At 64.9% G+C, this 84,006-nt stretch carries 79 protein-coding genes, 1 tRNA gene and 1 pseudogene; 44 read left to right on the top strand and 37 right to left on the bottom strand.

Annotated elements, in window-relative coordinates; translation table 11 throughout:
- Window positions 1-850: 850 nt before the first annotated feature.
- The gene (gene ctrA, locus D4Q52_RS20840; protein WP_011442789.1) at window positions 851-1,552 is read right to left on the bottom strand and encodes a response regulator transcription factor CtrA; all 702 of its coding nucleotides are present in this window, start codon (window positions 1,550-1,552) and stop codon (window positions 851-853) included.
- A 368-nt stretch (window positions 1,553-1,920) separates the two neighbouring features.
- Between ctrA and fliI the strand changes: the two genes are divergently transcribed.
- The 4 genes from fliI (at window position 1,921) to D4Q52_RS20820 (ending at window position 5,417) form a co-directional block, all read left to right on the top strand.
- Window positions 1,921-3,246 (top strand): flagellar protein export ATPase FliI, encoded by a 1,326-nt coding sequence (gene fliI, locus D4Q52_RS20835; RefSeq protein WP_119858494.1) that lies wholly within the window; start codon window positions 1,921-1,923, stop codon window positions 3,244-3,246.
- Window positions 3,247-3,354: 108 nt separating this feature from the next.
- The gene (gene fliJ, locus D4Q52_RS20830) at window positions 3,355-3,774 is read left to right on the top strand and encodes a flagellar export protein FliJ (protein ID WP_119858493.1); all 420 of its coding nucleotides are present in this window, start codon (window positions 3,355-3,357) and stop codon (window positions 3,772-3,774) included.
- Window positions 3,775-3,954: 180 nt separating this feature from the next.
- Entirely contained in the window at window positions 3,955-4,503 is a 549-nt protein-coding gene (locus D4Q52_RS20825; RefSeq protein WP_119858492.1) for a sigma-70 family RNA polymerase sigma factor, read from the top strand.
- Entirely contained in the window at window positions 4,503-5,417 is a 915-nt protein-coding gene (locus D4Q52_RS20820) for an anti-sigma factor (RefSeq protein ID WP_119858491.1), read from the top strand. The genes D4Q52_RS20825 and D4Q52_RS20820 overlap by 1 nt, the downstream gene beginning before the upstream one ends.
- Window positions 5,418-5,608: 191 nt before the next feature.
- On the opposite strand, the gene D4Q52_RS20815 is transcribed toward D4Q52_RS20820, so the two are convergent.
- From D4Q52_RS20815 to D4Q52_RS20805, 3 genes are all read right to left on the bottom strand, one after another.
- On the bottom strand, window positions 5,609-5,809 hold the full coding sequence (locus tag D4Q52_RS20815; RefSeq protein WP_119858490.1) for a hypothetical protein: 201 nt from the start codon (window positions 5,807-5,809) through the stop codon (window positions 5,609-5,611).
- A gap of 313 nt (window positions 5,810-6,122) precedes the next feature.
- Window positions 6,123-8,252, bottom strand: coding sequence for a flagellar biosynthesis protein FlhA (gene flhA, locus D4Q52_RS20810; protein ID WP_119858489.1), 2,130 nt, complete (start codon window positions 8,250-8,252; stop codon window positions 6,123-6,125).
- 215 nt (window positions 8,253-8,467) lie between these two features.
- Complete coding sequence (locus tag D4Q52_RS20805; protein ID WP_119858488.1) at window positions 8,468-9,175, bottom strand: methyltransferase domain-containing protein; 708 nt, start codon at window positions 9,173-9,175, stop codon at window positions 8,468-8,470.
- A 209-nt stretch (window positions 9,176-9,384) separates the two neighbouring features.
- On the opposite strand from D4Q52_RS20805, the gene D4Q52_RS20800 reads away from it, so the two are divergent.
- The 3 genes from D4Q52_RS20800 to D4Q52_RS20790 all read left to right on the top strand — a co-directional run bounded on the left by D4Q52_RS20800 (window position 9,385) and on the right by D4Q52_RS20790 (window position 12,389).
- Entirely contained in the window at window positions 9,385-10,635 is a 1,251-nt protein-coding gene (locus D4Q52_RS20800; RefSeq protein WP_119858487.1) for an MFS transporter, read from the top strand.
- A gap of 30 nt (window positions 10,636-10,665) precedes the next feature.
- On the top strand, window positions 10,666-11,073 hold the full coding sequence (locus D4Q52_RS20795; protein WP_119858486.1) for an ester cyclase: 408 nt from the start codon (window positions 10,666-10,668) through the stop codon (window positions 11,071-11,073).
- 548 nt (window positions 11,074-11,621) lie between these two features.
- The gene (locus D4Q52_RS20790; protein ID WP_119858485.1) at window positions 11,622-12,389 is read left to right on the top strand and encodes a GntR family transcriptional regulator; all 768 of its coding nucleotides are present in this window, start codon (window positions 11,622-11,624) and stop codon (window positions 12,387-12,389) included.
- Window positions 12,390-12,851: 462 nt separating this feature from the next.
- On the opposite strand, the gene D4Q52_RS20785 is transcribed toward D4Q52_RS20790, so the two are convergent.
- From D4Q52_RS20785 to D4Q52_RS20770, 3 genes are all read right to left on the bottom strand, one after another.
- Window positions 12,852-13,052, bottom strand: coding sequence for a hypothetical protein (locus tag D4Q52_RS20785; RefSeq protein ID WP_119858484.1), 201 nt, complete (start codon window positions 13,050-13,052; stop codon window positions 12,852-12,854).
- A gap of 136 nt (window positions 13,053-13,188) precedes the next feature.
- On the bottom strand, window positions 13,189-14,280 hold the full coding sequence (locus tag D4Q52_RS20780) for an aromatic ring-hydroxylating dioxygenase subunit alpha (RefSeq protein ID WP_119858483.1): 1,092 nt from the start codon (window positions 14,278-14,280) through the stop codon (window positions 13,189-13,191).
- 240 nt (window positions 14,281-14,520) lie between these two features.
- Window positions 14,521-15,276: an SDR family NAD(P)-dependent oxidoreductase gene (locus tag D4Q52_RS20770; protein WP_119858481.1), complete on the bottom strand. Its 756-nt coding sequence runs from the start codon at window positions 15,274-15,276 to the stop codon at window positions 14,521-14,523.
- A 282-nt stretch (window positions 15,277-15,558) separates the two neighbouring features.
- Here D4Q52_RS20770 and D4Q52_RS20765 point away from each other — a divergent pair, with 282 nt between their 5' ends.
- From D4Q52_RS20765 to D4Q52_RS20750, 4 genes and pseudogenes are all read left to right on the top strand, one after another.
- Window positions 15,559-16,710, top strand: a complete 1,152-nt coding sequence (locus D4Q52_RS20765) for an ABC transporter substrate-binding protein (protein ID WP_119858498.1) — start codon at window positions 15,559-15,561, stop codon at window positions 16,708-16,710.
- A gap of 448 nt (window positions 16,711-17,158) precedes the next feature.
- Window positions 17,159-17,234, top strand: a tRNA-Ile gene (locus tag D4Q52_RS20760).
- A gap of 108 nt (window positions 17,235-17,342) precedes the next feature.
- Window positions 17,343-17,453: pseudogene (locus tag D4Q52_RS26830) on the top strand (tartrate dehydrogenase); the annotation flags it as partial.
- Window positions 17,454-17,860: 407 nt separating this feature from the next.
- A complete protein-coding gene (locus D4Q52_RS20750; protein WP_182915390.1) occupies window positions 17,861-18,292 on the top strand; it encodes a MarR family winged helix-turn-helix transcriptional regulator in 432 nt (143 codons plus the stop codon).
- Window positions 18,293-18,295: 3 nt separating this feature from the next.
- On the opposite strand, the gene D4Q52_RS20745 is transcribed toward D4Q52_RS20750, so the two are convergent.
- The gene (locus D4Q52_RS20745; protein WP_119858479.1) at window positions 18,296-19,675 is read right to left on the bottom strand and encodes an amidase; all 1,380 of its coding nucleotides are present in this window, start codon (window positions 19,673-19,675) and stop codon (window positions 18,296-18,298) included.
- 153 nt (window positions 19,676-19,828) lie between these two features.
- Here D4Q52_RS20745 and D4Q52_RS20740 point away from each other — a divergent pair, with 153 nt between their 5' ends.
- From D4Q52_RS20740 to D4Q52_RS20710, 7 genes are all read left to right on the top strand, one after another.
- Window positions 19,829-20,131 carry a hypothetical protein gene (locus D4Q52_RS20740; RefSeq protein ID WP_119858478.1) on the top strand — a complete coding sequence of 101 codons (303 nt, stop codon included), beginning with the start codon at window positions 19,829-19,831 and terminating at the stop codon, window positions 20,129-20,131.
- Window positions 20,132-20,133: 2 nt separating this feature from the next.
- Window positions 20,134-20,946 carry a 2,3-dihydroxyphenylpropionate 1,2-dioxygenase gene (locus tag D4Q52_RS20735; RefSeq protein WP_119858477.1) on the top strand — a complete coding sequence of 271 codons (813 nt, stop codon included), beginning with the start codon at window positions 20,134-20,136 and terminating at the stop codon, window positions 20,944-20,946.
- Complete coding sequence (locus tag D4Q52_RS20730; RefSeq protein WP_119858476.1) at window positions 20,943-21,926, top strand: ABC transporter substrate-binding protein; 984 nt, start codon at window positions 20,943-20,945, stop codon at window positions 21,924-21,926. The genes D4Q52_RS20735 and D4Q52_RS20730 overlap by 4 nt, the downstream gene beginning before the upstream one ends.
- Before the next feature lie 3 nt (window positions 21,927-21,929).
- Complete coding sequence (locus D4Q52_RS20725; RefSeq protein ID WP_119858475.1) at window positions 21,930-22,706, top strand: SDR family oxidoreductase; 777 nt, start codon at window positions 21,930-21,932, stop codon at window positions 22,704-22,706.
- A 95-nt stretch (window positions 22,707-22,801) separates the two neighbouring features.
- Window positions 22,802-23,839 (top strand): aromatic ring-hydroxylating dioxygenase subunit alpha, encoded by a 1,038-nt coding sequence (locus tag D4Q52_RS20720; protein ID WP_119858474.1) that lies wholly within the window; start codon window positions 22,802-22,804, stop codon window positions 23,837-23,839.
- 48 nt (window positions 23,840-23,887) lie between these two features.
- On the top strand, window positions 23,888-24,886 hold the full coding sequence (locus D4Q52_RS20715) for a PDR/VanB family oxidoreductase (protein WP_119858473.1): 999 nt from the start codon (window positions 23,888-23,890) through the stop codon (window positions 24,884-24,886).
- Window positions 24,887-24,963: 77 nt separating this feature from the next.
- On the top strand, window positions 24,964-26,382 hold the full coding sequence (locus D4Q52_RS20710; protein WP_182915389.1) for an MFS transporter: 1,419 nt from the start codon (window positions 24,964-24,966) through the stop codon (window positions 26,380-26,382).
- A 499-nt stretch (window positions 26,383-26,881) separates the two neighbouring features.
- Here D4Q52_RS20710 and D4Q52_RS20705 read toward each other — a convergent pair whose 3' ends face one another.
- The 10 genes from D4Q52_RS20705 to D4Q52_RS20660 all read right to left on the bottom strand — a co-directional run bounded on the left by D4Q52_RS20705 (window position 26,882) and on the right by D4Q52_RS20660 (window position 36,235).
- The gene (locus tag D4Q52_RS20705) at window positions 26,882-28,021 is read right to left on the bottom strand and encodes an ABC transporter substrate-binding protein (RefSeq protein ID WP_119858471.1); all 1,140 of its coding nucleotides are present in this window, start codon (window positions 28,019-28,021) and stop codon (window positions 26,882-26,884) included.
- Window positions 28,022-28,130: 109 nt separating this feature from the next.
- Window positions 28,131-28,871: an ABC transporter ATP-binding protein gene (locus tag D4Q52_RS20700; RefSeq protein ID WP_119858470.1), complete on the bottom strand. Its 741-nt coding sequence runs from the start codon at window positions 28,869-28,871 to the stop codon at window positions 28,131-28,133.
- The gene (locus tag D4Q52_RS20695; RefSeq protein WP_119858469.1) at window positions 28,868-29,656 is read right to left on the bottom strand and encodes an ABC transporter ATP-binding protein; all 789 of its coding nucleotides are present in this window, start codon (window positions 29,654-29,656) and stop codon (window positions 28,868-28,870) included. The genes D4Q52_RS20700 and D4Q52_RS20695 overlap by 4 nt, the downstream gene beginning before the upstream one ends.
- On the bottom strand, window positions 29,653-30,609 hold the full coding sequence (locus tag D4Q52_RS20690; protein WP_119858468.1) for a branched-chain amino acid ABC transporter permease: 957 nt from the start codon (window positions 30,607-30,609) through the stop codon (window positions 29,653-29,655). The genes D4Q52_RS20695 and D4Q52_RS20690 overlap by 4 nt, the downstream gene beginning before the upstream one ends.
- Entirely contained in the window at window positions 30,606-31,493 is an 888-nt protein-coding gene (locus D4Q52_RS20685) for a branched-chain amino acid ABC transporter permease (protein WP_119858467.1), read from the bottom strand. Before D4Q52_RS20685 ends, D4Q52_RS20690 begins: the two co-directional genes overlap by 4 nt.
- Window positions 31,494-31,738: 245 nt before the next feature.
- Entirely contained in the window at window positions 31,739-32,710 is a 972-nt protein-coding gene (locus tag D4Q52_RS20680; protein WP_119858466.1) for an LLM class flavin-dependent oxidoreductase, read from the bottom strand.
- A 72-nt stretch (window positions 32,711-32,782) separates the two neighbouring features.
- A complete protein-coding gene (locus tag D4Q52_RS20675) occupies window positions 32,783-34,039 on the bottom strand; it encodes a pyridoxal-phosphate dependent enzyme (protein WP_234831272.1) in 1,257 nt (418 codons plus the stop codon).
- A 25-nt stretch (window positions 34,040-34,064) separates the two neighbouring features.
- Window positions 34,065-34,544, bottom strand: a complete 480-nt coding sequence (locus tag D4Q52_RS20670; RefSeq protein WP_119858464.1) for a RidA family protein — start codon at window positions 34,542-34,544, stop codon at window positions 34,065-34,067.
- 10 nt (window positions 34,545-34,554) lie between these two features.
- On the bottom strand, window positions 34,555-35,217 hold the full coding sequence (npdG, locus tag D4Q52_RS20665; protein WP_119858463.1) for an NADPH-dependent F420 reductase: 663 nt from the start codon (window positions 35,215-35,217) through the stop codon (window positions 34,555-34,557).
- Window positions 35,218-35,221: 4 nt separating this feature from the next.
- Window positions 35,222-36,235, bottom strand: a complete 1,014-nt coding sequence (locus tag D4Q52_RS20660) for a TIGR03619 family F420-dependent LLM class oxidoreductase (protein ID WP_119858462.1) — start codon at window positions 36,233-36,235, stop codon at window positions 35,222-35,224.
- A 219-nt stretch (window positions 36,236-36,454) separates the two neighbouring features.
- On the opposite strand from D4Q52_RS20660, the gene D4Q52_RS20655 reads away from it, so the two are divergent.
- Window positions 36,455-37,651 (top strand): M24 family metallopeptidase, encoded by a 1,197-nt coding sequence (locus tag D4Q52_RS20655; protein ID WP_283805676.1) that lies wholly within the window; start codon window positions 36,455-36,457, stop codon window positions 37,649-37,651.
- A 224-nt stretch (window positions 37,652-37,875) separates the two neighbouring features.
- Here D4Q52_RS20655 and D4Q52_RS20650 read toward each other — a convergent pair whose 3' ends face one another.
- On the bottom strand, window positions 37,876-38,661 hold the full coding sequence (locus tag D4Q52_RS20650) for an IclR family transcriptional regulator (protein WP_119858460.1): 786 nt from the start codon (window positions 38,659-38,661) through the stop codon (window positions 37,876-37,878).
- Window positions 38,658-38,987 carry a hypothetical protein gene (locus D4Q52_RS26280; protein WP_147407838.1) on the bottom strand — a complete coding sequence of 110 codons (330 nt, stop codon included), beginning with the start codon at window positions 38,985-38,987 and terminating at the stop codon, window positions 38,658-38,660. The genes D4Q52_RS20650 and D4Q52_RS26280 overlap by 4 nt, the downstream gene beginning before the upstream one ends.
- 53 nt (window positions 38,988-39,040) lie before the next feature.
- On the opposite strand from D4Q52_RS26280, the gene D4Q52_RS20645 reads away from it, so the two are divergent.
- Genes D4Q52_RS20645 through D4Q52_RS20610 form a run of 8 tightly spaced genes read left to right on the top strand, consistent with a single transcriptional unit; the run spans window position 39,041 to window position 47,935 of the window.
- Window positions 39,041-40,192 (top strand): ABC transporter substrate-binding protein, encoded by a 1,152-nt coding sequence (locus D4Q52_RS20645; RefSeq protein ID WP_119858459.1) that lies wholly within the window; start codon window positions 39,041-39,043, stop codon window positions 40,190-40,192.
- Window positions 40,193-40,234: 42 nt separating this feature from the next.
- On the top strand, window positions 40,235-41,095 hold the full coding sequence (locus tag D4Q52_RS20640) for a branched-chain amino acid ABC transporter permease (protein ID WP_147407837.1): 861 nt from the start codon (window positions 40,235-40,237) through the stop codon (window positions 41,093-41,095).
- Window positions 41,095-42,912, top strand: coding sequence for an ABC transporter permease subunit (locus D4Q52_RS20635; protein WP_119858457.1), 1,818 nt, complete (start codon window positions 41,095-41,097; stop codon window positions 42,910-42,912). The genes D4Q52_RS20640 and D4Q52_RS20635 overlap by 1 nt, the downstream gene beginning before the upstream one ends.
- Window positions 42,905-43,612 (top strand): ABC transporter ATP-binding protein, encoded by a 708-nt coding sequence (locus D4Q52_RS20630; RefSeq protein ID WP_425328502.1) that lies wholly within the window; start codon window positions 42,905-42,907, stop codon window positions 43,610-43,612. Before D4Q52_RS20635 ends, D4Q52_RS20630 begins: the two co-directional genes overlap by 8 nt.
- Before the next feature lie 35 nt (window positions 43,613-43,647).
- A complete protein-coding gene (locus tag D4Q52_RS20625) occupies window positions 43,648-46,011 on the top strand; it encodes a xanthine dehydrogenase family protein molybdopterin-binding subunit (protein ID WP_210210159.1) in 2,364 nt (787 codons plus the stop codon).
- Window positions 46,008-46,820: an FAD binding domain-containing protein gene (locus tag D4Q52_RS20620; protein ID WP_119858454.1), complete on the top strand. Its 813-nt coding sequence runs from the start codon at window positions 46,008-46,010 to the stop codon at window positions 46,818-46,820. The genes D4Q52_RS20625 and D4Q52_RS20620 overlap by 4 nt, the downstream gene beginning before the upstream one ends.
- Window positions 46,817-47,290, top strand: a complete 474-nt coding sequence (locus tag D4Q52_RS20615) for a (2Fe-2S)-binding protein (RefSeq protein WP_119858453.1) — start codon at window positions 46,817-46,819, stop codon at window positions 47,288-47,290. The genes D4Q52_RS20620 and D4Q52_RS20615 overlap by 4 nt, the downstream gene beginning before the upstream one ends.
- A 12-nt stretch (window positions 47,291-47,302) precedes the next feature.
- Window positions 47,303-47,935, top strand: coding sequence for an SRPBCC family protein (locus D4Q52_RS20610; protein ID WP_119858452.1), 633 nt, complete (start codon window positions 47,303-47,305; stop codon window positions 47,933-47,935).
- Window positions 47,936-48,034: 99 nt separating this feature from the next.
- Here the strand turns inward: D4Q52_RS20610 and D4Q52_RS20605 are convergent, their stop codons facing one another.
- Window positions 48,035-48,541: an Lrp/AsnC family transcriptional regulator gene (locus D4Q52_RS20605; RefSeq protein ID WP_119858451.1), complete on the bottom strand. Its 507-nt coding sequence runs from the start codon at window positions 48,539-48,541 to the stop codon at window positions 48,035-48,037.
- Window positions 48,542-48,784: 243 nt separating this feature from the next.
- Between D4Q52_RS20605 and D4Q52_RS20600 the strand changes: the two genes are divergently transcribed.
- Window positions 48,785-50,038, top strand: a complete 1,254-nt coding sequence (locus tag D4Q52_RS20600; protein WP_234831273.1) for a D-amino acid dehydrogenase — start codon at window positions 48,785-48,787, stop codon at window positions 50,036-50,038.
- A gap of 236 nt (window positions 50,039-50,274) precedes the next feature.
- Entirely contained in the window at window positions 50,275-52,650 is a 2,376-nt protein-coding gene (gene cofH, locus D4Q52_RS20595; protein ID WP_119858450.1) for a 5-amino-6-(D-ribitylamino)uracil--L-tyrosine 4-hydroxyphenyl transferase CofH, read from the top strand.
- A 176-nt stretch (window positions 52,651-52,826) separates the two neighbouring features.
- Here the strand turns inward: cofH and D4Q52_RS20590 are convergent, their stop codons facing one another.
- The 3 genes from D4Q52_RS20590 to D4Q52_RS20580 all read right to left on the bottom strand — a co-directional run bounded on the left by D4Q52_RS20590 (window position 52,827) and on the right by D4Q52_RS20580 (window position 55,032).
- Complete coding sequence (locus D4Q52_RS20590) at window positions 52,827-53,780, bottom strand: amidohydrolase family protein (RefSeq protein ID WP_147407836.1); 954 nt, start codon at window positions 53,778-53,780, stop codon at window positions 52,827-52,829.
- A gap of 69 nt (window positions 53,781-53,849) precedes the next feature.
- On the bottom strand, window positions 53,850-54,167 hold the full coding sequence (locus tag D4Q52_RS20585; RefSeq protein ID WP_119858448.1) for an extradiol ring-cleavage dioxygenase: 318 nt from the start codon (window positions 54,165-54,167) through the stop codon (window positions 53,850-53,852).
- A gap of 7 nt (window positions 54,168-54,174) precedes the next feature.
- Complete coding sequence (locus D4Q52_RS20580; RefSeq protein ID WP_119858447.1) at window positions 54,175-55,032, bottom strand: hypothetical protein; 858 nt, start codon at window positions 55,030-55,032, stop codon at window positions 54,175-54,177.
- A 105-nt stretch (window positions 55,033-55,137) separates the two neighbouring features.
- Between D4Q52_RS20580 and D4Q52_RS20575 the strand changes: the two genes are divergently transcribed.
- The 9 genes from D4Q52_RS20575 (at window position 55,138) to D4Q52_RS20535 (ending at window position 63,806) form a co-directional block, all read left to right on the top strand.
- Window positions 55,138-56,016 (top strand): branched-chain amino acid ABC transporter permease, encoded by an 879-nt coding sequence (locus D4Q52_RS20575; RefSeq protein ID WP_119858446.1) that lies wholly within the window; start codon window positions 55,138-55,140, stop codon window positions 56,014-56,016.
- Between the two features lies 1 nt (window position 56,017).
- Window positions 56,018-56,833 carry a branched-chain amino acid ABC transporter permease gene (locus D4Q52_RS20570; protein WP_119858445.1) on the top strand — a complete coding sequence of 272 codons (816 nt, stop codon included), beginning with the start codon at window positions 56,018-56,020 and terminating at the stop codon, window positions 56,831-56,833.
- On the top strand, window positions 56,830-57,615 hold the full coding sequence (locus D4Q52_RS20565) for an ABC transporter ATP-binding protein (protein ID WP_119858444.1): 786 nt from the start codon (window positions 56,830-56,832) through the stop codon (window positions 57,613-57,615). Before D4Q52_RS20570 ends, D4Q52_RS20565 begins: the two co-directional genes overlap by 4 nt.
- Entirely contained in the window at window positions 57,612-58,316 is a 705-nt protein-coding gene (locus tag D4Q52_RS20560) for an ABC transporter ATP-binding protein (protein WP_234831271.1), read from the top strand. Before D4Q52_RS20565 ends, D4Q52_RS20560 begins: the two co-directional genes overlap by 4 nt.
- A 1-nt stretch (window position 58,317) precedes the next feature.
- A complete protein-coding gene (locus D4Q52_RS20555; protein WP_119858443.1) occupies window positions 58,318-59,157 on the top strand; it encodes a creatininase family protein in 840 nt (279 codons plus the stop codon).
- A complete protein-coding gene (locus D4Q52_RS20550) occupies window positions 59,154-60,878 on the top strand; it encodes an amidohydrolase (RefSeq protein ID WP_182915388.1) in 1,725 nt (574 codons plus the stop codon). The genes D4Q52_RS20555 and D4Q52_RS20550 overlap by 4 nt, the downstream gene beginning before the upstream one ends.
- A 12-nt stretch (window positions 60,879-60,890) precedes the next feature.
- Window positions 60,891-61,532: a cysteine hydrolase family protein gene (locus D4Q52_RS20545; RefSeq protein WP_119858441.1), complete on the top strand. Its 642-nt coding sequence runs from the start codon at window positions 60,891-60,893 to the stop codon at window positions 61,530-61,532.
- 141 nt (window positions 61,533-61,673) lie between these two features.
- Window positions 61,674-62,483 (top strand): GntR family transcriptional regulator, encoded by an 810-nt coding sequence (locus D4Q52_RS20540; protein ID WP_182915387.1) that lies wholly within the window; start codon window positions 61,674-61,676, stop codon window positions 62,481-62,483.
- A gap of 168 nt (window positions 62,484-62,651) precedes the next feature.
- Window positions 62,652-63,806 (top strand): ABC transporter substrate-binding protein, encoded by a 1,155-nt coding sequence (locus D4Q52_RS20535; protein ID WP_182915386.1) that lies wholly within the window; start codon window positions 62,652-62,654, stop codon window positions 63,804-63,806.
- A 303-nt stretch (window positions 63,807-64,109) separates the two neighbouring features.
- Here D4Q52_RS20535 and D4Q52_RS20530 read toward each other — a convergent pair whose 3' ends face one another.
- Genes D4Q52_RS20530 through D4Q52_RS20515 form a run of 4 tightly spaced genes read right to left on the bottom strand, consistent with a single transcriptional unit; the run spans window position 64,110 to window position 68,002 of the window.
- A complete protein-coding gene (locus tag D4Q52_RS20530; protein ID WP_119858438.1) occupies window positions 64,110-64,760 on the bottom strand; it encodes a hypothetical protein in 651 nt (216 codons plus the stop codon).
- 3 nt (window positions 64,761-64,763) lie between these two features.
- The gene (locus tag D4Q52_RS20525; protein WP_182915385.1) at window positions 64,764-65,414 is read right to left on the bottom strand and encodes a DUF1989 domain-containing protein; all 651 of its coding nucleotides are present in this window, start codon (window positions 65,412-65,414) and stop codon (window positions 64,764-64,766) included.
- 2 nt (window positions 65,415-65,416) lie between these two features.
- Window positions 65,417-66,271, bottom strand: coding sequence for an N-acyl homoserine lactonase family protein (locus D4Q52_RS20520; RefSeq protein WP_119858436.1), 855 nt, complete (start codon window positions 66,269-66,271; stop codon window positions 65,417-65,419).
- Window positions 66,272-66,280: 9 nt separating this feature from the next.
- Window positions 66,281-68,002 carry an amidohydrolase gene (locus tag D4Q52_RS20515; RefSeq protein WP_182915384.1) on the bottom strand — a complete coding sequence of 574 codons (1,722 nt, stop codon included), beginning with the start codon at window positions 68,000-68,002 and terminating at the stop codon, window positions 66,281-66,283.
- A 132-nt stretch (window positions 68,003-68,134) separates the two neighbouring features.
- Here D4Q52_RS20515 and D4Q52_RS20510 point away from each other — a divergent pair, with 132 nt between their 5' ends.
- The 5 genes from D4Q52_RS20510 to D4Q52_RS20490 all read left to right on the top strand — a co-directional run bounded on the left by D4Q52_RS20510 (window position 68,135) and on the right by D4Q52_RS20490 (window position 72,433).
- The gene (locus D4Q52_RS20510; RefSeq protein WP_119858434.1) at window positions 68,135-69,625 is read left to right on the top strand and encodes a 2-hydroxymuconic semialdehyde dehydrogenase; all 1,491 of its coding nucleotides are present in this window, start codon (window positions 68,135-68,137) and stop codon (window positions 69,623-69,625) included.
- A 29-nt stretch (window positions 69,626-69,654) separates the two neighbouring features.
- Window positions 69,655-70,437 (top strand): 2-oxo-hept-4-ene-1,7-dioate hydratase, encoded by a 783-nt coding sequence (gene hpaH, locus D4Q52_RS20505; protein WP_119858433.1) that lies wholly within the window; start codon window positions 69,655-69,657, stop codon window positions 70,435-70,437.
- Window positions 70,438-70,442: 5 nt separating this feature from the next.
- Entirely contained in the window at window positions 70,443-71,210 is a 768-nt protein-coding gene (locus tag D4Q52_RS20500; RefSeq protein WP_119858495.1) for an HpcH/HpaI aldolase family protein, read from the top strand.
- A 91-nt stretch (window positions 71,211-71,301) separates the two neighbouring features.
- A complete protein-coding gene (locus tag D4Q52_RS20495) occupies window positions 71,302-71,832 on the top strand; it encodes a 3-hydroxyanthranilate 3,4-dioxygenase (RefSeq protein ID WP_119858432.1) in 531 nt (176 codons plus the stop codon).
- Window positions 71,833-72,028: 196 nt separating this feature from the next.
- Window positions 72,029-72,433: a RidA family protein gene (locus tag D4Q52_RS20490; protein ID WP_119858431.1), complete on the top strand. Its 405-nt coding sequence runs from the start codon at window positions 72,029-72,031 to the stop codon at window positions 72,431-72,433.
- 281 nt (window positions 72,434-72,714) lie between these two features.
- On the opposite strand, the gene D4Q52_RS20485 is transcribed toward D4Q52_RS20490, so the two are convergent.
- From D4Q52_RS20485 to D4Q52_RS20445, 9 genes are all read right to left on the bottom strand, one after another.
- Complete coding sequence (locus D4Q52_RS20485) at window positions 72,715-73,434, bottom strand: ABC transporter ATP-binding protein (RefSeq protein ID WP_119858430.1); 720 nt, start codon at window positions 73,432-73,434, stop codon at window positions 72,715-72,717.
- The gene (locus tag D4Q52_RS20480) at window positions 73,427-74,179 is read right to left on the bottom strand and encodes an ABC transporter ATP-binding protein (protein WP_119858429.1); all 753 of its coding nucleotides are present in this window, start codon (window positions 74,177-74,179) and stop codon (window positions 73,427-73,429) included. Before D4Q52_RS20480 ends, D4Q52_RS20485 begins: the two co-directional genes overlap by 8 nt.
- Window positions 74,176-75,111, bottom strand: coding sequence for a branched-chain amino acid ABC transporter permease (locus D4Q52_RS20475; RefSeq protein WP_119858428.1), 936 nt, complete (start codon window positions 75,109-75,111; stop codon window positions 74,176-74,178). Before D4Q52_RS20475 ends, D4Q52_RS20480 begins: the two co-directional genes overlap by 4 nt.
- On the bottom strand, window positions 75,111-75,974 hold the full coding sequence (locus D4Q52_RS20470) for a branched-chain amino acid ABC transporter permease (protein ID WP_119858427.1): 864 nt from the start codon (window positions 75,972-75,974) through the stop codon (window positions 75,111-75,113). Before D4Q52_RS20470 ends, D4Q52_RS20475 begins: the two co-directional genes overlap by 1 nt.
- Window positions 75,975-76,045: 71 nt before the next feature.
- On the bottom strand, window positions 76,046-77,257 hold the full coding sequence (locus D4Q52_RS20465; RefSeq protein ID WP_119858426.1) for an amino acid ABC transporter substrate-binding protein: 1,212 nt from the start codon (window positions 77,255-77,257) through the stop codon (window positions 76,046-76,048).
- A 33-nt stretch (window positions 77,258-77,290) separates the two neighbouring features.
- On the bottom strand, window positions 77,291-78,961 hold the full coding sequence (locus D4Q52_RS20460; RefSeq protein WP_119858425.1) for an amidohydrolase: 1,671 nt from the start codon (window positions 78,959-78,961) through the stop codon (window positions 77,291-77,293).
- Between the two features lie 126 nt (window positions 78,962-79,087).
- Window positions 79,088-80,551 carry an amidohydrolase family protein gene (locus D4Q52_RS20455; RefSeq protein ID WP_119858424.1) on the bottom strand — a complete coding sequence of 488 codons (1,464 nt, stop codon included), beginning with the start codon at window positions 80,549-80,551 and terminating at the stop codon, window positions 79,088-79,090.
- Entirely contained in the window at window positions 80,551-81,435 is an 885-nt protein-coding gene (locus D4Q52_RS20450) for an MBL fold metallo-hydrolase (protein ID WP_119858423.1), read from the bottom strand. The genes D4Q52_RS20455 and D4Q52_RS20450 overlap by 1 nt, the downstream gene beginning before the upstream one ends.
- Window positions 81,436-81,452: 17 nt before the next feature.
- Window positions 81,453-82,448, bottom strand: a complete 996-nt coding sequence (locus D4Q52_RS20445; protein WP_119858422.1) for a hypothetical protein — start codon at window positions 82,446-82,448, stop codon at window positions 81,453-81,455.
- Window positions 82,449-82,609: 161 nt separating this feature from the next.
- Here D4Q52_RS20445 and D4Q52_RS20440 point away from each other — a divergent pair, with 161 nt between their 5' ends.
- Window positions 82,610-83,818 carry an ABC transporter substrate-binding protein gene (locus tag D4Q52_RS20440; protein WP_119858421.1) on the top strand — a complete coding sequence of 403 codons (1,209 nt, stop codon included), beginning with the start codon at window positions 82,610-82,612 and terminating at the stop codon, window positions 83,816-83,818.
- Window positions 83,819-84,006 lie beyond the last annotated feature (188 nt).

Genomic DNA, 84,006 nt, shown 5'->3' with positions numbered 1-84,006 from the left:
GCTCCCTCGTCTGAAGTTACGACAACCTCAGTCTGGCACATCGATGCCGTTCGGGGGCCGTCCACCCCATCATTCCGGGGCGCGAACGCAGTTCGCGAACCCGGAATCTCGCAACGTTCTGCGGCTCCGTCGTTTCCCCGACTTCGAGATTCCGGGTTCGCGCGCAAGAGCGCGCGCCCCGGAATGACGTCGCGGGGGAGGGAAGAGGGCGCTTGGAGCGTCGAGGCACATCGGTCAACACGCGCCAGCCCCAAGCGCTGTCATTCCGGGGCGCGAACGCAGTTCGCGAACCCGGAATCTCGCAACGTTCTGCGACTCCGTCGTTTCCCCGACTTCGAGATTCCGGGTTCGCGCGCAAGAGCGCGCGCCCCGGAATGACGTTGCGGGGAGGGGGAGAGGGCGCTTAAAGCGTCGAGGCACATCGGTCAACACGCGCCAGCCACAAGCACCGTCATTCCGGGGCGCGAACGTAGTTCGCGAACCCGGAATCTCGCAACGTTCTGCGACTCTGTCGTTTCCCCGACTTTGAGATTCCGGGTTCGCGCGCAAAGAGCGCGCGCCCCGGAATGACGTTGCGGGGAGGGGGAGAGGGCGCTTAAAGCGTCGAGGCCCATCGGTCAACACGCGCCAGCCCCAAGCGCTGTCATTCCGGGGCGCGAACGTAGTTCGCGAACCCGGAATCTCGCAACGTTCTGCGACTCCGTCGTTTCCCCAACTTCGAGATTCCGGGTTCGCGCAAAGGGCGCGCGCCCGGAATGACGGGGAGAGGACGCGCCAAACAAAAACCCCGCCATTACTGGCGGGGCTGGAGGCTCTCGGGTGAGCGCGAGGCGCACTCAGTAGAAGGCAATCAGGCCGGGATGCGGACGTCGTCTTCGGTCGGCTCGCGCAGCACGTAGCCGCGGCCCCACACCGTCTCGATGAAGTTGCGGCCGTCGGAAGCGTTAGCCAGCTTCTTGCGCAGCTTGCAGATGAAGACGTCGATGATCTTCAGCTCGGGCTCGTCCATGCCCCCGTAGAGATGGTTGAGGAACATTTCCTTGGTCAGCGTGGTGCCCTTGCGCAAGCTGAGCAGCTCCAGCATCTGATATTCCTTGCCGGTCAGATGCACGCGCTGGCCACCGACTTCGACCGTCTTGGTGTCGAGATTGACGACGAGGTCGCCGGTCTGGATCACCGACTGGGCATGGCCCTTCGAGCGGCGAACGATAGCGTGGATGCGGGCGACCAGCTCGTCCTTGTGGAACGGCTTGGTCATGTAGTCGTCGGCGCCGACGCCGAGACCCTTCACCTTGTCCTCGATGCCGGCGAGGCCGGACAGGATCAGGATCGGAGTCTTGATCTTGGAAACGCGCAGCTGCTTGAGAACATCGTAGCCGGACATGTCCGGCAGGTTCAGATCGAGCAGGATGATGTCGTAGTCGTACAATTTGCCGAGGTCGACGCCTTCTTCACCGAGATCTGTCGTGTAGACATTGAAACTCTCGGATTTGAGCATCAATTCGATCGACTGCGCGGTTGCGCTGTCATCTTCAATCAGCAATACGCGCATGCCAGTCCCCTTATAGCGCCGCTCCGGGCGTCAGGCGTCCGCACTACCTGCGGCACTGGAAACGCCTCTGAACAACTGATTCGGATCCTGACGAGGTATGGTTAACAAATCCTGATTCCGGTCCGCAAGGTCTGTTCGTGCAATTTTTGCAGAATCGACTTAAGGTGTTGCGCGGAAGCAGCTTTTCGTTATCCGGCCTCTTCAAGTTTCACATTAAGAGTCAGCGTCAACCGACTCCCGCGACTCACCCTTCGTTCTGACGGGCGAGCACGTTCAGCCACCAAAGACAGTGACGCAATGATTAACGATGCGGGTAAACACGAAGTTAAGGTGACATCGAGGGTCCGCACAAACTTAAGGTTTTCGCAATGAAGGCCCTGGCGGAACAGATCAGCGATCTGGACGGCGTCAACATCTACGGCCGTGTCGTCGGTGTTCGTGGACTGATGGTCGAGATCGCCGGGCCGATCCATGCGATGTCGGTCGGCGCGAGAATCGTCGTGGAAACGGGCGGAAGTCGGACCATTCCGTGTGAGGTGATCGGTTTCACCGGCAACAACGCGATGGTGATGCCGTTCGCCGGGCTCGAAGGCGTTCGCCGCGGCTGCCGCGCGGTGATCGCCAATTCGGCCGCGCAGGTGCGGCCGTGCGAGGCGTGGCTTGGCCGCGTCGTTAATGCTTTGGGCGAGCCGATCGACGGCAAGGGGCCGCTGCCGCAGGGGCCGTCGCCGATGGCTTTCCGCAATTCGCCGCCCCCGGCGCATTCGCGCAAGCGCGTGGGCGTGCCGCTGGATCTCGGGGTGCGGGCGCTCAACACCTTTCTCACCTGTTGCCGCGGTCAGCGCATGGGCATCTTCGCCGGTTCCGGCGTCGGCAAGTCGGTGTTGCTGTCGATGCTGGCGCGCAACGTCGATGCCGCGGTGTCGGTGATCGGCCTGATCGGCGAACGTGGCCGCGAGGTCCAGGAATTCCTGCAGGACGATCTCGGTGAAGAGGGGCTGGCCCGCTCGGTCGTTGTCATCGCGACGTCAGACGAGCCGGCGCTGATGCGCCGGCAGGCCGCCTATTTGACGCTGTCGATCGCCGAGTATTTTCGCGATGAAGATAAAGACGTGCTCTGCCTGATGGATTCGGTGACGCGTTTCGCCATGGCGCAGCGTGAGATCGGTCTCTCTGCGGGGGAGCCGCCGACGGCGAAAGGTTATACGCCGACGGTGTTCACCGAGTTGCCCAAGCTGCTGGAGCGGGCCGGGCCGGGGCTCGGGGAGGGCACCATCAGCGGCATCTTCACCGTCCTGGTCGACGGCGACGACCACAACGAGCCGGTCGCCGACGCGGTGCGCGGCATACTCGACGGCCACATCGTGATGCAGCGCTCGATCGCGGAGCGAGGCCGCTACCCCGCAATCAACGTCCTGAAGTCGGTGTCGCGAACTATGCCGCGGTCGTGCGATCCGGCCTATTTGCCGGTGATCAAGCGGGCCCGCCAGGTGATGGCGACCTATGCCGACATGGAAGAACTGATCCGGCTCGGCGCGTATCGGCCGGGCTCCAGCGCCGAAGTCGACGAGGCGGTGCGGCTGCATGAGCCGCTCGAGGCATTTCTGAGCCAGCGCAAGGACGAGGCGACCAGCCTATCCTCAGGTTATGCCCAACTAGACCAGATCCTGAAGTCCGTGGAAACGGAACGCTAACTTTGTCACGTCATCATCCTTGGCACGTCAATCGTTTTGCCGGTTGGCCCCTCGTGGCATGCCGGCAACGTCCCGCGTTGAATCGGGACTTCTGGGGAGTACGAGTCGATGAAGTCACGTGACACGCTGATCCGCTTGAAGAAGTTTCAGGTCGATGAGCGGCGCAGGCGAGTGGCCCAGATCGAGGGAATGATCGCAGACTTTCAGCGCATGTCGGTGGATCTCGAGCGCGAAATCCAGACCGAGCAGGAGCGTGCCGGCATTAGCGATCCCACCCATTTCGCCTATCCGACCTACGCCAAGGCCGCGATCCAGCGCCGCGAAAATCTTACCCGATCTGCGGATGAGCTGCGGGTGCAACTCGAAGACGCCCGGGCGCAACTGTCGGAAGCCTTCGACGAACTGAAGAAGGTCGAGTTGCTCGACGAGCGCGACCAGGCGCGCGAACGGGCCGAGGAAAGCGCACGCGAGCAGGCCGACATGGACAGCATTGGCCTGATGCGCTCCCGGCTCGGCGCGATCGCCTGACGGCCTCTCATCGGGAAAGCCGCGAAGCCCGGGCCACACCCCGGGCTTTTTCGCGTGGGGTATCCACAAGAGCGACGTTCGCGCCGTGGCGGATCACCGCGACGCACGATATGTTGCCAACGGCCGAGCCAATCGGTCGAAGCGACCGGGACGGCGCACGGCGGCCGGGGTGGAGACTGAATGCTGACGTCGGCTGAGCTGGTCTGGCTGATCGCCGCTGTGGCCAAGGGGGACCAGGCGGCCTTCGAGCGGCTCTACAATGCCACGCGCGCGAAACTCTACGGCGTGGTGCTCCGTATATTGAGACGTCAGGATCTCGCGGAAGAAGTCGTCCAGGAAGCTTACGTCAAGATCTGGAACAGCGCAGGAACGTTCAATCCTGGCGTTGCTTCTCCGATCACCTGGATGGCGTCGATTGCGCGTAACCGGGCGATCGACGTCGCGCGCAAGCGCAGTGAAGTCTCAATCGAGGACGAGCCGTCCGCACAGGAGGCCGCTGCCGATTCGCCGGACCCGCTGGCGCGCCGCGAGATGACCGAAGAATTGAAGCGACTGCTCGAATGCGTCGGCCGGCTTGAGCCGGACCGCCAGAAACTCGTGCTGCTCGCTTACTACAATGGTTGGAGCCGCGACCAACTCGCGGCGAAGTTCGATGCGCCGGTGAACACGGTCAAGACCTGGCTTCGCCGCAGTCTGCTCGATGTTCGGGAGTGTTTGGGACTCGTCTGATGGCCATGAGCGAAGACCATATCGCGCTCGCCGCGGAATACGCGCTCGGCACCCTCGATGCCGACGAGCGGGCGCAGGTCGAGGCCATGATGGTCGCCGACAAGGACTACGCGGCCGTCGTCGAGTCGTGGGAAATCAGGCTGAGCGTGCTCAACCAGATGGTCGGCGGCGTCGAGCCGTCGCCGCAGGTGTGGGAGCGGATCAAGGCGGCGATCAACGAGTCCAGCGAGCAGCAGGCGTTCGCGCTGCCGGCCGCGCCGGCTGTTGCCGTCGAAGCTGACCCCAAGACCGATGCCACGATGGTGCCGCCGACGCCCGCCAACGATACGGGCTCCGGCCTCAGCCCGGAATCGATGCGGGTCGTTCGTTTCGCCAAGCAGACCTATGTCTGGAAGCGTGTCGCCGGCGTGGCTGGCGCCGTGGCGGCGTCGCTGGCGCTGATCCTTGGCGCCCAGCTGTATCAGCCCGATCTGCTGCCGAATGGACTGCGGCCGCCGATCCGCACGCAGATCGTGAAGGTTGAGACGCCGCCGGCGGCGGTGCCGGCGCAGTACGTCGCGGTGTTGCAGCAGGACGGCAATTCGCCTGCCTTCATTCTCACCGTCGACCCGGCCAACAAGATGTTCATGGTGCGCCGCGTGGCGGCGACTCCGGAGCCCGGCAAGAGCTACGAATTGTGGCTGGTGTCCGACAAGCTGCAAAAGCCGCGTTCGCTCGGCGTGATCGGCAGCCACGACTTCACGATGAATCCGGCGATGGCGTCGTACGACCCCGAGATGGTCAGCAAAGCGACCTACGCGGTAACGATCGAGCCCGAAGGCGGCTCACCCACTGGCGTCGCCACCGGTCCCATCGTGTACTCCGGCAAGCTGGTCGAAAGCATGCCCCCGATGCCGGTGCGTCCGAAGCAATAGGACTTACTCCGTCGTTGGGCTCGCAATGACGCTGCAATCAGTCCGTCGAAAATCGCTTCAGAAAAGGAGAAAGCGCCCGTGGGGAGCGGGCGCTTTCTGGGCAATCCACTTGGGGCGAGTGGATCGCTGCATCACACGCGAGGGGCCTGGGGGCTTTGTCAGGCGGCGCGTGAATGCAATTCGGGCAAAATTCAGCGAATGGCGGTATTCGTCGTTGTGGTCACCAAAACCGGCTTGTCGGCTTTGATCACGCGCGCCGTCTGGGTGTAGCTATCGCTCGAGCCTAGACGTGCCGAAATTCCGAGACCGGCCACGGCGATACCAGCGACCAGCGCAACCACGACCACCTTCAGGTGGGTCGAACGATCGGCGCTATAGATCGAATGGTTCATGATCAGCCTCCTGGTGTCCGTCTCCGGCTTCGAAGATTGGTAGTTGCAGTCCCGAAGCAGGTTCAAACATCTCGCCGAACAAACGTAGTCCATCGCGATCCCGTTCCCAATATTCGATCACAAGCCGGTGATAAGACTTGAACGGTCGCGAGGGTGCACCTGCGAACGACCGAAAAAGATGTGAAAGGTCAGTGTAATAGGCCAAATTCGAGGCGCTCGGACAATCTGGCGTCGTTTACCTTCGATCAATCCGCCCGTGCTTGTTCCGCTTGAATGTGACGGAAATGTCGCGCCCGGCGGCGGGCTCGCCGAATCAGACACTCCCCACCGTCTTCAGTCGAGCGCGGGGATGGATTTCAGCCTGCGATAACACCGTGGTCTGCGCCCGGAAGCGTTCCACCAGCGAGCGCACGAACGGCCGGATCGCCGAGGAGGTGACCAGCACCGGTGCCTCGCCCTCGCGCGCAGCCTGTTCAAACTTGTCGCGCACGGCCGTCATGAACTCCGACAGTTTCGACGGCGCCATCGCCAAGCTGCGCTCGTCGCCCTGGCCGACGATCGATTCGGCGAACGCTTGCTCCCATTTCGCCGACAGCGCGATCAGCGGCAGGTAGCCGTTGTACGAGGTGTTCTGCGCGCAGATCTGCCGCGCCAGTCGGGCGCGGACGTGCTCGACGATCGACGATGGGTTGCGCGAGAACGCGAGGGCGTCGGCGATACCTTCGAGGATGGTCGACAGGTCGCGGATCGAAATCCGCTCGGCAAGCAGCAGCTGCAGCACGCGCTGGATGCCCGACACGGTGATCTGGCCCGGCACGATGTCCTTGACCAGTTCGGCCTGTTCGGCGGGCAGATCCTTCAGCAGCTTCTGCGTCTCGCCGTACGACAGCAGGTCCGACATGTTGCCCTTGAGCAGTTCGGTCAGATGCGTCGACAGCACCGTGGCGGCGTCCACCACGGTGTAGCCCTTGAGCGACGCCTCCTCCTTGAACGCAGCGTCCACCCAGGTCGCCGGCAGGCCGAAGGTCGGCTCGGTGGTGTGGATGCCCGGCACGGTCACATGGTCGCCGTTCGGGTCCATCACCATGAACTGGTTCGGCCAGATCCGGCCGGTACCGGCGTCGACCTCCTTGATCTTGATGACGTAGGTGTTGGCTTCGAGCTGGACGTTGTCGAGGATGCGCACCGCCGGCATCACGAAGCCCATCTCGATCGCCAGCGAGCGGCGCAGCGCCTTGATCTGCTCGGTGAGGCGGTCCTGACCGTCGGGGCCGTTGACCAGCGGCAGCAGCGCGTAGCCGAGCTCGATCTTGAGGTCGTCGATCTTCAGCGCCGCGCTGATCGGCTCCTCGGCAGCCGCGGCTGCGGCGGCCGCCAATCCGGCGGGCGACTGCGCGGCGGCCACATCCGCTGCCGCCTTGGTTTCGGTCTTGCGCCGGCTCGCCTTGACGGCCAGCCACGCCGCGCCGCCGCCGAGCGCCAAAAATGGCAGGGTCGGGATGCCGGGCAGCGCGGCCAGCACCAGCATCACGCCGGCCGCCATGCCGAGCGCCTGCGGATAGCCGGACAGCTGGCCCATCAGCGCCTTGTCGGCGGAGCCGGAGATGCCGGCCTTCGACACCAGCAGGCCCGCGGCGGTCGAGACGATCAGCGCCGGCACCTGGGTGACCAGGCCGTCGCCGACCGTCAGCAGCGTATAGGTGTGGCCGGCTTCGGCGAACGACAGGCCCTGCTGGGCGACGCCGATGATGATGCCGCCGATGACATTGATGAACACCACCAGCAGGCCTGCGATGGCGTCACCGCGGACGAACTTCGAGGCGCCGTCCATGGCGCCGAAGAAACCGCTCTCGTCCTCGAGCTCCTTGCGCCGCGTCTTGGCGGTGGCTTCGTCGATCAGGCCGGCGGACAGGTCGGCGTCAATCGCCATCTGCTTGCCGGGCATCGAGTCGAGCTGGAACCGCGCCGCGACTTCGGCGATACGGCCCGAACCCTTGGTGATGACCACGAAGTTGACGATGATCAGGATCGTGAACACGATGATCCCGATCACGAAATTGCCGCCCATCACAAAGTTGCCGAACGCCTCGATGACGTGGCCGGCGGCGGCAGTGCCCTCGTGGCCGTGCGACAGGATGAGCCGGGTCGAGGCCATGTTGAGCGACAGCCGCAGCATGGTCGAGATCAGCAGCACGGTCGGGAACGACGAGAATTCCAGCGGCGCCTGAATGAACAGCGCCGTCATCAGGATCAGAATCGACAGCGTGATCGAGATCGCGAGAAACAGGTCGAGCACGATCGCCGGCAGCGGCAGGATCAGAACGACCAGGATGGTGAGTACGCCGAACGCGAGCGCGAGATCGCCGCGCTTCAGCATCGTGACGATGTCTTTGACGCTGGGAAGACCGCTGCCGGTGCCCGGGCCGACCGTGGTATCCGTCATGTCCGCCTCTTCCCGCCGTATCGGCCTCTGATCGCCCGGCGTCTGCTGCGAGATAGGCGCCGGCCGGTGAGGCCCCGCGGCACCCCGGCCTTTGCCGGGGCAGCGGTCGACGACACCATCACTCGGCAATTTTTGCCGGGTTTATGGTTAGGAAAGGGTTAACAGGGTTAGATTTGTGTCCGGGCGGCCAAGGGGGCTGGCCAAGCTGCTACGGATCAGACCCCCGGCAGCCTCAATCGTGCTTGAAACTCGATCGACTGTGGCTCCGTGTCAAAGGCGGCAGCGATGCTGAATGGCTGGAGCCCCAAATCGCGGCTGGCGTCGATCAATCCGGTGAACGACTCCAGCGTGCAGATGGTGCAATGGACGTCGATATAGCGCTCGAGGCTTTCGGCGGCGTGGTCGAACGGCCATCTGGACGGCGGCAACCCCGCTTCGATCAGGGCGCTGCGGGCGGCCTCGAAGACGGACGCCGGACTTGGACGTTCGCGCCGGTCGAGCAAAGCCCCGACCCATTCCGATAGCTGGGTGATCTGCCGGGGCCGATCGAACGTCACCCGCTTGTCGGGAAGCGCCAGACACAAGGTGCCCCCGGGATTCAGCACCGCCGCGCACTCATTGAGCCATTTGATCGGGTTCGGAACGTGCTCGAACACGTGCGACGCGACGATGTAGTCGAACTTCAGTCCGTTGACGCTCTGCGACAGATCGCTGTGATAGACGAAGTCGATCGGCACGATCGCGTCGCAATCGACATTGGCGTCGTCCTTGTATTTCTGCCTGATCCCTTCGGTCGTATCGTGATCGATGTAGAAGATATTGCTCTGGCTCTTCTGCACCATCGGCGACGTCAGTGGACCGAACTCGAGGCCGGTCGACGTGCTCAAGTCGATCTCACCCAGCATATTCTCGAACTTACCCATTACGGTCCCTTCAACTTCACGATGCTGACGGAGGTGCCAACCGCTATTCGCTGGTTAGGCGACCCGCGTGTCCGAGGTGTCGGATGTTGCGGTCATCCGTCCGGACGAAGCCACACAATCTCGTCCCACCGCAAGCCGCCCGGCTCGCTGCATAGAGGGGCACCGCTGGCGGCTCTTGACCGGCCGGCGCCCCGCGGCAAAGTTGCGGCGTGGAAACGCCTTTATCAACGACCGGCCCAAGGCCGGCATTCGTGCTCGACTCGCGCCAGGCCTGGATCAGGCTGGCGCTGGCGCTGGTCATTGGCTCGATCGGCAGCGTCGGGATGTGGTCGGTCGTGGTGGTGCTGCCGGTGGTGCAGGCCGAGTTTGGCGCCAGCCGCGGCGCGGCGTCGCTGGCCTTCACCATGGCGATGCTCGGCTTCGGGCTCGGCGGCGTCGTCACCGGCAAGCTGACCGACCGGTTCGGCATCGTCGCGGCGATCGGCAGCGGCGTGCTGCTGATCGGGGCCGGCTATGCGGGCGCCGCGCTGTCGGGCGCGCAGTGGCAGTTCAACCTGATGCATCTCGTGATCGGCGTCGGCGCCTCGGCGACGTTCGGGCCGCTGATGGCCGCGGTGTCGCACTGGTTCGAGCGCTATCGCGGCCTCGCGGTCACGATCTCCGCCTCGGGCAATTATCTCGGAGGCGCGATTTGGCCTCCGCTGGTCAACTGGAGCACGCAAACCTATGGCTGGCGCGCCACGCATCTGGCGATCGGTGCGTTCTGCGTTGTGGCCATGACGCTGGTGCTGCTGGTGCTGCGTGCCCGGATGCGCGCGTCCGCGCCGCAAGTTGCCGCCGCGGCCCCGGCGCCGCGCATCGACCTGCAACTACCCACCAACACATTGACGGTGATTCTGTGCGTCGCGTCGATCGCCTGCTGCGTGGCGATGGCGATGCCGCAGGTGCACATCGTCGCCTATTGCGGCGATCTCGGCTACGGCGTCGCCCGCGGCGCCGAGATGCTGTCGCTGATGCTGGCGTTCGGCATCGTCAGCCGGATCGGCTCTGGCTATCTGGCCGATCGCATCGGCGGCATCCCGACGCTGCTGATCGGTGCGTTGGCGCAGGGCGCGGCGCTGCTGTTCTATCTGTTCTTCGACAGCCTGCCGTCGCTCTACGTGATCTCGGCGATGTTCGGCCTGTTCCAGGGCGGCATCGTGCCGGCCTATGCGATCATCGTCCGCGAGGCGATGCCGGCGCGTGAGGCCGCCACTCGCGTCGGCCTCGTCATCCTGGCGTCGGTGATCGGCATGTCGCTCGGCGGCTGGATCTCCGGCGTAATCTTCGACGCCACCGGCTCCTACGCCGCCGCCTTCCTCAACGGCCTCGCCTGGAACGCCGTCAACGTCACCATCGTCACCGCGCTGTGGCTGCGGTCGCGGCGGCGAAGGAGTGGAGCGCGGGTGGCGGTGGCATAAGCGTTGCTCACGGCAATGTGGAGTGCAGCAATGACCAGTCCGGATCTCGCCGGCTTCTACCGCGACTACATCGCCTGCCTCAACCGCCGCGACTGGCCGGCGCTCGGCCGCTTCGTCGCCGAGGACGTGCGCCACAATGGCCGCGCCCTCGGCCTCGCCGGCTATCGCGCGATGCTGGAGCAGGACGTCCGCGACATCCCCGATCTCCGCTTCGAGGTCGCGCTGCTGGTCTGCGAAGCTAACTCCATCGCCTGCCGGCTGTGGTTCGACTGCACCCCGGCCGGCAGCTTCCTCGGCCTACCGGTGAACGGCCGCCGCATCCAATTCGCCGAGAATGTGTTCTACGAGATCCGTGCCGGCAAGATTGCAGAGGTCTGGTCGGTGATCGACAAGGCGGCGGTGGAGGGGCAGTTGGACGGAGGAGGCGAGGCAGGCTGACCGCGAGATGCTGCAGCTCAAGTTAAGACATTAATCTACGACCTAGGTTCCTAAGGCGGTTAGTGATTCTGCATTTGCGTCGGATACAAGTATTCAATGATTCTGGTTCGTAGTTGATGTAAGTGTATTGGGTCTAATTAGTACCTTGTATGATGGGGAAGGTAGGAATGCAAATAGCTCGACCGTAGTCAAAAGTCCGACCGGGTCACTGCCCGGCCGGCTTACTATATGGTAAGCTATACGATGCATGTCATTTGTGATATCGTGAGCTTCTGATGCTCCGAGAAAATCTGAGCTGTCTCCCCGTCCATTCAATATGAATTCCGCGAGTATTGGATCGCGTATGCTTTCGTCAACTACTCTAATGGCCTCGCCAAGCGCAATCTTTGCAATGCAGCGCTCGATGTCGGTTGTAAGCGATCCCCCTGCGAGGCGTTCAGGCACGCGGTCATAACTTAAGTCTATTATAAAGACTTTAGAATGTTTGCCGGCTGCGAAGCCGGTATATTCACGCGCGCTGTGTCGAGACATTTACGAGAACCATCCCCATGCGAAACCCAGATCGAGATCGTAATCGCGTGCCGCTGTATTTGCAGGTCGCCTCGGTGATGCGGCAGCGGATCGAGAGTGGGCATTGGGGCGAGGGCGACAAGATCTCGACGATCGAGGAGCTCGAGGCGGAGTTTAAGGTGGCGCGGATCACGGTGCGGCAGGCGCTGGATCTGCTGCGCGACGACGGGCTGGTCGAGTCGATCCGCGGCAAGGGCACGTTCGTGTCGGGGCGGCCCAAGGAGAAGCACTGGTTCAATCTCGCCAACGATCTGGAATCGGTGATCGAGTCGGTGCGCGACAACGTCATCAAGGTTGTTCATATCGACGAGCACGCCGCGGCGCCGCCGCTGCGGGACGGCGAGGGCGTGTTGGCGCCCGATTATGTGCAGCTGCGCAGCGTGCAGTTCAGCCGCGGCGAGCCGTTCGCGGTCGCCAATCTGCGGCTGGCGCGTGACATCTACCAGCGCGATCGCCGCACCTTCAATCGCAAGCCGGCGCTGCCGCGCATCATGGAGATGGCCGATATCGACGTCGCCCACGCGCTGCAGACGGTGACGATCGGGGTGGCGGATTGGGAAACGGCGGAACTGCTCCGCGTCGGGCTCGGCGAGCCGACCGCCGACTGCCGGCTGGTGTTGGTCGACGGCGCCAATGTGGCGATCTATGTCGCCGAGTTCCACTATCAGCGCAATTGTTTCGCGCTGCGCCGCGATCTGGTGCCGAAGCCGCGCAAGGTGGTGCGCAAGCTGGCCAAGGCAGGCTGATCAACTGCGCTTGGGCGTTGAGCCCACGCGAGGCGGTTAGAATAACGCGGCTTGAAAATGGAATCGGGCCAGCTGTCGGGAGGCTTGCCCCAAGCTCGACCTCATAGTGAGAGGCGCGAAGCGCCGTCTCGAATCATCGGCCGGAAGGGATCGTGGCCCCATCCTTCGAGACGCCCGGCTCCGCCGGGCTCTCAGAGCGTGGCCGAAAATGTGCCCCTTAAATCAGGCACCTTCCTATCCACGCGTCATGCCCGGCCTTGTGCCGGGCATCCACGCCTTGCTGAAGGACATGCAGAAAAGGCGTGGATGGCCGGGACAAGCCCGGCCATGACGGAGTTTGTGAGCAAACGAACCGACTGCACAATGTGGCCGAGAGTTTGGCTTTAGTTTTGAGTCAGGCTCTCGGGATGAGGATCAACACATGTGGGCAGGGCGAAAGCGCCCACCAATCGATGAACTACTTCAGCGTCGCGCGCTGCTGAACTGCGCTTGCAGCAGCGCCTGGCAGCGGCCGAACAGGCTGGGCCGTTGCGTCTGTTGCGGCTGCGACCATCGAGCCGGTGCGTCGTCATGGGCTTCGGGAGCCGGATAATACACCGGCAGTCCGGAGGCGGCGGAAGCGGCGATGTCAAGTACGACGGGACGCGCGTCAGCGAGATTCATCAGCGAGCTCCTGCGACTGTGGGGATCCGCCAACGGAATGTCCCCCGTGCGTTGATCCTACGAGCGCGCCTGCCTGGGGCAAGGTCGCTTTGCAGCAGGCGGCGCATAAAATGTTCGCAGCGTGCACCAGTTTCGATCATCCGTGGATCTCGGTGGCCGCCGAGACTTTCGCGGACTTGCCGTTGGTGGTCGTTCTCGACGAACGTGCCGCGGCCTCGGCTTCGATCAGCTTGTCGACCATGCGCCGCATCCGCATCGGCGCTGCGTCGATGCCGAGAATGATGCGCTTGAAGTCCGGCGCGCGCTCTTCCTCGAGCTGGATGCGCTCGAGGATCACCTTGTCCTCGCGGAACGCCATGTCGAGGCTGGCGCTGAGGTCGGCGTCCATCTCGAATTCGTTGGTGCGGAAGTTGCGAACGTGGAACCAGTGCTGCAGCACGGTGCGCTCGTCGACCGGCGTCAGCACGTGGCAGGTGAACATCTGTGTGCCCTCGGCGCGGCGCTCCATGTCCGGAATGCTGCCGGTCGGGCACGAGCCCATGTCGATCTTGAAGTAGCTGGGCGTACTGTACGTGTAGTAGTGCCAGCGATCGACCATGCCGGTGAGGCCGCCGAATTTGGCGAACACGCCGATCGGCGCCGCATTGCGGATCCAGCGCCAGACGCAGATCTCGTTGCCGTGATACTCGTTGTTGACCGGCACACTGGCGCCGGCCGGAGTGCCGAGCGTGGTGGCGTGGACGAAGGTGACATGCGCCGGATCGAGCAGATTGTCGCACAGGCTGAGATAGTTGCACTCGATCCGCAGGGTGTCGCCCTGCACCGCGTGCCAGGACGGGTCGTCGTATTGCTCGATATGGAAGATCTTGCCCGGATCGGCGTTGGCGGGATCGCCCATATACAGCCAGACCAGCCCGTACTTCACCTGCACCGGAAACGCGCGCACCAGCGCGCGGCCCGGGATGATGTCCTGCCCCGGGATCAGTACGCATTTGCCGCTGCAGTCGAACGTCATGCCGTGATAGCCGCATTCGATGTCGTCGCCCTTGAGGCGGCCGAGCGACAGCGGCGCGAGGCGATGCGGGCAGGCGTCCTGCAGCGCGGCAATGCCGCCGTCCTGCAGCCGATAGATCACGATCGGCTCTTCCAGCACGGTGTGGCGCGTCAGCTCGCGGCCGACGCGATCGGCCCAGACCACTGGGTACCACGCCTCTTTGATGTAAGCCATTGCCGCCTCCTAACCGTCTGACATGAGACTTGCTGAATTCGAGCCGCTGCTTCGCTGCCTAGTTTGCTTTGGGTATCGTCATGGCCGGGCTTGTCCCGGCCATCCACGCCTCTGCTGCATTTCCTTCACGAAGGCGTGGATGCCCGGCACAAGGCCGGGCATGACGTGTCGCAAGGAAGGTGCCAAAGTCAAAGTCGTACATTCCGGTGAGGCTCTGAGGTGAGGATGCCCAAATGTCCGTCAGTGATAGTAAGCGCCGCCGTCGACCACCAGCGTCTGGCCGGTGATGAACGCGGCGTGCGGACCGGCGAAGAAACAGATCGCGCCGCCCAGATCGGTCGGCACCATGTCGCGCTTCAGAGCGCGGCCTCGCACCGAAAACGGCGCGACTGCCCCGACCAGCTCCGGGTTCTTGTGCACGCCGTCGCTGAGCGTGAAGCCGGGCGCGACGCTGTTGACGGTGATGCCATGGTCGCCGAGTTCGGTGGCGAGCGTCCGGGTCATCGACACGATCGCGCCCTTGGTGGCGACGTAGTGCAGCATGCCGGGATTGCCCTTGAAGGCGACGCCCGATGAAATGTTGATGATGCGGCCGGCCTGCTGCGTCTTGAAGTGCGGCACCACCGCTTTGCAGCACAGGAACTGGCCGATGACGTTGACGTCGAGAATGGTCCGCCACTCGGCGACGGTGAGTTGCTCGAAAGGTTTCAAGGTCAGCGTCGAATAGATCGCGGCGTTGTTCAGGAGGATGTCGATACGGCCGAAGGCGCGCAGCGCGGCTTCCGCCATCGCGGCGGTGTCGGCTTCGCTGGCCACATCGGTGTCGGTATGGGCGGTGCGATAGCCCTGGCTGCGCAGCCGCTCGGCCGCGGCCGCTGCGCCGGCCTTGTCGGCCACAAGAACCGCGGCGCCCTGCGCGGCGAGGGCCTCGCAGGCGGCGAATCCGATCCCCATCGCGCCGCCCGTGACGATCGCCACGCTGCCGTCGAGATCCATTCGTGCGTCTCCTCGTGGTTTGCGTGCGGGCCGGACGGCGCCGCGACGCTTCGCGGGCGCTGAGACAGTCCGAACTCGCGCCGCCCTAATACGTCCTATAAATAGCACAATAGCCTCAAGTGCGGCAACGCCGCGGCTGCGCCGAAGTTAGGCAAAGCCTGCCGGAATTATCGCCGTCCGGGCCCGTTGACTGCAAACATCCTAAAGTTAGGCTATTAGAGCAAACTGCGGCGTGGCTCCGCTTTGCGAGGCGTCAACCGGTCGGTCAGGGAGAAGATGAAGATGAGCTCGTCGCGTTCGTGGATGGCGTGTGCCGCCGTTGTCGTTGCCGTCAGCGGCCCCGCTGCCGCGCAGGAGACCATCAAGATCGGCGTCAATCAGCCGCTCACCGGCGTGGTCGCGGCGGCCGGCAACATGGTGACGGCGGGCACCAAAATTGCCGCCGAGCAGATCAATGCCAAGGGCGGCATTCTCGGCAAGAAGCTCGAACTGATCATCGAGGACAACAAGAGCAACCCGACCGAGGCCGCCGCCGTCGCCGAGAAGCTGATCACCCGTGACAAGGTGCCGGCGCTGGTCGGCGCCTGGAGCTCGACTTACACGCTGGCGGTGATGCCGAAGCTGCTCGAATATCAGGTGCCGATGGTGGTCGAGACCTCGAGCGCCGACAAGATCACCACGCTGGGCAACCCTTACGTGTTCCGCATCAGCCCGACCAACGGTACCGAAGCCAAGAGCTTCGCGCGCTTTGTCGAGCCGCTCGGCATCAAGAAAGCCGACTTCCTCACCGTCAACAACGATTGGGGCCTCGGCGCCGCCGCCGAGTTCGGCAAGATGCTGAAGGACAAGGGCCTGACGGTGAACAAGTCGCTGACGATGGACGCGGCCGCTCAGGACCTGTCGGCGCAATTGTCCAACCTCAAGAGCACCGACAGCGACACGCTGTTCATCACCACCGGCGTCGAGCAGATGACGCTGCTGATGAAGCAGGCGCAGTCGCTCGGCCTGAAGCGCCGCATCGTTACCACCGGCGGCACGCTGCCGGATCAGCTGATCGCGCAGGCCGGCACCGCAGCCAATGATTCCTACCATGATGCGATGTTCGCACCGTGGTTCCCGGAGACCGCGCCGGACCCGGAAGCTGCCAAGGTGTTCATCGCCGATTGGACCAAGGCCGGCCTGCCGCCCGGCGGCATGCCCGAAGGCGCGCGCGGCTACGACGCCGTGCGGGTGCTGGCGCTGGCGATCGAAAAAGCCGGCGCCGCCGATTCCGAAAAGATCCGCGCCGCGCTGTGGGAGATCAGCTATGCGGGCCTCACCGGCAACATCAAATTTGAAAAAGTCGGCCCCGCCGGCAAGGAGAGCGGCCAGAGCCCCGCCGTCACTCACCTGGTGAAAATCGACGAGGGCAAAGTGACGTTGATCAGCAAGTAAACAACGGGCACTTGCACCGGAACTTGCGTTGCCCTCCGACTCCAGGCCAGCCGTCGCATTCTTGCTGGGGCTGACAAGATCACCTGCGCGCAGGGAAAGGATCACCCTCCACTGAAGAGGGAGGGGCGCTGGCGCAGCGAGTCGGGCGGGGTGGCGAAGAGTTCATCCGCCGTGCTTGCGGCTCACCTCACCCCGTCGCCCATCCCGCTATGCGGGCTGGACGCCGACTCTCCCCCTCCAGGGGAGGGTGAACAGAGCGGCGTCGCCGTTCTTCGCGAAGCGCGATCTTCGTGACGGCTGCGACATCGTTCTGGGGGGATTGGAGGGCCTGGGATTCCGCTGATCGCGCCCCCCGGCCGCAACCCCGTCCGGCCAACCAGAGATTGCCGTACCGAGTTCGTCATTGTATGCCGTCCCCGCACCGTCCGCCGCGCTGCGGCGCCCGGCGGGGCCTGTAGCTCAATGGTTAGAGCCGGCCGCTCATAACGGTCTGGTTGCAGGTTCGAGTCCTGCCGGGCCCACCAACGGACGATCTGGCTGTGCGGACACATTAAGAGCGCGTCATTTGCGCTCTAAGAACCAGTCAGGCCAAAACTTCGAGTGGGCTGACCGCCAAAGGCCACCAATCGTGTGGCGTCGGTGGCCGCGTGCATCAGGGACTGCCGGGGGAAGCCGGCACCGATGTCTCGCTGATGACCCGCGCCGGCGTCATCCGCATCATCCGTTTCGCGTTCAAGTTCGCGCCGAGACTTCGTTCTGCGCGAAGGGCCGTCTCCTGACCAACTAGGCATGCAACGTGTCGACTGGATTTGCCGTACGGCTGGCATAGTTAGTCTCGCACGATCGCCGAGTAGACGACGTCCTTACCGGTCCAAATGTGTGAGTGAGAGTGCGGCCGAACGGGCGCGCAGCGCCGATCGCAGAAAAGTGCCCGATGACCAGCAGTATCCCCGGCGGCAGTCGCACGGCAGCTTTACTGGCCTGCGCCGGGAGGGTAGTCATAGCAACGACCTTTGGATAACCAAACTTGGCTTTCTTCCAAAGCACAGATGAATTCCGCCTTCTTCCGCGGTACGAGATGCCGAAATCCTTGAAATCCCCAGCTTCACGTCAGGAGCTCGAGTACAAACTCGATGAAAGCGTGGGCTTCATGCTCACGATGACCGACCGGCGTCTGAAGCCGCTGTTGAAGAAATGCCTCGCTTTGGAAGGCGGCGGCGTCACCTACGGGATGTGGTTTTTTCTCAGGGTGCTGTGGGAGGAGGACGGACTGTCGCAGCGCGAGCTGAGCGAGCGCGTCGGCATGATGCAGCCGACTGCCGTGACGGCGCTGCGCGACATGGAGCGGCACGGCTTCGTCAAGATCAAGCCCGATCCCAATGACGGCCGCAGCACCCGCATCTTCCTGACCCGCGCCGGCCGCCAGGTCGGCGACCGCATGCTGCCGATGGTGAAGGGCATCAACGATTTCGTGTTGAAGGGCATCTCGGCCGACGAGTTCGACATGCTTCGCAACATCCTGCGCAAGATGCGCGCCAATATCGACGCCGGCGAGTTCGTGCCGCCGCGCCGACGGCGCTGATCCTCAATTTGCCTGCGTCGGCGCGCCAAGCGCCGTCTCGAGCAGCGCGGCGATGTCGAGCAGATGCTCGTCATCGCCGAAATTTCCGATCAACTGCAGCCCGATCGGCCGCGCGCCCGGCGCCGGGAGGCTGATCGCCGGCAAGCCGGCGACGTTGGCGAACGGCAGGAAAATCGCGGTGTCGCGCAGCGTCGCCGGCTCACCGTCGATCTCGCCGGGGAACGGCGCGTCCGCCGGCCAGGGAAAGCACGGGGAGGTCGGGCACAGAAAGGCGTCGGCCTCGGCGAACGCCTCGTCGACCTCCCGGCGGATGTGCTGAAGATCCTCCATCGCGGCGCGAAGCTCGACCGCGGTCATCGTCGCGCCGGCTTCGGCCAGTTTGCGGATGGTGCCGCCGAACGCGGCGTCGGTGTGCTCGCGCACCAACGCGGCGGCGAAGCTCGAGATCAGCACCGACCAGATCCGCTCGATCCGGCCAAGCTCGAACGGCGCCGTCACGTCGCGGACGTCGCTGCCGCGCTCGCGTAGTCGCGCTGCCGCATCGTCGAGCGCCGCGAGGATGGCGCCTTCGACGGGCTTGTCGCTCACCGTGCGAAACATATTGATCCGCAGCGGCGAGCCGGGCTCGCGCGCGGCGCCGGGCAGCACCAGCGACGCGCGGTCGCGCCGATCCGGCCCGGCCAGCACGCGATAGAGCAGGCGAGCGTCGTCCACGTTGCGCGCCATCGGCGCCAGCGTCTGCAGATCGTGAGTCGTGTTGGGAAAGTAGCCGCCGCGCGGGATGCGTCCGGTCGACGGCCGCAATCCGACGGTGGCGGTGAATGCCGCCGGCCGTCGGGCCGAGCCGCCGGCGTCGGTGGCGAGTGCCAGCGGACCGACGCCGGCGGCGAGCGCGGCCGCGGCCCCGCCGCTCGAGCCGCCGGGCGTCAGCCGCGGGTCGCGCGGATTGCGGGTGGCTCCGAACAGGTCGTTTTCGGTGGTGCCGGCCAGCGCGAATTCCGGCGTGTTGGTCTTGCACCAGATCACCGCGCCGGCGCGACGAAGCCGCTCCACCGCAAGGTCGTCGCGATCGCAGATGCGATCGGCGAACAGTCGGCTGCCCCAGCTCGCGACCATGCCCTTCACGCCGATATTGTCTTTCACCGTGACCGGAATGCCGTCGATCGGACTGAGACGCTCGCCGCCGGCAAACCTGGCGTCGGCGGCGGCCGCCGCCTGATAAGCGGCATCGAGATCGGTGGCGACGACCGCGTTGATCGCGGCGTGCGTGGCGCGGTGGCGCGCCACGACGGCGTCGAGTAGTTCGACGGCGCTGATCGCGCGCGTGTCGAGCAACGCGCGAAGCTCGGTCGCGCTGAGGTTAGTGATCACAGGTTCCGACATCACGCGATCCTCTTTCCGTGGTGTGCGCCGCAAGAAACGTCAATTGCTCAAATCGACGGCACGCGGAGCCCAGCTTTTCCAATTGACCGCCGGCAGAATATATAAATAGATATCTATGTAAATTCAAAACCTGCGACGAAGCGAGGTGGCGCGGTGAGTCTCTTCGAAGTGGAGCGCTTCATATTCGAGCTGAAGCATGACGAAAAACTTCAGGCCGCGTTGCGCGACGGAAGCGAGCATTTGTTCGAACCGTTCGAGCTCAGCGCAACCGAACGAACCGCTCTCGAGAGCGGTTCGGTAGAGGAGCTGTATCGCATGGGCGTGCACCCGCTGCTGATCGCGCCGTACTCGCGCTATGCCGGCATCGCTCCCGCCGATTATCACCATCGATTGGCGGCGCTCGAGGGAAGCCGGATGTTTTCCAGTACCCGCCGTTTCACCAGCCCGGGAGAATAGACATGGGTGATCTCGCCTTCGCGGCCGCCATGAGTCACGCGCCCGGCATCGCCGCCTTCACCGACAAGGCGCCCGAGCAGCAGCGCCGCGGCTTTCTCGACGCCGCCGCCGCTGTCGGCGCCCTTCTCGACGCCAGCAAGCCCGACGCGATCGTCTTCGTTGCGCCCGATCATTTCACCAATTTCTTCGTCGATCGCATGCCGGCGTTCTGCGTCGGCATCAACGACGACTACGAGGGGCCGGTCGAGAAGTGGCTCGGCATGCCCAAGGGCCGCGTGCCGGGCGCCCCGGATCTGGCGGCGCATCTTCTCGAGGCGGCGATGGATTCCGGTTTCGATCCGGCGTTCTCGCGCGGGCTCAAGCTCGAGCACAGCGTGATGGTGCCGATGAGCCTGATCCGGCCGCAGCGCGACATACCAATCGTCTGGATCATGGTGAACTGCCAGGTCGCACCGATGCCGTCGCTGCGACGCTGCTACGAGTTCGGGCGAGTTCTGCGCAAGACCATTGGGCTACGGCCCGAGCGCGTCGCCGTCATCGCCACCGGCGGCCTGTCACATGCGCCCGGAGCCGCCGAGGCGAACCGTCTCGACCCGGAATTCGATCGGGAGTTCTTGGCCATGTTGGCCAGCGAGACGCCGACGTCGATGCTCGACATTCCGCTGTCTCGGCTCGACCAGGCCGGATTCGGCAGTTGGGAAATACGGCCCTGGGCGGTCGTGCTCGGCGCTACTGAGGGACGGCCGGCGCAGACGCTGAGCTATGCGCCGATCGAAGCCTGGCAGACCGGCTGCGCCGTCAGCGTGTTCTCATGAGCGCGGCACCCGCGCCGCGATCCGCCGGCCTCGAAACAGTCAGGCTGGCGATCGGCATCCGATCGACCGCGCAGAGTCTGGCTGTCGTCGGTCTTGCGGCGGGGGCGTTTCGGCAAGCCGGGATCGACCTCGTCATCGCCGGCATGGAGACCGCCGGTCCCGCCGGGATCACCGGTCTGGTCGATGGTGACTGGGACATCGCCGAGTTCGGTGCTGTCCCCGTGGTGCAGTGGGCGCTCGAGGGCCACGACCCGGTCATCCTGCTCGCCGCCGAGCCGCGGCCGGCGTTGTTCATCGTCGGGGCGGCGGATATCAAAGAGCCCGGTCAACTCCGCGGCCGTGACATCGGCGTGCTGACGGCGGCGGGGCAGACCGGCTATTGCGCGGCCCAGATGCTCGGCCGCTGGGGCCTGTCCAGCGCCGAGGTCTCGATCGCCTCGCTCAAGCGCTATCCGGTGATCTTCGAGGAGTTGCGTGCCGGGCGCATCGCCGCGGGCGTGCTGCCCGCCGACTATCGCTTCGCCGCCGCGCCGAGCGAGGGCCTTTCCGTTCTGTCGGATCTGAGCGAGGAGTTCGACTTCCAGGGACCGGTCGTGGTCACGACCAGGCGCCTTGCCGCGATGCGGCCGGATCTTGTGGCGCGGGTCGTCGAGGGCTATGCGCGGGCCGTCCACGCGTTCAGGACGAAGCCGGATCTAGCGCGCGCGGCGCTGCGGAGGCATCTCGACTTCACGGACGAGGCCGGCGTCGCACGCATCTACGAGTTCTACACCGCTCGGTTTTCGAGAGTGCCGCGAGCCTCGTTCAGCGGATTGCAGAAGGTCCTGGATTCTTTTGTGGCCGACTATCCTGCAGCGGCATCGATGAGTCCGCTCCAGATCTACGACCCTTCCTTTCTCGACGCACTGGAGCGCGACGGCTGGTTCAATCGCATTTACACGGCGGCCGAAGCGCTCGCCGACACCGAAGTCACGAGGTAACACATGGATCTCGGCATTAAGGGGCGTACGGCGCTCGTCACCGCGGCGAGCCGCGGCATCGGACGCGCGTGCGCCGACCTGCTCGCGGCCGAAGGCTGCAACGTTTCGATTTGCGCGCGCCACGAAGTCGAGATTCAGAAGGCGGCCGGGGAGATCCAGGCGGCGTCCGGAGCCCGCGTCATCGGCTGCACGGCGGACCTCAGCGTCGCCTCCGACCTGGACTCGATGGTGAGCAGAACCGTTGCCGAGTTCGGCGGCCTCGACATTCTGATCGCGATTTGCGCGTCACCGCGTCGCGGCAATTTCGAATCTCTAACGGACGCTGATCTGACGGCCGCCTTTGAGGCGACGGTGCTGCCGCTTGCCCGGCTGGTGCGGTTGGTGCTGCCTCACATGCAGGCCAAGGGCTGGGGACGCGTAGTGACGGTTCAGGCACGCTCGGTCCGCGAACCTATCCCGGATCTCGTCGCGTCGAACGCGACGCGTCCCGGCGCAGCCGGCCTGATGAAGAGCCTGTCGCGCGACTACGCAGCGGACGGCATCCTGTTCAACACCATCGTGCCCGGCCGCATCTTCACCGAGCGGTTCAAGGGTGGCGTTGCGGTCTCGGACATGGATTCGGCAGCGTATTACAAATCCAAACTGTCGGACATTCCGCTGCAGCGTTTCGGCACGCCCGACGACATCGCCAGCGTGGCGGCGTTCCTCGTTTCCGAGCGCTCCGCCTATGTCACCGGGGCGGCGATCCCGGTCGACGGCGGTGTCATCCGTTCGATCTGAGGCGAACGGCTGCACGAAGAGGCGGCACACCGCTCACAGTTTGGCTTTGACCCTCGATCAAATACATAGATAGCTTACTAAATGCGGAGAGCGACATGTTCCTGAGAAACCACTGGTACGTCGCGGCGAGGAGCGAAGAGCTCGGCCGCAGCCTGCTTGCCCGCCGCATCCTGAATGAGCCTGTTTTGCTGTATCGGACCGGGGCAGGCGAGGCGGTGGCGATCGAGGACCGGTGCTGTCATCGCAACGTGCCGCTGTCGATCGGCAAGCTCGTCAACGACGACGTGCAGTGCGGCTACCACGGCCTGGTCTTCGACCGCGCCGGTCGCTGCATCTCGATGCCAGGGCAGGAGAAAATTCCGGCTGCCGCCAGGATCAAGTCTTTCCCGCTGATCGAGCGCTGGCAGATGGTGTGGATCTGGATGGGCGATCCGGCGCTGGCCGACGAGGCGCGGCTGCCCGACTTCAGCATCATCGACCGAGAGGGCTGGGCCGCCGTCGGCGCGCGCGTCGACGTCAAGGCCAACTATCTTTACGGCGTCGATAATCTGCTCGATCTCAGCCATCTGTCCTACGTCCACGGCCGCACCATCGGCACCCTGGACGTCGCGCGCCACGCCGTCACCACGACGCGTCAGGGCGACACCGTCAAGGTGACGCGCTGGATGCATGACGTGCCGCCGCCGCCGACCTTCGTCAAGCTCGGCGGCTTCGATAGCAACATCGATCGCTGGCAGATCGCGACGGCCGCGCCGCCTTGCTACGTCTGGCTCGAAGTGGGCGGCGCCAAGGTCGGCACCGGCGCGATGGAGGGCAACCGCAGTCAAGGCATCGAGCGGTGGAATCTCAATGTCGTGACGCCGGAAACCGACAAGACCGCGCATCTGTTCTGGACCGAAGTTCGCAATTTCAAGATCGACGACCCGGACACGACGCAGCTCCTGAAGGCGCAGATCGACGCGACGCTCGAGGAGGATGCCGAGGTGCTGGCGGCGCAGCAGCTCACCATGGATCTGCTACCCCACGCCAAGACCGTCGACATCGCCTTCGATGCCGGCTCGGTGGCGTTCCGCAGGACGATCGACCGCATGCTTCGCGAGGAAACGGCCGCTCAGCCGGATCGGTCTCATTAGCGCGGCGCCCGGGGAGCCAGCTCGATGAATGCAGCACAGATGCTTACGATGAGTGTGCCCGAGGTCCAACCAATCGCGGCCGGCCGCGCCGACCGTTTGATCGACGTCACGGTGGTGCGGCGCGTCAACGCCGGCGACGGCATCGTCATCATCGAGCTCGCGCCCGCTGATGGATCGCCGATGCCGTGCTTCGAGCCTGGCGCGCATATCGATGTTCACATCTCTCCTAAAATCGTCCGCCAGTACTCGCTGTGCGGCGATCCAGCAGACACCTCAACCTATCGCCTCGGCATCAAACTGGAGACCGAGTCGCGCGGCGGCTCGCTGGCCATCCACCGCGACCTCGAGGCTGGTGATCGGCTCACGATCGGCGAACCGCGCAACAATTTCCCGTTGGTCCGCAGCGCCCGCCGCAGCGTGTTGATTGGCGGCGGCATCGGCGTCACGCCGTTGCTCGCCATGGCGGCGGATCTCGAGCGCCGTGGCGCCGATTTCGAACTTCATTACTGCGCGCGCTCGCGAGCCGCCGCGGCGTTCTGGCCTGAACTGCAGCGCAGCCGCTACGCGCCCAAGGTCCGTCTGCACCTCGACAATGGCGACGGCGGGCAGCGCTTCGCGGTCGAGCGCGACATCCCTTCGGCCACGGCCGACGAGCACTTGTATGTCTGCGGCCCGGCGCCGTTCATCGAGTCAGTGCTCGCCGAAGCGCGGCGCAAGGGGTGGCCGGAAGGCCGGCTGCATCACGAAGCCTTCACGGCCGCCGGCGTCACCGAAGGCGGCGAGGAATTCGACGTCACCGCGGTGCGCAGCGGCGTCACGGTGAGAGTTTTGAGCGATCAGACGATCGCGGCGGCGCTGCTCGCCGCCGGCGTCGATGTGCCGTTGTCGTGCGAACAGGGCGTTTGCGGGACGTGTCTGATCGACGTCATCGAAGGCGTTCCCGACCACCGCGACGCGTACCAAACCGAGAGCGAATGGGCAGCCAATGATCGCATCGCGGTCTGCTGCTCGCGCGCCCGCTCGGCGCGACTGGTCCTCGACATATGACAGGTTGAACCGCCGTTTCCGCCACATCGCTGAGAGGGGATGAGATGTACGAAATGTCTGCGCCAAACGGGTCCGTGATGACCTCGCCAATATCCGCCGCCGACATCGCAGCGCGGGTCGACCGCCTGCCGATCACGCGATGGCACCTCAAGATTCGATCCATCCTTGGAATGGCGACCTTCTTCGACGGCTTCGACGCGATCGCGATCGCGTTCGTGATCCCGGCGCTGATTCAGGAGTGGCATCTCAAGCCCGCCGAGATCGGCTTTCTGCTTTCGAGCGGATTTGCCGGGCAGCTCATCGGTGCGCCGCTGTTCGGCTATCTCGCAGAGCGCTACGGCCGCATCCGCGTCCTGAACTGGACCATCTTGATCCTGTCGGTGTTTGGCCTGGCCTGCTCGTTCGCCTGGAGCGTGTGGTCGCTGGCGCTGTTTCGCTTCCTGCAGGGCTGGGGCATCGGCGGCGAGATCCCGGTGGCCGCGACTTACGTCAGCGAGATCGCAAAATCGTCGCAACGCGGCCGCTTCCTGTCGTTGTATCAGCTGATGTTGCCGGTCGGCTTCCTCGCCGCCTCGGTCACCAGCATCTTCGTGGTGCCGCATCTCGGCTGGCAGTGGATGTTCGTCATCGGCGCGGTGCCGGCACTGCTGACCATCATCCTGCGCCGCCTCGTTCCGGAGTCGCCGCGTTGGCTGGCGCGCAACGGTCAGACCATTGCCGCCGATCGTATTCTCAGCAAGATCGAGACTGTGGTGCAGACCCAAAGCGGCAAGCCCCTGCCGGCCCCGGAGCAGGTGACGGCCTCCCAAGCCTCGACGCAGGGCCGGTTCTCGCACCTGTTTCATCCTTTGTATCTCAAGCGCACGCTACTGGTGTGGGTACTGTGGTTCTGCTCGTCGATGATCCTCTACGGCCTGATGACCTGGCTGCCGACGATCTTTCGGACGCGCTACCACATGTCGACCAGCGAGGCGCTGACCTACAGCGTGGCAGGAAATCTGGTGCTGCTGATCTCCGGTCTGATCTGCGCGATCGTGCTCGACCGCATCGCTCGCCGTACGTTCTTCGTTGGCGCCTTTGTGCTCGCCAGTCTTCCGCTGATCGTGCTGCATTTCGTCACCAAGGACGCTTCCGCCATTACCATGATGTCGCTCGCGGCACTGGCCTCGATGATGGTGTCGTTCGCTAATCTTGGCGTCTGGACCTACACGCCTGAGCTTTATCCGACAGGCGTGCGATCGATCGGGGTTGGGACTGCGAGCGCCTTCGCCCGAGTGGCTTCGATCGTCGGTCCGAATGTTGTCGGCCTCTTCATGGCCTATGCCGATCTGAGCGCCGTATTTCTCATGTTCGCCGTTGTCGGCCTCGTGGGCGCGCTCACCGTCGGATTGTTGGGCGTCGAAACACGCGGCCGACTACTCGAAGATGTTTCCCCGGAAATCGACCAGACGATGGACGGGGTCCGAAGTGTTTCAGGGTTGGTCCAAACGAAGTGAGCTGATGGCTGTTCGGCGAGCACTCCGCCGTTGCGCACGCTGGCAGCTCTTCCTGCCGGCGTGCGTTTGATGTTGTGGGATGAGATGCTGATGATCTTGCCGCCGCCTTGGCACTTCATCGAACGGAACGTGCCCAAGCGCATCCGTCGGCTTCCGGCCGCTGCCGCCGCGCCTACGAGGCGTCATTTGTCAGACCGTCTACAATCGGGACGAGGCCCGCTGCTGCATCGACCGCGCCGCATCTCTGCTTCGGATGGTAAAGGCCCGGCACGAGATCCCGCACCGACTACGGCCCGAGCCATCGAGGCAATCTGGGTTGACGTATTGGCAGATTACCCGCGTCACCGGCAACGGCCATTTCGCACGCGTCGGCTTCTCGATACGAGGCCGGCGCGCGCTGTGATCTGTGCTCGGGCTCGACGTCATCGCATTTGATTTGATGGCTCGAGCTGGTGTCAAAACGGCCACGGGTGCGGATCCCGTGACCCCCGCGCGGCGGTCAGTTGGCCAACGAGACTTCTTTCAGGATCTTGACCTTCTTGTCGGCGATGCCTTCGATCAGAACGACTTTGCCGCCTTGGTTGTGGTCGTCGAAGGTGACTTTGGCGCCCATGACATTGGTGAAATCGATCTTCTTGATCGCGTCGCGGACCGCCGTCGGGTCGGTCGAGCCGGCATTCTTGATCGCTGTCAGCACCAACCGCATGGCGTCGTATCCGGCCCAGGTCTGCAGCACCGGCGTGGTCTTGTGGCGCTTCTCGACCTCCGCGGCGAACGCCTTGTTGGCGGGCGTGTCGACCAGATAGCTGTAGGTCCAGGCGGTGATCGATCCTTCCATGCCGCCGGCCTGGATGATCTGCAGATTGTTGCCGCCGGGGTCGAAGCGGCCGATGAACGGGATCCGCACGCCGAGCTGCATCGCGTTGCGCAGGAAGTTGAGCTGATCTCCGGCGAGCTGGAAGGTCGCGATCGCGTCGGGCTTGCTTTGTTGGATGCGGGTCAGCAGCGAGGTGAAGTCCGGATAGCTCTGCGGGTGGAAGTCGGTCGAGATCACCTCGATGCCGTATTTCTTCGCCACCGCCGCGAAGGCCGCGGCGCCGCCCCGGCCGAAATCGGTGTCCTCGCCCAGCACGGCGACACGCTTGATCTTCGAACTGCTGCTCAGATAGATGCCGAGCGCGTTCATCATGTCGTCGTCAGAGGGATTGATGCGGAACGTCCATTCGTTGCCGCCGACACCGGACAGCTCGGTGATCTTCGGACTCGACGCAACGCCGTCCAGCAGCGGAATCTTGGCGGCAGCGATCAGCGGCATGGTTGCGAGCGTCGCCGAAGAGCAATGCGCGCCGACGATCGCCACGACTTTGGCTTCGATCAGCTTGTTGGCGACATTGACCGCTTCGGAGGGATTGCAGCGGTTGTCGTAAGCGAGCATCTCGACCTTCTTGCCGAGCACGCCGCCTGCCGCGTTGGCTTCGTCAAGAGCCAGCTGATAACCCCAGCGTTGCCAGGTCGCGGGTGCGGCGGCCGGTCCGGTGTCGGGGACGCTAGCGCCGATCACGATGTTCTGCGCATGGGCCGACACCATTGGTGCCACGAGCGACAGCCCGATCGCCAGCATTATTCTTTTCATCAGCATCGTCGTGCCTCTTTCAGCTGTTAGGTTAAGTCACAGAATAGAGACGCTCATCCCAGGCACTCGCGATTGCCCGGAAACCTCGCTGGAACGTCGACACCAATGCGGAGCGTCATGTCGCGATCGCCTCTTTGATATTTCCGCCCAGATAGGCCTCGCGGATGCGCGGATCGTCACGCACCGCGCGGGCAGGGCCTTCCAGAAACTTGCGGCCGAGCTCCATTACGATCGCCGTGTCGGAAACCAGCAGCGCGCCGTGGACGTTCTGTTCGACCACCAGCACGGTCACGCCGGCGCTTGCGACGTCCTTGGCGACGGCGAAGACTTCCGCCTGTGTCTTCGGCGACAGGCCCAGCGATGGCTCGTCGAGCAGCAGCAGTTGCGGATCGGTGAGGAGCACCATCGCGGTCTCGAGCACCTGCTGTTCGCCGCCGGAGAGATTGCCTGCCAGCTCCGACCATTTGCGTTCCAGCATCGGAAACTGACCGACCACGCGAGCAATCGCCGCCTGATGCTGGCGGCCGGACAGCGTGTAGCAGCCCAGTTTCAGATTCTCGGCGACGCTCATCTGCGGAAAGTTGCAGCGGCCTTGTGGCACAAAGCCGACGCCGCGCTTCAGCCGCTCGGCCGGGCCGAGCCGCTGGATCGGCTCGCCATCGAGTACGATCTGGCCTGAGAACCAGCGATTGGTGCCGTAGATCGCCCGCAGCAGCGTCGACTTGCCGGCACCGTTGCCGCCGATCAGCGTAGTGATCGTGCCCGGGGCGAGGCGGGTGGAGAAATCGCGGACGATCGGAACGTCGGCATAGCCGGCGCACAGATCGATGATCTCCAGTTTCGGATAGGAGTTCATGGCGCCTCCGCATCCGCTTCGGCCGGCGCGATGCCGAGATAGGCCTCCAGCACGCGGGGATCGTTGCGGATCAGCGCAGGCGTACCTTCGGTCAGCTTGCGACCCTGTTCGAGCACGATCACCTTGCCGCACAGGCTGTTGATGAATTCGACATTGTGCTCGACGATCAGGAATGAGATGCCGGTGGCGTTGGCCTCGCGCAGAATGTCGGCGACTTCGTTGACGCGCGACGGGTTGACGCCGGCGACCGGTTCGTCGAGCACGATGAGGCGCGGCTTCGCCATCATCGCCGCCGCGAAGGCGAGCAGCTTCTTCTGGCCGTAGGACAGCACGGTGGCCGGGGCGTCGATCAGCCGGGTGAGGCCGACCAGTTCGATGAGTCCGCGCGCTTGATCCTCGGCAGCCTCCCGCACCTTGCGATAGCGCGGCGTCCGCGCCAGCGCGTCGAACCAGTTCAGATCCCGGAAGGCTTGTTCGGCGACGAGCAGATTGTCGAGCAGGCTGTAGGAGTCGTAGACGCGCACGTTTTGAAACGTCCGGATCATGCCGGCCTTGGCGATCTCCGCGGGCCGCAGTCCGGTGATGTCGCGATCGCCGAGCAGGACGCGGCCGCCGTCCAGCCGCTGAAAGCCGCTGATGCAGTCGATCGTCGTGCTCTTGCCGGAGCCGTTGGGGCCGATCAGGCCGGTGATGCTGCCCTGTTCGACCTCGAAACTGGCGCCGCGCACGGCATGCACGCCGCTGAAGGCCTTGCTGACGTCGCAAACCTTCAGGATGGCGGTCATCGCAGCGCCTTTCGCAGCGCCGCGATGCGCCGATCCTCGAGCCAGCCGGCCACGCCGCGCGGCATGAACATCATCACCGCCACCAACACCGCGCCGTAGATCACCATGCGCAATTCGTTGGAGAAGCGCAGGGCTTCCGGCAGCACCACCATCGCGGCGCCGGCCAGCACGACAGCCCAGAAGCTGCCGGCGCCACCAATGATGACGATGATCAGGAAGGTCTGCATGTAGTAGAAATCAAGGAAGCTCGGGTCGATCAGCTTCAGGTTGAATGCGTAGATGCCGCCGGCCATGCCGGTGATGACCGATGCGATCACGAAGGCGGCGAGCTTGTAAGGGCCGGGCGCGATGCCCTGCGATTCCACCAGCGGGTCGTTCTGTTTGACAGCCTTCAGGATCAGGCCGATGCGCGACGTCTTCAGCGCGTACAGGAAGGCCAGAGCGAGCAGCGAGAACACCAGCGCGATATAATAGAAGCGCGCACTTGTGTCGAAGGCGAAGCCCATCAGGTGCGGCGCCGGCAGGCCGGGGATGCCGAGCGGCCCCCGGGTGACGCCCACCCAGTCGCGCGCGATCAGTCCGGCGAGCAGCGCGAAGGTCAGGGTCACCACCACGAAGGCGTGGCGCGTGGTGCGCGTGATGACGATGCCGATGACGATCGACAGCAGCAGGTTGACCAGCCCCGCCAAGGCGACGCCGACCCAAAAGCTCTGGCTCAGATCGACCACGGCGATCGCGGCGCAGTAGCCGCCGACGCCCCAGAACCCCAACTGGGCGAAGGAGAGTTGGCCGGCATAGCCATAGACGAGATTGAGCGAGGCGGCGGCGGTGAGAAAGATCAGCCCCGAGATCGCGATGCCGATCATGTAGTTCGACGCGGTGAGCCAGGGCAGCGCCGCCAACAACACGATCGCCACGACGACGGCGTAGGGGGTCCAGCGGGGCTCCGTCATCCGACGCGCATGCTCCCGCGCTTGAAAATGCCGTCGGGACGAAGCAGCACCGCAACGATCATGATGACGAAGATCGCGCCTTCCTGCCAGACGATGCTGAAGAAGCCGCCGATCCAGCTCTCGATCATGCCGAGCGCGATGGCGACGACGACGGCGCCCGTCATGTTGCCGAGGCCGCCGATCACGACCAGCGCGAACGCCTTGAAGATCACCGCTTGGCCCATCGCCGGGTGCAGCAGTTGGATCGGCGCCAGGGCGGCGCCGGCGAGGCCGCACAAGGCGGCGGCGAGCGCGACCGCGTTGCGGGCGACGTGGCGCGGCTTGATGCCGATCATCAAAGCGGCCTCGCGGTTCTGCGCGATCGCCCGCATGGCGCGGCCGAACTGGGTGAATTTCAGCAGGCAATAAAGCCCGGTGAAGGCGGCGACCGACAGGCCGCCGGCGATCAGCCGGGTCAGCGTGATGCGGATCGAACCGATCTCGACACCGTCGAAACCATAGGCGGTGTCCACCATCAGCGGCGTCGCGGTGAACAGATACTGCATGCCGTACAGCAGAATCATCGAGATGCCGAGCGTGGTCAGGATGCTGCGCTCGAATTCCTTCTGGCCGATATGGCGCAGGAAGAATTCGTAGAGCATGACGCCGACCAGCGATGTGACGATCACCGCCACCAGCAGCGATGGCCAATAGGAGAGACCGACCAGCGGCAGCGTCAGCGCCATGGCGTAGCCGCCGAGCATCAACAGCTCGCCATGGGCGAAGTTGATCACCTCGAGGACACCGAAGATCAGCGCGAGACCGACCGCGATCAATGCGTAGATCAGCCCGAGCATCAGGCCGTTCAGGAGTAGTTGCAGCAGATATGTGGCGCTGACTTCCATCGCATTCCGCAGGTCGTTGCGCGATGTTCCGATAAAAAGAACACCGTTCCTGTCAGCTTAGGGGAGCCTTATCGTGCCGTCAATTTAACAATGCCAGCGCGCTGCTCATTCCCACGGCACGGCATGCGCCTTTGTCGGTCAATCCTGCAACTGTGCGCGCAGACGACGCTGCATCGGCAACTGCGGCGCTTAGTAGAGCCGCACGACAATCGGCGATTGCCGGCGCGCATGTCGCGGCGGGACTATCACTTGCCTGAAACCGAACTGAACACATCCGAGAGCTGGGCGGAGGTCGTCATCCCTGCGGCGACGATTTCGTCGAGGCCGACGTCTTGGTAGGCTTGAAACGCTGCCGCGACCTGCTCGGGGGTGCCGCTGGCGCTGTGCCGCATCACCACGTTGTCGTCGACCAGGCGCGCAACGGCCTCCCAATCCTCGCGCGCATAGGCGGCCGCCAGGGCGGCCTGATCGAGCGTCGTGCCCGCCATCTCCAGATTGCGGGCGTGGTGCTGGCCGCGCAGAATGAAGCCGAGGGTGCGGCGCAGCCGATCACGGGCCGCTGTCTCGTCGCGGTCGGCCGAGACGTAAACCAGCGCGCTCTTCTTGATGGTCCGTCCCGCTTTCGTCTCGCCCTTGCGCACCAGCTCCAACGTCCAGCGCAGGAAGGCCGGCGAGGTGGCGGCGCTCAGCAGCACGCCATCCGCCGCAGCGCCGGCGAGTTCGAGCATCTGCGGCCCGGACGCAGCGAGGAAGATCGGCACCTGCTGCGCACCGAACGACAGGCGGCGCCCGTTCACCTTGAAGCGTTCGCCGTCGTGCGCGACGACTTCGCCGCTCAGCAAAGACCGGGCGATGTCGATCGATTCACGCAGGGTGCCGAGCGGATGATCCGCCTTGAGGCCGGCGGCTTCGAGGTCGCGCGGAGCGCCGGCGCCGAAACACAGGATCACGCGCCCCGGGAATTGCTCGTTCAACGTGGCCGCCGCCATCGTGGCGTAGACCGGGTGAACCGAATAGGGACTCATCGCCATCAGGGCGATCTTGACGGATTTCGAACGGCCGAGAGCCATGGCGGCGGTGGCAATCGGCTCACGCTGGAACAGATGCGACGCGAGCCAGATGGTGGAGGCGCCGCTCTCGTCCGCGAGGCTGACCATGTGATGGAGTTCGTCGAGCGCTTCGTTGCCTTCCAGGGAGATTCCGAACCGGCTGCGCATGTGCTCTCTCTGCGGTTTTGATCGACAGCTCGAAATGGCTGCAGTGTTGTTGACTGGACTACACGCCCGGGCTCAAGCCGGGAAGATGCCTTGGTTCTGTAACATGGCGATCGCCTCCTCGATGTTGCCGGGCAGCGCCAACACCTCGCCCTGGGCCGAGGCGGCCGTTCCCGGATCCTTCAGCCCGCTCGCTGTCAGCAGCGTCACCACAAGCTGGTCGCGCGTGATCGTGCCTGATTTCCGCAATTGATCGACGGCCGCTAGTGCGGCCGCGGTCGAGGCCTCGACGAACAGACCCTCGCGGCGCGCCAGCAGATCCAGCCAGCGCAGCAACTCGTCATTGCCGGTGGTGACGGCCGCACCGTTTGATCTGCGAACGATGTCGAGCGACTGATAGGTGCCCCGCGTCGCGTTGATCGACACGGCGATCGAGTCCTCGCGCTTGGCAATGTCCGGCGGCGAGTCCGTGCCATCGTCGAGCGCCGCTGCGATCGAGCCGTAGGTCTCGGCCGCCACCATGCGCGGCATCCGGTCGATCCAGCCGAACGACAGCATGTCCTCGAAGCCGCGCCACATCCCGAGCAGCGCATCGCCGTAGCACACCGGCAGCACGCACCAGTCCGGCACCTGCCAATCGAGCTGCTCGACGATCTCATAGGCGAGCGTCTTGTAACCTTCGATGCCGTAGGGGTTGCTGCCGACCACCGGGCCGAAGAACGGCGACGTCGGAAACCAGCCGTAATGGCGCACGGCGTGTTCCATCAACGTCCAGCGGTCGTCCTTGTGATCGCAGGCGATCACCGTCGCTCCATACGCCCGCATCTGGGTCAGCATCGGGCCCGACGTGCCCTTGAAGGTGAAGACGACACAGCGCAGGCCGGCCTTGGCCGCGTAGGCGGCGGCGGCCGCGCCGGCATTGCCGGACGAACTCGACACGATCACCTGGGCGCCCATCGCCTTGGCCGATGAAACCGCGAGGCAGGCGAGGCGGTCCTTGAACGACCAGGTCGGATTGCGGGTCTCGTCTTTGCCGAAGAGATGGAGCAGGCCGAGCTCTTCGCCGAGGCGATCCAGCCGGTGCAGCGGTGAGCCGCCTTCGCCGAGGCTGACGCTTTGGGATCGATCGACCGGCAACAGATCGCCGTAGCGCCACAGGTCGCGCTCGGCCGTCGCGGCTGGCTTCGCGCGCGGCGTCCGCAGCGTGTCCTCGTAGGCGACCATGAGGTTGCTGCGGGTCACCGGACGGCACGCCGGACAATCCTGTGCGTAGTGGTTCGCGGGATAGCGCGTCTCGCAACGAACGCAGGCGAGGCCGACAACGCGAGCCATGGGATCGATGCTCCAGCGAAAGCGATCAGGTTGCGGCGATTTCGAACATCGCTTCGACTTCCACCGCGCAATCGAGCGGAAGCTGAGCCACGCCGATGGTGGAGCGCGCGTGACGGCCGAGATCGCCGAGCACCTCGACCATGAAGTCCGAGGCGCCGTTCATGACCTGCGGCACGGACGCGAAGGTCGGAACGACATTGATGAAGCCGCCGAGGCGGGCGCAACGCTTGATCCGCCCGAGATCGCCGCCCAGCGCGGCCTTGGCCTGCGCCAGCACGTTGATGGCGCACAGCCGCGCGGCAGCCTGCCCAGCCTCGAGCGACACCGCCTCGCCGAGCTTGCCGCGATGCGCGTCGCCGAGCTTGCCGGAGGCATCGAGGCACAATTGCCCCGAGATGATCAGCTGGCTGCCGAGGATGACGGCCGGGACGTAGTTGGCGAGGGGAGCGGCGGGGGTGGGCAGCTCGACGCCGAGCGCGTTCAGTCGTTGGTCGATGGTGGTCATTTCGATCCCGTTACGCCAGCCCGGAGATGGTGATGCCGGCGCCTTTCACTTTGTACTTGCGATTGATCCAGATCAGGACCGAGGTGAGCGCTTCGGCGGCGGCCGAATTCGCCAGCGAACCGCCGTCGATGCCGCGATTGCTCACGGCGTCGGCGAGTTTGATGACTTCGGCACGGGCCTCGGCATCGTCGCCGAACACCAGCACGTCGCAATCCGCCTTGCCGCCGGCGTGGAGCTTCTGCGAGCCGACGTTGTGAAAGGCCCCGACCACGCGGGTCGACGGGTCGAGCAGCGACTGCGCGATCACGCCCGCCGATCCCGCCGCCGGCAGCTGAACCACCGAGACTTTGGGCGGCACGAGCGGGACGACGGCCGTGACCACGATCTTGGTCTTCGCCGCATCCTTGATCTCGGCGAGGCTGGCTTCATAGTTCGAGAACGGCACGGCGATCACGATGATGTCGCCGCGCGCGGCCGCGTCGACATTGCTGAGGCCGCTGACGCTGGCGAAGCCGTCGGACCTCAGCTGCGCCGCAATCTCCTCGGCGCGCTCAGTGGAGCGCGAGCCGAGTACCACGGTGTAGCCGGCCCGGCTCCAGGTGCGAGCCAGCCCGGAGCCGAGGTCGCCGGTGCCGCCGATGATCGCCAGAACGGGGAGGGTGGGTGCGGTCATGATCTCAGGCCTTGGTCAGATGCGGCATGACGTCTTCGGCGAACTGCTGCATCTGATCGAGCAATTCCGGCATGGTGTTCACCGCAAAGTACAGGCCGAGCAGATGCGTCGCGCCGGCTTCCTTGAGCTTGAGGCCGAGATCGATGATGTGCTGGGCGTCGCCGACGAGATTGATGTCTTCGTGCGCGATCGCGCCTTGGTCCTTCAGGGTCGATTTGCTGAGCGAGACGAGATGGTTGTACATCTGCGATTGCTTGAACTTGGCGATCGCCGCTTCCCGGGTCTTGCCCAGATAGACGATGTATTGCGGCGCGACCTCAAGTTGCGAGCCGTCGCGACCGTGGCTCGCGGCGAGCTCGTGCAGCATGTTGACGGACTCGCGCAGCTTGGAGGCTTCGACACAGGCCGGCATCCAGCCGTTGCCTGCCTTCGCGGCGCGAATGATCGCGTTCTTGTTGTTGCCGCCGAGATAGAGCGGAAGCTCCTTCTGCAGCGGCTTGGGGAACATCTCGACGTCGCGATACTGATAGTATTCGCCCTCGTGCGTCGCCAGGCGTTCGCTGAACAGCTGCCGCAGTGCGCCTAGACCCTCGTCGACCATGTTGCCGCGATGCGCCTTGAAGTGCGGCTGAAGCGCCTCGAACTCTTCGCGGTAGGCGCCGACGCCGATGCCGATCTCGAGCCGGCCGCCGCTGAATTGGTCGAGCGTCGCGATCTGCTTCGCGGTCACCACGATGTCGCGACGCATCGGCAGCACCAGCATGCCGGTGCCCATCCGCAGCGTCTTGGTCGCGGCGGCGATGAAGCCGTAGGTGATCAGCGGCTCCCAATAGTTCGGCGGCGTGGCAAACTCCTCGCGCACATAGTGCTGCGTGGTCATGTGGTCGTTGCCCCACACCGAGTGGTAGCCGAGTCGCTCGGCGTGTACAGCGATGTCGATGATGTCCTGCGGAGTGGAAAACGGAACCGGATACATCAGCCCTTCCATTCCGGTGGGCAATCCAACGCTGATCTTCATAAACGTCTCCTGCGCAAGTCCAGGTTATGTTTCATTTAATGAAACGCCGTTGACTACAATGAACCAGTTGAGTTCTGTGCCGTCAAGCTTACCACGTGCCGATAGAGTAAGCGGTTGAGGAAATCCGCGGCAGACCGCGCCGCGCGATTGACGGTCTTGGCCCGCCATGTAACTTTAAGCTGAACCACTGTTTCAACTAATAAAACGCGGAGCGTCGACGTGCTTGCGAATATCGAACGGCTGAAGCGAAGAATGGCCGACGACGATCTGGACGGTCTGATCGCTGCGACTGCCGAGAACGTGCAATATCTGACCGGCATTCGCAGCGTCTCGCTGCATCTTCATCCGTATTTCGGCCAATGCTACGCCGTCATCACCCGCGACGCCCCCGACCGGGTCACTTTGGTGTCGTCGACGGGCGAGATCGATCAGGTGCTCGACGCATCCGCCGAGATCGCCGACGCCGTCAACTTCGGGACCTTCTATCGTGAGAACTACGGCGACGGCGCGCTCCCAGATCACGAACAGCGGCTGCAGCAGCTCACCAATCAGCCCGCCGAGCCGAACGGCGGCGCAGCGCTCGCCGCGGCGATCAAGCGCATCGGCCTTGCCGGGAAGCGGATCGGGATCGATGAGAATGGGCTGCGGATTGGCGTCGAGGCCGGGCTGCGCCAGGCGTTGCCCTCGACCAATTTCGTCGCTGCTGCTTCGGCGTTCGCATGGGTGCGCCGGGTGAAGACCGAAGAGGAAATCCGGCGCATCGCTTCAGCAGCGCTGATCACCGAACAGGCAATCGCGGCCGCGGTCTCGATCGCCCGCGCCGGCGTGACCGAGCAGGAGCTGTATCTGGAGTTCAACCGCTCGGTCGCGTCGCAGGGAGGGCGTGCCGAGTTCACGATGATCAAGTTCGGCCGCAACAGCGTCAGCGGTCAGGTGCTGTCAAATCGGACGCCGCTCGCGGCCGGCGACACCATCTGGTTCGACGTCGGTGCGACCTATCAGGGCTACTGGTCGGACCTGGCGCGAACCTTCAGCTTTGGCGAACCGTCGCAGCGGGTGCGCGAGCTGTATCGCGCCATGGTGGCCGGTGAGCAGGCCGGCATCGACCGGGCGCGGCCCGGCATGACGGGCGGCCAGCTGTTCGATCTGACGGTGCAGGCGGTGCGCGACAACGGCGAGCCCCGCTATCGTCGGCATCACGTCGGCCATTGCATCGGCGCCGAGGTCTATGAGCAGCCGATTCTCGCCCCCGGCAACGACATCGAGATCGAGGCCGGCATGGTGATCAATATCGAAACGCCGTACTACGAATTCGGCGTCGGCGCCGTGCACGTCGAAAACCCCTTCGTGGTCGGCGACGGGCAGCCCAATCGTCTGCTCACCAAGGGGACGCCGAAGGAACTCGTGATCCTTTGATCACCGGACGGCGCACCGTGGTCTAGAGCATGTCTGCCTCTGATAGAAACGCCGCCGTCATCCTGAGGTGCCCGCTGTGCCGCGCTGTGCGCGGCGCTGCGGGCCTCGAAGGATGAGCCGCGAACACCTTGGCCGCATCCTTCGCGGCGCGCTACGCGCGCACCTCAGGATGACGACTCCGCAGGTGAGGCGACAGCTTCGCTTCAATCAATCGCTGAACCGCTCTAACGGATCACGGTGCGCCGGTTCATCGAGGAGATTTCCTCGCCGACCTGCAAGGCCAGCTCGATGACGTCCTCGATCGCGATCTTGCCGGTCTCCATATAGAGCATCGGAAAGCTCAACGAGACGCCGGCGATCACCGAGCCATCGGGCCCTCGGATCGCCGTCGCCACGGAGGCGATCTCGGCATAGATCTCGCCGCGATTAATGGCGTAGCCGAGTTTGCGGATCTGCCGGATTTGCCGCATCAGCTCCTTTTCGTCGGCGACGGTCAGCGGCGTGATCTTCTTGACCGGATTGCCGGCCACCAGTTTCTTGATGAACTCATCGCTCTCATTGGCGAGCAGCAGCTTGCCGAGCGCCGAACCGTAGATGCTGACGCTCTGACCTGGTTCGGTAGTGATCTTCAGTGGACCGCGCGATTCGTGGACGGCCACATAGATCACTTCGTGATGGCTCATCACCCCGATGTAGAAATTGTAGGGAAATTTCTGCTCGTACTTGGCGAAGACGCGCAGCCCGACTTCGATCAGCGAGTTACGGACCGAGTAGCTGGCCGCGAGTTGGACGACCTTCGGGCCGAGATGATATTTTTGGGTCTCGGGATTCTGCTCGAGGTAGCCGCGCGAGGCGAGGGCGGAGATCAGCCGATAGGTCGTGGCGGCATTGATCTCAAGCTCCCGCCCCAGTTCGCGAACGCCCCAAGCCTGTTTGTCGGACGTATAAGCCTCGAGGATCCTGAGGCCGCGCAGAAGCGACTGATTTCCTGGTTCTGATGGCGTTTTCATCGTCCGGACCAATATTCGAGTTCGTCACTAACGGTCGTTACCTGGGCAAAACCGATCCGAGGATCGTGCAGTTTAAGCGCGTAGCATAGGCTGCGGCGGTCGCATACCGACGCCGCTGCCGAGCGCGTGATCGCCATTCCTGCGTCGCTGCGCCGCGCCCGTCGGTGCTGCATTTCTTGCTCAAAATTTGCGCCGATGTGCACGTTGTTTCCGAATTGACCGTGGTCAGCCGCGGGAGGATAATAACGCTGTTTCTCTGAAAGAAACAACGTTTTTATTCTTTTCTTGAGAAACGCTTCGCTATACGCTCGCAAAAACGCTTTCATGCGTGCGCGTCGACTAAGCAGCGATCTTGTCACTACTGAACGGGAGTTGAAAAATGAAACACCTGAGTCGGCGCTTCTCCGTGCTGGCCGCGCTGGCGGCGGTTGCGTTGGTCGGATCGTCTCTCGCGGCGCCGAACGCGTTCGCGCAGGCCAAGCCGAAGATCGTCGTCGGCGTCGTGCTGCCGCTGACCGGCGTGCTCGCCCCCTACGGCAAGCCAAATCTCGACGCGATCTCGCTGGCGGTCGACGAGGCCAACAAGGCCGGCGGCGTCGGCGGGCGTGAGATCGAACTCGTCGTCGAGGACACCCAGGCGTCGAACACCACGGCCATCAATGCGCTCAACAAGGTGCTTCAGTCGCAGCCGGTTGCCATCATCGGCCCGGGTCTCGGCACGCAGATTCTGGCGATGATGCCGATGACCGAGAAGGCCAAGGTGCCGCTGATCGCCGGGCCGAGCACGCGCCGCGTCACCCAGCAAGGTGCCAAATACTTCTTCCGCGACAGTTCGCACGACGAGGCCGACAAGGTCGTGCTGGCCAACTTCATCGTCAAGGACCTGAAGAAGACCAAGGTCGGCATCATGCACGTCATGGCCGAATGGGGTTATTCCGGTCGTGACTTCCTGACTCAGGAACTCAAGAAGCTCGGCGTCGAGCCGGTCGCGGTCGCGTCCTATCAGCCGACCGACAAGGATATGACCGCTCAGGTCATGGCGATGAAGAGCGCCGATGCCGATGTCGTTTACACGCAGGGTTATCCAGTCGACGAAGCCCTGGTGGTGAAGAAGTTCAACCAGCTCGAAAGCAAGGCGGACTACGTCGCCTCGGCCAGCCTGTGCAAGGCGTTCCTGCGCGATCTCGTGTCCGCGTCCGACATGGCGGGCAAGTACTGCCAGGCGCCCGACGTGCTGCCGACAATCAACGATCGTCCGGCCGTGAAGACCTTCGTCGAGGCCTACAAGAAGAAGGCCGGGTTCGCGCCCGACATGTACATCGCGCAGGATTACGACGCGGTCGGTATGCTGATCTCTGTGATGAAGGAAAAGGGCGCCGATCGTGAAGCGATCCGCGAAGGTATGGCCACGAAGTCCTACGACGGCATCCTCGGTACCTACAAGGCGGACGAAGAGGGCAATCTCTGGCACAGTTCGGTGATCATGCAGATCCAGCCGAACGGCGACGTCAAGGTCGTAGCCCGCAAGTAATTCGCACAATTTCGTCGGTCTCTCAGAAACGGACTGTGGATCTTGCAGATTATCGCATCAGGCGTGGCGATGGGGTGCATCTACGCACTCGTCGGGCTCGCCTTTGTCCTCATCTACAATGCTTCGGGGGGGCTCAACTTCTCCCAGGGCGAGTTCGTCATGCTGGGAGCCTTCGTGCTCTACACGACCACGGCGATGCCGATTCCTTATTGGCTCGCCGTGGTCATCACCGTCGCCGCGGTCGGCTTGCTCGGCTGGGTGTTTCAGAAGCTGCTGTTCTATCCATTGAAGGATCGATCCTTCCTCTATTTCGTCATCGCCACGATCGGGTTCTCGATTCTGGTGCGCAATCTGGCGCTGATCATCTGGGGACCGAACCCGCTGAAGGTGCCTGCGCTGACCTCGGCGGACTCCATCAGGATCGGGTCGGTTGTCCTGTCGCCTGAGAACGTCGCCATCATTGTCGTGACGGCGGTTCTGCTGCTGGCCCAATACGTGTTGTTCTTCCACACCGATCTCGGCCGCCGCCTACGCGCGACCGCGCAAAATCCGCAGATGGCGCAGCTGTTGGGTATCTATCCGCGGCGGATGATCGGCATCACCTTCATCATGTCGGGCGCCATTGCCGGCGTGGCAGGCGTGTTGCTGGCGCCGATCTTCCTGATCGATACCGACATGGGAGCCGCGGTCCTGCTGAAGGCTTTCATCGCGGTGGTGATCGGCGGCTTCGGCTCGATCCCCGGTGTGGTGATCGGCGGAATTGCGGTCGGCCTGATCGAGATCCTGACCGCGGTGTACATTTCGTCGGTCTACAAGGATGCGATCTGCATCGCCGTCCTCATCGTGTTTCTGGTGGCGTTCCCGCGCGGGCTGCTCGGCGAAGCGATCAAGGAACGCGGCTGATGATGCGTAAGCTGCTCATCCCTGGCGTCTGCGCGGCGCTGCTGATTGTGCCCGCTATCGTTCCTAACGATTATCTGATGCGGCTGGTCAATGTCGGCATCATTTACGCCATCCTGGCCATCAGCCTGAACTTCGTGCTGGGCTACGCCGGCCAGATCTCGCTCGGCCATGCCGGCTTCTTCGGCATCGGCGCCTACACCGCCGGCATTCTCACCCACGCCGGATCCGGCGCGATGTTCTGGCCCGTCTTCGTGCTCGCCGGCGTAATGGCCGGTCTGGCCGGGCTGATCATCGGCGTTCCGGCGCTGCGTCTGAAGGGGCATTATCTCGCTTTTGGCACGCTCGGGTTCGGCGAAATCATCCGCATCGTGCTGTACAATTGGCAGGAAGTCACCCACGGCGGCGACGGCATCGCGGCGATCCCGGCGCCGTCGCTGTTCGGCTTCCAGTTCGATAACGATCAGAGGTTCTTTTATCTCGGCTTAGCCTTTCTCGGCCTCGTCCTAGTGCTCGCCCGCCGGACGGAGAAATCGAAATACGGCCGCAGCTTTGCGGCGCTGCGCGACTCCGAAATGGCCGCCGGCACGACCGGCGTCAACGTCACGCGCATCAAGATCCTGGCCTTCGTGATCAGCTCTGTGATTGCGGGCTGTGCCGGCTCGCTTTACGCGCATCTGGTCGGCTTCATCAGCCCGGACGCCTTCACGTTCGAGGTGACGGCTCAGGTGCTGAGCATGGTGCTGCTCGGCGGGATGGGCACCACCTTCGGGCCGGTTCTGGGCGCGGGCTTCATCACCATGCTGCCCGAGGCGCTGAGGATCTCGAAGGAGTACTATCAGGTCATCTACGGCGCGGGCGTGGCGTTCGCGGTGGTGTTCCTGCCTTACGGCATTCTCGGGTTCCTGCGTCGCCGCAAGGCGGTGAAGGTGCCGCAGCTCGGCGAGAACGGCGCGATTGAAGAGTTGGCGATCGACAATCCGGCGATCGATCTGCTGCGCCCGCGGGGCGGTGCAGAGCAGAGCACTGATGTGATGCTGTCGATCGAGAACCTGACTTGCCGGTTCGGCGGCCTGGTGGCGATCAACGATCTGTCGATGCAGGTGCGCGCTGGGACGATCCATGCGCTGATCGGCCCGAACGGCGCCGGCAAGTCGACCTTCATCAACCTTGTCTCCGGCGTGTACCAGCGTCAGGAGGGCGTGATGCGATTTGCCGGCAAGACGCTGCCGGCGACGTCGTCCTGGAACATCGCCAAAGCGGGCATCGCGCGAACCTTTCAGAATCTGCGGTCGTTTCATTCGCTGTCGGTGATGGACAACGTGCTGGTTGGCTGCCGCGGCGCAAAGCCTGCGAGCTGGTCTTCGGTGATGATCGCCAGTTCGGTAGCCGCGCAAGAAGAGGCTGAACTGCGCGCAACGGCGGAAGCGGCGCTGCGCTTCGTCGGCCTGTGGTCGATGCGCGACATCCAGGTCAGCGCACTGCCGCACGAGCAGCAGCGGATGGTGGAGATCGCCCGCGCCCTGGCGCTGCGGCCGCGCATGATCCTGCTCGACGAGCCGGCGGCAGGCATGAACCCCACGGAAGTGGAACGGCTGGTGGTGCAGGTCCGCAAGATGAAGGCGATCGGCCTGACGGTGCTGATCGTCGAGCACAACATGCCGTTCGTCATGAAGATTGCCGACAGCATCACGGTGCTGAATTTCGGCAAGAAGATCGCCGACGGCACCCCGGCGCAGATTCAGCGGGATCCGGAAGTCATCGGCGCCTATCTGGGAAAGCGTGCCGCCGCCAAGGACGTGAAGAATGCCTTTGCTTGAGGTGAATTCCGTCAGCGCGTCCTATGCGGACGGCGTCGAAGTCCTGCACGGCATCGACCTTGCCGTGAACCAGGGCGAGATGGTGACGTTGATCGGCGCCAACGGAGCCGGCAAGACGACGACGCTGCGCGCCATCATGGGATTGCTGCGCGCGCAGGGCTCGATCAAGTTCGACGGCGTCGAGATCTTGGGGCGGGAGACGCCCGAAATCGCCAAGCTCGGCATCTCCATGGTGCCGGAAGGCCGAGGCGTGTTTCCGGGTTTGAGCGTCTACGACAATCTGCGCGTGGCGACGACGCCGTGGATCCGCCGCGGTCAGTCCGCTGCCGAAGATCTCGACCGCGTTTTCGAGCTGTTTCCCATTCTGGCCGAGCGCCGCAAGCAGCTGGGGTGGTCTCTGTCGGGAGGCCAGCAGCAGATGCTCGCGATCGGCCGCGCCATCATGGCCCGGCCCAAGCTGATGCTGCTCGACGAGCCGTCATTGGGGCTGGCGCCAAATCTGGTCGAGGAAGTGTTTGAAAAACTCCGGAGCATCAATGAGCAGGGCGTTTCGATCCTGCTTGTCGAACAGAACGCTTTCATGGCGCTCGAATACAGCCGGCTGGCCTATGTGATCGAGCGCGGCACCGTCTCCAAGCAGATGTCGTCCTCGGCGCTGCTGGATGACGAAGGCATCAAAGCCGCGTATCTGGGCGGATGAGCCCCGCGGCAAGTCGGGGATACGGGAGGTCCGAGATGGGGTCCACAGGAATTGGCGCGAGCGTTCCGCGGAAGGAAGACAAGCGTCATCTGCATGGGCAAAGCACCTTCATCGGTGATCTGGTTTTCCCGCGCATGCTCGACGTCGCCTTCGTCCGCAGTCCCGTCGCGCATGCCATCTTGAAGGCGCCGGACATCGAGGATGCGGACCGGAGCCGCGTGTTCGCCGGTTCGGATCTCGACGCGGTCCGTCCGATCCTCGCCGAGGCCACGATCCCTGGCTATCAGAAAATGCCCTATCCGGTGATGGCCCGGGACAAGGTCAATTTCGTCGGCCAGATCCTCGCCGCGTGCGTGGGCAAGAACCGCGCCGATGCCGAGGACATCGCCGAGCGGGTGATGTTCGACTTCGACGAACTCGATCCATTGACCTCCGCCGAAGCGGCCCTGCAACCCGGCGCGCCGGCGGTGCATCCCGACCTGCCGGACAACATCTTCCACCGTCTGCAGCAGGGCGACGATTTCGAGCCGATCCGTCAGGCGGCGCCGGTCAAAGTCACGCGGACCTTCAAGCTGGCGCGCCAGGCCATGGTGCCGATCGAGGGACGCGGCGTCGTCGCGCTGTGGGACGAGCGTGTCAGCCAGCTGATCGTCTATTCCTCGACCCAGTCGCCGCATCTGATCCGCACAGGGCTCTCGGAATTTCTCGATCTCGACCAGAATCGAATCCGGGTGATCGCTCCCGATGTCGGTGGCGGCTTCGGCTACAAGGCCATCCTGCATCCCGAGGAACTGATCCTCGGCTTCCTCGCCATGAAACTGCGTCGCCCGGTGCGCTGGCTGGAAGATCGTCGTGAGCATCTCACGGCGGCAGCGAATTCGCGCGAGCACATCTACACGATGACGGCCTATGCGGACGAGCAAGGGCGCTTGCTCGGACTCGACGCCGACATTGTTGTGGACGCCGGTGCGTATTCGATCTGGCCGCACACCTGCGCGTTCGATGCGATCCAGGCGGCCGGCATCCTGCCGGGGCCGTATCAAATCAAGAACTACCGGGTCACGGGGCGCACCGTCGCGACCAACAAGCCGCCGATCCAGGCCTATCGCGCCGTGGCCCGGCCCGGCGCCTGTTTCGCGACCGAGCTGATCGTCGATGCGGTGGCGCGCGCGGTGAACCGCGAGCCGCACGAGGTCCGCCGCGAGAATCTAATTCCGGTCGAGCTGATGCCGTATCGGTCGGTGACGGGAAAGCTCTACGACAGCGGCGACTACCCCAAATGCCTCGAGACGGCGCTCGGCGCGATCGATCTCGCGGCCTTGCGCAAGGAGCAGCAGCAGCGCCTGGCCGACGGCCGCTCGCTGCTCGGCGTCGGGTTCGCCACCTATACGGAACACACCGGCATCAGTACGTCCGTGCTCGCCTGGATGAATACGCGCCTGATGCCCGGCCACGAGCAAGCCGCGGTCCGTATCACGCCCGATGGCGGCGTCGATATCCGCACCGGCGTGCAGTCGCACGGGCAGGGCATGGAGACGTCGTTCGCTCAGGTCGCGTCTCAGGTTCTCGGCATCCACACCGATCAGATTCAGGTCACCCACGGCGATACCGCGCTGACGCCTTATTCCACCGGCACCTATGCGTCGCGCGGCATGGTGATGGTCGGCGGCGCTATTGCCGATGCGTGCGATCGGCTGATTGTCCGGCTGCGTGCCGCCGCTGCGCATCTGATGCAACGCGCGCCGGACGATCTGGTGTTCCGCGACGGCGCCTTTCACGCCGACGCGGCATCGATGACGATCGCCGAAATCGCCCGCGTCTATTACTTCAAGCCGGCGGAGCTGCCGGAAGGCATCGACAGCGCGGGCCTCGAAGTCGTCGGCGGCTATCGTCCGCAGCAGGATTCCGGCGCATTCGCCTATTCGAGCCACGTCTGTGTGCTCGAGATCGATCGCGATTTCGCCACCGTCAAGCTACGCGATTATGTGGCCGTCGATGATTGCGGCATCCAGGTCAATCCGATGATCGTCGACGGCCAGATCTGGGGCGGCATCGTTCAAGGCATCGGCACCGCGCTATTCGAGGAGGTGCGCTACGACGAGATGGGGCAGCCCCAGGCCTCGACGCTGGCCGACTATCTGGTTCCGGGCTGCGGCGACGTGCCGACCATTCGCCTGCTCAATTTCCAGACCGCATCGCCGTTCACGCGTTTCGGCGTCAAAGGGGTGGGCGAGGGTGGCGCGATCGCGCCGCCTGCCGCGATCGTCAATGCGGTCAATGACGCCTTGCGCTCGTTCGGCGCGGAGGTGGCGGAGGTCCCGGTGACGCCGTCGCGGATCTTGGCGGCGCTGGACGCCGTCGGATTGGAAGCCGGCTTCGTCGCGCGAGGCGCAGCATGAAGCCGATCAGTTTCGATTTCATCCGCGCCAACACGCTGGCGGAGGCCGCGCAGGCGCTCGCCGATCACGACGGCGATGCGCGCGTTCTGGCCGGCGGCCAATCGCTCGTGCCGATGCTGAATATGCGCCTGGTGCGGCCGACAGCGGTGGTCGATATCTCGCGCATCGCCGAACTGACGACCATCGATATCTCGCCGAGCGTGATCTCGATCGGCGCGATGGTCACGCACGCGCAAATCGAGCGTTCGGCACACACCGGAGCGACGTTCGATCTGCTGCGTCAGGTCGCGGGCGGCATCGCCTATCGCGGCGTTCGCAATCGCGGCACGATCGGCGGCAGCGTCGCGCATTGCGATCCCGCGGCGGATTGGTTGACCTGCCTGCGGGCGCTGGGCGCCGAGCTTCATCTCGTCGGAGCGCAAAGCACGCGCCGGCTTCCGATCGCGGACTTTCTGCTCGGGAGCTTCACGACTGCGCTGGAGCCGGGCGAGTTGCTGGCTCGGATCGATGTGCCGGTGCTCGGTCCCGCAATGCGGTTCGGCTACTACAAGCACAATCGCAAGGTCGGCGAATTTGCCGAAGCAATCGGCTGCGTGGTGTCGGACGCCGCGTCGGGTCATCGCCGCATTGTCGCGGGCGCGCTGTCGGCACCGCCGGTGGAGCTGTATCCGGGCGATTGGCCAGCGAGCTTCAGCATCGAGGGACTACGTCAGGCGGTGCGTGACGCGGCGCCCGGGGTCGAAGGACAGCATGTTCATTTCCACGCGGCGGCCATCCTGCGTGCCTTGAAGATCGGGTGCCTGGCATGATCGAGATCTCCCTCACCATCAACGGCGAGGTCGTGCAGGCCAGCGTCGAGCCGCGCTTGTCCCTGGTCGATTTTCTCCGCGAGAAGCAGCATCTGACCGGCACCCACGTCGGCTGCGAACACGGCGTCTGCGGCGCCTGTACGGTGCATATCGACGGCGTGTCGGCGCGCTCGTGTATCGCGCTCGCCGCGGCCTGCGATGGCCGCGATATCCGCACCATCGAAGGCTTCGGCGACGACGCTCAGATGAACGCGCTCCGAAGCGAGTTCTCGAAAGAGCACGCCTTGCAGTGTGGCTATTGCACGCCCGGCATGCTGATGACGGCCTACGATCTGGTGACGCGTTTTCCGGATCTCGACCCCGCCGATATCGCCCGCGAAATGTCCGGCAATCTGTGTCGCTGCACCGGCTATCAAGGCATCATCCGGGCGGTCGAAAACATCTACGCGGCCAATCGCGCGAAAGCGTGAGGAGACAGTTTCATGCAGCTCGATCAATCCTTCGAAGTCGGCCGCACTCTCGATACGGTGTGGCGCGGCTTGGGTGATCTGCCTGCGACGGCGTCCTGTATCCCCGGCGCAGAGATCACGCAGGTCGACGGCAACGAGAAGGCGTCCGGCGTCTTCAAGGTTCAATTGGGGCCGATCAAGGCCGCCTTCGCCGGTGACGCCGAAGTGGTGCGCGATGAGGCGACGCATTCGGGCACGATCAGCGGCGCTGGAAAAGACGGCAAGAACGCGACGCGCGTGAAGGCCCTGGTCAAGTATCAGCTTCACGCCGTCGGCGATGCGGCGACCCGGATCGATCTCTCGGTGGAATACTCGATTTCAGGACCGCTGGCTCAATTCAGCCGCGCCGGCATCGTCAAGGAGATCGCCGGCAGCATCACCAAGGTGTTCGCCACCAACCTCGAAGCGATGCTGGCCGCTTCAGCGTCGGCGCCGGCCGCTGTCCCGCCTGCGGAATTGCCGTCGTCGGCACCAGCTCAGTCCTCGTCGACGCCGCCTTCGGCCGAACGACTGCAGGCCGCTGCTCCGCCGCCGTCGCTTAATCTGGGCGCGCTGATGTGGAACCTGCTCTGGCAGAAGATCAAAGGCGTGTTCGGCAAGTCGTAAGACTTCGTCCACGCCGGACCTTGCCGATCGCTCTGCGCCGTGACTCGCGCGTGGATCGGCGGCAGTACGATCAAGGCCGGCAGGATCGGTCGCCGGCGCTCAGCTTTTCTGCGGTGCCCGTTGTCGTGCGCCGCGCGGCTCGCGGTCGGCTTTGCGGCCGGCTTGCTTCGTTCCCGCCAGCGCGTTGCGGATCGCAAAGCTGGAATGAATTCGCGACACGCCGGGGAGCGTCGACAGAATGTCGGTGTGGATGCGTTCGAACTCGGCCGCATTGTCGACCTCGACGCGGAGCAGATAGTCCGAACCGCCGGTCATCAGATAGCATTCCTGGATCTCGGGATACTTGCGGATCGCCCGCTCGAAGCGGCTCAAATAATCCTCGGTCTGCCGCTCCAGTGAGATGTTGATGATCACGGTCAGCGCTCCTTCGCGATGAGACGGGCCGACCAGCGCCGTGTAGCCGCGGATCGTCCCGTTCTGCTCGAGCTGACGGATACGTCTCAGGCACGCCGACGGTGATAGCCCGACTTCCTCGGCCAGCTTCGCATTGGTCATCCGCGCATCGAGGCGGAGCAGTCGCACCAGATTGCGGTCGATCTCATCCATTCGGAGTTCCAAACGAAATTGCGAATGGCGGCAGATTATTGCGTCGATCGCGATCGTTCAACGCAAAGCGGCGCCGTTCGGCGGCCTATTGCGCGACAATTGCGCTAGGGTGAACGAGGTCGTTCGGGCGAATTGCATGAGCGAACGAGCAGACGGAATGGGCAATGTGGAGGTGACGGCCGCGGGCAGGTTCTGCAGCGATCTGCCGCTGGCCGAGACCAATCAAGAAAGCACCGGGATCCAATGAAGGTGGTTGTGCTCGGCGCGGGCGTGATCGGGGTGACGTCCGCTTATTACCTGGCCAAGGCCGGCCATCAGGTCGTTGTGCTCGACCGACGCGAGGCACCCGCGCTCGAAACCAGCTACGCGAATGCCGGTGAGATTTCGCCAGGCTATGCGTCGCCCTGGGCGGCGCCGGGGATTCCGCTGAAGGCGTTGAAATGGCTGTTTGCCAAGCACGCGCCGTTGGTGATCCGGCCGACCGCAGATCCGGCCATGTGGCGATGGCTCGCCGCGATGCTGCGCAATTGCACGGCGGCGCGCTACGCGCTCAACAAAGCGCGCATGGTGCGGCTCGCCGAATACAGCAGGGACTGCCTGATCGAACTGCGCCGAGAAACGGGGGTGTCTTACGATCACCGCACCCTTGGCACGCTGCAGGTGTTTCGGACGGCCGAACAGCTCGATGCGGTCGGCAAGGACATCGCAGTATTGAGGAACGACGGCGTCGAATTCGAATTGCTGGATGCTGCGGGCTGCGTGGCCGCCGAGCCGGGGCTGCGGTGGGTGGAGCACAAGATCGCCGGGGGATTGCGGCTGCCCAACGATGAGACCGGCGACTGCTTCAAGTTCACCAATGCGCTGAAAGATCTATGCGAGCGGATCGGCGTCGAGTTTCGCTTCAATGTCGACATCCGCGGCTTGCGTGTGGACTCCGGCGCGGTGACCTCTGTTGGCACCGATCAGGGTGACGAGCGTGCCGATGTGTTCGTCGCCGCTCTGGGCAGCTATACGCCGGCTTTGCTGGCGCCGCTCGGGCTGCGCGTCCCGGTCTATCCGCTCAAGGGTTATTCGATCACCGTGCCGATCGTCGACGAGGCCCGCGCGCCGGTGTCGACTGTCATGGACGAGACCTACAAGGTGGCCATTACGCGGCTGGGATCCCGCATTCGCGTCGGCGGCATGGCCGAGATCGCCGGCTTCAATTTCGATCTTCCGCAAGCCAGGCGGGACACGCTGCAGCACTCCGTCGAAGACCTGTTCGGCGGTGCGGGCGATCAGGCGAGCGCTTCGTTCTGGACCGGCCTCCGGCCGATGACACCCGACGGCACGCCGATTATCGGCGCCACACAGCATCGCAACCTCTACATCAATTCCGGCCACGGCACGCTCGGATGGACGATGGCGTGCGGGTCGGGCCGAATTGTCGCCGATCTGGTGAGTGGGATGCAGCCGGAGATCGACGCGTCCGATCTGTCCTTGGCTCGATATCAGTAATCGAGAGCGTGCGTGTCGAGGCGGGGCGCGTCCCGTTGCCTAAAGCGCCGTGCGACAGATTCCGCGGTTCAGGAAGGACCGCGAATTGAGCCCCACAGGAGCCGCGTGATTTGACAGGCCTACGCAGTGTTGCCAAAATTAAAACGATGTTTCAACAAATGAAACATCGAGCTTTGATCGCGGGCGTTTTGGCGACGTCTCTGAGGTCGCTCGGCAGCTGGTAAAGGTCGATTGAGATGCGGTTGGACGGAGCGGCGGAAGACCTGTTGCGAGCCTATGAGGCGATGCCGCTGGCCGAGTTGCTGGGCGAGGCGCGGACGCTTGGTCGCGACGGCCACCGCGGCGTGATCAGCTACTCGCGCAAGGTATTCGTGCCGTTGACTCGGCTGTGCCGTGACAGTTGCGGCTATTGCACCTTCGCCAAGACGCCGCGGCAGGTCGAGGCGGCGTTTCTGTCGCCGGACGAGGTGCTGGCCATCGTTCACGCTGGGCAGGCGGCGGGCTGCCACGAGGCGCTGCTGACGCTCGGCGACAAGCCGGAGCTGCGTTACGCGGCGGCCCGCGAATTCCTTGACGCGCAGGGCGTCGGCTCCACGGTCGACTACATCGAGAAGATCTGCAAGCTGATCCTGGCCGAGACCGGCCTGCTGCCGCACGTCAACGCCGGCGTGATGAGCGAGGCGGAGACCGCGCGGCTGCGCAAAGTCAGCGTGTCACAAGGCCTCATGCTGGAGAGCCTCTCCGAGCGGCTGTGCGAACGCGGCGGAGCGCATTTCGGCTCGCCCGACAAGCTGCCAGCGGTGCGGCTCGCCGCGATCGAGGCGGCCGGCCGTCTGCGCGTGCCGTTCACCAGCGGCATCCTCATCGGCATCGGCGAGATCAGGCTCGAGCGGGTGCAGTCGCTGTTGGCGCTGCGCGATCTGCACGAGCGCCATGGCCATCTGCAGGAAATCATCGTCCAGAATTTTCGCGCCAAGGCCGAGACGCGGTTCGCCGGCTATGACGAGCCCGGGCTCGACGATCTGTTATGGACCGCGGCGGTGGCGCGGCTGATCTTCGGCCCGGCGATGAACATCCAGGTCCCGCCGAATCTCAGCTACGCGAACTATCCGCGGCTGCTCGAGGCAGGCATCAACGATTGGGGCGGGATCTCGCCGGTCACCGCCGACCACGTCAATCCGGAAGCGCCGTGGCCGGAGATCGCGCGGCTGCAGGAGGCCACCGAGGCCGCCGGTCTGACCTTGCAGCCGCGGCTCGCGGTGTATCCGGCCTATGTGCGCAACGCCGCGCAATGGATTGATCCGTCGCTGTTGCCGAAGGTGCTCAAGGTCGTCGACGGCGACGGCTTCGCGCGCGAGGACGGCTGGATGCCGGGCGGCCTGGCGCCGATCCCGCCGCTGCGCAAGCGCGCGCGTCGCGACATCTCGCTCGAACGGCTCGTGGCACGCGCGGCCACCGGAACGCGGCTCGGCAATCAGGAAGTCACGACCTTGTTCGCGGCGCGCGGCGGCGACGTCGACATGATCTGCGAGGCGGCCGATGCGCTGCGCGCGCAGACCAGCGGCGACACCGTGCGCTACGTCGTTAACCGCAACATCAACTACACCAACGTCTGCAGCTACACGTGCAAGTTCTGCGCGTTCTCCAAGGGAAAGACCCACGATCATCTGCGCGGGCGCCCTTACGACCTGTCGCTCGAAGAGGTCGCACGCCGCGCCCGCGAAGCGTGGGACCGCGGCGCGACGGAAGTCTGCATGCAGGGCGGCATCAACCCGCACTACACCGGCCAGACCTATCTCGACCTGCTCCGCGCCGTGAAGGACGAGGTGCCGGATATGCACGTCCATGCCTTCTCGCCGCTCGAAGTCAGTCAAGGCGCTGCTACGCTCGGCCTGCCGGTCGAACGCTTCCTGGCGATGCTGCGCGATGCCGGCCTCGGCTCGCTTCCAGGAACGGCGGCCGAGATCCTCGACGACAAAGTTCGCCAAATCATCTGCGCCGACAAGCTCACGACGCAGATCTGGCTCGACGTCGTGCGCAGCGCGCATCGTGTCGGGCTGCGCACCACGGCGACCATCATGTTCGGCCATGTCGAAACCTATGACAGCTGGGCGGCGCATCTGTTGCGCATCCGCGATCTGCAGGAGGAGACCGGCGGCTTCACGGAGTTCGTGCCGCTGCCGTTCATCCACATGGAGGCGCCGATGTCGCTGCGCGGCCAGGCGCGCAGTGGGCCGACCTGGCGCGAGGTGCGGCTGATGCACGCGGTGGCGCGGCTGGTGCTGCATCCGCTGATCAGCAACATCCAGGCGTCATGGGTGAAACTCGGCGAGGAGGGCGTGGCGAGCCTGCTGCGCTCCGGCGTCAACGATCTCGGCGGCACGCTGATGAACGAGAGCATCTCCCGCGCCGCCGGCACCCAGCATGGCCAGGAATTGGCGCCAGAGGCGATGGATGCCCTGATCAGCCGCGCCGGCCGCACCCCTGAGCAGCGCACCACGCTGTATCGGCCTGCTGCTGCCGAGCGCCGCGCCGCCAGCTTGGCGGCGCCGGAGCTGCAGGACCTGGTGATGACGCCGTTCGTGCCGAAGCAAATGGCGGTGGCGCGATGACCCACGTCATCATTCCCTGCAAGCCGCTGGATCTCGGCAAGTCACGGCTGTCGGGCACGCTGGACTCCGGCAGTCGTCGCTGTGCGAGCGCCTGCTGCGTGTCCGCACATTAGCCTTGAAAGCCAAATCGGCCTTCTGGTCCGCCGCGAGCCTTGGGACCTCAGAGCGGCGTCGACCTACGGTTGCTCATTCAACAACCGCAGCGCGTTGTCACGCTCGATCGCGCGCAGCACGTCTTCCGGCAGGCCCAGATTGGCCAGTCCCTTGACAGTCGCGGCCATGGTGGTCTCCGGCGCGAACGGATAGTCGCTGCCGAACAGCACCTGGGCCGGTGCAACCAGCTTGAGCAGGGCGCTGAAGGCGAGCTCGTTCGCCGACAATGCCGTGTCGAAGAACAGCCGCCTTAACTCGAACATCACGCCGTCCGGGACCCCGGCGCGAAATTCGGGACGGACCTCGAGCCGCGCGATGCGCTCGGCCAGAAACGGGATGGTGCCGCCGGCGTGGGAGAAGATGAAGCGGATATCGCGGCAACGCGCGAAGGTGCCGCTGAACAGCAGGCTGGTGATCGCCTTGGTGGTGTCGAACGGAAAGTCGAGCGTCGCCGCCGGCAATGTGACGCCAAGGCTATGAGCGTGGCAGCACGGCGCGTCGGTCGGATGGAAATAAACAACCGCCTTGCGGCGGTTGAGTTCGTCGAACACCGGCGCGAACATCGCATCGCCCGGATACTTTCCATCGTAGTTGGTGAGAAGCCCGATGCCGTCGGCATGCAGCGTGTCGAGCGCGTAGCCGATTTCTTGCAGGCTCGAGTCGATGTCGGGCAGCGGCAGGCTGGCGAACATGCCGAACCGGCCGGGATAGTCCAGCCGCATCTGGGCCGCGTAGTCGTTGCATTCGCGGGTGAGAACGCGAGTTTCGGTGGCGTCGCTGCACCACAGGCCGGGCGCCGAGATCGAGGTGATCGCCTTCTCGATGCCATTGCGATTCATCGCGTCGATCGAATGCTGCGGCGTCCAGACCGGGGTCTTGCCGGCAACGATCATCGGACCGATGCGGTCGTCTCCGATCTTTGTGACGTAGTTCGGAGGCAGGATATGATGATGAACGTCGATGCGGTGTGCTGGCATGAAATCTCGGTCCGGGCCGACGATGGTCGGCTCCACGGGAGCATTTGAGCAGACGGGCGGCGGCGCCGATCAGCTGTTGGGGATATCGCGGCCGTGTCCCTGCAGCGAGGCGACCAGCCGGTTGGAGGCTTCGACCGCGCCCTTGGCGGCATCGTTGCCCCAGATGAAGCGTGACAGCTGGCCGCCGAGATAGGGATGCATGCCGAGATCGTAGAGCTTGCGAAAATCACGCTGCTCGATGGCGGCGCGCTCCTCCGGCAGCAGCTTGTATCGGTCGAGCACGGCGGCTTCGTTCTCTTTGAACTCGCGCCGGATCTCGGGATTCCATTTCATGTCCTGGACGAGATCGTGCGTCGCCAGGTTTGGATTGAATTGTTCCCAGGCCATGGTCGCCTCACTGTTCCTTGCCGAGATCCCAGATCACCCCGCCGACGCCGCAGCGGAAGCTCGGCCACCCGGTGTAGCCGAACGAACGGCCGGGCCTCTCGCCGATCGCGGCCATCACCGGGAACCATGACAGCACCTCGGCGGTGCCACCGATGCCGGCCTCTTCCATTCGCTCCACCGTCATCTCGGACAGCAGCGCTTTGTGGTCGCCGCCGGCGCTCAGTTCGAGGAAGCGGCGATCGAACGCCTCGTCGATCTTGTAGTACTTGACGCCGCCCGGCTCGTGGCTGAGGCCGCCGGAGCCAAACAGGCCAACGCGCATGTCCGCGGGCAGGTCGTTGGCGATGAAGTCGCGCAGCGCATGGCCGACGTCGAAGCAGCGCTTGGCGTCCGGAAACGGCGGCACTGTGCAGTTCTGCAGCACCGGCACCAGTGTGATCTCGGTCGTGTCGAGATTCGTCATCGTCACCGGCACCGAGATGTTGTCGTCAAACTTGAGATTCTCGTCGCGCAGCGACATCCGCACGCCACGCCGCGTCATGCCCTGAAACAGCGCCTTCGCCACCGCCGGGTTGCCCTTGGCGGCGTAGTCGCGGCAGCCGATCCATTCCTGAAACCATTCGTGCGGGCCGCGATGCGTCTCACCGGCTCCGATCAGGAAGTCCGGATAGAAGGTGATGCGGCTGTTGGCGAGGTGATCGTTGGCGAACACGATCAGCACGTCCGGCTTGGCGGCGATGAGCTCGCGCGTGATTGCCGCGTAGGTGTCCTTCACGACTTTCTGTGAGTCGGCCGGCGCCTTGTCGAACAATCCGACGATCGCTGGGGCATGCGGCGCCGCCGCGGCAAATACGATTTGGGCCATCCTCGCCTCCTCCCGACTTCCTGTGGCGTTTATATACGTTGACCAAGATTATGCAATCAGCTTAATTGCATAAAATCTGTAAGGAGAGCGGGGCGGGGGTTCGGGATGCTGCTGCAGCAGGTGTTGAACGGAGTGATGCTCGGAGGCGCCTACGCGCTGATCGCCATCGGCTACACCCTGGTATTTGGTGTGTTGCATTTGGTGCACTTGGCCCATGGCGAAGTGTTCATGGTCGGCGCCTTCATCGCGTTGCAGATGGTGCTGTTGACCGGCGGCGGTGTCGCCGTGGCGCTGCCGGTGGCGGCGCTCGCCGGCGCGCTGGTCGGCGTGCTGGTCTATCTCGTCGCGATCAAGCCGATCCGCTCCCGCAAGGGTCATTATCTGGCGCCGATGATCAGCACGATCGGCGCCGGCCTGGTGTTGCAGGAAGTCGCAACCCGGGTGTTCGGCGGCGAGCAGGTCGGCTTTCCGGTGCAGATGGAGGCGCAGGTCTGGCATCTCGGACCGGTGACGCTGACCTCGGTGCAGCTGGTGATCCTGACGGTGTCGATCGGGCTGATGTTCGCGCTGCATCTGTTCGTGACGATGACCCGCGTCGGCATGGCGATGCGCGCCACCGCCGAGAGCATGGTGATCTCGAACACGCTCGGCATCCGCAGCGACCGCATCATCATCCTCACCTTCGCGATCGCCTCGGCGCTGGCCGGCATCGCCGGCGTGCTGGTCGGCATGTCGTTCAATTCGATCTCGCCCTATATGGGCGTCGACATGGGCATCAAGGGGCTCGCGGCGATGCTGCTCGGCGGGCTCGGCAACGTCTACGGCGCGATGATCGGCGGGCTGGTGATCGGCCTGGTCGAGGTCGTCAGCGTCGCCTATCTGTCGTCGTCCTATCGCGATGCCTTCGCCTTCATCGTGATCATCGCGGTTCTGCTGCTGCGGCCGCGCGGCATCTTCGGCTCCACCGCGCACGTCGAGGGCTGAGATGCTCGATCCCTATGTCGAGTCGGTGCTGATCTTCACCTGCATCAACATCGTGCTGGCGCTCAGCCTGTATCTGCCGGTGTCGGCCGGGCTGCTGTCGCTCGGGCAGGGCGGCTTCATGGCGATCGGCGGCTACGCCTCCGCGTATCTGACGACCGAGTTGCATTGGCCCTATGCGCTGGCGATCGCCTGCGGCGGCGCGCTGGCCGGCATCGTCGGCGTGCTGGTTGGCATTCCGTCGCTGCGGATCAAGGGCGTGTATCTCATCATCATGACGATGGGGTTCGGCGAGATCGTCCGGGTGTTCTTCCTGAATTTCGAGCCGACCGGGGCGGCGTCGGGTCTCGGCGGCATTCCGGCCGACACCACGCTGCCGATCGTTGCATTGGTCGCAGCGCTGGCGCTGCTGCTGTGCTTCCAGATCCGCAATTCACGGATCGGCCGCGCGGTCGCGGCGGTGCGCGAGGACGAGCTCGCCGCCGAAGTGATCGGCATTAATTTGACGCGTATCAAGGTGGCGATGTTCAGCCTCGGCGCCGCCGTCGCCGGCATTGGCGGCGGATTGTTCGCGCACTACGCGACCTTCATCGATCCCGGCCAATTCGGTTTCCATCGCTCGGCCGAAATCTTCATCATGGTGGTGCTGGGCGGCATGGGCAGCTTCTACGGCGCCGCGGTCGGCGCCTGCGTCGTCACCATCCTGCCCGAGCTGCTGCGGCTCGGCGACGCTCAGGAATGGCGCATGACGGCGTTCGGCGTGCTGCTGATCGTGATCATGATCGTGCGCCCGTCCGGCATTGTCGGAGTACGCCAATGAGCACGACCGCGACGCTGCTGCTCGAGGCGCAGCGCCTGACCCGCCGGTTCGGCGGTTACTCCGCGGTGTCCGAGGTCGATCTGTCGATCGAGCGCGGCACCATTCACGCGGTGATCGGCCCCAACGGCGCCGGCAAGACCACGCTGTTCAACCTGATCACCGGCGTGCTGGCGCCGACTGAAGGCCGCCTCAAGATCGAAGGCGTCGATATCACCGGCGCGCGGCCGGACCGCATCGCGCGGCGCGGCGTGGTCCGCACCTTTCAGGGCGTGCGGCTGTTTCCGGCGATGACCGTGCTGGAGAACGTCATGGTCGGCCGGTTCTGCCGGACCAGCGGCGGATTTCTCGCGGCGCTCACCCGCATTCCGGGACGGCCGAGCGCCAGCGAGCGCGCCACCGAGCAAAGCGCGATGCTGCTGCTCGACCGCGTCGGCCTCGCCGGGCGCAAGCACATGCTCGCCGGCGAATTGCCGCTGGCCGATCAGCGCCGACTCGAAATCGCCCGCGCGCTGGCGGCGGAGCCGATGCTGCTGCTACTCGACGAGCCGGTCGCCGGCATGAATCCGACCGAGGTCCACGAAGCCGGCGAGTTTTATCAGTCGCTGTGCAAGGACGGCCTGACCATCCTGATCACCGAACATCACATGAGCCTGGTGATGGCGATCTCGCACCATATCACCGTGATGAATTACGGCCGCAAGATCGCCGAAGGATCACCCGAGGTGGTGCGGCGCGATCCCGAAGTGCTGTCGGCCTATCTCGGCGCGGAGGCTGCGGCATGATGCTGTCGGTGCGCAATCTCGGCGTCAGCTACGGCCGCATCGCCGCGGTCCGCGACGTCTCGATCGACGTCGCCCGTGGCGAGATCGTGGCGCTGATCGGCCCCAACGGCGCCGGCAAGAGCACGTTGCTCAAGGCCATCGCCGGGCTACAGCCGATCGAGCGCGGCTCGATCGATTTCGACAGCGCGGCGATCGCCAATCAGCGCCCGGCGGAAGTGATGCGCCGCGGCCTTGCCCTGGTGCTCGAAGGCCGTTCGACGCTGAAGCAGATGACGGTGCGGGAGAATCTCGTCCTCGGCGCCTATGCGCGGCACGATCATGCGGAGATCGCCCGCGATCTCGATCAGATGCTGACGCGGTTTCCGATCCTGCGTGAGCGGCTGAAGCAGCGCGCCGGCACATTGTCCGGCGGCGAGCAGCAGATGCTGGTGATCGCCCGCGCGCTGATGTCGCGGCCGCGGCTGTTGATGCTCGACGAGCCGTCGCTCGGCCTGGCGCCGCTGATCACCGCCAAGATCTTCGAACTGGTGCAGGCACTGAAAGCCGAAGGCGATGTCACCGTGCTGCTGGTCGAGCAGAACGCCAACCAGGCGCTCCACATCGCCGATCGCGCCTACGTCCTCGAGAACGGCGAGGTCGTGTTGCAGGGCGCGGATCTCGCCGACGATCCCCGGATTCAGGAAGCCTATCTCGGAGTTTGACATGAGTGCCGACGAGACGCCGCAGGGCTATTCGATCTTCCGCGACACCATGGCGGACATGACGTTCCCCGAGATCGCGCGCGCGGCGGAGCGCCGCGCGGTGGTGCTGTGGGGGCTGGGTGTCATCGAACAACACGGGCCGCATCTGCCGCTTGGCACCGACGTCTATATGCCGTCCGAACTACTGCGGCGGGTGCGCCGTCTGCTCGCTGAGCGCGGCATCGACAGCGTGATCATGCCGCCGTTCTATTGGGGCGTGAACCAGGTGTCCGGCGCATTCCCGGGCACCTTCGTGGTGCGGCCGGAGATCGTCATCGAACTGATCGTCGATCTGATCAAGAGCCTGAAGAAGGACAGTTTTGCCCGGCTGTTCTGCATCTCCGGTCACGGCGATGCGCTGCATAACCGCACGGTTCACGCTGGCATCGCGCGCGGCGCGGACGAGGCTGCGATCGCCGCTTACTTCGTCGGCGCCCCGTCGTTCTTCGCCCGGGTCGGCATTGCCGCGGACGATCCTCACATCCTGCCGACCCATTCGGAGGTCGAGCGTCCGAGCCGCTACTTCGACGTCCATGCCGGCAAGTTCGAGACCTCGTCGATGTGGGCCGCCTATCCCGGGCTGGTGCGCGACGAATTGCTGCCGGCGTTGCGCTCGACGGATTTCGGCGTCGAGGACATTTCCGAATGGCGCAAGGGCGGCGACCACGCGCGGGCCAAGACGCCGCAGGGTTATCTCGGCGATCCGGCCGCATCCGATCGCGAGTTCGGCGAGACCATGATGGCGCAGCACGCCGAGCTGGTGGCGGCGGCGATCGCAGCCCAGGTGGGAGCAGCGCGGTGACGTCGTTGGCGCCGGATCTCATCCTCCACAACGGGCCGATCTACACCGTCAATGCCGGCGACGACGTTGCCGAGGCTCTGTCGATCCGGGCTGAAGAGATCGTTGCGGTCGGGCGCGCCGCCGACATCCTGGCTTCGGCGGGCGACGGCACGCGCGTCGTCGATCTGCAGGGCCGGGCGGTGGTACCCGGCTTCGTCGATGCGCATCCGCACATGGACGATGTCGGCCTGCAGATGGTGCTGCCGTCGTTCAACAATCCGAAGTCGATCGACGATGTGCTGGCGGTCGTCGCGCGCGAGGTGAGCAAGCGCAAGCCGGGCGAGTGGATCGTGTTCAATCCGCTGGCCGGCGAGCCCGAAGCGTTTTCCTATCCGCAGATGTTCGGCGCCGGCGGCTGGCCGACGCGGCACGATCTCGACAAGGTGTCGCCGGACAATCCCGTCTACATCCAGCCGCAGCTGATGCTGGCGCCGGGCGCCGCGATCGCCAACACCGCGGCGCTGCGCGCGGCTGGGCTTGGTCGCGACACCATCGCGCCGGAAGGCGTGGTGGTCGGACGCGACGATGCGGGTGAGCTCACCGGCGTGTTTCTCGACTACAACTTCCCCAAGGTGATGCCGGATACGTTCGGCGGCTTTCATCCCGGTCGCGCGTTGTTTCCGATGATCCCGCCGTTGACGCCGGAGCTCGTCTATGCCGGCGTCGAGACGGCGATGCGCGCGTTCAACCGCGCCGGGATCACTGCGATCTACGAAGGCCACGGCATCCCCAAGGGACCGCAGCGCGTCTATCTCGATCTGTGGGCGCGCAAGAAACTCACCGTGCGCACGTACTTCGTGATCTCCTATCCGGTGTCGCTCTACAACGACACGGCGGCCGGCGACCGGCTGATCGCGGAGACCGCGCTGTATGCCGGCGGCGACGGCTTCGGCGACGATCTTCTCAAGTTCGGCGGGCTCGGCTTTTCGTTCGACAGCGCCACTGCGATCGGCGCGTCGCTGATGCGGCAGCCCTATGTGGGCGCGCGCGGTCATTTGTGGACCGGCATTCAGCTCACCAGCGACGACAACTTCAGCGGCATCCTGACCCGCGCCGCGCGCGCCGGGCTGCGCCTGCAGGTGCAGTGCGCCGGCGGCGGCGCCATCGACAAGGTGCTGGCGATGTTCGCCGAGATCGACCGCGAGCAGCCGATCCGCGACAAGCGTTTCGTTATCGAGCACTGCCAGTTTCCTAGCGCCGACAACATGGCAATGTGCCGCGACCTCGGCGTGATCCCGACCAGCACCACCAACTTCCTGTGGAACTACGGGTGGGTGTACTTGAAGAGCTTTGGCGATAAGCTCGCCGCCGGCGCCATCCCGTTCCGCGATTGGCTCGATGCCGGCGTGCCGGTGGCGCAATCGACCGACGGGCGGCCGTACGATCCCATCTTCTCGTTCTGGCAGATGCTGGCGCGGCGCGATGGCGTCACCGGTCATGCGTTCGGCTTGCCACAGCAGAAGCTGACGCGGCACGAGGCGCTGCGGATGTACACCTTCAACGCCGCGCGCGCGGCGTTCTGGGAGCATCGCATCGGCTCGCTGGAGCCCGGCAAGCTGGCCGATCTGGTGGTGCTGTCGGGCGACATCATGACTATGCCGGAAGGCGACATCCGCAACGCGAAGGTTCTGGCGACGCTGCTGGCCGGCAAGCCGGTGCACGACACCGGCCTGTTCGGCTGATCAGGAAAGGCGATGACAATGACGCAACCACACGATCTGCTCGACACCGCCGCGAAACGGCTCGATCCCGGCCACACCGCCGTGATGGTGATCGACATGCAGAACGATTTCTGCGCCGAGCAGGGCTATGTCGAACGCATTGTCGGCAAGGACGTGTCGGCGTGCCGCGCCGTGGTGCCCGCCATCATGTCGCTGGTCAATGCCGCGCGCGCACGCGGTGTGCCGGTGTTGTGGATCCGGGCGAACTACGATCCCGAGCAGCTGCCGCCGGGCATGCTGGCCAAGCAGCGCGAACGTAGCACGGAGGTGTGCTGCGGAACCGGAAGCTGGGGACGCGAACTATACGGCGTCGCGTCGGCGCCGGGCGAGGCGTTGATCGACAAGCACAGCTACAGCGCGTTCGTCGGCACCGAAGTTGAAAAGCTGTTGCGCGACCGGGGAATCCGAACCATCGTATTTGCTGGCGTGCAAACCAATGTGTGTGTCGAAACAAGCCTGCGTGATGCCGTATGCCGGGGATTTTACGCGGTGCTGGCTTCCGATTGCGTCGCCTCGCACACGCCGCCACTGCACGACGCGACGTTGACAAACGTGGGGTTCCTTTTCGGTGACGTGATGGGTGGAAAAGAGGTCGCAGAGGCCTGGGCCAAGTAGATCGAGCTTCGACAAATTTGGCTCTAGATTTTATGGGAGCTCTATATTTTATATGATTGCCTGTTTTGCAGGCGAATCGGTGGCTGGATCCCCGCCGAGTTGATGCCCAAGCGAGCGCCAGTCGGCGAGATTGATGAAATCATGACCAAAAGCAAGCTTCCCTGGGGACCGGCGCCGCGACGCCTGATCGATGCGCCGAAGACGCTGGCCGACGAAGCCTATCAGCGCATTCACGACGACATCATTCACGGCGAATTCGCGCCCGACGACAAACTGCAGCCCGATGCGCTGCGCGAGCGCTACAACATCGGCCTCAGCCCGGTGCGCGAGGCGTTGTCGCGCGTCGCGCTCGAGGGGCTCGCGGTGGCCGAGGGCCAGCGCGGCTTCTTCGTCGCGCCAGCGACCCGCGAGGAGCTGCTCGATATCGCCGATCTGCGCATCCAGTTCTCGGTGCTGTCGCTGGAGCGCTCGATCAAATTCGGCGGCGACGAGTGGGAGAATGCCGTCGTCACCAGCTACTACCAGCTCAACAAGCTGGAGAACCAGGCGCACCGCGAGCCCAAGACGTTTCACGACGAATGGGAACGGCGCAACCGGGCCTTTCACGAAGCACTCGAATCCGGCTGCGGCTCGCCGTGGCTGCTGCATTTCTGCGACATTCTGTACGATCAGCTCGAGCGCTACCGCCGCCGCTTCGTGGTCTACACCGACATCCACCCGACGATCGCCGAGGAGCACAAGCAGATCAAGGAGCTGGCCTTGGCCCGTGACCTGCGCGCCTGCGACGTGCTCAAGCAGCACTTCCAGCACGCGGCCAGCGTGATCGGTGGCATGATGGAAAAGGGCGAGGGCCGATCAGCCCCGGCGCCGCTCAAAAAGGACAAAGCGGCCGCGGAGCGCGCCAAGCCGCAGAAGCCGGCTGCCAAACGCGCCCGCGCCCGCGTCGCCTAAAGCCTCACGTCTTCCTCTATCGCCGAACTGTCGCAGCGCCGCCCTCGGGCGGCGCTGCGCGTTCGCGCGTTATAAAGCGGCAGCGCTTGCATCACATATAACATTGACGTCATAATAAATTTCGCAAAAATAATGACGCGATATGCGTTGCATAGGGGAGGTCTGAAGATGAGTTGGAAACAGGGTGCGCAGGTCCGCGCCGGCGGGCTGGCCGCGATGGCGGCCGCGTTGATGCTCGGCTACGCCGCGCCGGCGCTGGCCGACGTCAAGATCGGCGTGCTGATGCCGCTGTCCGGCAAGGGCGCGTCCTACGGCCAGCACCAGGACATCGCGATGAAGATGGCGCAGGAGGAGCTGCAGAAGGCCTCCGGCGGGAAGATCGAACTCGTGGTGTATGATACGCGCGGTGAGAATGCCGAGGCGATCAATCTGACGCGCAAGCTGATCTCCAACGACAAGGTCGCGGCGATCATCGGCCCGTTCTTCAGCGCCGAATGCGAGGTCGCGTTCCCGATCGCCGTGCAGAACAAGACGCCGATCGTGACTGCATCGTCGGCCAAACCCGGCATCGCCGCGAAGAACCGGCCGTGGGCGTTCCGCAATGCACTGTCGTCTGACCAGATGAACGGCTTCATGCTCGACGTCTGGCTGAAGCACCATCCGGTGAAATCGGTCGTGATCCTCACCGACGTCAAGGACGCCTTCACCAAGGTCGACGGCACGGTCGTGTTTCCGGCCGAGCTGAAGAAGCGCGACGTCCAGGTGCTCGACAACATCTCGTTCCAGACCGGCGACATCGATTACTCAGCGCAGGTCACCAAGGCGAAGTCGCTCAACCCCGATGGCATCCTGATCGCCGGCCTCTATAACGAGGGCGGCAACATCGTGCGCGAGATCCGCAAGCAGGGGCTGAAGCAGCCGATCGTCGGCGCGCTCGGCATGTCGGAGACGCGCTTCCTCGATATCGCGGGCCCGGCCGGCGACGGCACCACCGTGGTCAACCCGTTCTGGCCGGACGATCCGGATCCGAAGGTGCACGCCTGGGCGACCGAGTATCAGAAGCGCGCCAAGGTCGCGTCCGGCAACACGGCGGCCTTGATGTACGACAGCGTGCTGCTGATGAAGCACTGCATCGACAGCAAGGGCATCACCGGCGCCGGCGATCTCGCCGGCAACCGCGAGCAGATCAAGACCTGCCTGACCGAGGTCAAGGATCTGCCGGGCATCACCGGGCCGCTGTCGTTCAACGCCGACGGCGACGCCCGCCTGCCGCCCACGGTGCTGATCGCCAAGGGTGGCAAGTGGCAGGCGGTGAAGGACTGAGGACGTGGGGCGCCGAGTCGATAGGCTCGGCGCCTCGTCAATCGGACGGCGCTTCACGCACGAGCTCATGGTGAGGAGGCGAGAAGCGTCCTCTCGAACCATGGCCGATGGATTTGCTAACAAACTTCGTCATGGCCGGGCTTGTCCCGGCCATCCACGCCTTTTCGGCGTTTCCGGCAGCAAGGCGTGGATGCTCGGCACAAGGCCGGGCATGACGCGTGGATAGGAAAGTGCCTGATTTTGATCGCTCCATTGGCCGGGATACTCTGGTGAGCACTCAGTGCATGCGGACCAATCGGAGTATCAACCGCGGCTGTTCACCGGGGCGAGCAGCCAGCGGAATTCGCGGCCGAAGGCGGACTGGGGATCGGCGGCGAGGGCGGCGAGTTCGCGCGATGAGTCCGGCAGGACGAGAAAATGCGAGTCCTTGCTGCCGGCCTGTCGTGCCGCGTGGTGAGTGAACGTTACGACGCGCAGGTCGCGGGCGCCGCGGCTGACGGCCCATAGCGTCGCGACGCCGGCCTGCTGCGCAAGCTGCTCGGCGACGGAAGCGAAGCCGGGCTCCGCGAACGCGTCGATCGTCGCCAGGCCGCAGGCGGCGGTGGCCGCTCGGTGCTGATCCAGCGCGATGAGCGCGCGCGCCGCGGTGCAGGCGAGGCCGTGGTCTGCCAGTACGATCAGCTGCGGGCCGCCTTCAGCCGACGACGGCGTATCGTCGAGCTGCCCCAGCGCATCACCGACGGCCGCAGCCACATCGTCGTCGCTTTCGCCCTCGAGCTCGAGCACGCTCCAGCCTTCCGACATCAGGCCGTCGGCCCAGGCGCCATCCTCGGCTTGCGATGCGCCGCTCGGCGGCGTGGCGGAACGCAGCCGGACCAGCAGCACGTGCGGGCCGCTCGCCGGCGCCGCGACGCGCAGCGGCTGCGCTGCTTCACGCATCAGCATCTGCCGCATCGCTCAGCGCTCCCATACCTGGACATGGACCGGGCTGAGCGTTGGGCCGTTGACCGGGACGATCACGTCCATCGGGCAGTTCGACAGCGCGACGATGCAGTCGGCGATCGCCTCGAATTCGATGTAGTCGCCGGCGCGCGTCACGCCGGGCTCGATCACCCAATGGCCCTTGGCGCAATCGTGGTGATAGTTCATGAACAGGTCCATGGTGTCCGGTATGTCTTCGGGAAGCAGCCCGAACGGTGCCATCAGATCGGCGATCACTTCGTGGCAGCCGCGGCGGCCGGGGTGGCCGTAATAAGCGTAGAGCTCGCGGTTGCACATGCGGTGATGCACGTCGTGGACACCGACTCGCTCCGCCTGATCCGCGGTGATCGTCATCAGCGGCGTGCAGATCGTCGACAGCAGCACGTCGCCGGGCAGCAGCTTGTCGCGCGGCACGAATTTCTCGCCGGGCTTCGGCTTGTAGCGGGTGCGCGAATACGAGGTCGACAGCTTGTCGCGCGGATTGGCGCGGTTGAACACCGCCATGTCGACGACCTGCTGCCCCGCGAGATCGGTGATGCGCAGCGTTTCGCCTGGCGCGACGAAGGCGAGGCAGCCGGTCTTCGGCGGCAGGATGCTGTCGTAGACGATCTTGTCGGGTGTCGGCATCGTCATTGCTTGGGCCCGATCAGGCTGTCGTGTCCGGCGGCGAGATGCAGCTCGGCGACCTTGACGCCGTTCGAGATGCCGGAGGGGAAGCGGCTAAAAATCTCCATGTCGTGGCCCGGCAGCATCCGTGCCAGATCGTCACCGGCGACGCGCTTGATGCGTTCGATCTCGTCCAGCATGGTCCACGGATTGCCCTGCATATAGCCGGGTGGCCACATCCGTTCTCCGCAGAAATACGAGTAGCAGACATCGCCCGCGAGCGCGTAATTGCCGGCCGAGGTCGCGACCTCGAGCCACTGGATGCCGAAACTGTGGGTGTCCTTGGCCAGCCGGCAGGTCACGCCGTCGCGCAAGTCGTAGTCGCCGTCGAGCAGCTGGACGCGCCCGGCCTCGATCGCCGCGTCGAGCGCGCGAAAATTATCGGCGTCGAGCGAGGAGAACACCCAGCGGTCCTTGCGCACGCCGCCCTCGCCATAGCGGGTGATGATCCGCTTCCAGCTCTCGTATTCGTAGCGCTGCACATAGATCGTCGCGTTGGGGAAGGCGTCGAGATTGCCGGCGTGGTCGAAATGCAGATGCGTCAGCACCAGCGTATCGATCGCGTCCGGCGCGATGCCGTGCCGCGCCAGGATCTCGTCGCTACGCACGAAGTCCTTGAAGCCGGGGCCGGTCATCGACGCGCCGGAGGCAAAGCCGGTGTCGACCAGCACGCGCTCACCTTGCGCCGATTGCAGCAGCGAGAAGATCATCGGCACCGCGGTGGTGCCCTGATTGCTGGCGACCGGCGTGCCGCGCACGAAGTCGAGCGGCAGCCGGCCTTCGGCGAATTGAAACGTCCAGATACTCCAGTCGGTCATGCCGCGTCCTTATGCGTCGAACAGGCCGGTGTCGTGGACCACACTGCCGCCGAGCAGTGTTGCGACCACGCGCGCCTCCGGGATGCGGTCCTCATCCATCGTCATGATGTCGTCGGACAGGATCGCGAGGTCGGCGAGCTTGCCGGGCTCGATCGAGCCGATGCGATGCTCCCAGAAAGCCGCGTAGGCGGCGTTGTAGGTCGCCAGCCGCAGCGCTTCGTTGCGGGTTATCTTCTGCCGCGGCAACCCGAACACGTGACCGGTGACGCCGCCTTTGCGGGCGAGGCTTTCCCAGAAGGTGAAGATCGGATCGTAAGGCCGGCCATCGGTCGATTGCGAAACCATCACGCCGCCGTCGATCCAGTCGCGCAGCGGCACGGCGTCGCCGGCCATCGCCTCGCCGAAGCACTTCAGATACACGCTGTCGTAGTTCCACAGGAAGTTGACGGTCGTGGTCGCGACTACGCCGAGCCGGCGGCAGACCTCGAGATTGGCGGAGGAGGGGAATTGGCAGTGCTCGATCACCCACCGCTTGCCGGCGATCGGGATCTCGCGGTCGATGGTCTCGAACATCGCCAGCACCTTGTCGATCGCGCCGCCGCCGGCGCACTGCACCTGCACGCGTAGATTGGCACGCGCGGCGCGCCACAGCGCGTCGAGAAACTTGTCGTCCGGCGTGTGCTGGACGCCGCGCCAGGCGTGACCGCGGGCGCCGATATAGGGCTCGCGCATCAGGCAGGCGCCAATCGCGGTGGCACTGTCGAACGAGTAGCCGAGGCCGCCGAACCGCAGCAGGTCGTCGCCGAAGCCGTCGCCGGCGGCGTACAACGCGGTCTCGTCGACGAACTGCTGGCCGCGTTGCGGGTCGGCGAACAGCGGCATCGGCCACGCGATAACGAAGTAAGTCCGCACCGTCAGCTGCTGCCGCTGCCACAGATCGGCGTAGGCCAGTTGCTGCGGCCGCGGAATGCCGTGGCCCTCGTAGATCGCCGTGACGCCGGCGCGGTTGAAGGTGCGCATGCCGGTTTCGACCGCGGCATTCATGTCGGACTGATCCATCGGCGGGATCATTGGAAACAGCGCGCGCGGACCGCGGATTGTGCCGTAGGTGTCCGGCATCAGCTTCGGAAAGTTGTAGTCCCGGAAGATCCCGGTCGGGACGCCGTCGTCGTCCTTGTCGATTTCGATCCCTGCCGGGGTCTCGGTGTTGCCGGTGATGCCCGCGATGCGGATCGCGGCGCTGTCGGCGATCGCGACGCCCGGGGCGATCAGCATCGGCGGCTCGATATAGACGGGATTATTCGGTGCCGCCTTGTCGAGGTCGTGCCGGTCCGGCCAGCGGCCGTCGCGCAGCGCGGCCGGGAAGGCGAAGACCTCGGGCTCGCTCGCCAGCGGATTGCAGATGATCCACTCGCCGGGTTTGCGCTTGGCCACCTCGGCGCGGATCACCGCGAGCACGTCGTCGATCGAGCGGGCGCCATCGAACGAGGGTTTGAGAAAGCGCAGGCCGACGCCGTCCATGTGCGGATGGCCGTCGACGAAACCGGGCACAACGGCGCGGCCGCCGAGATCGATCATGCGAGTCTCCGGAGCAGCCAGCGCCAACAAGTCGCGCGAGGTGCCGACCGCGACGATCGTGTCGCCGCGGATCGCAATCGCCTCGGCCACCGAGTCGTGTGCGTCCACCGTGTAGATGCGGCCGTGATGAAGGATCTTGTCCGGAGCGGTCATGAAGGGCCCACCTTGAACTCGGCGCATCGGGCTGCGCGTTGGTTTATTAAAGCTTGGCGTTCGTCATGAAATCAATAGATTTTATAAAGCTCTTTGGCTATAACCCGGGAAACGTCGTAATCCCGGGGAAACATGACTCAGGCACTGACCCAATCCGCGACCGCTACGCCGCTGCTGTCGAACTTCATTGGCGGGCGCTTCGTCGCGCCGACCGGCCCGACATTCGAGAATCGCAACCCGATCAATGGCGAGCTGGTCAATCTGGTCGCCGAAGCCGACGCTGCGGCGGTCGATCAGGCGGTGGCTGCGGCGCGGCAGGCGTTGAAAGGCCCGTGGGGCAAGACCAGTGAGCAGGAGCGCGCGGCGCTGCTGCGCAAGGTCGCCGACGGCATCATGCGCCGGTTCGACGAGTTTCTCGCGGCCGAAGTCCGCGACACCGGCAAGCCGGCCTCGCTGGCGTCGCATATCGACATTCCGCGCGGCGCCGCCAATTTCAACGTGTTCGCCGATCAGATTCTGACGCTGTCGACCGAGACGTTCCGGATGGCGACGCCGGACGGCAAGGGCGCGCTGAACTACGCGATCCGCGTGCCGCGCGGCGTCATCGCCGTGGTGTGCCCGTGGAATCTGCCGCTGCTGCTGATGACCTGGAAGGTGGCGCCGGCGCTAGCCTGCGGCAACACCGTGGTGGTGAAGCCGTCCGAGGAGACGCCGACCACCGCGACGCTGCTCGGTGAAGTGATGAACGAGGCCGGCATCCCGCCGGGCGTCTACAATGTCGTGCATGGCTTCGGCCCCGGCAGCGCCGGCGAATTCCTTACCCGTCATCCCGGCGTCGACGGCATCACCTTCACCGGCGAGACCGCGACCGGCACCGCGATCATGAAGACCGCGGCCGATCACGTCCGCCCTGTGTCGTTCGAACTCGGCGGCAAGAACGCCGCGGTGGTGTTCGCCGATTGCGATTTCGACAAGGCGATCGAAGGCACGATGCGCTCGGTGTTCGCCAATTGCGGCCAAGTCTGCCTTGGCACCGAGCGGGTCTATGTCGAGCGGCCGATCTTCGACGCCTTCGTCGAGCGGCTGGCGTCTGCCGCGAGCCAACTCAAGTTCGGCGATCCGTTCGACAAGGCGACGACGATCGGTCCGCTGATCAGCCAGGAGCATCGCCGCAAGGTGCTGTCCTACTACGACAAGGCGAAGAGCGAGGGCGCCCGTATCGTGCTCGGCGGCGGCGTGCCGGAGCTAGACGGGGCGTTCAGCGGCGGCTCGTTCGTGCAGCCGACGATCTGGACCGGCCTGCCGGAAAGCTCGGCGGTGATCCGCGAGGAGATATTCGGTCCGTGCTGCCACATCGCGCCGTTCGACAGCGAGGACGAGGCGATCGCGCTCGCCAATGACAGCCCTTACGGCCTCGCCACCGCGATCTGGACCGAGAATTTGACGCGGGCGCACCGCGTCGCGGCGCAGATCGACGTCGGCATCACCTGGGTGAATTCGTGGTTCCTGCGCGACCTGCGGACGCCGTTCGGCGGCTCCAAGCAGTCCGGCATCGGCCGCGAAGGCGGCGTGCACTCGATGGAGTTCTACACAGAGCTCCGCAACGTCTGTATCAAGCTCTGATCAAGAAACGATCCCGGAGAGGAAATCGCATGCTCACCGACGACCAGCGCGCCAAGGCCGCCGACATCCTGCTCGAAGCCGAGCGCACCCGCAAACCGGCGCTGCAGCTGTCCAAGACGTTCCCCGACATCGAGATCGAGGATTCCTACGCGATCCAGAGCGAAGTGACGCGCCGCAAGGTCGCCGAGGGCCGCACCGTGATCGGCCACAAGGTCGGGCTGACCTCCAAGGCGATGCAGCAATCGTCGCAGATCGACGAGCCCGACTACGGCCATCTGCTCGACGACATGATGCTGGCGGACGGCGCCAAGGTGCCGCACGCCAATTACTGCGTGCCGCGCGTCGAGCCCGAACTCGCCTTCGTGCTCGGCAAGCCGCTGAAGGGGCCGGGCATCGGCCTGCTCGACGTGCTGCGCGCCACCGAATACGTCGTGCCGGCGATCGAGATTATCGACGCGCGCGTGCAGAACCCGCGCAAGATCTTCGACACCGTCGCCGACAACGGCGCCGCGGCCGGCATCGTGCTCGGCGGCCGGCCGATCAAGCCGATGGACCTCGACCTGCGCTGGGTCGGCGCGATCTTCTATCGCAACTCGGAGATCGAGGAGACCGGCCTTGCCGCCGGTGTGCTCGGCAATCCGGCGATGGGCATCGCCTGGCTCGCCAACAAGGTCGGCCGCTTCGGCACCGTGCTCGAGCCCGGGCACATCATGCTGTCGGGCTCGTTTACCCGGCCGGTGTGGGCCGACAAGGGCGACACGCTGCACGCCGATTTCGGACCGCTCGGCGCCGTCGCGGTGCAGTTCGTGTGATGGCGATGCAGACGCCGCAGAACGCGTTCAAGCGCCGGCTGCTCGCCGGTGAATTGCAGATCGGCCTGTGGTCGAGCCTGTGCAGCACCATCGCGGCCGAGATCATCGGCGACAGCGGCTTCGACTGGGTGCTGCTCGACACCGAGCACGCGCCCAACGAACCGCCGAATGTGCTGGCGCAGCTGCAGGCGTTCGCCACCGGCACGGCGCAGGTGGTGGTGCGGCCAGCCTGGAACGATCCGGTGATCATCAAGCGGCTGCTCGACATCGGCGCGCAGACGCTGCTAATCCCGTTCGTGCAGAACGCCGAGGAAGCCAAGCGCGCCGTGGCGGCGTGCCGCTATCCGCCGGCCGGCATCCGCGGCATCACCGCCGGCGGCCGCGCCAGCCGGTTCGGCCGCGCGACCAACTATCTGAAGGAAGCCGATCAGCAGGTCTGCGTGCTGGTGCAAACCGAGACCGAAGCCGCGATCGACCGCATCGACGAGATCGCCGCGGTCGACGGCGTCGACGGCGTGTTCGTCGGCCCGTCGGATCTCAGTGCGTCGATGGGCCATATCGGCAATCCGCTGCATCCGGACGTGCAGCGCGTGATCGAGAAAGCCGGCCGGCGGCTCGCCGCCTCCGGCAAGGCCGGCGGCATCCTCACCGGGGTCGAAGCCGACGCGCGGCGCTACATCGAATGGGGCTATCGCTTCGTCGCGGTCGGCACCGATATCGGCCTGCTGGCGAGGCATGCGGACGCGCTCGCCGCAGCATTTCGCAAAGCATGACGGCCGGGCGCCGCCGAATGCTAGCGTCAGCTCAGCAGCGGCGGTGTCGATCAATCAGCCCGGACGCCGGGCCGACGAACAGGAGAGGGTGATGAAACAGCTTCCCGTCATTGAACTTCAGGATATCGCCAAGGAGCTCGCCGACAGCGGCAAGCGCGTCAAGGTGCTGTGGCAGGAGCCGGGCTCGCTCGCCTTCGTCGCCCGCGGCCGCGAGTATCGCAGCGAATTCCACATCAACGGCAGCGACGAAGTGACCTACATGATCAAGGGCACGATGAACCTGCATTACCGAACGCCCGAGGGCAAGGAAGAGATCGCGGTGATCCCGGAAGGCTCGACCAACTGGATGCCGCCGGGCGTGCCGCATTCGCCGCGCTTCCCGCCGGACGCCTTCGCGCTGATCGTCGAACGCCAGCGCCACGAAGGCGAGATCGACCGGTTTCAGTGGTTCTGCCCGAAGTGCGACCACTTCCTGCACGAAGAGACCTTCGTCGTCAGCGACTATCGCGCCGACCCAGTGTCGCAAGCCTACCGCAATTTCTTCGAGGACGAAGACGCGCGCACCTGCAAAAAGTGCGGCAACGTCATGCCGAACGCACTGGCCGAGGCGCCGAAGGCGTAACAGTGCTGCTTCACTCGAACACTTCGGCATAGCACCGTCATGCCCGGCCTTGTGCCGGGCATCCACGCCTTGCTGACGGAAAAGCACAAAAGGCGTGGATGGCCGGGACAAGCCCGGCCATGACGGATGTGGTGAAGTCATTCATTAGTCGCGACGCGTCCGCCCGCGTTCCGCGGCCATCTCCCAGGAGCCCCCCATGCCCAAGACGTTTGTCACCTCGGCCAATGCGCCGACCACCGGCTTCACCGATCTGCAGAAGCCGCCGCCGATCGCGCAGGCGATCCGGTTCGGCAACATGCTGTTCGTATCGGGGCAGGGGCCGCTCGATCCGGCGACCAAGACCGTGGTCGAAGGCGACATCGAGGTGCAGACCCGGCGCACGCTGGACAATCTCCTCAGCGTGCTCGACGCCGGCGGCGCGACGCTCGCCAACGTCGTCAACATGCGGGTGATTCTGCGCGACGTCGCCGACTTCCCGCGCTTCAACGAAGTGTTCCGGACGTATTTCGAAAACGACCGCGTCACCCGCACCTGCGTCGGCGGCACGCCGCACCGCAAGGGCGTCAACGTCGAGATCGACTGCGTGGCGATGTTCGACTGAGGCGACAAGCAGCTCGCGAATTAGAAGGGAGCGCCCTCCGCGGCGCTCCCTTTCTTATTTAACACACCAGAATTTCGTCATGGCCGGACTTGTCCCGGCCATCCACGCCTGTTCTCGCGACGGACTTCGCAAGGCGTGGATGCCCGGGACAAGCCCGGGCATGACGAGGTGCACAGCAAAGCCGGAAATCTCCGTCATTGCGAGGAGCGAAGCGACGAAGCAATCCAGCGCCGTGCACTGGGCTGGATTGCTTCGCTGCGCTCGCAATGACGATGAGCGTGTTACGCCAGCCCCATATAGGCCTGCTGCACCATCGGGTTGACGGCGAGGTCGGCGGTCGGGCCGCTGATGCGGACCTTGCCGGAGTCGACGACGACGCCGCGGCTGGTGAGTTCGAACGCTGTGGCGACGTCCTGTTCGACCAACAGCAGCGACAGCCCGTCGTGCATGATCTGGCGCAGCGCGGCGCCGAGGCTGTCGACCACCTTGGGGGCGAGGCCGAGCGATAATTCGTCGATCATGAGCAGCTTTGGCGCGCTCATGATGCCGCGGGCGATCGCGCACATCTGCTGCTCGCCGCCCGACAGCGTCACAGTCGCCTGGTGGCGGCGCTCCGCCAGAATCGGAAACAGCGTCAGCATGTGGTCGAGGTCGCGCTTGATCTGCGCCTTGTCGCTGCGCAGATAAGCGCCGGTCAACAGATTGTCGACGACGTTCATCGGACCGAACAGCCGTCGCCCTTCCGGCACATGGACGATGCCGCGCGACAGGATCTGCTTGGGCGGCAGATTGGTGATGTCCTCGCCGCGAAATTCGACGCGGCCGGAGCGGGCGCGCAGCAGGCCGGACAGCGTGCGCAGCAGCGTGCTCTTGCCGGCACCGTTGGAGCCGACCAGGCACACGGCTTCGCCTTCGCCGACCTCGAGATCCATGCCCCACAGGATCTGGATGTCTCCATAGCCGGCGACGAGATTGCTGACGCTGAGCAGCGGCTTAGTCATGACGCACCATTTGACGTTCGGCGAAGCGCGAGCCGAGATAGGCTTCGATGACACGGGGATCGCGGATCACATCCGCAGCGGGATCGTCGGCGATCAGTTCGCCGTGATGCAGAACGATGATGCGGCTGCACAGCCCGGTCACCACCTTGAGCAGATGTTCGATGATGACGATCGAAATGCCCCGCGCCGCGATGGCGCGGATCAGGCCGAGCGCCTGCTCGACCTCGGCGGAGTTGAGGCCGGCGTTGACTTCGTCCAGCATCAGGATGTGCGGGTTCATCGCGAGACTCTTGGCGAGCTCGAGCCGCTTGCGATAGGCCAGCGTCAATTGTTCGGCGGGCCGGTCGGCGAAGTCGGCGAGGCCGCAGAAGGCGAGATGCTCCAGCGCGACTTTGCGGGCATCGTCCATCGACTGGATGCCGGCGGCGAACATCGCGCCGGCCATCACGTTCTCGGCCACCGTCATCGCCGGGAACGGTTGCACCACCTGGAACGTCCGGGCGATGCCGCGGGCCGAAATCTGAAACGGCTTGAGCCGCTGGATCGGCTCGCCCTTGTGCAGGATCTCGCCCGAGCTCGCCGGGTGCACGCCGGTGATGATGTTCACCAATGTGCTCTTGCCGGCGCCGTTCGGTCCGATCAGTCCGACGATCTGGCCTGGCTCGAGCGTCAGCGAGACGTTGCGGATGGCGCGAACGCCGCCGAACGAACGGCTGACGTTCTTCAGTTCGAGAAGAGCAGTCATGGGGTCGCCACCTTGCGCCGGAAGCTGGGCACGCCGATCGAGGACAAGCCGGCGGGCAGGAACAGGATCAGCACCACGATCAGCAGGCCGAGCACGCCGGTGTGCAGTTGCAGGAAGTTGCGCCAGACGATTTCGTCGAGCACCAGGAACGCCACCGCACCGATGATCGGGCCGAACACGGTGCCCATGCCGCCGAGCAGCGCCATCAGGATCGGCTTGATCGAGAACAGCACGTCGTACACGTCGCTCGGCTCGATGTAGCCGGTCCACGACGCGTAGATGCCGCCGGCCGCCGCCGCATAGGCGCCGGCCAGCGTGAAGGCGATGATCTTGTAGCGGGTGGTGTCGACGCCGACGATGTTGGCGGCGTCCTCGTTCTGGCGGATGCAATTCAGCGCGAAGCCGAGACGGTTGTGCGCGATCACGTAGGTGGTGGCGAAGGTCGCCGCGACCAGGATGAACATCGCGTAGAAGAAGAACGTCGCCAGCGCGGCCGGCGACCAGCCGAAGAACGGCAGATTGAGCCCCATGCCGCCGCCGGTCAGCCAGGTCCAGCCGTTGGTCAGCTCGCGCAGCACCTCGGCGATCACCAGCGTGGCGATCGCAAAGGCGTGGCCGCGCAACCGCAGCAGCACGTGGCCGAGCGCATAGGCGAACGCCGCGCCGATCACCACGGCGAAGCACCAGGCGATCGGCGCCGGAATGCCGCTCGACTGGATCACGCCCGCCGAATAGGCGCCGAGGCCGAAGAACGCCGCGATGCCAAACAGCGGATAGCCGGCGAAACCGCCGACGAAGTTCCACGCCATCGTCAGCGTGGCGTACATCATGGCGCTGGTCGCCATGCGCAGCAGGTAGTTGTTGCCGAGCAGCGGCATGGCCAGCACCAGCGCGGCCACGATCGCCATGATCAGATAGTGATACTTTTTCATCAGTAACCCCTGACGCCGAGGATGCCGTGCGGACGCGCCAGCAACAGGATGATGAGCACGATGAACGCCAGCGTCAGCGCGTATTCGGGACCGAACAGCACCGCGCCGAAGCTTTCCAGCAGGCCGAAGATCAGCCCGCCGACCGCGGCGCCGGGCACGCTGCCGACGCCGCCGAGCACGCAGATCACGAACGCCTTGCTGAGGAACAGCGGCCCCGACAGCGGCGCCACCGGGAACGAGGCGCTGATCAGCGCGCCTGCGGCGCCGGCGAGCGCGCCGCCCAGCGCAAAGGTGATGGCATAGGTGCGGTTGACATCGATCCCCATCAGCAGCGCGGCCTCGCGATCGAACCGCACCGCGACGATGGCGCGGCCGACCGAGGTGAGCCGCAGCGTCAGCCACAGCAGGAAGATCAGCAGGAACGCGATCACCGCCGAGGCGGCGCGGTCGAGCGGAATGAAGATATCGGCGATCTCGGCGACGCCGAGCGAACTGTCCAGGATGATCTTGCGATAGTCGGCGGTGAACGACGTCAGCATCGCATTGTTCATCATCAGTTCCAGACCGAAGGTCAGGATCAGCGTCACCAGCACCGGGCGGGTGACGACGCGGTTGATGATCAGAAGCTGCGTGACGTAGCCGAGCGCGCCGAGAATCACGGCGGTGGACACCACCGACAGGAACGGGTGGATGCCCAGCGCGGTGTAGGAGAAATACGCGATGTAGAAGCCGAGCACGATGAACGAGCCGTGCAGCAGGTTGATGATGTTGAGCACACCCCACACCAGCGAGAACCCCGCCGCGATACAGGCGTAGAGACCGCCGAGGATCAGTCCGTTGACCAAGTACTGGAAGAATATCATCAGGGTTTACGCCTGTAGGAGCGGGTGGGGGCGGCTCGGCACGGTGCGGCGCTTGCAGAGCGACGCGCGCGTCACTTCTTCTCGAAGCGGATGTCGGCTTGGGCGATCTCCGGCGGATCGACGACCACCGGCTTGCCGCCCTGGATCTGCATGGTCGGCGGCTTCAGCGAGGTGATTTGGCCGGTCGGGCCGAATTTGACGCGGCCGTAGAAGGTCTGCGCGTCCATCGACGCCAGCGCGTCGCGCACCTTGGACTTCTCGACCGTGCCGGCGTTCTGCGTCGCGATCGCCAGCACGACGCCGCAGGCGGCGGCTGCCGCCACCGAGTAGTCGGGGTGGTGATTGTTGTTGGCGGCGCGGAACATCTCGGCGAAGTGCTCGGCGGTGCCGAACACGTCTTCGCCCTTGAACTTGGCGGCGACGTCCCACCACGCGGCGGTGACCACATTCTCGGCGAGTTTGCCGGTGCCGGAGAGGAATTCCGGCGTCGTCGGCCCCACCAGCATCGCGGTGAGCTGCGGCCTGACGCCAAGCTCCTGCATCTGCTTGCGGATCAGGATCATGTCGTTGACGTAGCCGGTGACGTAGAACAGGTCGGGGCGGCTGGAGCGGATCTGCGTCAGCGCCGAGCTGAAGTCCACGGTGCCGACCGGGAATTTCTGATCGGAGACGATCTCAAAGCCCTTCTCCTTGGCGTATTTCTGCAGCTCCTCGGCGATCGCCAGCGGGAACAGATCGTTGCGGGCGAGCACCGCGATGCGCTTGACCGCGGGGTTCTTGGCGGCGAGCAGGTTGATCAGCGGCTCGGTGACCGAATTGTTCGGCGTGTACATGCCGAACAGATATTTGAAGCCCTGATCGTAGACCTGCGCCGACGCCGCCTGCGCGGCAATCATCGGCACGCCGTATTTCTCGGTGATGGCGCTGACCGCCTTGGTGGCGCCCGAGCCGAACGGCGCGAAGATGGCGTCGACCTTGTTTTCGGTGATCATCAGCTCGGCCGATTGCACCGCGCGCGGCGTGGCCGACTGATAGTCGGAATAGACGATCTCGACCTTGTAGCTGTCCGGCCCGGCCTTGACGCCGCCGGCCTCGTTCTGCGTCTTCGCCCACAGATCGTAGCCTGCCTTCATGCGCAGGCCTTCGGGCGCAAGGCCGCCGGTCAGCGGCAGAGGAGCGCCGATCTTGAGGACCTTGTCCTCGGCATGAACCTCCGCGGAGGCACCGGCGAGGCAGAATAGCGCGACGGCGACAGCGCCGCCGACAGTCGTGATGCGTGACATCAGATCCTCCGAGCTTGAACGGGTGTGATTGAATTAGGCGGGGTCGCCATGGACCCAGCGGCCGCCGACCATCGTCGCCTGACAGCGGATATCGAGCAGGCCTTCGGGGGATGCCGAGAGCGGGTTGCCCGACAGCACGGCGATATCGGCGTAGTATCCGGGGAGAAGCGGGCCCTTGCGATCTTCCTCGAAGGTCAGATACGAGCCGTTGACGGTGAGCATGCGCAGCGCGGTGTCGCTGTCGAGCACGCCGCGCGGGCCCATGATCTTGCCGCTGCGACGGTCCTGCCGCGCCAGCATCACCCACATGCAGAACAACGGATCGTTCGGCACCGCGTCGGTCGCGGCGGAGACCGGGACGCCGAGTTCGGCGAGTTCGCGCGCCGGGGACAGAAGGTCGAGCTGCTCGTCGCTCAGATTGGCGAAGGTGTGGCCGACTTTCCAGAGATAATGGGCGGGGATCAGCGTCACCGCGACGCCCATGGCCTTCAGGGACGCGATGTCGCGCGGCGACGCCTTGCTGATGTGTTCGACGACCCAGCGCCGCTGGCCGATCGGATAATGCTGGGCGACGCGTTCGAGGATCGGCACGACTTCGTGCAGCTTGTCGGAGGCCAGCGTGTGCAAGCGGAGATTGTACTTGCCGGCGAGCATGCACAGCTCTTCGAAGTCGGACGGCGAATTGACGCTGGCGAGGCCGCCGCCCCAGCCAAGGTCGCCGATGTCCTTCTTCAAAAGATCCTTGAATTGCGGATTGCCGCCGTAGCCGACGAACACGCCGGAAATCCGCAGCATGTCGTCGCCGAGGCCGCGGCCACGCGCCCACGGCAGCCAGTGCCGCATCGCGTATTCCGCCTCGCTGGTGCCGACCCAGGCGGGGCTGACGACGAGGCCGCTGCGCAGCGTCAGTTCACCGGTCTCGTGCAATTGGCGGAAGGCGCTGATCACGTCGGGCGCGCAGCCGTGACCTTCGTAGACGCTGGTGGTGCCCTTGTCGTGATACATCGCCAGCGACCGCCGCAGGCCCTCGACGCGATCTTCCGGCGTGAAGCGCGGCACTGCCGGCAGTAGGTCCGGCTCCGCCATCCGCGTGTAGTTGCGTTCGACGATGATCCCGGTCGGCTCGCCGGCATGGTCGTGGAGGATCTCGACGCCGTCGACCTTGGGCTTGGTCGCGCGATCGATGCCGTTGAGCTTCAGCGCCAGGCTGTTCAGCACCGTGAAGCACGGCGGCTCGCCCCAATAGCCGCTGGGGCTTGCGATGCACACTGGATTGTCGGGGGCCGCCTCGTCGAGATCGTGCCGGGTCGGCAGCCGCCCGTCGGACAGGAAGCTGTCGGCATTCCAATAGAACGGCGGCTCGCCGATCGGCATGGTCACGATCCATTCGCCCGGCTTCTTGCCGGACGCGATCTCGCGGATGCGCTGCTGGACGTCGGCGATCGACCGCGCGTCCTCCAGCGTCGAGCGGATGGTCTTCAGTCCCAGACTGTCGGAATGCGCGTGGCTGTCGTTGAAGCCGGGGATCAGCGTGCTGGTCTTGAAGTCGTGGACCCAGGTCGAAGGACCGCGCAACGCGGCCATGGCATCGCGGCTGCCGGTCTGCAGGATCTTGCCGTCCGCGATGGCGATCGCCTCGGCGGTGCTGCCGGGGCGGTCGAGCACCAGGACGTTGCCCATCAGGATCGTGTCGGCTGTCTGCACCCCGGCCTCCCTTCATTATAAATATGTCAGAATTTTATGTAGCATAACATGTGTTGTCAAATAGCGCGTAATATATTGCTGCGCATATGTTGGTCGCCGGGTGATGAAACGGCGAGCGCTACGCGGTCAGCCTTGCGCGTAGTAGCGCGCCAGGCCCTGTTGAAAGCGGGTGAGCAGCGGCCGCAGCGCAGCAATCTCGCCGGCCGCTGTGTCGAGCTGAGTGAAAAGCGCCTGTTGCTGCGCTGTCTCATCGAGTCCAAGCACCCGGCCGTCGCGCACGATCTGCCGGCCGCCCGCATAGACCGCGGCGATATGCGAGGCGCGGGCGCGGGCGAACAGCGTGGTGAAAGGATCGTCGAGAGATTCCGGAATGTCGAAAGCGAGCGCCGCGTAGTCGAGCACGATAAAATCAGCTGGCGCGCCTGCAGCGAGCTGTCCGGCTCCCCGCTCGCCGCAGACCGCACAGGCGCCGTTGCGGCAGCCGGCATCCAGCACATCCGTCCGGCCAATGGGAGCGTCGAAGCCGACGCTGCCGTTGAGCAGCGCGGACAGCCGCAGTTCGCGCAGCATATCGTCGTCGTCGTCGAGCCCGAGGGAATCGAGGCCGATGGCAAAGCGCAGCCCTGCAGCTTTCATCATCTCCAGCGATGCGACGCCCGACTTCAGCCGCAGGTTCGAGCTGGGATTGACCGACACGGTGGCACCGGCGCGGCCGAGCATGCCGGCTTCGTCGGGCCGCAGCCAGACGCCGTGCGCCAGCGTCAGCCGGTCGGACAACAGGCCGAGCGTCTCGAGCCGCCGCACCGGGCCTTCCGGATATTCGCGGTCGGCCCAACGTCGCTGATACTTGCTCTCGAGCAGATGCATGTGAATGCGGCGGCCCGAAGCGTCGGCTTCGCGTGCGACCTCGGCCAGCAACGCATCGCTGCACCATTCCATCCCGACTGGGCCGTATTGCACGGAGAAACCATCGCTTTCGCAGGCGCGCGCGATGTCCTCGACCGTAGCTAATTGCTCGCTGATGGCGGGGATCGGCCGCAGCCATCGCGCCCTGATCACCTCGACATCGTCTGCGGGCATGTGGGCCAGGATCGCGTCGTCCGGCCCGTAGCCGAGCCGGTGGCGATCGCGCAGCGGCACCACGAAACCGACGCGCACACCGACATCGCGCGCGGCCCGGGCGACATCGGCCGCGGCCGCGCGGAGCGTCGCCGGGTCGGACGATAAATGGCAATGTACCACCGAGGTGATGCCGGCTTTGGCCATCCGCGCGAACGCCAGCGCAGCGACCAGATACGGATCGAGCCGCGGCAGCGTGTAAGTGGCCGGCACCCATGCCTCCACCGCAGCGTCGAAGGCGCCGTAAGCCGTCGTCTTGTCGCCGCGGCCGTGGTCGTGCGCGTTGGCGAGCGCCGGCATGATCAGCGTATCGGGAAAGTCAGTCGGGCTGCCGCCCGGTTCGGCATCGATTGCGGTGATCGCACCGTGCGCGAAGCTGAGGATGGCGTTGCGCGTGATCTGCGGCGAGCCTGGCTGCTGCAGCAGACGCCGCGTGCGGATCGTCTCAACGTCCGCGCTGCGCGCCGGCATTAGTGATTGTCCTCGTTCCAGTTCACCGCGAAGCCGTCGCGGCGGCGCTCGATCGTGCAGCCCGTCCCGGGCACGAAATGCGTCGGCAGCAGCAGCGTCCGCTGCTCTGCGCAGCTTTCGAGCAGCGCCAGCCGGGTGCGCACGCCGAGCTGCGGGTCGTCGTCGAGGCTGGTGCCCCAGCGCGGGTAGTAGATCTGCAGCGGCACGTGCATCACGTCGCCGGAAAACAGCGCATGCTGATCTTTCGAGCGCAGCCGGATCGAGACATGCGACAGCGTGTGGCCGGGCGACGGTTCGACGGTGAAGGTGTCGTCGAGCGTGTAGCCGTCGTCGACCGCCAGCGACTGCCCGGCTTGGATCACGGGCAGGATCGAATCCTCCCAAGTGAATTTATTCTGGGCCGAAGCGACGTGCTGTGCGCTGGATGGGTTCCACCGCGCCAGCTCGTCGCGATGCGCGATGTATTTGGCGTTGGGAAATGTCGGCCGCCAGCGGCCGTCGCCCAGCACGGTGTTCCAGCCGACGTGGTCGGCGTGCAGATGCGTGCACATCACGAAGTCGACTTGCTCGGGGCTGACGCCGGCGGCGGAAAGACGCGCCAGCCAATCGTGATCGCGCTGGTGGAAGCGCGGGAAATACGGGCGGTTCTTGTGATTGCCGCCACAGCAATCGATCAGCACGGTGTGGCGCGGCGTCTTCACCAGATAGGAGCGCACCGAGGTCCGAAATTTGCCGGCCGCCACGTCATAATGGCGCGGCGTCATCCACGGCAGATGTTCGTCGATCGCCTCCTGCGTGCATTCCGGCAGCAGATGCTGCGGCACGAAGCTCGGCTGCACGCTTTCCTCGATATCGACGATCGTGGTGTCTCCGACGTGCAGCATCGATTGCAACTCCGCGATCAGTTCAGGGAAGGGGCGGCGCGCTGGCGCAGACGGCCGATTGTCTCGACGCCTTCGCGGCGGATCAGCCCTTCATTCGGGTCGAGCAGCACGCCATTGCGCTTGCGCACGCGGCTGTCGATGCACACCATGTCGACCTCATCGGCGCTGATTGGTTCGTTGCCGCGCTCGCGCCAGGGCTGATGGCCGCGGATCAGGATCAGGTCGGCACGCTTGCCGGGGGACAGCGAGCCGATCCACGGCTCCATGCCGAGCGCCGCGGCATCGTGCCCAGGAGATGACGGCGGCTCCGCCTCCGCGCTGTGCTCACCAGTGGCCGCCAACATGGCGAATTCTGGAAACTCGGGCACCGCGCCGGCTGCCGCAGCGAAGCCGAGTTCGACCAGATGCTCTTGCGGCGCCGTGAACCACGTCGCCTGCAATTCGCGGAGCGCGCGTTCCGCCAGCGACGGCGGCGCGCTGAACAGGCCGCGCAGGCCGGAATCGATCAGCGCCAGCAGCGCAGTCTCCGCGTGCGCGCCTGCGATATCGACGGCGCAATGATGGATGCTGGTGACGCCGGCCGCCATCTGCTCGAGCAGAGCAAGCCGCAGCACGCGATAGAGATCGCGCGCGTCCGTTATCGCGGCGACGCCGACCGTTTCGGTCCATGGATGCCGATGCGCGGCGATCAGGCCGGGCAGTGCGGTGAGGCCGCTGCCGTCGATCTCGTCTGGTGCCGTTGCGGCCAGGCGGCCGAGATGCACGATCTCGCCGTCGCGGATGTGGATGTCGGTGGCGGCGATCTCGCCAAGATGCGGATCGAGCGTCACGGCTCGCACGTTGCGAATGACGAGGTCGGTGCGCTCGGGGTGGCTCGCGGGCGCGGCCGAATAGGTCTTGCGCCGGTCGTAGCCGGCGCGGCGCCGCATCGCGTTGGCGATATCCATCACCGGCGGGGCCAGACCCTCGGCCTTGAAGCCGGACGGCGCCGGGCTGCAGCACAGACAGAACATCCGAAGACGGTCCTCAGTTCGGGCGCGGTGCTTGTTCCAACTCTGCGACCCGCTCTGTCATGCCGTAGAACGTTTGACATTGCAAATAGCGTCATACAATCTTGAACGTAAAATAAATTCACGACAATTCCGAAAATCGTGTCAGATCAGGAATGCCAGACATGAGACCGACGACGCTCGCCGTTCTGCTCTCGACCGTGGTGCTGGCCTGCACCGCCGCGCACGCCGAGATCCCCGGCAACCTGGTCAAGATCGGCGTACTGAGCGACTTCTCCGGTCCGTTTGCCGATCAGGCCGGCAAGGGCTCGTTCATCGCCGCGCAGATGGCAGCCGAAGACTTCGCCAAGGAGTCGAAAGGGCTGAAGGCTGAGATCGTGTTCGCCGATCACCAGAACAAGCCGGATATCGGCGCCGCGATCGCACGGCGCTGGGTTGAGCAGGACAACGTCGCGGCGGTGGTCGATCTGCCGAATTCCGGCGTCGCGCTCGCCGTCAACACGGTGATGAAAGACAAGAACCGAACAATGATGGCGTCGGGATCGGCGACCTCGGACCTCACCGGCAAGTTCTGCCAGCCAACCACGGTGCAGTGGGCGCTCGACACCTGGGCGCTCGGCAACGCCATGGGCCGCGCCATCACCGAGCGCGGCGGCAAGTCGTGGTACTTCGTCAGCTTCGACTACGCGCTCGGCAAGGCGTTGCAGCGCGACACCACGGAAGCGGTGGAGAAGCAGGGCGGCAAGGTGCTTGGCTCGGTGTCGCACCCGCTCGGCACCAGCGACTTCAGCTCGTATCTGCTGCAGGCGCAGGCCTCGGGCGCCGACGTGATCGCGCTCGGCGACACCGGCGCCGACGCCATCAATGCCATCAAGCAGGTCTCCGAGTTCAACATCCTCGGCGGCGGCAAGACGCTGGCGGCGCTGTTTATGCAGGTCGCCGACATCGACGCGCTCGGCCTGAAGGCGGCGCAGGGGCTGCTGCTGAGCGAGCCGTTCTATTGGGACCTCGACGATCGCACCCGCGCATTCTCCAAGCGCTTCGCCGAACGGATGGGCGGCCGGGTGCCGACCATCAACCACGCCGCCAGCTATTCGGCGACGCTGGCTTATCTGCGCGCGGTCGAGGCGGCACAGACCATCGAGGGCGACAAGGTGGTGCAGCAGCTGCAGTCCGCGGAGATCGACGATCCGCTGTTCGGCCCGGTGACGGTGCGCAAAGACGGCCGCGCGGTGCATACGATGTTCGTGTTCGAGGTCAAGAAGCCCGAGGAATCCAAGGGCAAGTACGACTACTACAAGCTGGTCCAAACCATCCCCGCCGACAAGGCCTTCCGTCCCATCACCGACGGCGGATGCCCGCTGGTGAAGTAGTTCTTTGCCACAATTTCGGGATTCCGGGTTCGCTCGCAAGAGCGAGCGCCCCGGAATGACGGGGTTGGGGCGGGACAGTGGTGGCCGCGGTTTTCGTTGGCCCCACCCACCGTCATGTATGGACGGCCCCCTCTCGGCAAGAGCATTTTGGTGTTTCGGCAAATGAATCGGGGTGCGGTCATGTATAC

It is taken from the genome of Rhodopseudomonas palustris, assembly GCF_003591005.1.
GTDB lineage: Bacteria > Pseudomonadota > Alphaproteobacteria > Rhizobiales > Xanthobacteraceae > Rhodopseudomonas > Rhodopseudomonas palustris_K.
The sequence above is the reverse complement of the archived record's forward strand: the minus strand, read 5'-3'. Positions and strand labels throughout refer to the sequence as shown.

Excerpts from the sequence above, each read along its gene's own strand:
- D4Q52_RS20735 (WP_119858477.1), top strand. The coding sequence starts at position 20,134 with ATGGGTGATCTCGCCTTCGCGGCCGCCATGAGTCACGCGCCCGGCATC.
- D4Q52_RS20750 (WP_182915390.1), top strand. The coding sequence starts at position 17,861 with ATGCTCACGATGACCGACCGGCGTCTGAAGCCGCTGTTGAAGAAATGC.
- D4Q52_RS20650 (WP_119858460.1), bottom strand. The coding sequence starts at position 38,661 with ATGAAAACGCCATCAGAACCAGGAAATCAGTCGCTTCTGCGCGGCCTC.
- D4Q52_RS20805 (WP_119858488.1), bottom strand. The coding sequence starts at position 9,175 with ATGGGTAAGTTCGAGAATATGCTGGGTGAGATCGACTTGAGCACGTCG.
- D4Q52_RS20615 (WP_119858453.1), top strand. The coding sequence starts at position 46,817 with ATGATCGAGATCTCCCTCACCATCAACGGCGAGGTCGTGCAGGCCAGC.
- D4Q52_RS20565 (WP_119858444.1), top strand. The coding sequence starts at position 56,830 with ATGAGCACGACCGCGACGCTGCTGCTCGAGGCGCAGCGCCTGACCCGC.
- D4Q52_RS20705 (WP_119858471.1), bottom strand. The coding sequence starts at position 28,021 with ATGCTGATGAAAAGAATAATGCTGGCGATCGGGCTGTCGCTCGTGGCA.
- D4Q52_RS20590 (WP_147407836.1), bottom strand. The coding sequence starts at position 53,780 with ATGCCAGCACACCGCATCGACGTTCATCATCATATCCTGCCTCCGAAC.
- D4Q52_RS20745 (WP_119858479.1), bottom strand. The coding sequence starts at position 19,675 with ATGTCGGAACCTGTGATCACTAACCTCAGCGCGACCGAGCTTCGCGCG.
- D4Q52_RS20525 (WP_182915385.1), bottom strand. The coding sequence starts at position 65,414 with ATGCCGACACCCGACAAGATCGTCTACGACAGCATCCTGCCGCCGAAG.
- D4Q52_RS20815 (WP_119858490.1), bottom strand. The coding sequence starts at position 5,809 with ATGAACCATTCGATCTATAGCGCCGATCGTTCGACCCACCTGAAGGTG.
- D4Q52_RS20785 (WP_119858484.1), bottom strand. The coding sequence starts at position 13,052 with ATGAATCTCGCTGACGCGCGTCCCGTCGTACTTGACATCGCCGCTTCC.
- fliI (WP_119858494.1), top strand. The coding sequence starts at position 1,921 with ATGAAGGCCCTGGCGGAACAGATCAGCGATCTGGACGGCGTCAACATC.
- D4Q52_RS20765 (WP_119858498.1), top strand. The coding sequence starts at position 15,559 with ATGAGCTCGTCGCGTTCGTGGATGGCGTGTGCCGCCGTTGTCGTTGCC.
- D4Q52_RS20545 (WP_119858441.1), top strand. The coding sequence starts at position 60,891 with ATGACAATGACGCAACCACACGATCTGCTCGACACCGCCGCGAAACGG.
- flhA (WP_119858489.1), bottom strand. The coding sequence starts at position 8,252 with ATGACGGATACCACGGTCGGCCCGGGCACCGGCAGCGGTCTTCCCAGC.
- D4Q52_RS20475 (WP_119858428.1), bottom strand. The coding sequence starts at position 75,111 with ATGAAAAAGTATCACTATCTGATCATGGCGATCGTGGCCGCGCTGGTG.
- D4Q52_RS20580 (WP_119858447.1), bottom strand. The coding sequence starts at position 55,032 with ATGGCCCAAATCGTATTTGCCGCGGCGGCGCCGCATGCCCCAGCGATC.
- D4Q52_RS20500 (WP_119858495.1), top strand. The coding sequence starts at position 70,443 with ATGCAGACGCCGCAGAACGCGTTCAAGCGCCGGCTGCTCGCCGGTGAA.
- D4Q52_RS20485 (WP_119858430.1), bottom strand. The coding sequence starts at position 73,434 with ATGACTAAGCCGCTGCTCAGCGTCAGCAATCTCGTCGCCGGCTATGGA.
- D4Q52_RS20770 (WP_119858481.1), bottom strand. The coding sequence starts at position 15,276 with ATGGATCTCGACGGCAGCGTGGCGATCGTCACGGGCGGCGCGATGGGG.
- D4Q52_RS20690 (WP_119858468.1), bottom strand. The coding sequence starts at position 30,609 with ATGACGGAGCCCCGCTGGACCCCCTACGCCGTCGTCGTGGCGATCGTG.
- D4Q52_RS20670 (WP_119858464.1), bottom strand. The coding sequence starts at position 34,544 with ATGACCACCATCGACCAACGACTGAACGCGCTCGGCGTCGAGCTGCCC.
- D4Q52_RS20560 (WP_234831271.1), top strand. The coding sequence starts at position 57,612 with ATGATGCTGTCGGTGCGCAATCTCGGCGTCAGCTACGGCCGCATCGCC.
- D4Q52_RS20510 (WP_119858434.1), top strand. The coding sequence starts at position 68,135 with ATGACTCAGGCACTGACCCAATCCGCGACCGCTACGCCGCTGCTGTCG.
- D4Q52_RS20515 (WP_182915384.1), bottom strand. The coding sequence starts at position 68,002 with ATGACCGCTCCGGACAAGATCCTTCATCACGGCCGCATCTACACGGTG.
- D4Q52_RS20455 (WP_119858424.1), bottom strand. The coding sequence starts at position 80,551 with ATGCCGGCGCGCAGCGCGGACGTTGAGACGATCCGCACGCGGCGTCTG.
- D4Q52_RS20490 (WP_119858431.1), top strand. The coding sequence starts at position 72,029 with ATGCCCAAGACGTTTGTCACCTCGGCCAATGCGCCGACCACCGGCTTC.
- D4Q52_RS20660 (WP_119858462.1), bottom strand. The coding sequence starts at position 36,235 with ATGAAGATCAGCGTTGGATTGCCCACCGGAATGGAAGGGCTGATGTAT.
- fliJ (WP_119858493.1), top strand. The coding sequence starts at position 3,355 with ATGAAGTCACGTGACACGCTGATCCGCTTGAAGAAGTTTCAGGTCGAT.
- D4Q52_RS20710 (WP_182915389.1), top strand. The coding sequence starts at position 24,964 with ATGACCTCGCCAATATCCGCCGCCGACATCGCAGCGCGGGTCGACCGC.
- D4Q52_RS20700 (WP_119858470.1), bottom strand. The coding sequence starts at position 28,871 with ATGAACTCCTATCCGAAACTGGAGATCATCGATCTGTGCGCCGGCTAT.
- ctrA (WP_011442789.1), bottom strand. The coding sequence starts at position 1,552 with ATGCGCGTATTGCTGATTGAAGATGACAGCGCAACCGCGCAGTCGATC.
- D4Q52_RS20450 (WP_119858423.1), bottom strand. The coding sequence starts at position 81,435 with ATGCTGCACGTCGGAGACACCACGATCGTCGATATCGAGGAAAGCGTG.
- D4Q52_RS20820 (WP_119858491.1), top strand. The coding sequence starts at position 4,503 with ATGGCCATGAGCGAAGACCATATCGCGCTCGCCGCGGAATACGCGCTC.
- D4Q52_RS20675 (WP_234831272.1), bottom strand. The coding sequence starts at position 34,039 with ATGGCTCGCGTTGTCGGCCTCGCCTGCGTTCGTTGCGAGACGCGCTAT.
- D4Q52_RS20575 (WP_119858446.1), top strand. The coding sequence starts at position 55,138 with ATGCTGCTGCAGCAGGTGTTGAACGGAGTGATGCTCGGAGGCGCCTAC.
- D4Q52_RS20695 (WP_119858469.1), bottom strand. The coding sequence starts at position 29,656 with ATGACCGCCATCCTGAAGGTTTGCGACGTCAGCAAGGCCTTCAGCGGC.
- D4Q52_RS20530 (WP_119858438.1), bottom strand. The coding sequence starts at position 64,760 with ATGCGGCAGATGCTGATGCGTGAAGCAGCGCAGCCGCTGCGCGTCGCG.
- D4Q52_RS20470 (WP_119858427.1), bottom strand. The coding sequence starts at position 75,974 with ATGATATTCTTCCAGTACTTGGTCAACGGACTGATCCTCGGCGGTCTC.
- D4Q52_RS20825 (WP_119858492.1), top strand. The coding sequence starts at position 3,955 with ATGCTGACGTCGGCTGAGCTGGTCTGGCTGATCGCCGCTGTGGCCAAG.
- D4Q52_RS20480 (WP_119858429.1), bottom strand. The coding sequence starts at position 74,179 with ATGACTGCTCTTCTCGAACTGAAGAACGTCAGCCGTTCGTTCGGCGGC.
- D4Q52_RS20790 (WP_119858485.1), top strand. The coding sequence starts at position 11,622 with ATGCGAAACCCAGATCGAGATCGTAATCGCGTGCCGCTGTATTTGCAG.
- D4Q52_RS20535 (WP_182915386.1), top strand. The coding sequence starts at position 62,652 with ATGAGTTGGAAACAGGGTGCGCAGGTCCGCGCCGGCGGGCTGGCCGCG.
- D4Q52_RS20730 (WP_119858476.1), top strand. The coding sequence starts at position 20,943 with ATGAGCGCGGCACCCGCGCCGCGATCCGCCGGCCTCGAAACAGTCAGG.
- D4Q52_RS20645 (WP_119858459.1), top strand. The coding sequence starts at position 39,041 with ATGAAACACCTGAGTCGGCGCTTCTCCGTGCTGGCCGCGCTGGCGGCG.
- D4Q52_RS20725 (WP_119858475.1), top strand. The coding sequence starts at position 21,930 with ATGGATCTCGGCATTAAGGGGCGTACGGCGCTCGTCACCGCGGCGAGC.
- D4Q52_RS20635 (WP_119858457.1), top strand. The coding sequence starts at position 41,095 with ATGATGCGTAAGCTGCTCATCCCTGGCGTCTGCGCGGCGCTGCTGATT.
- hpaH (WP_119858433.1), top strand. The coding sequence starts at position 69,655 with ATGCTCACCGACGACCAGCGCGCCAAGGCCGCCGACATCCTGCTCGAA.
- D4Q52_RS20680 (WP_119858466.1), bottom strand. The coding sequence starts at position 32,710 with ATGCGCAGCCGGTTCGGAATCTCCCTGGAAGGCAACGAAGCGCTCGAC.
- D4Q52_RS26280 (WP_147407838.1), bottom strand. The coding sequence starts at position 38,987 with ATGAAAGCGTTTTTGCGAGCGTATAGCGAAGCGTTTCTCAAGAAAAGA.
- D4Q52_RS20585 (WP_119858448.1), bottom strand. The coding sequence starts at position 54,167 with ATGGCCTGGGAACAATTCAATCCAAACCTGGCGACGCACGATCTCGTC.
- D4Q52_RS20685 (WP_119858467.1), bottom strand. The coding sequence starts at position 31,493 with ATGGAAGTCAGCGCCACATATCTGCTGCAACTACTCCTGAACGGCCTG.
- D4Q52_RS20445 (WP_119858422.1), bottom strand. The coding sequence starts at position 82,448 with ATGTTCTGTCTGTGCTGCAGCCCGGCGCCGTCCGGCTTCAAGGCCGAG.
- D4Q52_RS20715 (WP_119858473.1), top strand. The coding sequence starts at position 23,888 with ATGAGTGTGCCCGAGGTCCAACCAATCGCGGCCGGCCGCGCCGACCGT.
- D4Q52_RS20625 (WP_210210159.1), top strand. The coding sequence starts at position 43,648 with ATGGGGTCCACAGGAATTGGCGCGAGCGTTCCGCGGAAGGAAGACAAG.
- D4Q52_RS20540 (WP_182915387.1), top strand. The coding sequence starts at position 61,674 with ATGACCAAAAGCAAGCTTCCCTGGGGACCGGCGCCGCGACGCCTGATC.
- D4Q52_RS20465 (WP_119858426.1), bottom strand. The coding sequence starts at position 77,257 with ATGTCACGCATCACGACTGTCGGCGGCGCTGTCGCCGTCGCGCTATTC.
- D4Q52_RS20795 (WP_119858486.1), top strand. The coding sequence starts at position 10,666 with ATGACCAGTCCGGATCTCGCCGGCTTCTACCGCGACTACATCGCCTGC.
- D4Q52_RS20620 (WP_119858454.1), top strand. The coding sequence starts at position 46,008 with ATGAAGCCGATCAGTTTCGATTTCATCCGCGCCAACACGCTGGCGGAG.
- D4Q52_RS20520 (WP_119858436.1), bottom strand. The coding sequence starts at position 66,271 with ATGACCGACTGGAGTATCTGGACGTTTCAATTCGCCGAAGGCCGGCTG.
- npdG (WP_119858463.1), bottom strand. The coding sequence starts at position 35,217 with ATGACCGCACCCACCCTCCCCGTTCTGGCGATCATCGGCGGCACCGGC.
- D4Q52_RS20720 (WP_119858474.1), top strand. The coding sequence starts at position 22,802 with ATGTTCCTGAGAAACCACTGGTACGTCGCGGCGAGGAGCGAAGAGCTC.
- cofH (WP_119858450.1), top strand. The coding sequence starts at position 50,275 with ATGCGGTTGGACGGAGCGGCGGAAGACCTGTTGCGAGCCTATGAGGCG.
- D4Q52_RS20495 (WP_119858432.1), top strand. The coding sequence starts at position 71,302 with ATGAAACAGCTTCCCGTCATTGAACTTCAGGATATCGCCAAGGAGCTC.
- D4Q52_RS20605 (WP_119858451.1), bottom strand. The coding sequence starts at position 48,541 with ATGGATGAGATCGACCGCAATCTGGTGCGACTGCTCCGCCTCGATGCG.
- D4Q52_RS20440 (WP_119858421.1), top strand. The coding sequence starts at position 82,610 with ATGAGACCGACGACGCTCGCCGTTCTGCTCTCGACCGTGGTGCTGGCC.
- D4Q52_RS20570 (WP_119858445.1), top strand. The coding sequence starts at position 56,018 with ATGCTCGATCCCTATGTCGAGTCGGTGCTGATCTTCACCTGCATCAAC.
- D4Q52_RS20780 (WP_119858483.1), bottom strand. The coding sequence starts at position 14,280 with ATGGCTTACATCAAAGAGGCGTGGTACCCAGTGGTCTGGGCCGATCGC.
- D4Q52_RS20555 (WP_119858443.1), top strand. The coding sequence starts at position 58,318 with ATGAGTGCCGACGAGACGCCGCAGGGCTATTCGATCTTCCGCGACACC.
- D4Q52_RS20610 (WP_119858452.1), top strand. The coding sequence starts at position 47,303 with ATGCAGCTCGATCAATCCTTCGAAGTCGGCCGCACTCTCGATACGGTG.
- D4Q52_RS20600 (WP_234831273.1), top strand. The coding sequence starts at position 48,785 with ATGAAGGTGGTTGTGCTCGGCGCGGGCGTGATCGGGGTGACGTCCGCT.